Here is a 115343-nt window from a genome sequence, read left to right as displayed (position 1 = left end):
CTTCCGGCTCCGGATCAACAACCGCAAGCTGGCCGAAGGCTTCTATCGCGGCATTGGGCTGACGGACACGGCCGGAGTACTGCGTAGCATCGACAAACTGGAAAAGGTCGGCGCCGCGAAGGTGGCGGAGCTGTTGAAGAGCGAGCTTGGTGCTACTGATGAACAGGCCGGTCTTGCCCTCGAATTGGCCACGATCCGTACGGAAGACACCTCCTTCGTGGACCAGGTCCGTGCGCTGGGAGTGAAGGACGATCTCCTTGAAGAGGGCCTCAATGAACTTGAGCAGGTCATCCAGGCGGCAGTCCAGCGCGCTCCCGGCAAGGTAGTGGCAGACCTCAGCATCGCCCGCGGCCTGGACTACTACACGGGGACCGTGGTTGAGACGGTGCTTGTGGGCCACGAGCAGCTGGGTTCCATTTGCTCCGGAGGCCGCTATGACGCACTTGCCAGCAAGGGCAACCGCAAGTTCCCCGGCGTCGGACTTTCCATCGGCGTGACGCGGCTTGTTTCCCGCATCCTCAGCCAGGAACTGGCCACAGCGTCGCGTTCTGTGCCTACGGCGGTACTGGTCGCCCTGAACTCGGACGACAGCTGGTCGGCTGCGCAGGACATTGCAGCCCAATTGCGGGGCCGGGGGATTGCCACGGAGGTGGCCGCCAAGGCCGAGAAGTTCGGAAAGCAGATTAAGTTCGCTGATCGCCGGGGCATCCCTTTCGTCTGGTTCACCGACGACGACGGCAACCACCAGGTCAAGGACATCCGTTCGGGGGAACAGGTTGACGCCGACCCCGCCAGCTGGACGCCCTCTGAAGAGGATTTGTACGTCCGCGTTACCACCGCGGGCTAGGAAACATCCATTGTTCCGTCCTCGTGGCATGAGCTGTGGCGGGGGCGGGTAAACTCGGACGGGATCGTCTTTGCAACGATCCCCCTATATTTCATGCTGAAAGGAATGCTGTGCTGCGCACACATGACCTCGGATCTCTTCGCTCCGAGCACATTGGACAAACCGTTACCCTGGCCGGCTGGGTGGGGCGCCGCCGTGATCACGGTGGCGTTGCATTCGTTGACCTGCGTGATGCGTCCGGTGTAGCCCAGGTGGTTGTCCGTGAGGAAGAGGTCTTCCACGGCTTGCGGAATGAGTACGTCCTGCAGGTGACGGGTACTGTCAACAAGCGTCCTGAAGGCAATGAGAACCCTGCGTTGGCTACGGGTGAGATAGAGGTCATCGCGGACAAGGTTGTCATCCTCAACACCTCCGAACCCCTGCCGTTCCAGATCGACGAACACGTGGAGGTCGGCGAGGAAGCCCGTCTCAAGCACCGCTACCTTGACCTCCGCCGCCCCGGCCCCGCCCGCAACATGCGTCTGCGTTCCGAGGCGAACCGTGTGGCACGTGAACTCCTCCACCAGCGGGGCTACGTCGAAATCGAGACCCCCACGCTGACGCGTTCGACGCCGGAAGGCGCCCGTGACTTCGTGGTCCCGGCACGTCTGGCGCCGGGTTCCTGGTACGCCCTTCCGCAGTCGCCGCAGCTTTTCAAGCAGCTCCTCCAAGTGGGCGGCTTCGAGAAGTACTACCAGATTGCCCGCTGCTACCGTGATGAGGATTTCCGCGCGGACCGGCAGCCGGAATTCACGCAGCTGGACATCGAAGCCAGCTTCGTGGACCAGGACGACGTCATTGAGCTCGGCGAGGCAATCGTCAAGGCCTTGTGGCAGCTGATCGACGTCGAGATCCCCACCCCGATCCGCCGTATGACGTACTTGGACGCCATGGCCAAGTACGGCTCGGACAAGCCGGACCTGCGTTTCGGCGTTGAACTGACTGAGCTCACCGAGTTCTTCAAGGACACCAACTTCGGTGTCTTCAAGGCGCCGTACGTGGGCGCCGTCGTGATGCCCGGTGGCGCTTCCCAGCCGCGCCGTACCCTGGACGGTTGGCAGGAATTTGCCAAGCAGCGCGGGCACAAGGGCCTGGCCTATGTTCTGTTCAAGGAAGACGGCGAGTTGGCTGGCCCGGTGGCCAAGAACCTGACCGAGGCCGAGCGCGAAGGCCTGGCGGACGCTGTTGGCGCCAAGCCCGGCGACTGCATCTTCTTCGCGGCAGGCGAAAAGTCCGCAGCCCGCGCCCTGCTGGGTGCTGCCCGCGTTGAAATCGGTCACCGCACCGGCCTGATCGACCCCAAGGACTGGGCTTTCGTCTGGATCGTGGACGCTCCCATGTTCGAACCCGCGGCCGCGGCTGTCGCGTCCGGTGACGTTGCAGTGGGCGGTGGCCAGTGGACGGCTGTGCACCACGCCTTCACCTCGCCAAAGCCCGAGTTCCTGGACACCTTCGACAAGGACCCGGAATCGGCGCTCTCCTACGCCTACGACATCGTCTGCAACGGCAACGAGATCGGCGGCGGTTCCATCCGTATCCATGAGCGCGAAGTACAGGAACGCGTCTTCCAGCTCATGGGCCTGGACAAGGAAGACGCCGAAACCAAGTTCGGCTTCCTGCTCGAGGGTTTCAAGTACGGCGCACCTCCGCACGGCGGAATGGCCCTGGGCTGGGACCGTGTGGTTGCTTTGCTGGCCGGCGTCGAGTCGATCCGCGACGTCATTGCCTTCCCGAAGTCGGGCAACGGCTACGACCCCCTGACCGCGGCGCCGGCACCGATCACGCCGCAGCAGCGCAAGGAAGCCGGCGTCGACTTCAAGCCGGAGGTCAAGTCGGAGTCCAAGCCCGCAGCCAAGCCGGAAACCAAGTCCGAGTAAGTTTCTGCCCAAAAGGCTCCTCACTGTTGTGGGGAGCTTTTTGCGTTCCAGCCACAGGGAGACCCGCATGATGGAGCAAGCAGTCCTGGAAACACTTATGGACAAGGCCTGGCCCGCCCTTGAGCGTGAAAAATCGGGGGAGTGGGTCCTCCGTGCTTCGGGCGGAGTGACCCAGAGGGCTAACTCCGTGTGGCCAAGCACCTCGGGCGGCGGCCCGAACGGCAAGCCGGGCATCACACGAGCCGTGCGTGCAGCAGCGGAGTGGTATCGGCATCGTCGCCTTCCCTTGATCTTCCAGGTGTTCGACGACTCCCGCAGTGCCGGACTCAATGCTGTCCTGGATGAGCAACGCTTCACCAGGCAATCCGCAACAAGGATCATGGTCCGCGGCATGGATGAGCTGCCGGTCAGCAGTTCGGGACGGAACGTTGAACTGGCTGATGAGCCCTCCGAAGAATGGCTGCGCGTCTGGTGGTCCGTGGACGGCCGTGGCGGTAGTGCAGAACTGTCCGTCGCCCATAAGATTCTCACCGGCTGTCCGGCGCTGTACGCAATGGTGAGGGACGACGACGGCGTCCCCGCCGCCGTCGGACGTCTCGCCCTGGTGGATGGTTGGGGCGGAATTTACAGCATGGCGACGTCGGCCGGGCACCGCAGGCGCGGCTATGGGACGGACGTGCTGACTGCGTTGTTGCACGCCGGGACCCGGCAGGATCTTAAGGGATTCTGGCTCCTTGTCACCGAGGCCAATCGTGGAGCGCAGATACTGTACTCGCAAGCAGGTTTCGCCCACTCCGGCAGCTACCTGTACCGGCAGGCGCCGCTGAGGCGTGCGTCCAGCGGCTGCTAGGTTGGCGGGTCGGTGACCGTAATGCGCACGGAGCAGGCGTCGGCAGCCGCTTTCGCCAGCACGGCAGTCTTTGGCCCTTGAATGTCCAGGAAGGCTAAGCGAGTCCGCCCTGCTATGGCTTTGAGCAAGGGCTGGGAGAGAAGCTGATCCACCAGGACGCGGTCGCCGCCCGGGACGATGTACTCAATGCGGTGTTCGTTGAAGATGCGGGAAGCCTGTTCTGCCGTGGCTTTGGCTTCGAGGAAACGACTGCCGCTCTTCGAAGCCAGGATCGTGGAACCGCTGGCAGCAGCTATGGCGTAGCCGCCCCTGCGAATAAGGAGCAGTCCAAGCCGCCTTTCCTGGTTCGCAAGCGAAGCCAGGCGTTCCAGCTCAGTACCGCCCCGTCCCGGACGTCCGTCAGCCGGCCAAGGGGCCTTCAACATTGCAGTCGCACCGTCGGCTGCCCGCAGGAGCAGCCCACCGTCGTCGAGGTCTTCAGCAACGGCGCCGTGGCTCGCCGCGAACCGGTCGGCCCAACCCTGCAACCTGGCCGCGGGCACCAAAGCGGTCCGCCTGCCGGAAGGCTGGTGCGGGGCAGATGCTCGGCGATCCACGTCGATGTCTCCTTTGCTGGAACTATGAGTAGCCTATCCATGTGGAAGATCTCTTTGGTGCCGGTGCAGTTGACGACGACGAGTCGGAGGATCTGCCTGCGTCAGGGGGTCCCTCCGATGCTCATTGGATGGCTTCCCAACGCAGTCCACTGGCGGTAAGAATGCGTCCCCGGTCGCTGGACGAGGTGGTAGGGCAGCAGCACCTCCTGGGGCAAGGTTCGCCTTTGCGGCAACTGGCAGCGGGTGCTGAGGCTGCCGGCCCGGCGGGTCCGAGCTCGGTGATCCTTTGGGGGCCTCCCGGGACAGGGAAGACCACGCTCGCCCACGTGATCGCGCGCGGACCCGGACGTAAGTTCGTTGAGTTGTCGGCAATCACCGCCGGAGTCAAGGACGTCCGGCGCGTCATGGACGAGGCCCTGACGGCCCGGGACCTGTACAAGAAAACCACGGTTCTCTTCCTCGACGAGATTCATCGCTTTAACAAGGCCCAACAGGATGCACTGCTGCCCGGTGTCGAGAACCGCTGGGTTGTGCTGGTAGCTGCAACCACGGAAAATCCTTCCTTCTCCGTGGTGTCGCCGCTCCTGTCACGCTCACTCCTGCTCACCCTGAAGCCGCTCACCGATGACGACATTTCGGGACTGCTGCAGAGGGCTGTGGCCGACGCCCGCGGCCTTGCCGGCCGTGTGGAGCTTAGCCCCGAGGCATTGGACCACCTGGTCCGGCTATCCGGCGGTGATGCCCGACGGGCGCTGACAGCACTGGAAGCAGCTGCCGGCGTCGCCTTCGGTGACTCTACCGCCGTCGATATTTCGGATGACGCCCCAACAGTGGCCGAAGGGGAGGGCGACGCTGACGACGGCGAATCCGGACTCGCCAACGACGGCCTGCCTGATGCTCCGGTATTGGTGGAACTCCGGCATACTGAACGCGCCTTGGATGCGGCGGCCGTTCGCTACGACCGCGCCGGCGACCAGCACTACGATGTGGCCAGTGCGTTCATCAAGTCCATCCGGGGCTCGGACGTGGACGCGGCCTTGCACTATTTGGCACGCATGCTTGAAGCCGGGGAGGACCCAAGGTTCGTGGCGAGACGGATCGTGATCTCGGCGGCCGAGGATATTGGCATGGCCGACCCCACGGCGTTGCAGACTGCAGTCGCGGCGGCGCAGGCAGTGCAGTTGATCGGTATGCCGGAGGGCCGCATCGTGTTGGCCGAAGCCGTGGTCCACCTGGCCACTGCGCCCAAGTCCAATGCCGCCTATATGGGTTTGAACAAAGCGGTGGCCGACGTTCGTGCAGGTTTTGGTGGCGGCATTCCCATGCATTTGCGTGACGCACACTACCCCGGGGCCAAACAGTTGGGCCATGGCAAGAGCTACAAGTACGCGCACGACGAACCACACGGTGTGGCAACCCAGCAGTATCCGCCGGATGACCTGGTGGGTAAGGACTATTACCAGCCCACCAATAACGGAGCTGAACGGGATATTGCCGCCAGGCTGGAACGGCTCCGCAAGATCGTACGCGGGGAGTAGCCGGCAGGATCAGGCCAACTGCGGGTGGCGGCCCTGCGCGTGATAGGATAATTGCTTGTCTGGCATGGCCCGACGCACAACCCCTTTGAAGATTTCTTCAATAGTGCTGTGCGCCCGGGCTAGTAGCAAGAGGCAGCGGTTGGCCGATGCTCTCCCTGATGGAGGCCAGTAACACTGACACACCGCAGTAATTGGAAGGACACAAGTGGCTAACAACACTCGTGCTCGCCGTACCGCACGCCTTTCGCGTGCACTCGGCATTGCTCTGACCCCCAAGGCCGCCAAGTACATGGAGCGCCGTCCGTACGGCCCCGGCGAGCATGGCCGTGCCCGCAAGAAGCAGGACTCCGACTACGCCGTACGTCTGCGCGAAAAGCAGCGTCTGCGCGCCCAGTACGGCATCCGCGAAGCCCAGATGACCCGTGCCTTCGAAGAAGCACGCCGCACCAAGGGCCTCACCGGTGAAAACCTGGTTGAGCTGCTCGAAATGCGTTTGGACGCCCTCGTGCTCCGTGCAGGCTTCGCCCGCACCATCGCACAGGCCCGCCAGCTGGTTGTGCACCGCCACATCATGGTTGACGGCATCCGCGTGGACCGCCCGTCCTTCCGCGTTGGCGAAGGCCAGCTCATCCACGTTCACAGCCGCTCCGAGGTTATGCCCCCGTTCCAGGTGGCAGCCGCTGGCGCACACGTGCTCAACAACGTGCCGGCATACCTGGACGTCAAGATTGACGCCCTTCAGGCCCGCCTGGTTCGTCGCCCCAAGCGCTCCGAGGTCCCCGTGATCTGCGAAGAGCAGCTCGTCGTCGAATTCTACGCTCGCTAAATTCAAGCAGCGCATACAAAGAAGCCCGTGGCACACGCCGCGGGCTTCTTTGTATGTAAGGTACCGGTCCAAATAGGTAAGGTACTTGGGGAGGCTTCGGCCAAAGCCGTGAACCGGCTGGTGCGAGGCAGCGAAACGATCCAAGGAGAGAAATTCTATGTCTGGTGGCGACATCGCCGGCCTCATCGCAGCAGGAGTCTTCGCACTCCTCGTCTTGCTTTTGGCCGTGCCCATTTTGAAGCTGGGCGGCGTCTTTGACGAGGTGCGGACCTCCATCCGTTCCATCAGCGACGGCGCCACGCCCCTGATGGATGAAGTGACTGCAACGGTCACCACCACCAACCAGCAGTTGAAGAAGGTTGACGGCATCGCCTCCAACGTCTCCGATGCATCGGCCAACATCTCCGCGTTGTCCTCGCTCGTTGCAGCCACGGTAGGCTCACCGCTGATCAAGGTGGCTGCCTTCAGCTATGGCGTTCGTTCTGCCTTCGCCGGACGCCGGACGCCTTCCTCTGGCCGTCGCAGCCGCTGAATAAGTCAGCCGCCGAACAAGCCAACTGCTGAATTACAGGGAGACTGAAACCTCATGAAGAGAATTGTCTGGATGGGCATCGGCGTCGCCATCGGCGTCATTGCCTTCCGTAAGATCACCGAAGCGCAAGCAAACCTTGGGCCGGAGGGCCTTAATCGTGCCGTCGGCCGGATGGCTGACGGACTGTTCGACTTTGCCGACGCCGTGCGTACAGGGATGCATCAACGCGAAGAGGATTTGCGGGCAGCGTTGGGGATCGACGACGCCGGAGCCGCTCGGCGCTAGTGGGAGCGGTTCGCCCCCACGCCCTCAACAGGGCAGAATGGAAAGCTGCGGAACGGCACCAGCCGGTTCCGCGCACATCGTGTGCAGTGAATTGAGAAGGGTAAGTAATCAGCTAATGAAGTCGCAGGAGATCACCAAGCGCTGGGTGGACTTTTTTGTCAACAAGGGCCACACCGCCGTTCCCTCCGCGTCGCTCGTTTCCAGCGACCCGTCACTTCTCTTCACTGTGGCCGGAATGGTGCCTTTCATTCCTTACCTGACCGCGCGCGAAGAGCCTCCCTACAGCCGTGCAACGAGCGTCCAGAAGTGCATCCGCACCGGAGACATCGAGGAAGTGGGCAAGACCGCCCGCCACGGCACGTTCTTCCAAATGTGTGGCAACTTTTCCTTTGGCGATTACTTCAAGGAAGACGCCATCAAGTTCGCTTTCGAGCTGCTCACCACCAGTGTTGACGACGGCGGTTACGGGCTTCCGGCCGAACGTCTTTGGGTGACTGTCTACGAAGAGGACGACGAAGCCAAGGAGCTGTGGCTCAAGAACACCGGAATTCCGGCAGAGCGCATCCAGCGCATGGGCAAGGCTGACAACTACTGGTCAACTGGCCAGCCAGGCCCGGCCGGCCCCTGCTCGGAGATCTATTACGACCGCGGCCCTGCCTACGGAATCGAAGGCGGCCCCCTGGCCGACGAGACCCGTTACATCGAAATCTGGAACCTCGTGTTCATGCAGTACCAGATCGAGAACGTCCGCTCCAAGGTGGACTTTGACATCGTTGGTGAACTGCCGCAGAAGAACATTGACACCGGCTTGGGTATGGAACGTCTCGCGATGATCCTCCAAGGTGTCGAAAACATGTATGAGACCGATCAGGTCCGTCCGGTCATCGACAAAGCTGCTGAATTGTCCGGCCGCGAGTACACCTCGGCTGAATCTCCGGAAGACCCGCACCACACGGACGATGTCCGCATGCGCGTCGTTGGCGACCACATTCGTTCTGCGTTGATGCTCATCGCTGACGGCGTCGCACCCTCCAATGAGGGCCGTGGCTACGTGCTGCGCCGGCTCATCCGCCGCGCTGTACGCGCCATGCGCCTGCTCGGCGTCGAAAAAGCTTGCCTGCCTGACCTCCTTCCCGCCTCCCGCGACGCCATGAAGGGCGTATACCCGGTGGTGGAGACTGATTTTGCCCGCATCAGCCGTATTGCCTACGCCGAAGAAAAGGCGTTCCTGCGCACCATTGCTTCCGGTACGGCCCGCCTGGAGGATGCAGTAGCCGAATCGAAGGCTGCCGGCGTTCCCCTGTCCGGCGCGGACGCTTTCGCCTTGCACGACACTTACGGCTTCCCGATTGACCTGACCTTGGAAATGGCGGAAGAGGCCGGGCTCAAGGTGGACGAGCCAGGCTTCCGTGCTCTCATGCTCGAGCAGCGCCAGCGTGCCCAGGCCGATGCCAAGGGCAAGAAGGGCGGCCACGCCGACCTCAGCGCCTACCAGGAGCTCCTCGGCAAGGGCGAGACCGTCTTTACGGGATACGACGAACTTGAGGGCGAGGCAAAGGTCCGCGGCATCGTCAGCGGTGGCCGTGCCGTAGCGCATGCCTCCACAGGTGATGAGATTGAGTTGGTCCTCAACGAAACCCCGTTCTATGCAGAAGCCGGTGGCCAGTCAGCTGACACCGGCCTCATCACCGGCGATGGTTTTGTGGTGGAGGTCCTGGACGTACAGCGTCCCATCAAGGGCCTGAGCGTGCACAAAGCAATTGTCCGTGAAGGTGAGATCGGTTCCGACGCGCTGGTGCGCGCCGCCGTCGACCGTGAACGCCGCCATGCTGCCGAACAGGCCCACACCGGCACGCACATTGTGCATGCGGCACTGCACCAGATCCTGGGCCCGGAAGCTACCCAGCGCGGTTCCTACAACAAGGCCGGGTACCTTCGCTTCGACTTCGCCTGGGGCGAGGGTTTGAGCACCGCCACACGGTCTGAAATCGAAGAGGTCTCCAACATCGCCATCCGGAACAACTACCGGGTGGACACCAAAGTCATGGGGCTCGCTGAAGCCAAAGCACTGGGCGCCATGGCTCTGTTCGGTGAGAACTACGGCAGCGAAGTCCGCGTAGTGGAGATCGACGGCGCGTGGTCCCGCGAATTGTGCGGTGGCACCCACGTTTCCAACACTTCCCTGATCGGCAGCCTTTCCTTGCTGGGCGAACAGTCTGTTGGGTCCGGAAACCGTCGTGTCGAGGCTTTTGTTGGCTTGGACGCATTCCGTCACTTGGCAGCCGAGCGTGCTCTGGTTTCCGAGCTCACGGAACTCTTGAAAGTTCCGTCCGGACAACTCGCTGACCGCATCTCCAGCACCCTGAACAAGCTCAAGGCCACGGAGAAGGAGCTTGACCGTCTCCGCAAGGAACAACTTGCAGCGGCGGCCGCAAACCTGGTGGGTACCGCCAAGGATGCCGCTGGTGTTCGGGTGGTAGCTCACGACGCCGGTCAGGTGGGCGGAGCTGACGATCTGCGCAACCTCGCCCTAGATCTGCGTAATCGACTGGGTTCGGAGGCCTCCACCGTGGCTGTTGCGGGTGTAAGCAATGACCGGCCCGTCATTCTGATCGCTACTAACGAGGCTGCCCGGGAAGCAGGCGTAAAAGCCGGCATGCTTGTCCGCCTGGCCGCAGGGATCCTCGGTGGTGGCGGTGGCGGCAAGGACGATGTCGCCCAAGGCGGCGGCACCGACGCTGGGAAGGTCTCCGAGGCCCTCACAGCGGTGGTGGATGCGATAGCCAAGCGCTGACGGTGAATTCCAGTACTGACAGCGGCGTCTACCCCCACGGCATCAAGCTGGGGGTAGACGTCGGTACCGTCCGGGTGGGTCTGGCCATTTGTGATCCCGACGGGATATTGGCCACGCCGTTCAAGACGGTAGGGCGGGACAGCAAGAAAAACTCCGATGTTCGCGTAGTGGTCAAGCACGCGGCGGAGTTGCCGGCGGTCCAGATTTTTGTGGGTCTACCACGAACCATGAAGGGCGAGGAACGCGCGTCTGCCCAAATGGCCATGGACTACGCGGACCTTCTTACCAGTGAGCTTTCGCGCGCCGGTTTGGACGTTCCTGTAAACCTCGTCGATGAGCGACTTTCCACTGTTACGGCACACCGCAACCTGCACGAAGCTGGCATGAGCAGCAAGAACCACCGTAAAGTGGTTGATCAGGTTGCCGCTGCTGGAATACTTCAGCACGCAATCGACATGCAAAAAGCCCGAGGAACGGACGTTGGCCGCCGAGTGCAGGCACCGGCGCAGTCCGAGAAACCCAGCAGTGCCCCAACGCTGCGGGCTGCCTCAGGCCGTGAATCCGATTCTTCTAAGAGGGGACTGCAACTGTGAGCCCGGTCAACAACGACCCCTCCAGCGGTACCGCCGGCGGCGGTATGTCGCTAACCCGCAAAGAGCTGCGGGCGCGTGAACGATTCCTCGCCACGCAGAACCACAATGTGGTGCCCGTTCCTGAAGCGACTCCGGGAGAGGCGGCTCCCTCGGCGGAAGTTGAGCCGGAATTGCCCCGACCAGTCCCGGCCGTGCAACCTGCGCCCGCGACGCCGCCCCCCACACCCGTCGCGCCCCCAACACCTGTCGCGCCCCCGACTCCTGTGGCACCCCCAACGCCCGCGCCGCCTGTCGAGGAGGCCGGCGACGCCGAGGTGCACGCAGCACAGGTGCTTGGTGAGCCGGAAAGTCATCACGAGGACCTGCACGAGGCAGACGTCCACGTCCGCGAGGATGAAGTCCACGCCCAAGAGGCCAGTGAACACGAGGTCAGTGGACACGAGGTCAGTGGACACGAGGTCAGTGAACACGCCTTCAGTGAACACGCCGCCGTTGATCACGGTGATATTGACGACGGTCATAACCAGCACGAGTTCGCTGCGCATGACGGCCACTATGAGCTGGACATCCACGAAGAACTTCACGATGACGTTCATCTCCATGATGAGCACCACCATGACCTTATTGCCCCTGCTGCCAGTCCGGCGTCCAAGGCTGCCGCGAAGAAGGCCCGCCGCCGTCGTCGTGTCCTGGCTCTCCTGATCACGCTGGGTGTCTTCGTCGCCGCCATCGCCATTGGTGCGCAGTTCCTGAAGCCCCTGCTTGGCATGGATAGGGTCACCGATTACCCGGGTCCCGGAACGGGATCGGTGACCATCACCGTACCCGAGGGATCCGGTCCCAAGGCCGTAGCCAACGAGCTCGTTCAAAACCGCGTGGTTGCAGACTCCGATGCCTTTGTTGAGGCGTTCCTGAGTGAAGGCGGGGAACTGTCTCCGGGCGACTTCACGTTCCGTACCGAAATGAAGAATTCCGACGCCGTGGCTGTCCTCGTCAACAAGGACGCCGGCAAAGTGATGTATTTCGCTCTGAGTGCCGGCTTGCGCATCAATGAGTCACTGGAGGCCATTTCCAAGGGTTCCGGCATTCCCGTGCAGCAGCTCAACGCCTTGAACCAGGCTCCGGCGCAGTTCGGAGTTCCTGCCAAGGCTAAGAACCTGGAAGGCTTCCTTGCCCCGGGCGAATACCGGTTTGAGCTGGGGACGCCCGCGAAGGACATCATCCAGAAGTTGGTAACCACCACCCTTGATGAACTCAAAGCCCAGGGTGTTACGGACCCCGCCAAGCAGTACGACACCGTAACCATCGCCAGCATCGTGCAGGCCGAAGGTGGTCAGGCAGATTACGGGAACGTGGCCGGAGCCATTTACAACAGGCTCAAGCCCAACAACGTAGAGACCAGCGGCCTGATCCAGTCCGATGCCACTGTGACGTACGGCTTGGGCAAGAAGTCGTTCCACCTCACTGAGGAAGAAAAGGCCGACAAGTCCAACGCCTACAACACGTACGCCAACGTCGGGCTACCGGTAGGACCTATTGGCTCGCCTGGAAAGACGGCGATTGATGCTGCAGCCAAGCCAACGCAGAATGAATACCTCTACTGGGTGACCATCAACCTGGACAGCAAGGAAACCAAGTTCTCCAAGACGTTGGCTGAGCACAACACCTACGTTGAGCAGTACAACGCATGGTGCCAGGCCAACGCGGGACGGTGTGTGTGAGTCGTCGCGCCGCGGTACTGGGGCACCCGATCTCACACTCGAAATCTCCGGCACTGCACTCAGCTGCCTACGCCAAGTTGGGTGTGGATATCGAGTACTCGGCCATCGACGTCACTGTGGAACGGCTTCCTTCATTCATGGACTCGCTCCGCGGAGATGACGCTTGGTGCGGCCTCTCGGTCACCATGCCGCTGAAGTCGGCAATGGTCAAGGAAGTGGACGAAGTCCGTGGCGCCGGCGCCCATCTGGGCGTTATCAATACGGTGGTTTTCGAGCACGACGCCGGACAGGTCCGTCGGGTGGGTTACAACACTGATGTTGCCGGCATAGTGGAAGCGGTCCGCTACGCGGGCGTCGCAGCCGCACCCCACGCGGCCATCTTTGGTGGCGGTGGCACCTCAGCTGCGGCTGTAGCCGCTGTGCAGGAACTTGGGGCCCGTCACGTCGACGTTTTCGTTCGCGACGCGGGACGTGCCGGCGATGCGCAAGCGGCCGCGGCCGCCGTCGGAATTTCCCTGGCCATCCGGCCCCTGACGGAAGCGGCAACTGCTGTGGCCGGCACGGATCTGGTGATCTCCACGTTCCCGCCTCGCGCTGCCGATTCGTTGGCTGAGGAGCTTGCGGAGTTGCCCGGCACCGGGGCTGGAGTCCTGCTGGATGTTGCCTACGATCCTTGGCCCAGTCGCCTCGCGGAAGTGTGGCATGGTCACGGGGGAGCGGTAGTCCCGGGCCTGGAGATGCTGATGTATCAGGCGGCCGAGCAGATCAGGCGTTTCAGCGGCTGTGACGTGGATGCCGCCGTCATAGATGTGATGTGCGACTCAGTCGGGCTTCCCCGGCGAGTGTTCTAGAAGCCTTACATGGCAGGATTGGTTATATGTTGCGTTGGTTGACTGCCGGTGAATCCCATGGTCCGGCCCTGATCGGAATTGTTGAAGGCGTGCCTGCCGGTGTTGAACTCACCAGCGGGCAGATTCGTGACGCGTTGGCGCGTCGACGCCTGGGCTATGGACGTGGTGCCCGCATGAAGTTTGAACAGGACGAGGTCACCATCATGGGTGGTGTCCGGCATGGACTTACCCAGGGTGGCCCTGTTGCCATCCAGGTTGGCAACACCGAGTGGCCTAAATGGGAGCAGATCATGTCTGCTGATCCCGTGGACCCCAAGGTCCTCGCCGACCAAGCCCGCAATGCACCTTTGACCCGTCCGCGCCCGGGGCACGCCGATTTCACGGGCATGCAGAAGTATGGCTTCGACGAAGCCCGTCCGGTCCTTGAGCGTGCCAGCGCACGCGAGACCGCCACGCGAGTGGCTCTTGGTACCGTCGCTGCACAGTTCCTGAAGCAATTGGGCATCGAGTTGGTAAGCCACACCGTTTCCATTGCCAGCGTGACAGTGCCCGAAGGCCGGCCTTTGCCGGTGCCGCAGGACGTCATAGCCCTCGACGCCGACCCCCTGCGTTGTTTCGACCGCGAGACGTCCAACGCGATGGTGGCTGAGGTTGATGCTGCCCACAAGGAAGGCGAAACCCTGGGTGGCGTGGTAGAGGTCCTGGCATACGGGCTTCCCCCGGGACTCGGCAGCTACGTCCACTGGGATCGTCGCCTCGACTCCCGCCTCGCGGCCGCACTCATGGGCATCCAAGCCATTAAGGGCGTAGAAGTGGGCGACGGCTTCCTCACGGCTGCACGCCGTGGATCTGCTGCCCACGATGAGATCCTCAAGGACGGAAACGGCAAGATCGTTCGCCAGACCAACCGGGCCGGTGGCATCGAAGGCGGCATGAGCATCGGTGAGGTTCTTCGTGTTCGGGCGGCCATGAAACCAATTGCCACGGTCCCTCGCGCACTTCGCACCATTGATGTCAGCACGGGTGAGCCTGCCAAGGCACACCACCAGCGTTCAGATGTTTGTGCGGTTCCCGCAGCCGGCGTTGTGGCGGAGGCGATGGTGGCTTTGGTTCTGGCCGAGGCTGTCGCCGAGAAGTTCGGTGGCGACTCCGTCGCGGAGACCCAGCGGAATCTGCAGAGCTACCTTGAGAGCATCCCGGCCACCCTGGACTCGGTCGGCCGGTAGTGGTTGGCGCTATCCCGGATGGCCGCCCCGTTGTTCTCGTGGGCCCCATGGCCGTCGGAAAATCGGCGATCGGCCAGCAACTGGCCCACCAACTCCGTGTACCGTTCGTGGACACTGACGCGGTGGTGGTAGCTGCCCACGGCAGCATTGCAGACATCTTCGCCGGCAGGGGAGAGCATGCGTTCCGCGAGATTGAAGCGCGGGCAGTGGCGAAGGCCATTGAGTCTGCCAAAGTAGATCCGGCCATCATTTCCCTGGGCGGCGGGGCGGTGCTTGACTCCGGGACCCAGCAGTTGCTGGGGGAGTGCACCGTTGTCTATCTGGAATGCGATGCGGAAACGGTCGCAGACAGGATTGCCCGGAACACCGGACGGCCACTGCTGCAGGGTGACGCCATGACCCGCTGGGAAGCATTGTTTGCCACCCGGCGTCCCGTCTATGAGCGTCTCGCGGACATTGTCATGGATGTCCGTTCCGGATCCGTGGCAGAAATCGGCCTCCATTTGGAGGAGCGGCTGCTCCAGCATGCAGCCTTGAAAGAGGAAGTTGAAAAGTGAGCAACGAAGCAACTGTCATCAAGGTGACCGGCCAGTCGGTTAATGAGAACTACGACGTCGTGGTGGGCCGCGGGCTGTTGGACACCCTGCCCGCCAAGCTTGGCGAACGCGTACGACGAGTTCTGGTGATCCACCCGCGGGCCTTGCGCCTGACCGGCGATACCGTCCGGGACGAACTTGAGGCTGCAGGGTTCACGGCACTCACAGCCGAAATCCCGGATGCTGAAGAGGGCAAGCACATCCAGGTTGCGGCGTTCTGTTGGCAAGTGCTGGGCCAGAACGATTTCACGCGGTCCGACGCCATCGTGGCAGTTGGTGGCGGCGCTGTAACGGACCTCGCCGGCTTCGTGGCGGCAACGTGGCTCCGTGGCGTCAAAGTCATCCACATGCCCACGAGCTTGCTGGGCATGGTGGATGCCTCGGTGGGAGGCAAGACAGGCATCAACACTGCCGAGGGCAAGAACCTTGTGGGCTCCTTCCACCCCCCGGCCGCAGTCCTGGCTGACTTGGACACGCTCCAGACCCTGCCGAAGAACGAGCTCATTTCAGGGATGGCCGAGGTCATCAAGTGCGGCTTCATCGCTGACCCGGCAATCCTCGACCTCGTGGAAAAGAACACCGACGCAGTAATGGATCCGGGATCCGACGTAGTTCGGGAGCTCATTGAACGCGCGATTTCCGTGAAGGCTGAAGTCGTTTCCCAGGACCTCAAGGAGTCCGGCCTCCGCGAAATCCTGAACTACGGTCACACGCTGGGCCACGCCATCGAGCTCGTGGAACGCTACTCATGGCGTCACGGCGCCGCCGTTTCCGTGGGAATGATGTTCGCTGCCGAGTTGTCGCGAAGTGTCGGGCGTTTGTCCGATGCTGACGCAGACCGGCACCGCACCATCCTGGAGAGCCTTGGCCTGCCCATCACGTACCGCAGGGACCGCTGGCAGGGTCTTCTGGATGGAATGCGCCGGGACAAGAAGTCCCGTGGCGATCTCCTCCGGTTCGTTGTCCTTGACGGCGTTGCCAAGCCGGGCATCCTGGAGGTCCCCGACACGTCACTCCTGTTTGCCGCCTACCAGGAGATCGCATCATGACCGTCACTCTTCGGGAAGGCATCAGCGACTGGCCTACTGCCGGTTTCCCCGGAGTCCGGATGAACCCGGACACTTTGCTTCCCGTGGTTGTCAATGAGGAAGTCATGGAGTCCGCCCTCGCGGCGTCGGAAGACCCCGCGGACCGCATCATGGCCTTACTGCTGGACAACCAGCCCAACGAGGCGGCTGAGCTGTTGGCCGAGGCTCGCTACAAAGATCCGGAGTCGTTCCGGTTGAGGATTTTTGAAGCGGAAGTCCACCGGGCAACCAACCGGCTGGACCGTGCGGTGCAGTTGTTCAGGCACCTGTTGCAGGACGTCCAGGGCAGCTCCAAGGAAGCGATCGTGCACCAGTATCTGGGCAGGGCATACTTCGTCAGCGGCAATGCACTGGCCGCATCCGAGGAATTCGCCAAGGCCTTGGATCTCCGCGTAGCCATGGCCGCCGATGCGGCGCTGATCTACTCTTCCGCTGTTGCCCTGCAAAGGGCCCGGAATGTACTTGAACTGGCTTCCTGAAGCAGCGGGAAAAGCAGCTCGCAAGCCGTGGCCGTATTTGCCGGTAGAATGGTTCTTGGATTTTTGATAAATACGCGCTGGCGGGCCGTTTGGCATGCCTGCTTGGCATAGACAAACTGGCAGCTTGAACCAGTGAGAGAAACCAGAGGATACGAGTGGCAACCACAAACGACATCAAGAACGGGACCGTACTGAAGCTCGAGGGCCAGCTCTGGAACATCATTGAGTTCCAGCACGTCAAGCCGGGCAAGGGCGGCGCCTTTGTTCGCACCAAGATGCGCAACGTCATGTCCGGCAAGGTGGTCGACAAGACCTTCAACGCCGGCCTGAAGATCGAAACCGCAACGGTTGACCGCCGCGACTACCAGTACCTGTACCAGGACGGCGAAGATTTCGTCTTCATGGACACCCAGGACTACGACCAGATCACCGTTTCCGGTGCCACTGTAGGCGACGCCACCAACTTCATGCTCGAGAACCAGATGGTCAACATTGCCATCCACGAGGGCACGCCGCTGTACATCGAATTGCCCCCGAGCGTTGTCCTCGAGATCACCTACACGGAGCCGGGCCTTCAGGGCGACCGCTCCTCGGCAGGCACCAAGCCCGCAACTGTGGAGACGGGCTACGAAATCCAGGTTCCGCTGTTCGTTGAGCAGGGCACCAAGGTCAAGGTAGACACCCGCGATGGCGGCTACTTGGGCCGGGTCAACGACTAGTGAGCGCACGCGGTAAAGCCCGTAGCAGGGCGCTCGAAGTACTTTTCGAGGCGGAGCAGCGCTCCGTTTCGGCTTTCGACGCGATGACAGCGCGCCGGGAGAAGACCGATCTTGTCATCAACCCCTACACGGTGGAAATCGTGGAGGGCGTTGTTTCCATGCAGGGGACCATCGATGAATTCCTGGAGACCTACGCCCAGGGCTGGACGTTGGAGCGTATGCCGTCCGTAGACCGCATCATCCTTCGTATCGGCGCTTGGGAACTTCTCTACAATGACGAAGTTCCTGACGGCGTAGCTGTCAGCGAAGCTGTGGCCCTTGCCAAGACAATGTCCACCGACGAGTCACCAGCCTTCATCAACGGGCTGCTTGGCCGCTTGCAGAAGCTCAAGCCGTCACTTCTCGCTTAGGCATTCATGAGAAAAAGGACCCGCATCCACAGGATGCGGGTCCTTTTTGTATTACCAGCAGGTCCGGTGCGCTACTGAAGCACGGCCGCCCTGAGGGAGGGGATGCTGCGCAGGTGCTCCAGTTCGTCGTGCTGGTGAACGTGGACGTCCCGGCCGCTGAGGATCCGCTGCCGGGTAAACGCCAGTGCCGTGGCCCCCTTGATGAACGACTTCATCTGGTTGCCGCGACCGCGCGACGACGCCCAACGGACAGCCTGCCGCCGGCCTCGTGACGTGGCCAGCATCTCCACTTCTGCTGGCGTGAACCAGCCTGCCCGGGCATACTCGAGAAGCCGCTGGCGGGTGATTTTTCCTTCGGCAACGCGGAGAAGGATGATGCCTGCAGCAGCGATCAGGAAGATCGGCACCTGGACCACGAAGTACTCCACCAGGAAGTTCTGCCCCATGCTGTTCCAGCGGTTGTGCAGGAACATCGCGGGCAGCAAACCGACGAAGAAGGCCAGCACGGCATAGCCCGAGTGCCATTTCCGGGCTGCGAAGCCCATGATCAGTCCGGTGGTCCCCGTGAACACCGCGTGGGCGAATGGCGACATGACGCCACGGAGGATGAAAATTCGGACCAAGTCGGTGCCCGGGTCGGCGGAGGAGGCTATTTCGCGGCCAAAGTAGAGGATGTTCTCAGTGAAGGCGAAGCCGGCGGCGATGGTGAAGGCGAAGACGACACCGTCCACAGGTCCGTCAAAGTACTTACGGGCAGCCAGGATCAGGACCAGCAACCCCAGTGACTTGGTGAACTCTTCCACGATGGGGGCCTGGACCGTGGCCATGAAGTAGGTGAAAGCTTCTTCGCTGGAGGTTGGTGCGGCGAGTGCGAACACCGGCTGGATGAGCAGCGTCCCGGCAATGGAAACCGCGGCACCCCATGTGAAAGCGAACCACAGGAGCCTCTTTGGCTCGGGCTCCCAGCGATCGATCAGGCGTACTGTCAACAGCACCACGGACAGCGGAACAAGGGAGGCGATGAAGCCGACCACGAAACCGGTAATGCCCGTATTGCCCAACAGGAACGGCACCACCAGCAGCAGGCTGCCGAAGACCAGTACGGTTCCCACAATGAGTAACGGAAGCATGCCCCAGGACCTGCGACCTGGCGGCGCCGGCGGCATGGCCCAGGTTTGGCGGGGGAGGGACGTCGGATTACCCGGAGCCGGTTGATAGTTCCCCGGCTGGACGCGGCCGATCCAAGTGGGATTGGCGCCAGGTTCCAGATAGGGCCGCGGATACGGTTGGCCGTGGTGGTTCATGGTCATGGGCACGAGCCTATTCCACACTGCGAAGTGTGAGCTTAAACTCACGCATCACTACCGCCCCCGGTGAGGTGGGAAAGGGGTGCTGTGGTAGCTTTGAAAAGCAAATATTCCTTTTTTAATTCCGTCCCGTGAGGCGGGGAAAGGGGAGACGAGCGATGACTGAAGTCACTTCAGCGCACGTGCCGTCGCGGGTTGTTCTCAATCAGGCGGACATTGACCGTGCGCTCACTCGTATCGCCCACGAGATCCTCGAAGCCAATAAGGGCTCCAAGGACCTGGTCCTGTTGGGCATTCCCAGCCGCGGCTATCCTTTGGCAGTGCGGCTTGCCAACAAGATTGCAGCGGCCGACCCCACAGTGAACGCCGAGACGATGGTCGGCCAGCTGGATGTCACCATGTTCCGTGACGACCTCTCCCACCAGCCCACGCGGCCCCCACGCCACACACGGCTTCCGTTGTCCGGGATCGACAACAAGGTTGTTGTCCTGATCGACGACGTCCTTTATTCGGGCCGGACCATTCGCGCCGCGTTGGATGCTTTGGTTGACCTTGGCCGTCCGCGGATAGTCCGCTTGGCTGTGCTGGTGGACCGGGGCCACCGCGAGCTTCCCATCCGTGCAGACCACGTGGGCAAGAACCTGCCCACTTCCTCATCTGAAAAGGTCCGGGTCCACCTCGAGGAGATCGACTCCGTGGACGGCGTGCCCGTCAACGAAGTAGTTATAGAGGCCGGCAAGTGAAGCACCTCCTTTCCACCGAAAACCTCAGTCTTTTCGACGCCATTCGTGTTCTGGACACGGCTGAGGAAATGTCCGCCGTCGGCGAGCGTGAAGTAAAGAAACTACCGGCACTGCGCGGCCGTACCGTAGTCAACCTTTTCTTCGAGGACTCCACCCGTACCCGTATATCCTTCGAGGCCGCGGCCAAACGCCTGTCAGCCGATGTCATCAACTTCGCCGCCAAGGGGTCCTCGGTTTCCAAAGGGGAGTCCCTGAAGGACACGGCGCAGACCCTCGCAGCCATGGGTGCGGATGCCGTCGTCATCCGCCACTGGGCTTCCGGGGCGCCACACCGGCTCGCTGCCACTGACTGGATTGACGCAGCTGTTATCAACGCCGGCGATGGCACCCACGAGCATCCAACCCAGGCGCTGCTGGACGCGTTCACCATGCGTCGGCACTGGTCGCAGGTCAACGGCACCGAGTCCACGGGAGCAGACCTGAAGGGCATGCGGGTAGCAATCGCCGGGGATGTCCTGCACTCCCGTGTCGCCCGGTCCAACGTCTGGCTGCTGAAGACCCTTGGCGCTGAGGTCACCCTGGTGGCACCGCCCACGCTGCTGCCCATCGGCGTCGAGCACTGGCCTTGCAAGGTCAGCTACAACCTGGACGAGACGCTGGAGGCCGGCATCGACGCCATGATGATGCTGCGTGTGCAGGGCGAGCGCATGAACGCGTCGTTCTTCCCCTCGACCCGCGAGTACTCGCGCCGCTGGGGTTTCGACGACGCCAGGCTCCGAGCACTGGACGATCTCGGCATGAAGGACACCATCATCATGCATCCCGGCCCCATGAACCGGGGGTTGGAAATATCTTCGGCAGCCGCGGATTCGCCGCGTTCCACTGTGCTCGCACAGGTGCGGAACGGTGTCTCAGTCCGTATGGCCGCCCTTTACCTGCTGCTCTCCGGGGACTCCCGTGAAGCCGCCCCGACCGTAAGCCAGTCCAGCAAGGAGACCAACTGATGGCCGAGAACACCTACCTGATTCGTGGGGCCGCCATCCTCGGCGGCGAAGCTGAAGATCTCTTGATCCGTGACGGCGTCATTGAAGCACGCGGCAAGGACTTGTCAGCCGACGACGCAACAGTCATCGACGCCCAAGGCCTCATTGCCTTGCCTGGCATGGTGGACGTTCACACCCACTTGCGCGAACCCGGCCGCGAAGACGCCGAAACGGTGGAAACCGGTACCCGGGCCGCTGCGCTGGGTGGCTTCACTGCGGTCCACGCCATGGCCAACAGCAACCCCGCGGCAGACACCGCGGGCGTCGTGGAGCAGGTTCACAGCCTGGGCCGGGCGTCCGGCTGGGTGGATGTGCGTCCTGTCGGTGCCGTGACCGTGGGCTTGGCGGGGGAGCAGCTCGCCGAGCTGGGGGCCATGGCGGATTCGCGTGCCCAGGTCAGGATGTTCTCCGACGACGGCATCTGCGTCCACGATCCCGTCATCATGCGCCGGGCCTTGGAATACGTCAAAGCGTTCGACGGCGTGGTGGCCCAGCATGCGCAGGAGCCGCGCCTAACCGCTGGCGCACAGATGAACGAAGGTGCTGTTTCCGCGGTGCTGGGACTCACCGGCTGGCCGGCTGTCGCCGAGGAAAGCATCATTGCCCGCGATGTCCTGCTTGCCCAGCATGTTGGTTCCCGTCTCCACGTATGCCACGTCTCCACGGCAGGTTCCGTGGAAATCGTGCGTTGGGCAAAGGCGCGTGGAATCAATGTCACTGCCGAGGTCACCCCTCACCACCTGCTCCTCACCGATGAGCTGGTCCGTAGCTACGACCCCGTCTACAAGGTCAACCCGCCGCTCCGTACCGACGCCGACGTTCAAGCCCTCCGTGAGGGCTTGGCGGACGGCACCATCGACGTCGTGGGAACCGATCACGCCCCGCATCCCAGCGAGCACAAGGAATGCGAATGGGCGCAGGCAGCAATGGGAATGACCGGCCTTGAAACCGCCTTGTCCGTGGTCCAGGAGACTATGATCGAAACCGGCCTCATGACCTGGGCCGACTTCGCCAGGGTTACCTCGTTCGCGCCGGCAGTCATCGGCCGGGTGGCTGATCAGGGCCGACCGCTGGAGATTGGCGAGCCCGCCAATGTCATCCTGGTGGACCCGGCTGCGCGTTGGACCGTTGACCCCCATAAAATGGCAACCATGGGCCGCAATTCACCGTTCAAGGGCAAAGAGCTGCCCGGATCCGTGGTGGCTACTTTCTTCAAGGGTCACCCAACCGTCCTCGACGGCCAGCTCAACACGCCGTACAGGTACCCGGCAGTCAGCAGCAACTAATGGACAACCAAACACTGACCGTGCTCATCACGGTGCCGCTGATCGTCGTCGTCCTGGCGATGATCTGGCTGGGATGGCGGAACCGGCTGAGGCGACAAGCCGACGTCGAACGCCTTCCCGGGGTGCCGGAGCAGCTGACGCCGGCAACGGTGGTCGCGGACGGCCAATACGTTGCCACCACCACAGCGGGCGACTGGCTGGACCGGATCGCAGTGCAGGGCCTGGGTATCCGGACGAATGCGGAACTGAGCATCCACGCAGAAGGCGTGCTGTTCGACCGATCCGGTGCCGCCCCTGTGTTCATCCCGCGAGCCGCCCTGGTGGACAGCCGCGAAGCCAACGGTATGGCCGGGAAATTCGTCGAAAAGGACGGACTCCTGGTCGTCAACTGGAAGCTTGGTGACCGGGAACTCGACACCGGATTCCGTTCCAGGCACGCAACCGACAAGCAGCTCCTCCTCGAAGCCCTCCAAGAATTGATCTCCGCAGCCCCTCAGGCAGATGCCGATAGTGGAAAGTAATAAAGTGACGGATAGTAAAGCAGCCACCACACCCACCCCCTCAGCAGCAGTACTCGTGCTCGAAGACGGCCGCATGTTCCGCGGCCGCAGCTACGGAGCCCAGGGAACCGCTCTTGGTGAGGCCGTCTTCGCCACCGGCATGACCGGCTACCAGGAGACCATCACCGACCCCTCCTATGCGCGTCAGCTGGTGGTCCAGACTGCGCCGCACATCGGCAACACCGGCGTCAACAGCGAAGACGCTGAGTCACGCCGCATCTGGGTGGCTGGGTACATTGTGCGCGACGCCGCCCGCCGCCCCTCAAACTGGCGGTCCGAACGAAGCCTCGATGATGAACTGGTGGAGCAGGGGATCGTTGGCATCCAGGGCGTGGACACCCGCGCCATCACCCGCCACCTCCGCGAGCACAAGACAATGCGCGCAGGTATTTTTTCCGGCGAGGCCGCGCAGGCCACCGACAAGGAACTGCTGGACGCTGTCCTGGCCAGTGCGCCCATGGAAGGCGCAGCGCTGGCTGAGGAAGTCTCCATTGACGAGGCCTACGTCGTGGAGCCCAAGGACCACGGCTGGGAAGGCGAGCCGCGCTTCTCCATCGCTGCCGTTGACCTTGGCATCAAGGCAATGACTCCGGTGCGCTTCGCTGAGCGCGGCGTGCGCGTGCACGTCTTGCCGGCCACGTCCACCCTGGAGGACGTCAACGCGGTCAAGCCTGACGGCTTCTTCATGTCCAACGGACCCGGCGACCCCGCTACGGCCGACCACCAGGTTTCCCTGCTGCGCTCGGTGCTGGATGAGAAACTCCCGTACTTCGGCATCTGCTTCGGTAACCAGATCCTGGGCCGTGCCCTGGGCTTCGGCACCTACAAGCTCCGTTACGGCCACCGGGGCATCAACCAGCCGGTGATGGACCGCCGGACCGGCAAGGTGGAAATCACGTCGCAGAACCACGGCTTCGCCGTTGACGCGCCGCTGAACGGCTCCACCGTGGCGCCGGAAGAGCGCTTCGGTCGCGTTGAAGTCAGCCACGTTTCGTTGAACGACGACGTCGTTGAAGGACTCGCCTGCCTCGACATCCCTGCGTTCTCGGTCCAGTACCACCCCGAAGCGGCGGCCGGACCGCACGATGCTGCCTACCTCTTCGACCGCTTCATCGACCTCATGGCCGATACCAAGTCCAAGGCCACAGGCGCCAACTCCACCGAATCCAAGACTGAGGACAAGAAGTAATGCCCAAGCGTACAGATCTCAAGAGCGTCCTTGTCATCGGTTCCGGCCCCATCGTCATTGGCCAGGCGGCCGAGTTCGACTACTCCGGTACCCAGGCACTTCGCGTCCTCAAGGAGGAGGGCCTGCGGGTCATCCTCGTAAACTCCAACCCGGCCACCATCATGACGGACCCCGAGTTCGCCGATGCCACCTACGTTGAGCCCATCACGCCTGAGGTGGTGGAGAAGATCATCGCCAAGGAGCGTCCGGACGCCATCCTGCCCACCCTGGGTGGCCAGACGGCCCTGAACACTGCCATCGCATTGGACAAGAACGGTGTGCTGGAGAAGTACAACGTGGAACTCATTGGCGCGAACATTGCTGCCATTGAGCTCGGGGAAGACCGTGAGAAGTTCAAGGGTGTGGTGGAGCGTTGTGGCGCGGAGTCCGCACGCAGCCACATCATCCACACCATGGAAGAGGCCTTCGCTGCTGCTGAGGATCTGGGCTACCCCATGGTGGTCCGGCCGTCCTTCACCATGGGTGGCCTGGGCTCAGGCTTGGCTTACAACGAGGACGACCTCCGCCGCATCGTCGGCCAGGGCCTCCAGTACAGCCCCACCACCGAGGTCCTGCTCGAAGAGAGCATTCTCGGCTGGAAAGAGTACGAGCTGGAGATGATGCGCGACAAGAACGATAACGTCGTTGTTGTCTGCTCCATCGAGAACTTCGACCCCGTGGGCGTCCACACGGGTGACTCCATCACGGTTGCACCGGCACTGACCCTCACAGACCGCGAGTACCAGAAGCTCCGCGACGTCTCCATCGCCGTCATCCGCGAAGTGGGCGTGGATACCGGTGGCTGCAACATCCAGTTCGCCATCGACCCCGCCACGGGCCGCGTAGTTGTCATTGAAATGAACCCGCGCGTATCCCGTTCCTCCGCGCTGGCCTCCAAGGCAACGGGCTTCGCAATTGCCAAGATCGCAACCAAGCTCTCCCTCGGTTACACACTGGACGAGATCCCGAACGACATCACCCAGAAGACGCCGGCCTCCTTTGAGCCCACGTTGGACTACGTAGTGGTCAAGGTTCCGCGTTTCGCCTTCGAGAAGTTCCCGGCAGCCGACAACACGCTGACCACCACCATGAAGTCCGTTGGCGAAGCCATGGCCATGGGCCGCAACTTCACCGAAGCCCTGCAGAAGGCACTTCGCTCCTTGGAGCAGAAGGGCTCGCAGCTGGACTTCAGCTCCGTGCCGGAGTACGAGGTTGCCGAGCTCATCGAGAAGGCCAAGCGCCCCACGACGGACCGCCTGCACCAAGTGCAGCGCGCACTCCTGGGTGGTGCCACGGTGGAAGACCTTTTTGAAGCCACCAAGATCGACCCCTGGTTCCTGGACCAGCTGCAGCTTCTCAACGAGACCGCGCAGGAGATCCGCAAGGCCGGCGTGCTCACCGAGGAAATGCTGCGCAACGCCAAGCGCCATGGCTTCTCCGACGAGCAGATCGGTGCCTTGACGCACAACAACGAGGCAGTGGTCCGTGGCGTCCGCCAGGCCTTGGGCATTCGTCCGGTCTACAAGACGGTGGACACCTGCGCCGCTGAGTTTGCCGCTTACACCCCGTACCACTACTCGTCCTACGACGAGGAGGATGAGGTAGGCCTGCACGCGAAGCCCTCCGTCATCATCCTTGGCTCGGGGCCCAACCGCATCGGCCAGGGCATCGAGTTCGACTACTCCTGCGTCCACGCCTCCATGGCGCTGCGCAAGGCCGGCTACGAGACCGTCATGGTCAACTGCAACCCCGAGACCGTGTCCACCGACTACGACGTTTCCACGCGCCTTTATTTCGAGCCGCTGACCCTTGAAGACGTCCTCGAGGTCATCGCCGCTGAAGAGCGCACCGGTGGCGTCATGGGTGTCTTCGTGCAGCTCGGTGGCCAGACTCCGTTGAAGCTGGCACAGCAGCTCGCCGACGCCGGTGTTCCGATCCTTGGCACGTCGCCGGAAGCGATCGACCTCGCCGAGCACCGCGGTGCCTTTGCCCGCGTCCTTGACGAAGCCGGCTTGACTTCCCCGAAGAACGGCACCGCCGTTTCCTTCGAGGACGCCAAGAAGATCGCCGACGAAATCGGCTACCCGGTACTGGTCCGCCCGTCTTACGTCCTGGGCGGCCGTGGCATGGAGATCGTGTACGACGAAGCAAACCTCTCCCGCTACATCGCCAATGCCACGGAAATTACCCCGGACCACCCGGTGCTGATTGACCGGTTCCTCGAAGACGCGGTCGAAATCGACGTCGACGCGCTCTTTGACGGCACTGACATGTACCTCGGCGGCATCATGGAACACATCGAAGAAGCCGGCATCCACTCCGGTGACTCCGCTTGCGTGCTTCCTCCGATTACCCTGGGCAATAACGTGATCGAGCGCGTGCGCACGGCAACCCGTGCCATTGCCGAAGGCGTGGGTGTCCGCGGCCTCATCAACATCCAGTTCGCGTTGGCCTCCGACGTCCTGTACGTCCTTGAAGCCAATCCGCGTGCTTCCCGCACGGTTCCGTTCGTCTCCAAGGCAACGGGTGTGCAGATGGCCAAGGCGGCAGCCCTCATCGGCACGGGGGTGACCATCAACCAGCTCCGCGGCGCCTACAAGATGCTGCCGGAGTCCGGTGACGGCTCCACCCTGCCCCTGGACGCCCCGGTTGCCGTCAAGGAAGCGGTCCTTCCGTTCAGCCGCTTCCGTACACCTGAAGGCAAGGTCGTCGATTCCCTGCTGGGCCCGGAAATGCGCTCCACCGGTGAAGTCATGGGCATCGATAAGCACTTCGACACCGCCTTCGCCAAGAGCCAGGCCGCGGCCAACAACGCGTTGCCCACCGAAGGCAAGATCTTCGTCTCGGTAGCCAACCGTGACAAGCGTTCGGTAATCATGGGCGTCAAGCGCCTCTCGGACCTCGGCTTCGAGATCGTCTCCACCGGTGGCACGGCTGACGTCCTGCGTCGCAACGGCATCCAGGCGACTCCGGTCCGCAAGGTTGCCGAAGGCAGCAGCGCAGAAGGCGAAGGCACCATTGCGGACCTGGTTATTGCAGGCGAGATCGACATGGTCTTCAACACGCCCTCCGGTGGCGAAGCCCGCAGCGACGGATACGAACTTCGTGCCGCGGCAACGTCCATCGGCATTCCCTGCATCACCACCGTTGCCGAGTTCAACGCCGCAGTGCAGGCCATTGAGGCGCTGCGCACCTACGAATGGTCCGTGACCAGCCTGCAGGAGCACGCTGCCAACTTGGCAGCAGCAGTGGAAGCAGCCAATGCCTGAGTCTGCTTCACCAGAGCAAGGGCAGCAGCCGGTCCGGGAGTCTTTTGGCTCCCGGCTGGCTGCCGCCATGGCCTCGCGCGGTCCGCTGTGCGTTGGAATCGATCCGCACCCGCAGCTCTTGGCTGAATGGGGATTGAACGACGACGCCGCGGGACTGGAACGCTTTTCGCTGACAGTGGTGGAGGCCGTGGCTTCCCTCGCTGCCGCGGTCAAGCCGCAGGTGGCACTTTATGAGCGTCACGGCTCCGCCGGCATGGCAGTCCTGGAGCGCACCCTGGCTGCCTCCACGGAGGCAGGTGTGCTCAGCATCGCCGATGCCAAGCGCGGGGACATCGGCTCCACCATGGCGGCGTATGCGGATGCCTGGTTGCGGGATGGTTCGTCCTTGGCTGCGGACTCCGTGACACTGAGCCCCTACCTTGGCTTTGAGTCGCTGCGCCCCGCTTTGGACCTTGCTGCGCAATACGGCAGGGGAGTGTTTGTACTTGCACTGACCTCGAACCCTGAAGGCAAGTCGGTCCAGCATGTCGGCGGAGCCGACTCGGTGGCGCGCAGGATCGTGGCCGCGGCTGCGGCCGAGAACCAGCGGTACGCGGGCTCCCTTGGTTCTGTTGGCTTGGTTGTTGGAGCCACTATCGGTTCCGCGCTTGAGGATCTGGACATCCACCTCGGCCCTGTCCGCGGGCCGATCCTGGCTCCTGGTCTTGGTGCGCAGGGGGCCACTCCGGCCGATCTTCGAGCGACGTTCGGCGTTGCCTACCCCACTGTCCTGGCGACCTCCAGCCGGGGGATCCTGGCCGCTGGTCCGTCCCTGGCCGGCCTTCGTGCCGCAACGGAAGGGACGCTGTCCGGGCTTCGCTCAGAGTAAGTTTCCTACCCTCATTGCGCAACGCGGCCCCTGCCGGTAGGTTCAGGATCAGTCCGCGTGATCTGGATCACAATTGCGATCTGACAGGGGTTTGGCAGTGGGCCTTAAAGAGCTGACACCGCAGGAGCGTTCCGATGCGCTTGAAAAGGCTGCCAAGGCGCGGGCCGTGCGTGCCGCTGCCAAGGAAAAGCTCAAGCGCGGCGAAGTGAGTGTCGCGGAGCTGATTTCTTCCGGTTCAACGGACGAAGCGATTGCGCGCATGCGGGTGGTGGAGTTGCTGGAGGCCCTGCCGGGCATTGGGCCCGTCAGGGCTGCCGGGATCATGGCGGAGATTGGTATCGCAGGATCCCGGCGCATCAAGGGCCTGGGAATTCATCAGGCCCGGGCGCTGGTAGATTTTATGGATACCCAGCAAAGCGTTTGACGCATCTCCCCGAAGGAATCCGTGAGCAAGAAACCCGGACTGACTGTCCTTGCAGGCCCCACTGCCGTTGGCAAGGGAACCGTATCCACCTATATCAGGGACAACTATCCAGAGGTTTGGCTCTCGGTCTCGGCAACCACCCGGGCTGCGCGTCCAGGCGAAAAGGACGGCGTTCACTACTTCTTCAAGTCCGCCGAGGAGTTCGACTCCCTGGTAGCTGAGGGTGAATTGCTCGAGTGGGCTGTGGTCCACGGGCAGAACCGCTATGGGACGCTTCGCAGTACCGTTGACGCCGCCATCGCCGACGGCAAATCAGTGTTGCTGGAGATCGACCTCCAGGGTGCGCGACAAGTCAAAGCTGCCGTCCCGGACGCGAATTTTGTGTTCCTGGCACCGCCCAGCTGGGACGAAATGGTCCGTCGCTTGGTGGGGCGCGGCACCGAAACTCCTGAGGAACAGCAGCGCAGGCTGGAAACCGCTAAACTGGAACTTGCTGCTGAACCGGAGTTTGACCACACCGTCATCAATGACGACGTTCGCCGGGCAGCGGACGAGCTTGTTTCACTCATGGGGCTTACCCCGCACCAGCGCTAAGCGCTTGCATTTGTTGGCCCGCTAAAATTTGGAGAATTCGTGTCCACGAACCTTGAAGGCATCATCAACCCGCCGATCGATTCGCTGCTTGAGGCTGCTGATTCCAAGTATGGCCTGGTCATCTTCGGCGCCAAGCGCGCCCGCCAGATCAATGCCTACTACGCACAGTTGCACGAGGGCCTGTTCGAGTACGTCGGCCCGCTGGTTGACACCAAGCTGAACGAGAAGTCGCTGTCCATCGCACTCCGCGAGATCAACGAAGGCCTTCTGGTTTCCACGCCGATCGAGCCCACCGAATAACAAAGACTGCCTGTTGACGGAGGTCACGTGCGCATAGTCCTCGGAGTCGGGGGAGGGATCGCAGCCTACAAGGTTGCATCGCTCCTCCGGCTTTTTACTGAAGCCGGTCACAAGGTGACGGTCATCCCCACCGAAGCCGCAACCCGATTCGTCGGAGTGGCCACGTGGGAAGCCCTCTCCGGCAACCCCGTAAGCAATAGCGTCTTCGACGACGTTGATAAGGTCAACCATGTCCGTCTGGGGCATGAGGCTGACCTGATCGTGGTTGCTCCCGCTACGGCCGACCTCCTGGCCAAGGCAGCAACCGGACAAGCGGGAGACCTCCTCACCAACACGCTCCTTATGGCCCATGGGCCGGTTCTGTTTGCTCCTGCGATGCACACGGAAATGTGGCAGCATGCCGCAACCCAGGCAAACGTGGAGACCCTGCGCAGCCGTGGCGTCACAGTGCTAGAACCTGCCTCGGGTCGCCTTACGGGTGCTGACTCAGGTCCCGGCCGTTTGCCCGAGCCCGAAGCGATCTTTGCTGCTGCCATGGCGCTGGCCGAGGCCTCGGTGGATGGTGCAGCGAAGGCCGAACCTGCCGCGCACGCATCCTTGGCAGGCCGTACCGTCACCGTTTCCGCAGGCGGGACCAGGGAAGCGTTGGATCCCGTCCGCTTCCTGGGTAACCGATCTTCTGGAAAACAGGGGGTTGCTCTGGCTGCTGCGGCCCTGGCTGCCGGTGCAACTGTGAGGTTCCTCGCAGCGCACATGGACGTCGAGCCGCCTGCCGGCGTCGAGCTTGTCCGCGTCGAATCAGCCTTGGAGCTACGCGACGCGGCGCTGAAAGCGGCGGTGGACTCCGACGTCGTCATTATGGCCGCTGCCGTGGCTGACTTCCGTCCGGCAGAGGTTTCGGACACCAAGATCAAGAAGGTCGACGGCGAGGATGCCCCTGTTGTGCGGTTGATCCGCAATCCGGACATCCTGCATGAGCTCGTGGAACGCCGCAACGCCGGGGGCGGCCAGCAGCTGATTGTTGGTTTCGCGGCCGAAACGGGCGACGCCCAGGGCGATGTCCTGGAGCATGCAACGGCCAAGCTCAAGCGAAAGGGCTGCGACCTCCTGGTGGTTAATCAGGTGGGGATTGGCCGGGTGTTCGGCCAGGATGACAATTCCGTGGTGATCCTTTCCGGCCACGGTGCCGAACCTCAGTCGGCTGCCGGTTCCAAAGCCGACGTCGCCGCTGCCGTGATTGATCGGGTGGGCGCCGAGCTCACAAGGGTCTTCCCGGCTATGTAATTGAGCCCACACCCGAATTCTTAGCAAAGGGACATACGGCAAAGACCGCCGTCCCACAACCCAGTAAGGTGGACGAGTGACTTTACCGCTGCACCATGAACACCATGGCACCCCGTCCAAGCTCCGGCTCTTCACCTCCGAGTCGGTCACTGAAGGGCACCCGGACAAGATCTGCGACCAAATCAGCGATGCCATCCTGGATGCGCTGCTCGCCGCTGATCCTGAATCCCGCGTGGCCGTTGAAACCATGGCCACCACCGGCCTGGTGCACGTGGCGGGTGAGGTCACTACCGACGCTTACGTGGAAATTCCGCAGATTGTCCGCGAGACGATCCTTGGGATTGGATACGACTCGTCCGCCAACGGCTTCGACGGTGCCCGCTGTGGTGTGTCCGTTTCAATAGGCCAGCAGTCCAACGACATCGCTGGTGGCGTGTTCAACTCACTCGAGGCCCGTGAAGGCCGCCAGGAGGACGACTACGACCTCCAGGGTGCAGGCGATCAGGGCATCATGTTCGGCTACGCCAGCGATGAGACGGCGTCCTATATGCCCACTCCCATCTGGCTGGCCCACCGTTTGTCTGAACGCCTCACCGAAGTCCGCAAGAACGGCGAGCTGGCTTACCTCCGCCCGGATGGCAAGACCCAGGTCACCGTAGGGTACGACCGCGACCGGCCGGTTTCGGTGGAAACTGTGGTCATCTCCAGTCAGCACGCAGAAGAAGCAAGCCTTGAGCAGCTTCGTGCAGACCTTGCCAGCTACGTGATCGACCCCGTGATGTCGGCGTCCAACCTGGACATTGCCCGCACGGCGAACATCCTCAATCCTGCAGGCGCCTTCGTCATCGGCGGCCCGGTAGGCGATGCAGGCCTCACAGGCCGCAAGATCATCGTGGACACCTACGGCGGATTCTCCCGCCACGGCGGTGGCGCCTTCTCCGGCAAGGATCCGTCCAAGGTGGACCGCTCCGCCGCCTACGCCATGCGCTGGGTTGCCAAGAATGTGGTGGCCGCTGGACTGGCCAAGCGCGCCGAGATTCAGATTGCCTACGCAATCGGCCAGGCACGCCCTGTTGGAACATATGTTGAGACCTTCGGCACCGAAACTGTTGATCCGGCGCGCATCAGCGAAGCAATCGACGAACTGTTCGACCTCCGTCCCCGCGCCATCATTGATGCCCTTGACCTCAAGCGGCCCATTTACACCAAGACGGCGGCCCACGGTCACTTCGGTCGCGACGAGCCCGACTTCACGTGGGAACGCCTGGACCGGGTGGCAGACCTGAAGGAATACTTCAACGCCTGACCTGTTTTGTCGTTGGCCCCTGTTTTTGTCGGTGGCCCGTGATTGGCTGGTGCCAGAGAGATGCCCGCAGCGGGTCGATCCCGCTGTGGGCATCCTGCGTTGAGGTGTGTAGAAGCGTTCCATGGGAATCAGCTTGTGCAATGACTGGGAGGTGACGAGCATGACAGGACACGAGGCCCAACAGTCCTTGCTTCAGCCTTCGCTGCTGCAGGGATTTCCCGATCGGGCACCGGTCAACGGACCGCCTCTGGCCGCGAAGGATCCGGTGGCCCGTGTGGTACTGGAGTCATCCGTGCCGCACCTCGACAGGCCCTTTGACTACAGTGTTCCCGCTGACCTCGCCGAAACGGCGGTCCCCGGCGTCCGCGTGAAAGTTAAGTTCAACGGCCAGGAACTGAATGGTTACATTGCTGAGCGCCGCGCGGATTCCGACGCGGCCCATCCGCTAACTCAGCTGCATAAGCTGGTTTCCCCCGTAGCGGTCCTGACTCCAGCCATTATGGGGCTTGCCGGGACTGTCGCCGCCCGTTATGCCGGAACACTGAGCGATGTCCTTAGAACGGCTGTTCCTCCACGGGTGGCGAAGGTGGAGAAGGAACTGCTGGCCGGAGATTTTGAGTCTGACGTAGTGGACCTGAAGCCGGCCACGGATGCCCATGCCTGGGCTTCGTACGCGAACGGGGCCGCTTACCTGCAGCACTTGGCCAGCGGAGGTTCGCCCAAAGCTGTCCTCACGGCTCTTCAGGGCTTTGGCCCTGATGGTTGGCCGGCTCTCGTGGCGTCTGCCGTGGCTACTGTGCGGGCCTCCGGGCGCGGAGCCGTAGTAGTGGTGCCGGACTATCGGGATCTTGAGCAGTTGGAGGCTGCACTGGCCAAGGTCCTGCCGACGTCGGACGTTGCCCGACTAACGGCGGATGATGGCCAAACGCCCCGTTACAGGAATTTCCTGCGACTTCTGAGCGGCGCCGCGGGCGTTGCCATCGGCACGCGTTCGGCGGCGTACGCTCCTGTTCGCGATCTTGGCTTGGTGGTGTGCTGGGACGACGGCGACGACCTCCACATCGAGCAAAGGGCTCCCTATGCACACAGCAGGGAGGTCCTTCTGCTTCGGGCCGAGCAGGAGAATGCCGCCTGCCTCATGGCGTCCCATAGCCGCAGCACCGAACTCCAGCGCCTTGTTGAAAGGCAATGGGCGGTGCCCATTGAAGCGCCGCGCACTACTGTCCGAGCCACCGTGCCCAGAGTCCTCAACACAGCTGACAGTTTCGAGCAAGAACGTGATCCGCTGGCCCGCATTGCCCGTTTGCCCGGCGCAGCATGGCGGGCGGCCAAGGAAGGCCTGGAACGCGGGCCGGTCCTGGTTCAGGTGGCCAGGGCCGGTTACGCCCCGTCCTTGGTGTGTGAGACGTGCCGGGAACTAGCGCGCTGCAACGCCTGCCAGGGCCCCTTGGCCGTGTCCAGCAGTTCCGCGATGCCGGCATGCCGGTGGTGCTCCTCCCCCGCTCCTCAATGGCGTTGCGCCCACTGCAGCGGGACAAAGCTGCGCCGTGGAGCGGCTGGAGTCATGCGTACTGCCGAGGAACTGGGACGGGCCTTCCCCGGCAAGGCCGTGGTGACGTCCTCCGGCGAACACATTAAGGCAACAGTCCCGGATGCACCCGCACTGGTAGTCGCTACGGTGGGTGCCGAGCCGGTTGCACCACACGGTTACGCGGCTGCCCTGCTGTTGGACGGCAACTCGCTGCTCCGGCGGGAGAACCTGCGGGCGGGGGAGGACACTGTTCGCCGGTGGTTCAATGCCGCCTCCCTCGTGAAGCCGGCCAGCCAAGGTGGGCTGGTGGTGATTACTGCGGACGACACCGCGGCGACGGGAGCACTGTTGCGGTGGGATGCTTCCGGCTACGCATCACGCGAACTGACGCTTCGGAAGGAGCTGCAGCTGCCCCCGGCGGTCAGGGTGGCTTCCGTGACCGGCGCAAGGGCCGACGTCGTGCATTTCAGTGACGCGCTGGAAGCCAACGCCGAGCTGGCGTCGGCACCGAAACTTCGCAAAGCCGGACCTGCGCCGGTGCAGCTATTCGGAGGAGCCCAGTCGTCAGCAGATGAGAGCGATGCGGAGGTCAGGACGCTCTACTTCATTCCCTACGCTGACGCTGCGACCGCCACCCGTGCCATGCGGGCCGTGAAGGTAGCAAATGCCGCCAAGCGTACCGCTGGCCCTGTGCAATTGCGCTTGGACGGCGTAGACGTCCTCTAGGTCCCTGGTTCATTCACCGGATCAGACGTTCCGGGGTTCTCTATATCCTCAAGTATCTGCAGGCCGCGCTTCGCCCATGCGATTTCCTGCTCGGCATGGGCGAGCTGACCTTCATAGGCGAAGACCTTAAAGCGGACAATATGCTCTCGTTCCTCTTCGGAGTACAGGGCGAGGCGCCGGGCAAGCGTGGGATGGGTGCGCTGCTCGAGAGCTTGGATCATGTACAGAGTTTGGAGGCGTTGTTCGTCGTAGTGGGCTATATGGGCTCGCAGCTGCGCAGCCGCCACGCCGGACGGTGCCCACTCGAAGTAAGCGGCCCTGAGGCGGGCAGGGTCCCGGTCCCGGACGTAAGTGAGCGGCTGATTCTGCCACTCGATCAGAGCCGTCTCGCCTGCTGGCGCGAGGGCATATTCCGTTTTTGTCGCTCCGCGGGTGCCCCACGGCACAGGCCTGCTGGAGAGTAAGCCCTCGGCGTGCATCCTACGCAGCTCCGGGTAGATCTGGGAGTCGGGGGCGTGCCAGACGTGGCCCACGGAGGAGCTGAACTGCTTGACCAAGTCGTAGCCCGTCAGCGGGCCTGAGGACAGCAGTGCCAGCAGAGCTGAGCGAAGGGTCACACGCGCTCCTTTCAGGACGGCAATTACAGCTTAGCTCCAGAAGAGCTTTGCAAACCACTATCGAGATAGATAGTATGTGTCTCACGTCACCAAATAGCTATGTTGATAGTTATTTTCTGCCCTCCGGCCCGCTCAAAGATGAGGACCGCTTCATGACTGTCTCTGCAACAAAGACCACATCCACCGCCAAGCTCCTGCCCTCTCCGCTCAACGCATGGTTCGTGGCGGGGTGGGATCATGAGATTTCCGCCAAGGGGATTCTGGCCCGCACCATTGCGGGCCGCCCGCTGGCCCTCTACCGAACCGAGGACGGCCGCGCTGTCGCATTGGCCGACGCCTGCTGGCACCGTCTTGCCCCGCTGTCCCAAGGTAAGCTCGTGGGCCGCGACGAGATCCAGTGCCCGTACCACGGGCTGCGTTACAACGCTGCTGGCCGTTGCACCTCGATGCCCGCGCAGGAAACCCTCAATCCTTCAGCCACGGTGCCCTCTTTCCCTGTGGTGGAGCGGTACCGCTATGTGTGGGTTTGGCTCGGTGACCCTACGAAGGCCGACCCGGGCGTGTTGCCGGACATGCACCAGTTGGAGAGCTCCGAGTGGGCGGGAGACGGCGAGACCATCCACGCCCCGTGCAACTACCAGTTGGTCCTCGACAACCTTATGGACCTCACCCACGAGGAGTTCGTGCACAGCTCCTCGATCGGGCAAGAGGAACTGTCCGAGTCCGAGTTCGAGGTGACCCACGACGAGGCATCCGTCACTGTCACCCGCTGGATGCGCAACATTGATGCGCCGCCGTTTTGGCTAAAGAACATGCGGGACAAGTTCCCGGACTTCGAGGGAAAGGTGGACCGCTGGCAGATCATCCATTACTACTTCCCGTCCACCATCTGCATCGACGTCGGAGTCGCCGCGGCCGGGACCGGAGCTCCCGAGGGCGATCGCTCCCGCGGGGTGAACGGCTACGTGATGAACACCATCACGCCGGAGACTGAACGTTCCTGCCACTACTTCTGGGCGTTCATGCGCAACTACCGGTTGGAGAGCCAGCTCATCACCACGCAGCTGCGCAACGGCGTGCACGGGGTCTTCGGCGAAGACGAGGCCATGCTTCTTGCGCAGCAGGCGGCCATCGACGCCAACCCCGACTACGAGTTCTACAACCTCAACATCGACATGGGCGGGATGTGGGTGCGCCGGCTCCTCGAGCGTGCGCTCGAAGCCGAGGGTCGCCTCGCAACCCTGCCGGGCAGCTGAGCAGGGGGAGAAACCATGGCCGATTCCCACCACATCCTCTGGCAGCGGGCCGTCGTCGACGCCGTATCCGACGTGGCAGAGAACATCCGCCGCATCGTCCTGCGTCCGGAGCGTCCCTGTCCCATTCGTCCCGGCGAGCACGTGGATGTCCGCACGACCATCGACGGCGAGCAGCATGTCCGCTCATACTCCGTGGTCAACGCCGCCGACAATGGCACGCACCTCGCCCTCAGCGTCTACCGGACTCCCAACTCCCGGGGAGGATCCGTGTTCATGCACTCACTCCAGCCGGGGCAGCGCCTGGAGATCACCCAGCCGTTGCAGAACTTCCCGCTGCGGATCGGAGCCCCCTCCTACGTCTTGCTTGCCGGTGGCATCGGCATCACCGCAATCGCCGGGATGGCCGCGTTGCTGCGCCGCCTCGGCGCCGACTACCGCCTGGTCTATGTGGCCCGTTCCCGGGATGCGATGGCCTACCTGGATGACCTCGCCGCCATGCACGGGGACCGTTTCGAGGCGCACGTCGACGCGGAGGGCGCTCCCCTTGACGTCCGGGCTCTCGTGGGCTCAGCCCCCGAGGACGCAGAGTTTTACATGTGCGGGCCTATCCGGCTCATGGACGCTGTCCGCCGTGCATGGACCGAACGGGAGCTCGAACCCACGAACCTGCGCTACGAGACTTTCGGCAACAGCGGCTGGTACGAGGCAGAACCGTTCACCGTACGGATACCGCGGCTGGGGGTAGAGACAATTGTCGGTTCCGACGAGTCCGTGCTGGAGGCCCTCGAACGTGATGGCGTGGACATGATGTCGGACTGCCGCAAGGGTGAGTGCGGCCTGTGCCAGGTCAAGGTCCTTGAGCTCGCCGGACGGATCGACCACCGCGACGTTTTCTATTCGGACCGCCAGAAGGAACCCAACACCAAAATGTGTTGCTGCGTCTCGCGGGTGGCCGCCGCCGAACCGGGCACAGACCCGACGACCCGTCCCACCATCCTCACCATCGACATCCCCTGAGAGGCATCAGCACCATGGATATCAGACACCAGATCGACGCATCCAAGATGTCGTCCTACCAGTGGCTCATCATCGCCGTGACCACTTTCCTCAACGCCCTCGACGGCTACGACGTGCTGGCCATGGCCTTTACAGCCACGTCCGTGACCAAGGAGTTCGGACTTTCCGGTTCCCAGCTTGGCTGGCTGCTCAGCGCGGGCCTCATCGGTATGGCCGTGGGTTCGCTCGTCCTCGGGCCCTTCGCGGACCGCTACGGCCGACGCAAGATCCTTATCGTGGCACTGGCGATCAACGCCGTCGGACTGTTCCTGTCCACAACAGCGAACTCCGCGCTTGAGCTCGGCCTGTGGCGCGTCGTCACAGGACTGGGTGTGGGCGGCATCCTCGCCTCCGCGACTGTGATCACGAGTGAGTACGCCAATGCCCGCCGTCGCGGTATGGCCGTCAGCATCTTCACCGCGGGCTATGGAGTAGGTGCCACGCTCGGTGGGATGGGAGCGACCCAGCTCATCCCCGCCTTCGGGTGGCGCTCCGTGTTCCTTGTTGGTGGCCTGCTGACTCTCCTGGCGATCGCTCTGGTGGTTGTCCTCATGCCCGAGTCCGTCGACTACCTCCGCGCCCGGCGACCGGAGGGCGCGGCCGCGAAGCTCCAGCGCATCGCCGGCCGTCTGGGTCTCGAGGGTTACGTCAATCCCGGTCCTGCCCCTGTAAGCGCCGGTAAGCAGCAGGGCAGCGTGGCCGTGCTCCTGAGCCCGCGGTACCGCACTGCCAGCATCCTGCTTTGGATCTCCTTCTTCGTCATCATGTTCGGCTTCTACTTCGCCAACTCATGGACGCCCCGGCTGCTCGTGGAATCAGGGATGACGGAGCAGCAGGGCATCATCGGCGGACTCATGCTCACCATGGGCGGAACCTTCGGTTCGTTGCTCTACGGGGTGCTCACAACCCGGTGGGACGCGCGGTTGACCCTCATGGTCTTCACCGTGCTCTCGGCCGTGACCCTCGTCCTGTTCATCACCACAAGCCCCCTGCCGCTGCTGGCGTTCTCGTCCGGCGTGGTCGTCGGGATGCTCGTCAACGGTTGCATCGCTGGCCTCTACACCGTGGCTCCCATGACCTACGAGCCTGGTGTCCGCACCACGGGTGTGGGCTGGGGGATTGGTATCGGCCGGGCCGGTGCCATCCTCGCTCCCATTGCGGTCGGCGCGCTGCTTGACAACGGATGGAACCCCCACCAGCTCTACATCGGAGTGGCCGTGGTGGTCCTCCTCGCGGCAGTCGCCCTGTTTCGACTGCGGCCCTACGAAGAGATTGCATCCTCCGCAACCAACCAGCCTGCGTCAAGAGCGACTACTGGATGACAGGGTGCCGCCCCTGGACCTGGGAGTGCGCTAAGCGCGTTCCCGGGTCTTGCGTGCGCGCCGGGCCACAACTTCTTCCGCCGCAGCCACGAGCTGCCGTGCAGACTCGTCCCAGTTGAATTCTGCAGCGCGTTGCACTGACTTGCGGGAGCGTTGCTGCCAAAGTGCGTCGTCGGCAAGGGCCGTCACAGCGGCCGCGAATTCCGTCGGCGATTCGGGGTGGACGTAGCTGACGGCGTCACCACCCACTTCACGGAAAATCGGAATATCGCTTGCGATAACGGGGGTGCCCAAGGCCATCGCCTCCACCAGCGGCAAACCGTACCCTTCGGCCCGTGACAGGCTGATCAACGCGGTGGCCCGCAGCAGGAGTTCGTCGTACTCGGCGTCAGTGACACCGTTATGGAACAGCACCTTTGCTCCATCGGGGATCAACGCCTCCAACTCGGCTTTGCGCTCGGGGGTGATCCGGCTGAGCAAATGCAACGTGTAATCGTGCAGTCCGGACATGCCCCCGATCATGGTTTCCACGTTCTTGTAAGGCATGAACGAACCCATGTAGAGGAGGGACTTGTCTGCGCCTCCTTCAGGGTCGCGGGGCGTTTGACCGGGTTGGGGTGCGTTGCCCACGATGCGCACGGGACGCTTGGTCAGTTTGTACTTGGCCATGAGGGCTTCAGTGGTGCGGCTGATGGTGGCCACGATGTCCGCGCGGTCGAGCAGGAGCCTCTGCGGCCAGAACGCCTTGTGGTAGAGCCTCCAGAGAAGGCGAACGGGGGCTGGCAGGAAGCCCGGGGGAGTCGGGTGCTCATAGTAAATGAGGTCATGAAGGGTAAGCACCAGTCCATAACGGCGGCCCACGGTGCCCATGGTCTGCATAGGACACACCACCACGTCAGCATCAAGGGGGTTGACCTTGCGGGCGACGAACAATTCCATAGGTGACAGGGGGCTGTTGAGCATCACGTACGGGACGTCGGGCAGAAGTGCCAGTTGGCGCTTGTCGCTGATGAGCATGGTGACATCGGCGATTTTGGACGTTGCGGCTATGAGGCTGGAACCGTAGCGGCTGATGCCATCGTGATGGTCCGTTCGGGTAAAGCGGGCGTCGATGACAATTTTCACGCGGGATGTTCCTCCAGGAAGGTACGGATTGCTTCAGCGGCCGGAACCGGCGTCTCATAGTGGATAAGATGCCCGACGTCGGGAATCACTTCCAGCTTGGCGTCAGGTAGTCGCTTCATGAGTTTGTGCTGGTTGGGAAGAGTGGCGATCTCATCTTTTTCGCCGGCGATCAACAGTACGGGAAGTGTTAGTTTCCCGGCGACCTCGGCCACGTTGCCCGAGACGGAGGCCTTGAACGATTCGAGCAGGCTCTTCCTGTCTGCGAAGGCACTGAAATATGCGTCGTGCTGGTCGTGGATGAAACGACGAAGGGCTCTGTCCTTGGTTTTGGCCATGGTGATGCTCATGATGCGAACGATCACCCGATTCCGAAGGACCGCTAGTCCGAGCTGGCGGGGAAGCTTGGCGGACGCCTGGTAGTACAGCACCGCTAGTTTGGTCATGAAGCCCTTGGGACCCTCCAACGCGGGTGCGGCAATGGGGTTGATCAGGATCAGCGGATAGACGGTTCCGGGATTCGCGGCGGCGAAGTGGCTGGCCACGATTGAGCCGAAGGAGTGGCCCAGCAGGACAGTCTCGTCATTCAGATCGAGCGCGGCCATGAACCCGGAGATGAACTTTCCATAGCGCTCAACGCTGTGTTCATCGTGGACGAAAGGCTCCGAGCTTCCGAAGGCCGGCAAGTCCGGCATGATGATCCGCATCCCGGGAAGTTGGTCGGCTACGCGCAGCAATCCGTGGTGGTCACCCCGGAAACCGTGGATCACCAGGATGGTGCGCGTCAGGGGAGTGACGGTGACCGGTTCGTAGGTCCAGTAAGCTACCTTGCTGCCATCCACCTCAACCTCCGAGGCATGCGTCCGCCCCGGCAAGGATTCGCTGAAGAATTCGCTGGGGGCCTGCGCACCCTGTGGGGAGTTCGCGGTGTCCACGTTGTCCATTCGTCTATTCCTAGTTCACGTTGTCCGGGTGGGACCCGGTCCGATGGTGGCGTTCCAATGCGGCTATGCCGTCCATATCCCCGGCGTCCAATTCAAAATCGAAGACGGCGATGTTTTCCTTGATCCGTCCGGCCGAGCTTGCCTTGGGAATGACCAGGTTCCCCAGCTGAAGATGCCACCGCAGAATGACCTGGGCCGGAGTCCGGCCATACTTTTCTGACAGCGCGACAATAGCGGGGTCAGCCAGGACTTGCCCGCGACCAAGGGGACTCCACGCCTCGGTACGGATTCCGAGTTGCTCGTGCAACGTCCGCAATCTGGTCTGCTGCAACCAGGGGTGCAGTTCTATCTGGTTCACTGCCGGAACAACCTCTGCCTTTTGCATGAGCTCATCCAGGTGTCCGGGCTGGAAATTGGAAACACCTATGGCCCGGATTTTGCCTTCCCTGTAAAGGGTTTCCATGGCTTTGTAGCTTTCCACGAACAACCCCCGGCCGGCGCACGGCCAGTGGATGAGGTAGAGGTCCACGTAATCAAGTCCAAGGTTCGCCATGGACGTGTCGAACGCCCGTAGTGTCGCGTCGTAGCCCTGGTCATCGTTCCAGACCTTGGTGGTAACGAAGAGGTCCTCGCGTGCCAGCGCGTGTACCGACTCGCCGGAGCCACCGGTACCTCTGTTGGCTTCCGCGGCGTCACCGATCGCACCGCCGAGAGCGCGGCCCACCCCGACTTCGTTGCCGTACATCGCGGCAGTATCAAACCGGCGGTAGCCCTCACCCAAAGCCGTGGCAACCAAGGCCTCTGCGTCTTTGGCGGGAACTTTATAGAGCCCGTATCCCATGCGATCCATCTGAACGCCGTTGTTTAGTGCCAGCCTGTTCGATGTCAGCTTGGATGGGGATCTCATAGCAACGACTCTACCCATTCCTTGCACGATTGCTTCAGGAATGGCCATTGAAACTCACCAGGCGTCGGGCTGAGGCTTCGTCCAGAATGAGGTCCGTCGCGAGTCCCGCAGCCAGGGCTCCTTGGAGGCCATTGATCTTGGATGCCCCGGAGACCACGCAGATCCGTCGCCTGACTTGCCGCAATTGTTCATGGCTGGGACCGGTTGACCTCTCATTCAAGGTGATGCCGTCAGAGGAACCATCACTCCGGAAGAAGACCGTCGCTACATCGCCCACAACATCGTCTGCGGCCAGCATGGTGAGGTCGTGTTCATCGAGGTAACCGCCGGCATAGACATGGCTCGGGTAGTCCGAGTCCACAGATCCGACGCCGAAGATAGCGATGCTCATCCGGGCCTGCAGGTCCAGGATGCGTTGAACGCTGCGCTCATTCCACATGGCGGTCTTGGTGGAGGCATGATCAAAAAAAGCCGGAACAGGGAACTGTTCCACGCGGGCGCCGTACGCACTGCCGAAGCGACGCATGATGTCACTGGCATACGTAATGCCGGTGGTTTGCATGTTGCCGGCGCCATTGAGCTGGACCACGATGCTGTCGTGGGTCACCTTGCGCGTGAGGTGCCTGCTGACCGCGCTGAGCGTCGCACCCCAGGCCACTCCGATGATGGCATTCGAGTCCACCAAAGGTCCGATTGTCCGTGCAGCCTGCATGGCTACGCGGTCCAGGGTCTCTGCTTCGTTGAGCGTGTCCAGTACCGGAACCACGTGGACATCCACGCCGTATTGGTTCCGGATCTGGCTTTCCAGCTCAGGTCCGGTATCGAAAGGGCTTCGAATCTGGACCTGCACGAGGCCCGTTTCCCTCGCCGAAGACAACAGCCTGGACACCGTGGACCTGGATGTCCTCAGCTCCCGGGCGATCGCATCCATGGTGAGGTCCTGCAGGTAGTACATCTGTGCAGCCCGGAGTGCATCCGAGTGACGTGATCGTCCCATCTCATTTCCTTACTGCACGTTTGTGCAAATAGCTTGACTCCATTTTCCACCTTCGCCAGATTAGTGGTGAACGGTGCAGCAGCGAGTGGCGCGGCGCACGAACCAAGCCCAAGGGAGCAGTTTTGGGACACAACAGGATTTCCGGTACCTCACAGCACACACAGCGCGACTCCGTCGTTGCACTGCAGGAGCGGCCCTCGGCCAAGGTACTCATCATCGGCGGTGGCATCAATGGTGTCGGAACGTTCCGCGATCTCGCCCTCCAGGGTGTCGACGTCGCGCTTGTTGAACGTGGTGACTACTGCCAAGGTGCCAGCGGTGCCTCCTCCCACATGATCCACGGCGGCATCCGGTACCTGGAAAACGGCGAGTTCCGCTTGGTCCAGGAGTCCGTGGTCGAGCGCAACAGGCTCCTGCGGATCGCGCCCCACTACGTGAAGCCGCTGCAGACCACCATCCCGATCTTCAGCACGTTCTCCGGCATCCTGTCTGCACCCATGCGCTTCCTCAGCCACAAGCAAGGCAAGCCCAAGGAACGCGGCGCTTTCCTGATCAAGGTTGGCCTGAGCATGTACGACTTCTTCTCCCGCGACGGCGGCAACGTACCGCGCCACCAGTTCCGTGGGCGGACCAAGGCCTTGGCTGAACTTCCCCAACTTCATTCCGGCATCAAGTACGCCGCTACCTACTTTGATGCTTCGGTTCATAACCCGGAGCGTCTGACCCTTGACGTCCTGCAGGACGGGGAGAAAGCAGGCCGTGGCGGAGGACTCCCAGGAGGAAGCGCCCGCGCCAGCAACTACGTTTCTCTCGTGTCCATGGGCTCGGACGGAGTCCGGCTCCGTGATGAACTGACGGGCAAGGAATTCGACTTCCAGGCGGACGTCATCGTCAACACCACGGGGGCCTGGGTTGACCTCACCAACCAGGCCATGGGCGCAGTCAGCAAGTTCATGGGCGGCACCAAGGGATCGCATATCGTCCTGGACCACCCGGAACTGCTGGCAGCGTGCAACGGCCGCGAAATCTTCTTCGAGCACACTGATGGCCGTATCGTCCTGATCTACCCCATGGGTGACCGCGTGCTGGTAGGCACCACGGATGTGGACGCTGATATGTCCCAGGACGCCGTGTGCACTGAAGAAGAAATCGACTACTTCTTCGACCTCGTCGGCCACGTGTTTCCCACCATCAAGGTGGAGCGCGACCAGATCGTCTACAGCTTCGCCGGCGTCCGGCCCCTGCCGCGCCACGACGAAACCCAGCCGGGATTCGTCTCACGCGACTACCGCATCGAACGCAGCGTCCGCACCGGCAGCGGCTCCGTCGCTACGCCAGGCGGTAAGGCCGCCGTCGTGCTCAGCCTGGTGGGCGGCAAGTGGACCACCTTCCGCGCGCTGGCCGAACACATGACCAATGACGTCCTCCGCGAACTGGGCATGGAGCGCAAGGTCTCGACGGCGAAACTTGCTATCGGCGGCGGCGCCGGCTTCCCTGCCACTGAACAAGGCGAGCAGGAATGGATCAAGAAGCACATGGGGCCGGGGTTGGATGCTGACCGCGTGGCCGTCCTGTTGACCCGGTACGGAACGCGCGCAGATGCCGTCATCGACTACCTGAATGCCGGACACGACACTCCGCTGCGTTCCACGCGCGAACTGAGCGTCCGGGAGCTGGCGTTCATGGCCGAGCACGAGCAGATCGGGCACCTGGTGGATGTCCTCATCCGCAGGACGTCGCTGGCGTTCCGTGGGCTTGTCACCGGGGAGTTGCTCAATGAAATAGCAGCAGCGTTGGCCGAGCCTCTTGGTTGGGATGCTGCTGCCCGTGAAGCAGAAATCCGCCACGCCCAGGAAGTACTGCAACGGTTCCACAAGGTTGACGTGCACAGTCTCGTAGCCTGACACCAAGCAGCGGAAACAGCTTGACCGTCCCAATGTGCGGCAGGGGCGGAATGGGGTAGGTGGGCCCGCCAGGGGACCACCACACCGGGACGGTTCCGGAGACAACGGAACCGTCCCAACAGCCTCTTCACCCGCGAGGAGGCTGACAACAGAAAAATGAGGAGTCAAAGATGTCTCTTGGAATTGTTTTCCTTTCCGAAGTATTCGGAACCATGATGCTGACCCTGCTGGGTTGCGGCGTCGTGGCAAACGTTGCGCTCAAAGGCACCAAGGGCAACAACGGTGGATTCTTGATGGTGACGTGGGGCTGGGGTATTGCGGTCTTCGCGGGCGTTTTCGTGGCCGCAAAGTCCGGTGCGCACCTTAACCCGGCCGTCACCCTGGGCCTGCTTGTCAACGGCAAAGCAGAATACGCCCCCGGTGTTCCCGTGGATTTCGCGTCCACCCTGACGTACTTCGGCGCTGAACTGCTCGGCGCTTTCCTGGGTGCAGTTGTTTGCTGGCTTGCTTACAAGCAGCACTTCGATGAAGAGCCCCTCGCAGCGAGCAAGCTGGGCACCTTCTCCACCGGTCCGGCCATCCGCTCCACCCCGTGGAACCTCATCACGGAAATCATCGGCACGTTCGTCCTGGTCTTCGTCATCCTGACCTTCGGCGGGACCCCTTCGGGCCTCGGCCCGCTGGCTGTTGCACTGCTCGTTGTTGGCATCGGTGTTTCCCTCGGTGGTCCCACCGGTTACGCCATCAACCCTGCACGTGACCTCGGTCCCCGCATCGCCCACGCCATCCTTCCCATCAAGGGCAAGGGCACCAGCGACTGGGCCTACTCCTGGATTCCCGTCGTCGGACCGCTGGTTGGCGGCGCCCTTGCAGGCGTCGTTGCCCTCTGGGTACCGGACATCATGCCTGCAATCGCAGGCTAGTCCCGCACGTACGCACTTCGCTTCACCGCACGTTGTAGATAAACACTTGAGAAGCTAACAACAAAGACAAGGACGTCACCATGAATCAATACGTCATCGCCATCGATCAGGGCACAACCAGCTCCCGCGCCATCGTTTTTGACCACACGGGCAACATCGTGTCCACCGGCCAGATGGAGCATGAGCAGATCTTCCCGCAGGCCGGCTGGGTTGAGCACAACCCCGCCGAAATCTGGAACAACACCCGCGAAGTCATCGCCTCCGCCCTGTCCAAGGCGAACCTGACACGGCACGACATCGCCGCCGTCGGCATTACCAACCAGCGCGAAACCGCTGTCGTTTGGGACAAGAACACCGGCGAGGCCGTCTACAACGCCATCGTCTGGCAGGACACCCGAACCCAGCCCATCGTGGATGAACTGGCCCAGGACGGGGGAGTGGAGCGCTTCAAACAGAAGGTCGGCCTGCCTTTGGCCACGTACTTCTCGGGAACCAAGATCAAATGGATTCTGGACAACGTGGATGGCGCCCGCGAACGTGCCGAAGCCGGCGACCTCCTGTTCGGCAACACCGATGCCTGGGTTCTCTGGAACCTGACCGGCGGTGTTGACGGCGGCGTGCACGTCACCGACGTCACCAACGCTTCCCGAACCCTGTTCATGGACCTCGAAACGCTGCAGTGGGACCAGGAGATCCTGGACGTCTTCGGCGTCCCGGCCTCCATGATGCCTGCCATCAAGTCCTCCTCCGAGGTATATGGCCACGTCCACACCTCCCAGTTGCTCCGCGAAACGCCGGTCGCCGGCATCCTCGGAGACCAGCAGGCGGCAACCTTCGGGCAGGCCGCATTCCAGCCCGGCGAAGCCAAAAACACCTACGGCACCGGCTGCTTCCTGATCTTCAACACGGGCGAAGAGATCGTTCACTCAAAGAACGGCCTGCTCACCACCCTTGGATACAAACTGGGCGACGCCAAGCCGCACTATGCCCTTGAAGGCTCCATTGCCGTCACCGGGTCCTTGATCCAGTGGCTCCGCGACAACCTCGGCCTGATCAGCTCCGCTCCTGAGGTTGAGGACTTGGCTGCCGCCGTCGAGGACAATGGTGGCGTCTACATCGTGCCGGCCTTCTCCGGTCTGTTCGCACCGTATTGGCGTGCAGACGCACGCGGCGCGATCGTCGGACTCACGCGCTTCGCCAACAAGGGCCACATCGCCCGGGCCGCACTCGAAGCAACTGCATTCCAGACGCGTGAAGTACTCGACGCCGTCAACGCCGACTCGGGCGTTCCGCTCACCGAGTTGAAGGTCGACGGCGGCATGGTCGCCAACGAGGCACTCATGCAGTTCCAGGCCGATATCCTGGGCGTGCCCGTCGTCCGCCCGAAGGTCGTGGAAACCACGGCCCTCGGTGCTGCCTACGCGGCCGGCCTCGCCGTCGGCTTCTGGAAAGACCTCGGCGAGCTCAGCGCAAACTGGAACGAAGACAAGCGCTGGGAGCCACAGCTTCCGGCGGAGGAGCAGGAGCGTCAACTGCGGCTCTGGAAGAAGGCCGTAACAAAGTCCATGGACTGGGTCGACGAAGACGTGAAGTAGTTCAAAAAAGGGGCCGATGACTCCCGCCCGCCCGCTTCGCGGTGCCCACCACACCATGGCGGGGAGTCATCGGCCCCTTTTTCGACGCTGTGCGCCGCGCCGCCCACCATGTTTTGCCGGTGAGTGGAACGTTGATCGTGCGCTATTGTAGATCTATGCGTGCGATCCTTCTGCTTAGCTAGCCGCTCGGCTTTCAATAGCCGTGCGGCCGCCCCTCCATTGTTGAGGGGCTTTTGTGTGTCCGGGACTTTCCGGTGCCAAAGCAGGAGTCAAAACCGCCATCGAAGAACAGAAGAGGGCAGCAGTGAGCGTTCAGCCGGAGACAGAGACCGGAACAGCACAAACAGCCGCAGCCGAAGCGCCCGAAGAAGGCGTCTACAGCTTCGCTGCGATGGAAGCCAAGTGGCCGCAGGTCTGGGAGGACCTCAAAGTCTTCACGCCTGCCGACGATGGTTCGCGGGAACGCCGCTACGTGCTGGACATGTTCCCGTACCCCTCCGGCGACCTCCACATGGGCCACGCCGAAGCCTTCGCCATGGGTGACGTCGTGGCGCGTTACCTGCGCCAGAAGGGCTTCGATGTCCTGCACCCCATCGGCTGGGACTCCTTCGGCCTGCCCGCTGAGAACGCTGCAATCAAGCGCAACGCACACCCCAGTGAGTGGACCTACGCCAACATCGACACCCAGGCGGCGTCCTTCAAGCGCTACGCAATCTCCGCCGACTGGTCCCGCCGCCTCCACACCTCCGACCCCGAGTACTACCGGTGGACTCAGTGGCTGTTCAAGCGCTTCTACGAGCGTGGCCTGGCCTACCGCAAGGACTCGCCCGTCAACTGGTGCCCCAAGGACCTGACTGTGCTCGCCAACGAGCAGGTCGTCAACGGCGCTTGTGAGCGTTGCGGCACGCCTGTCACCAAGAAGTCCCTGAACCAGTGGTACTTCAAGATCACGGACTACGCCGATCGTCTTCTTGAGGACATGGACCAGCTGCAGGGTCACTGGCCCGAGCGCGTTCTGGCCATGCAACGCAACTGGATTGGCCGCTCCGAAGGCGCCCACGTGCGTTTTGTCATTGAAGCCACGGATGACCGTGCCGAGCGCGAAGTCACCGTGTTCACCACCCGGCCGGACACCCTCTACGGTGCAACGTTCTTCGTCGTTGCAGCGGATGCTCACCTGGCGCTGGATTTGGTGACGCCTGAACAGCACGATGAACTTATGGCCTACCGCGAAAAGGTCAAGGCACTCTCGGAAATCGAGCGCCAGTCCACCGAACGCGAGAAGACCGGTGTCTTCACCGGCCGCTACGCCGTCAACCCGCTCAACGGAGAAAAGCTCCCGGTGTGGGCCGCTGACTATGTCCTGGCCGACTACGGCACGGGCGCTATCATGGCGGTCCCGGCACACGACCAGCGCGACCTCGACTTCGCCAAGACTTTCGGGCTGCCCGTCCGTGCGGTACTGGATACCGGTGACGAAGATCCCGCAGAGACCGGCGTCGCCACTGCAGGTGAAGGCACGCTCAAGAACTCCGGTGAGTTGGACGGCCTTTCCAAGTCCGACGGCATTCCCGCGGCGATCGAGATTCTCGAGAAGCTCGGAACCGGCGAAAAGTTCGTCAACTTCCGTTTGCGTGACTGGCTGCTGAGCCGCCAGCGCTTCTGGGGTACTCCGATCCCCATCATCCACTGTGGTGAATGTGGCGAAGTGCCCGTTCCAGATGACCAGCTCCCCGTCAGGTTGCCCGACAACCTGCGCGGTGAGGCGTTGTCGCCGAAGGGGACCTCCCCGCTGGCCGCCGCCGTCGAGTGGGTCAACGTTGAGTGCCCCAACTGTGGCCGTGCAGCGCAGCGTGATACTGACACCATGGATACGTTCGTGGACTCGTCCTGGTACTTCCTGCGATTCGTATCGCCGGATTACACCGAAGGCCCGTTCGATCCCGAAAAGATCAACAACTGGATGCCGGTCGGGCAGTACGTGGGCGGCGTGGAACACGCCATCCTGCACCTGCTGTACGCACGTTTCTTCACCAAGGTCATCAAGGACATCGGCCTGATCGAAGCCAACGAACCGTTCTCTGCGCTGCTCAACCAGGGCCAAGTACTCAACGGCGGAAAGGCCATGAGCAAGTCCCTCGGCAACGGCGTGGATTTGGGCGAGCAGTTGGACAAGTTCGGTGTCGACGCCGTTCGCCTCACCATGGTCTTCGCCTCCCCACCTGAGGACGACGTCGACTGGGCGGACGTTTCCCCGTCAGGTTCGGCCAAGTTCCTGGCCCGTGCGTGGCGCCTTGGCCAGGACGTCAGCAGTGAACCGGGCGTTGATCCGGCGACTGGTGACCGTGCGTTGCGCACTGTGACGCACAAGACCATCGCAGATGCCGCTGAACTGCTGGACAACAACAAGTTCAACGTCGTGGTTGCCCGCCTCATGGAGTTGGTCAACGCCACGCGCAAGAACATCGATTCCGGTGCAGGTGCCGCAGATCCAGCTGTTCGTGAAGCGGTGGAAGCCGTAGCCGTAATCCTGAGCCTCTTTGCGCCCTACACGGCCGAGGACCTTTGGAACACTCTCGGTCACCCGGCTTCCGTTGCGAATGCAGGCTGGCCGAAGCACGACGATGCACTGCTGGTGCAGGACACCGTCACCGCCGTTGTCCAGGTGCAGGGCAAAGTTCGCGACCGTCTTGAAGTGTCGCCGGACATCACCGAGGACGCGCTGCGTGAGCTCGCCTTGGCCTCGGAAAACGTCCAGCGTGCCTTGGACGGCCGTGGCATCCGCACCGTCATCGTGCGTGCACCTAAACTGGTGAACATCGTTCCTGCCTAGCAGGGATAGTGCGGCCGCCGGCGTTCTGCCGGCGGCCAGCCATCATCTTTGGAGGTTGCGTGCCTGAGCGAGAACCACCCGCATGGATATGGCTCAAGGAAAGAGTGGCGCGCCTCCGGCAGCCCACGGCACCGGTTCCTGTCGCTGACGTGCCGCTGGCCGCCGTCGTCAAAACCGCGGTTGTCACCGATTCGGCCGCTGCCCTGCCGCCGGACTGGGTATCTGCCTTTACCTCAGACGGGCGCCTCGCGGTTGTTCCCATGCCAGTCATGGTGGGAAGCGAAATCTACGGCGAGGGCGAAGACGACATCACACAAACCCTTTCCTTGGCTCTTGCCTCCGGCGCCTCGGTGAAAACTTCACGGCCGTCGCCTGGCCAGTTCGAACAGGCGTACCTCGCTGCGGAGCGCCACGGTTTCGAGGCTGTGGTGTCCATCCACATTTCGTCCGAGCTCTCAGGAACCGCTGATGCCGCAAGGTTGGCTGCCGCACGCGTGCGCATCCCGGTTGAAGTAGTGGACTCGCGCACTGTGGGGATGGCTCAAGGCATGGGTGTCCAGAGTGCAGTGGTGGCAGCAGCCGATGGCCAGGGAGCGGCAGAAGTCCGCGAATTTGCCGAGAAGCGCATGCAGCGCACCAAGGTTTACTTCTACGTGCCCAGCCTCGAGCAATTGAGACGGGGTGGGCGCATCGGGGCGGCAGCGTCGCTGTTCGGTACCGTCTTGGCTATTAAACCCATCCTGGCGGTCGACGGCGGCAGGATCGTGCCGCTGGAAAAGGTCCGTTCCGCTGTGCGAGCCGTGGCCCGCTTGGAGGAGATCGTTGCCGCTGACGTCGCCTCCCGCCCGGCCGGCCAGCAACGTTTGGCAGTTCACCATTTTGGCAATCAGTTGGAGGCCGAAGCCTTGGCAGCCCGCCTGAACGAAAAATGCCCTGACTGCCCGGCACCCCAAATCAGTGCGCTTCCGGCTGTGTTGGCAGCACATGCAGGATTGGGCGTTCTTGCGGTCATCGTGGGGGAGAGCAGTACGCCAACGGATTGATCCTTGACCGCCGTGGCACATGGCGCAAAGCTATGTTTCCTTGGCTGGTCTGCGCCCGCCCGCGCGTTTCCACAGCCAGCGATCGAGGAGCACCACCACGGCATCGTGCAGCCCAACGACGCCTGCCATAGCTTGCATAGGGTGAAGCGCTACCCAGACAACCAATAAGGTCATCATCGAGAAGGCCGCCATGGACACAATCCCGACCGGTCCTTCGGCCCATGGCAGGGCGGCCCCGGGCAAATGCGCGAAGAACCTTGCCACGCCAGCCACCACTCCCGCGCATGCTCCGGCGAGGGCTATGGGAACTGCTGCCAACCATGGCAAGCCCACTGATAGGGGAACGGCTAGAGTCCCGAAAATCGTCACGGGTGCCACCAAGGTGCCGGCCACCACGTTAGCGATGAGCGCATAAGGAGTGAACTGCGGTTGAAGGGCCACTATCACCGGGCCGCACAGCAGCTGCGCAGACAACGGAACGGCAACACCCGCGGCTAACCACCGTGGCACCCATGCAGGGATCCATGACGCAACGCGAGTGGCCAGCAGGACAATACCCAAGGTCGCCAGCACGGACAGCAGGAACCCGACGTTCGTCGCCATACTCGGATCAAGAAGCAAGAGAACAATGGTGGCCAGGCTGAGGAACGTCAAGGATCGACCCCGCAGGCCCCCGATCAAGGCCGCCAGCCCCACAGTCCCCATCACAGCAGCTCGGAGCACGCTCGGATCCGGACCCACCATCACAACAAAAGCCACCAGACCGCATGCAGCGAAAGCACCGGCTACGGGGCGTGACAGCCTCAGGCATCGCGCTAACAAAATGAAGCCTCCCAGCACCAAGCTGCAATTGGCACCGCTGACCGCGGTCAGGTGTGTCATTCCGGTTGTCGTCATATCCGCCTCCAGGCCTTCGGGAAGAGCGCTGGTGTCTCCTGTGACCATGCCCGGCATCAGCCCGGCAGGGTCGGGCGGCAACCAACTCGAAGCTGCGATGAAGTGCTTCCGTACGTCGACGGAGGATTGCCGCAGATCAAGAGTCGACGCGACGAGAACGGGCACGGAGGACGCTGACAAAAGAGCTGCCTGCGTTTGTCCTTCCCGCACAGCCTTCAGCGTTCCCGATGTTCTGACACGCTGACCGGGCCGTACGTCTTGCCAGCCGTTCCCACCCATTACCATCAAGTCTGCGGAACCTCGAATGACGGAACCGTTGGAGGTGACCTCAACCAAGGTTGCAGCTACCGACCACCTGTTTCCACTTGACTGGCCCGGTGCGCGGACCTCAGTTGGAGATCCTGTGATGAGCACGTGGATAAGGACGCCGTTTCCTTCTACTACAGCCTCAGCGAGCGGCCCCTCTTCGCGGGCATTGGCCATGACAGCACAATGAACAGCCACTGCAGCACCCATGATAAAGGCAAGGGCAATGGTGGCGGGGACCGTTCTGGCACGGTTCAAGGCTGACCGATGACGCCGCGCTCCCGCCCGCAGCAAAACCGCAACCGAGGCCAAAATCCCCGCTACGGCTGCGGACCACGCTGCATCGATAAACGCCCCGGCAAGTGCAACGGACCAGGTCACCAGCACCGTGGGAACCAGCCTCAGATCCATGCGCTTCGATCGCGATGAAACTGCACTGATCCTTGTCATCCCAGCCGAATTAGCCACCCTGGACCGTCACCAAGTCTTTGATTGATTCCATGAGCTTGGGTCCGATGCCGTCAACGGCGTCAAGTTCGTCGACGGAGGCAAAAGGGCCGTGTTCTTTGCGCCAATCAATAATTCCTTGAGCAGTCACCGGCCCAATTCTGGGGAGCGTTCCCAGTTCTTCCAAGGACGCCGTGTTGATGTTGACCTTGGCCTCTGCCGCGTCATCTCCGGTACCGCCAGCAGGGCCCGAGCTTCCAGCAAGTGGGGCAGGCTGCGGCACCTCCCCGACCACAGGGACCTGAATCTTGGCCCCGTCGCTCACCACCTCAGCAAGGTTGAGGCTGTTGAGTTCTGCACTGGATACAACACCCCCGGCAGCCTCAATCGCTTGGAAAACCCGGCTGCCCACCGGCAGGGAAACAACACCAGGCTTCTGCACGGCACCAGCCACGTGCACGAGCACGCTGCCCCCAGCCTCCGTGGGCTCTGACTCAGGAGATTCGGAAGTAACCGACAGCCCGGGCCCCGCCGACGAGGAATACGTGAGTGGTTCTGTTGTTGGCTGCCCCACGGCCGATTGCCACAAGTGCCAAGCAATGATGCCAACTCCCACAACCGCAAGGAGGGCAGCCACCCGCCATGGGGTTCGCCAGCGGCTCCGCACATAACGCATCCCGGATTCCGGGTCCGAATCTTCAGGCGTCGGATCTGGTTCGCCGGGCAACTGCAACAGAGGAATGGTCTGGGTCTCCGTACCCAGGCGGGATGCAAAACGCTGCCGGATTGCCTGCGCTGCGGCATCTGGGGCGGCATCCCGGTTCCGGCGTGGCATAGAACGAGCCTATGGCTGCCGCTGCTGTCACAGCGGGGACGAGGTGCTCTATGTGGATAAGACGAACGAAGGAACAATCCGCTTACGACTGGCCCCGACGAAGGTGAATTTTGCTCGGATCGCACTGAACCGCCTCACTGTTCACCGTAAGAAGCTCTGAAACAAACATAACAAATTTTAAAAAGATAGTGACTTTGAATGGTTTGTAACGCATGATGGATTGAGCCGATCCCGAGGACGTGAACGGCACGAACCAGAAGGGAGCGCAGATGACGCGCTTTGTCGATGTAAGCAACATGATCCGTTGGGTCAGATCCCAAGGCCCGGAAACGATCATCAAAGACCTGATCCACTACATGGAAGAGGACTTCCGACGCTGGGCGCGGTTTGATAAGACGCCGCGCGTCGCCAGCCATACGCCCTACGGCGTTATCGAACTCATGCCCACCAGTGATCACGAGACCTACGGCTTCAAATATGTGAACGGGCACCCCTCCAATCCAGCCCGTGGCTACCAAACCGTCACGGCGTTCGGCGTCCTGGCAGATGTCCACAACGGCTACCCGACGTTCCTGGCGGAAATGACGATCCTCACGGCGCTACGCACCGCAGCCACATCCGCCATGGTCGCGAAGGCCTTGGCTCGATCCGATTCCAGCGTCATGGCCATGATTGGAACCGGGAGTCAGGCAGAATTTCAGGCACTGGCGATGAGGACGGCGCTGGGGGTGGCGAAGCTTCAGGTTTGGGATACCGATCCCGCCGCAGTGAACAAGTTCATCCGCAACATGGTTCCCCTTGGATTCGAAGTACATGTTGCTTCGTCTGCTCTGGAAGCAGTTCAGGGTGCCGACATCGTCACGACGTGCACGGCAGACAAAACCCAAGCAACGATCCTAAGCGTCCAACACATTGCTCCTGGAATCCATCTCAACGCGATCGGCGGAGATTGTCCCGGAAAAACGGAACTTGACCCATCGATCCTGGAGATCGGCGACGTCTTTGTTGAGTATGAGAGCCAGACACGGATCGAAGGTGAAATCCAGCAGATGCCGGCCGACTTCGCCGTCACAGAGTTCTGGAAGGTCCTGCTCGGCGCGGCACCAGGGCGTACCTCCGAAGAGCAAATCACCATCTTCGATTCCGTTGGATTTGCTGTGGAAGACTTCTCGGCCCTGCGATACGTGCGGGACTCCGTGGACGGTACCGAGTTCTTTGAAGACATAGACCTCGTTGCAAATCCGGACGATCCCAAGGACCTGTTCGGTCTTGTCGGTGCCCTAGCGCCCGTCGGATAGACGACTTACCCCATCGTCGCCACTATCCACTAAATGCCGTCAGTTATGACTTCAAACCCGGACCAAAATCCCCATCTCCTACGGAGCGCTATGTCCACCTCAATCAAGCCCAGATTACGTTCTTCACTCCTCCTTTCCGCGGCCACTCTCATGGCTATCTCGATGGTGAGTTGCACCGTCCCCACAGGTGAAAGTGGTGACTCCGGGGTCACCGGAGCTGCCATCAAGCTCGGGCTTCTGGCCCCCCTCACAGGTGTGGCCGCAGCTGACGGCAAGCTCATGGAACAGGGCGCTCGACTTGCAGTCGACGAAATCAATGCCAAGGGCGGCATCGATGGCAGGAAGATCGAACTCAAAGCCCTTGATGTACGGGACCAGAAATCGGATGCAGTCTCGGCCGCTGTGACGCAACTGACCTCAGACCCCGATGTTGCGGCGGTGCTCACCGGTTACGCCAGCACCACCAACTTTGAAATTGATCAACTGGCAGAAGCGGGAATTCCGTACTTGCTGAGCGGCAACAGTGCCCAAACACAGGACATCATTTCCAAGGACCCCGAAAAGTATCCTGGAGTTTGGTCCCTTGCCCCTTCATATGAGGGCTACAGCACCGGCATCCCTGAACAATTGGATGCATGGAACGCTGATGGCACGTTCCCGCTCACCAGCCGCCGTGTTTACATCATCTCCAGCGACAATGCGTACTCCAACGGCATAGCTTCCGGGTTGGACAAGAACTTCAGGGCAAAGGGCTGGGAAGTTACGGGACCCGACACTGTTCCTTTTGGGGAAGTGGACGACTGGACCACGCAGATAACCAAAATCCGTCAGGTCGATCCGGCCGTGATCATCAACCTCGACTACCTGACTGCAAATGCGTCAAAGTTCCTCACCCAATTCCGTCAGAATCCAACTCAGTCATTGGTGTTTTCGCAGTACGCTCCAAGCGTGCCGGAGTTCACTGAGCTTGCAGGCAAGAACGCTGACGGCGTGCTGTACAACCTTCCGTTCGCCCCACTGCCGGCTTTGGCCGAAACTAAAGAGCTCACCCGGAAGCTTACGGAGGCATACGAGAACGAACCCAGCCTGTATAGCTACGGCCTCTACGAACAGGTCTATTTATGGGCCGATGCGGTGAAGGAAGTCGGTGATCCTGACAAGCGCGATGAAGTCGGGGTTGCATTGGGCAAGCTGGACAAGCAAACCACGCTTGGTCGTGTGCATTTTGATCCCAAAACGCATCTGGCCGTGGCTGGCAAGGACGGTATCCCGATGACCTATTACCAAATCCAAACCGGAAAACGCCTGAACATCGCTCCTGAAGAGTTCGCCGACGGCACGTTCCATAGGCCCGAGTGGATGAAATGAGAATGTCCGAATCATCTGCCCGGGGCACTTCCAACGGGCACCTCCTGGAAGTCCGGCAGGTCAGTCGCCGCTTCGGTGGATTCGTGGCCGTGGACAACGTCACGCTGAATGTCAGCGAGGGGGAAATCCTGGGGATTGCCGGTCCCAACGGTGCCGGAAAGAGTACTCTCTTCAACTTGATCTCCGGGGTCCCGTTCGGCCCCACAGACGGAGAAATTCTCTTCGACGGCGTCCGGATTGACAAGCTCGCTGCGCACAAAATCGCTCGTTTGGGAATGCGTCGAACCTTCCAAGCAGAACAGCTGTTCCCGTCGTTGAGCGTTTCAGACAACATCGCTGTGGCCAACCATTACCTCGGTGGGCGCGGGCGCTACAAGGGCGACGTGGAAACTGCCTTGGAAACCGTAGGAATCACCAGATACAGGGACGATAAGGCGGCGGATATACCTCTGCTTGCAAAAAAGAAGCTGATGATAGCGAGCGCCCTTGTCTCAAAGCCGCGGCTCCTGATGCTGGATGAACCGGCCGGTGGCCTCAACGATGAGGACCAGGCTGAACTCATCCTGCTCCTGAGGGAACTTCAGAAGGGCGGCCTGACATTGCTGATCATTGAGCACGTACTCAGTCTCATCCGCGATCTTGCCAAGAGGATGATCATCATGTCATCCGGTGAAGTCCTGGTTGAAGGAACCCCCGACGCCGTTCTTGCGGATCCGCGGGTGATGGAGGCATATCTGGGGAAGGCCACAGCGTGAATCACCTTCAGCAGAAAGTTAGCCCACTGCTCGGCGTGTATGACCTTGAGGCAGGATATGGCCGCCTGCCGGTAGTCCGATCGTTTTCCATCGAGGTCGTACCGGGTGAAGCACTGGCCCTGTTGGGACCCAACGGTCATGGAAAGACGACCGCCCTGCGCGCCGTCTCAGGCCTGGGCAGGACATCGTCAGGTCGGGTTGTCTTCGATGGCAGCGATATCACCGGCATGCCCGCCTACAGGATAGTCAACCAGGGAATTATGCACGTGCCCCAAGGCAATCAGCTCTTTCCGAGGCTCACTGTCAGGGAGAACCTGGCATTAGCAGGCGGGATCCCGGCAGCGAGGGATCAGCGGGAAGAGACTCTGGAAATGGTCCAGGAACTGTTTCCCAAGCTCCGGCAACGTCGCGGACAACTTGTGGGCACGCTGTCCGGCGGAGAACGCCAAATGGTGGCCATTGGAATGGGCCTAATGGCCAAGCCCAAACTTCTGGTGCTGGATGAACCGACCCTCGGGCTGGCACCCAAGATCCGGTACGAAATCCTTGAGACACTCCACGAAGTCCGCCGATTGGGTCTGTCGCTAATAGTCGCCGATGGCGATATTGAGTTCCTCTTCGAACTCGCGGACCGCTGGCATCTTGTGGAGCTCGGACGGATTGTCTCCAGCGGAACCACCGCAGTCAAGCCCAGCCACGAGGAAGTCATGGACATGTACGTCGGCTCCCACGCGTCAACCGCCACCAACACCATTGAAGGAGATAAGCATGACTGACGCGCTCCTATCCATCCTCGTCTCAGCCCTCGTGCTCGGGTCGCTTTACTCGTTGATGGCCAGCGGACTGTCCCTCATATGGTCCACGCTGGGAGTCTTCAACTACGCTCACGGTGCGCTCCTGCTGCTGGGGGCATACTTCATCTGGACGTTCTCAGAGAAGGTCGGGCTCCCGGTTCTCCTCGCCTTCGCCGCTGCGGTTCCCCTGCTGGCTTTACTGGGCATGCTCATGGACCTCGTCGCAGTCCGGCCATTCATCAGCAGGCCAAACGGAACGCTCTTGGTCATGGTTTCCACCCTCGCAATTGCCAACGCAGTGGAGGGTGCAGCACAACTGGTCTGGGGACCGCAGAACAAGCAAATAAAGTCCGTGAGCACCTCAACGTTTGCCATGGGCGACGTAAAAATCGCAAGCTCCACCCTCATCGCCCTGGGCCTGGCCTTAGTCCTGGTTATAGGACTTATTATGTTGCTGCGCACGACGAAGTGGGGGATGGCCGTCCGGGCAGTGGAACAAAACAGGGATATGGCAATGCTCGTCGGAATCAGGCCGGCGCGCATATACGCCGGCGTCTTTGCGGTCGCATCAATTCTGGCCTGCGCCGCCGCCTTCGTCTATGGAACCACCACCACCATTACTCCCACCAAAGGCTTTGAACCCCTGCTGACTGCCTTTGTCGTCCTGGTCTTCGGCGGGTCGGCCACTTTGTGGGGAACCTTGGTCGGTGCCTTCACCATAGGCCTGTTGGAAGCGGGCACGACGTACTGGCTCGGGCTGCAATGGAGCCCTGTCGCCGTCTTCCTCGTCCTGGTCCTCATCATGCTGGTCCGCCCCCAAGGCCTAGTGAAAGGACGTTCGTGATGAACAGTCTTGGATCCCTCAAGCGATTCGCTACGTGGCCGATACTCTTGCTTGCCGCAGCCTTGTTGCCGTACGTCGTCATCAGCGGCTCTGCACGCTTGCTGGCCGCGACGGCGCTCATTTACGCGCTGCTTGCCGCCAGCTGGAACCTGACCTTGGGCATCGGCGGTATCTTCAACTTTGCCCACGTTGGCTTCTTCGGCGTCGGAGGTTACACGATGGCCGTTGCCACAGTTACATGGGATGCAAATCCGTGGATCGGGCTCCTTCTGGCAACGGTTGCGGGAGGGCTGGCCGGTGCACTGGCTTACATTCCGGTGATACGCATGCGCGGCATCTACATCGCACTTATCACCTTCGTCTTCGTGCAGTTGTGCTACTACCTGGTTCTGGCCGTTCCCGGAATCACCGGCGGATCCAGTGGTCTGACGGGCGTGCCGGCTCTGAGCATAGGCAATTTTTCTTTCGCCAAGTACTCGGGGTTGGGCTACTTATGGTTGCTCGGCGGGGCCGTGGTCCTGCTCCTGGTCCTGCTCCGGGCCACCCTACGCAACCCGTTCGGCAAGAGCCTTATCGCACTGCGTGACAATGAAAGCCTGGCAGTCAGCCGCGGAATGAACCGCATCAGGCAGCATCTTTTAGCCTTTGTGCTCAGCGGTGCCGTTGCCGGCGTGACAGGAGCCCTCTATGTTGCCTACTTCCGCGTTGCGGACGTCACGCTCTTCAGCTTCGGATTCGTCACCCTTGGCTTGAGCATGATCTTCCTCGGCGGCACCGGTCATATCTGGGGTCCTGTCCTGGGGGCGCTGATAGTCACAGTCATCGACCGCCAACTCACGGATTTGGGTCCTGCGCGGGCGATCATCATCGGCGTCGGGACCTTGCTGGTTCTTATTTTCATCCCGAGCGGCATCTCAGGCCTCGTCCAAGACGCACTGGACAGAACGCGGAGGATTCTTCGAAGAAACCGGAACAAACCCGCCGAGACAGGGAACCAAATACCCGCAAGCCAACATTCGGAAGTCGAGGAAACCACACATGTCCGTTGATGCCATGGCCCGAACTGAGCAGAACCAGCGTAGGGCAGTCCTGGACGCAGTGGATCGTCTGGCTCCCAGGATCGTCCAGTCTGTCTCGGACGCCGTCAAGATCCCGAGCATAAACCCTAAGTATCCCGGTCAGGACTACGGGAAGCTTGTGGGCGCCGAGGGGGAGGTCAGCGCTCTTATGAATGATCTTCATCGCGAAGCGGGCGCCTCAACGGAACTCGTGACAGTTGAGAAGGGCCGGGACAATGCTTGCGGGCGGATTGCCGGTACAGGTGGTGGCCGCTCGCTGCTGCTCAACGGGCACGTGGATGTGGTGCCGCCAAACCGTGAAGGTCTTTGGGACCATGCGCCCTTCTCCGGTTTGATCACCGATGATGCTGTCCATGGCAGGGGAGCTACGGACAATAAAGCCGGCACAGTCGCCGCGGCATACGCTGCCATCGCCTTAGCCACCGCAGGCATCCGGCTCCAAGGAGATCTTGTGCTGCAGGCGGTCGTCGGAGAAGAAGTCGGTGACCACCTTTCGGGCACAACGGCAGCTTTGCAAGCAGGGTATGGGGCCGACGCCGCGATCGTCTGCGAACCGTCGAACTTCTCCGACGCACCTCCCAATCTGGTTCCCAGCACCCCGGGCCTGTTGTGGTTCTCACTGTCCCTTGTCGGCAAAGCGGCGCACTCCGGTTTGCGGGGTCTTACCATTCATCCAACCCTTGAAGGCGAAGCTTTGGGTGTCAACACCATCGACAAGTTCTGGATCATCTATCACGCCCTGCGGCAGTTGGAAGATACCTGGGCGCGGCGTGACAGGCACCCCCTGTTCCAGCCGGGCTACTTCAATCTCTTGCCCGGGGTGATCCGAGGAAACCCGGAGGGGGTTCTGGTCCCGTTCTTCCTTGCCGACACGCTCACAGTCGAATACTGCGTCTATCACCATCCTGAGCGAAGCAACCACGAAGTCATCGATGAGATCGAGAAAACCGTGCGTCAAGCTTGCGCCAACGATCCTTGGCTGAGCGCCCACCGTCCCGAAATTGACTGGAAGCTCCTATGGCCGCCATACACTGCGCCAGCCAGCCATGAACTCATCCCCGCGGTCATGAAAGCCCACAGTGATTCTGTCGGCGGGTTTGGCCTCGCCACGCCACCCAAACAGGAAGGGTTCCTCGGTGTTTGTGACCTCACATGGATGGATGCCCAAGGTATCGACGGGCTCGTTTATGGTCCCGGGGTCGGCCGGACCGCGCACGCGGAAAATGAGTACGTGCCGATCCACCAGATCATCACCGCAGTGAAGACGTACGCCTTATCCGCAATGGACTACTGCGGCGTCTCGGGCACTGAATCCAGCATCAAACCACCCACAACTGGCCGGAGGCGCCCGTGAACACCCCTGATATTTTCGTTGCTACCTGCGATCTCGCAGGGCAGGTCAAGGGGCGGGGTGCTCCTGGCGAAGCCTACGGCTCGGTTCTTCGCTCCGGGCTGGGATGGGTACCGGCGAACCTCGGCATTTCGGCTTTCGGCAGCATAGCGCCGGGCAGTGCCTTCGGCTCAACCGGAGACTTGCGCCTGATGCCGGACGAAGCCACCGAAATCACCATTGCCGACGGGCCCGCCACGACTCGACTCAGGGTTTTGGTGGCGGACCAAACACAAGCTGACGGAACCGACTGGGACTGCTGTCCCAGGACCTTCCTGCGCCGAGCCATCAGCGACTTTCAGGAACAAACGGGCCTGCGCGTTATCGCCACTTTTGAACACGAGTTCGTTTTGGAGGGCCTGCCCCAATCAGCTCCGTTTTCCTTGCGCAGGCATCTCGACGCCGATCCGTTCGGACCAGACCTGCTGCGTCTCTTAACGGATTGTGGTCTCGCACCGGAGAACTGGTTGCCTGAATACGGGGCGAACCAGTTTGAAATCACGGTGGAACCGAGCGATCCCCTCACTGCCGCAGACAGGGCGGTGCTCTTACGCGAATTGGTCCGCGACTTGGCAATCCGACGCGGCCTCAGAGCGTCTTTCGCTCCGCTTCACGAACCAAACGGTACAGGGACCGGTGTCCATGTCCACATCAGTTTGGTGGACGACGGCGGTAATCCGGTTCTGCTCGACGCCAACCGTCCGGGCCGGCTATCCGAGGTTGGATCCAGATTCAGTGCAGGAATCCTGCGTCACGCCGAAGCACTGACGGCGTGGACAGCACCGAGCCCGGTTTCCTTCATGCGCCTGGCTCCGGATCGATGGAGTGCAGGCGGTATCTTCCTGGCGGAACGAAACCGTGAGGCTCTTCTCCGAATCTGTCCAACCAGTTCGGCAGGTGGATCTGCTCCGGAGCGCCAATTCAACCTTGAGTACAGGGCAGCCGATGCAACCGCCAACCCGTGGCTCACGCTTGGTGTCCTGCTCAGGGCCGGTATGTCCGGAATCGTAGGTGGTGACGAGTATCCAGAACCTGAGGTTTTCCCAGAGACGGCAGGGCCGGATGAATTGAACGACGTGCCTCGACTCCCGGCTACTCTCCAGGACGCACTTCTGGCCTTGGAAAAAGACCAAAGCGTGAGGTCGTGGTTCCATCCGGATTTGTTGGCAACGTACTTGGCGGTCAAACGGCATGAGCTCGCCCATGTGGCTGCCCTCGATGATGCTGCCCGAATCAAAGCGGTTTCTGATGTCTACTGACCCCATCGAAGGACTCCTGTCTGCCATCGAGGAAATGCCTTTGGTGGACCACCACGTGCATGGAGCGCTGAAGGATGACGTTGATCGATCCTCGCTGGAAGAACTGCTGACAGAGTCCGACAGGCCCATTCCTGAATGGATGACGCAATTCGATTCCCAGTTGGGCTTTGCGATTCGTCGTTGGTGTGCGCCGTTGCTGGGTCTTCCTGCCCATGCGAGTGCCGACGCATACTTTGAACGGCGTGTGGAGCTCGGGACGCCCGAAGTAACCTCACGCCTGCTCAGGTCTGCAGGAATAGGCCATTTCCTGATCGAGACCGGATATCGCGGGGATCAAATCCACGGCCTTGCGGGGATGGAGAGCATCAGCTCAGCCTCAGTGGGCGAGATCGTCAGGCTCGAGTCCATAGCGGAGTCTCTGGCTTGGGAAGGCGTATCAGCCGCGGATTTCGCTAATGCCTATACGGCCCGGCTTGCTCTGGCAACGCAGAACGCGGTTGGAGTCAAGAGCATCATCGCCTACCGTCATGGGTTCGACTTTGACCCAGTCCGGCCGTCCAAAGAAGAGGTGGGAAAGGCGGCTGCTTCCTGGCTCCGTCTGGTAGCAGCCGGTTACTCGCTCCGTGTCTCGGATCCTGTGCTTTTGCGTTTCTTTCTCTGGTCGGGCGTCGACCGCGGCCTGCCCATACAAATGCACACTGGGTACGGCGACCCTGACTTGCGTCTGGACCGCTGCGACCCACTGCTGTTGGTTCCCTGGTTGAAGCTGATTGAACCCTTCGAGGTGGACGTACTTCTCCTCCACTGCTATCCGTATCATCGGCACGCAGGCTACCTTGCGCAGGTATTCCCGCACGTCTACTTCGATGTCGGCCTTGGGACCAACTACACAGGCGTTCAGTCTTTGGAACTGATCAAAGAGTCTCTCGAGCTGGCACCGTTCTCCAAGATCCTGTTTTCCACGGATGCGTGGGGACCTCCGGAACTCCATTACCTTGGGGCGCGGCTATGGCGCGAAGGAATGAGGAAGGTTCTGGGGGCCTGGGTTCGCGATGGAGACTGGGCTGAGGAGGACGCCATTCGAGTAGTTCGGATGGTCGGAAGGGATAACGCGCGGCGCGTCTATGAGCTGGGGGAGAAGTGAATCCTGAACTGTTTGAGGTGCTCAGGAGACGCATTGACCAGGAAATTCCGGGTGCAATAGCACTGCGCCATAAATTGCACAGCATGCCGGATCTATCCGGTTCCGAAGGGCCCACCCTTGAACTGGTTTTGAGTGCTTTGCCTGGGGACCTGCAAGCCAGGTTTGTGGCCGGAACAGGGGCAGTTCTGCGAATTGGCGGGCCGGGCAAGGCGATTGCTATCCGTGCTGAGCTGGATGCGCTGCCTGCGTTGGAAGAGTCCGATCTCGATTGGGCTTCTAAAAGGCCAGGTGTCATGCACGCCTGTGGGCATGATGTCCATCTGGCTGCTGTTGTTGCCTTGGCCAGGGCCGTCCACTCAACAGCGGGCGCTGCCCCCGTGGCACTGGTCTTCCAACCCAGGGAAGAAACGTATCCGTCCGGCGCGAAGGACATCTGCGCCACGGGGATACTCGAGGAGCAAGACGTGCGGGCCACCGTCGCGGCCCATGTTCAGCCTCTGCTGCCCGGAGGGACGGTGGCGTGCACGCCGGGGGCTGTGAATGCCTCATCGGACGAGTTCGTCATCAACATTCATGGACGAGGTGGCCACGCAGCCTACCCGCACATTGCAGCGGACCCTGTTGTGGCGTTATCCCACGTTGTGGTCTCGTTGCAAAACATCGTGAGCCGGAACGTTGACCCCATGGATTCGGTCGTCCTCACCATTGCCACCCTTCAGGCTGGAACCGCGGCTAACGTCATACCCGGTACTGCCGCTGCCCGCGGAACAGTCCGCACCATGTCCACACCAGTGAGGGCGGAAGTGCTGCGGCGACTTGCCGAGACGGTCCGCCTGGTTGCAGCGGCCCACGGCTGTAGTGGTGAAGTTACCGTCACCGAAGGCGAACCCGTTTTGGAAAATGATGCGCACATCGTAAAAGCGACTACTCCTCTCCTGCTGGCTCTCGGCATGGAAGTGGACAGTAGTCTCAGGTCTGCGGGTTCCGATGATTTTTCGTATTTCTCGGAAAAGATGCCGTCACTGATGATGTTCGTGGGTACCAGCGGCGCCGGGGATCGGTTGCATTCAAGCACATTCGTACCCCACGACTCGCATGTCTATGATGTGGCGCATGCGCTTCTGGCTGGATACGTTGGCGCCGCCAGGACGTTACTGCCCGCACATGAATTGCCGCTGGTTGTCGCCCCAACAAGCTGACCGCATGCTACTGGTCAAGCCGTTTTGCGTTTCCTGATTGACTGGGGATCAAAAGCGGAGCCGTCACAACTTCTTCCAGCTTTACCGCTTATGCAAGAAAGGAATGCCATGTCGCAGTCCGGACAATTTGAACAGTCTGAGAACCAATCTGCCCGGTTGACCCTGGCGGACAGAATCCGTCAAATTCAGGGTTCGCTCTCCCCGGCAGAGCACAAGCTCTCGCGAGTGTTCCTCGCCAACTACCCGACTGCAGGGTTGGAGTCCACGGTTGAATTTGCCAAGAAGGGCAATGTCAGTGCCCCCACCGTGCTCAGGTTCGTCAGCAGACTGGGCTTCAACAAGTACCGGGACTTCCAGGATGCACTCCGCGAAGAAGTGCAGGCGCGGAGGGCATCCCCGCTGACCCTTCAAGGCAAAATACGCGCTGATTCAGATGCTCCGGAATTGGCTCGGTCAATGGCCGAAACGGCCGTCGAAGGCATCGAGAGCACGGTCACTTCGCTGCCGGAGCATGAGTTCGACCGTGCCGTTGCACTTCTCTGCAATGCCTCACTGCAAATTACTTCGATCGGCGGCAGGTTCTCTCACCTCCTGGCCACCTACTTGGACTTACACCTTCGTCTAATGCGACCGAACACCTTGGTGCACGCCCAGCATCCGAACAATGACTCCACATTCATAGCTGACCTCGGCAAGCGCGATGTCTGCGTCTTCTTTGATTTTCGTCGCTACCAGAAAGACACCGTTGATCTGGCAAAGGCAGCCCGGGCGAGGGGGGCCAAGATCATCCTCATTACAGACCCGTGGCTCTCACCGGTTTCATTTAATGCGGACGTTGTTCTGCCGGCACGGGTGGAGTCTGCGGGTTCATTCGACAGCATCGTTCCGGCGACCGTTTTGGTGGAAGCCCTCATCGCAGCGGTTCACGTCAAACTTGGGCCGGCGGCCGAAGACCGTATGCGGACTTTGGAAGCCGGCTATGGCACAGTTCTGGCCGATTAAGCCCGGCTTTCTTCAAGCCGGCCAACTTTCCCATGGTGAAAGTGACGCAGAACTTGTCGAGCAGGTGCGCTCCGGACAATTAGCCTCTTTCGAGAAACTGTACGATCGACACTGTATGGCAGCCCGCCATGTAGCCTCAGCACAGGCCGACAATGCTGCCGATGTTGATGACGTTGTTGCAGACGCCTTTGCATATATTCTCCATTCGCTCGCTGCTGGTAAGGGGCCGGATACATTCTTCCGGGGCTATTTGCTGACGGCAGTTCGTCGCATAGCCCATAAGCACAACCAGGCGGCGACCCGCGCGAGTGTCACGGGTGACGATTTCGTGCTGGACAGCAAGCATGTGGATGCTGATCCGGTCATCGCGGACTTCGAATCTTCGGCCATCGCCGGTGCCTTCGCGACGTTACCGACACGTTGGCAGGAGGTTCTTTGGTATGTCGACATTGAGGGGATGAAGCCGGCTGCTGCGTCTCCACTGCTAGGCGTGACGCCCAACGCCATATCCTCCCTGGTCCTGAGGGCCCGCGAACGACTTCGACAGGCCTATCTTCAGAATCATGTTGGTTCCGCGGTGGGCGAGGTCTGTGAGGAATATTCAAACCAACTGGGCGCCTACTCACGTAACGGTCTGGGTTCGCGGTCCGCGGGCAAGATTCGGGAGCACCTGGACAACTGCTCGAAGTGCACGGCACTTCTGGTGGACCTCAATGACATGCAGTCTGCAATGCGTGCTGTGGTCTTCCCCATGTTTGCCGGCATAGCTTTCACAGGGGCGATACCTGCGCTGTCGGCAGGGGTGGGCGGGACCGCTATCAGCGCAGTTGGGTCTCACAGTGCCCACGGGGCTTTGCCTCTGTTGATGAAGATGGGTACCTGCGTGTTGGCGGCGTCAGTTGTTGCTGTTGGTGCTGCCGTAGCAATGGGAGGGACCGGTGCGCCGACCGCCGATGTTCCTGTCGCGGAGGCATCACTGGTACCCGGGCCCACCATTGTGCCGAGCCAAACGACGGCGCCTGCCGAGCAATCGCCGATGGTCCCGGCCGCGGAGGAGACAGTCAGGCGGCAGGAACAGTTGCCTCCAACGGTTCCAGCCTTGGTCAGGCCGTCCAGTCCTAGGCTGGTTAGTCCTGGTCCGATCCTTTCAGCGCGGCAGACATCCCAGGCGTGGGGCAGCTCGCCCGTGGCGTCAGTACCGCCGCTATTCCCGGGGTCTGCTGGCCCTGTCGACCCGATCCCGACTACACTTCCAACGGTGTTACCGACGCCGGGCGCTACGCCGACCGTTGCAGGTACACCTTCACCAACGCCGGGTGTTGCTGCGTCATTTCGCGTAGATCCGGGCACGAGCGCCGCGGAATTGAACATCGTCGTCATCTTTAGCCTTCGAGCAGAAACAGCACCTGCCACAGCCGAGGCAGTGTTCGCTATCTCCGGCGGGGCTCAGATGATCCCCGGAAAGCTGATTGAGCCAGCCGGATGGACATGTAGAACCGACAACACAGTCATTGATCAGTTCCGCTGCACCAGCGACAACGTTGATCCGGACAGGTTGGTCTTCTCCATGGGCGTGTACAAATCAGACTCCTCGCGGACGCGGACCATGGACTACACGTTCAGTGGCGAGGGCATTGAAACAGCCCGCTTCTCCAACGATTTCTAGTTGGGTGTGTTGTCTAGGCGGCAAGGGATCACATTGACGTCGAGGACTACATCACAGAGGCGTACAGGCTAACGGCCGAGCGGACTGCCGCAAGCGATCTGCCAGAATAGACGGCATTCGCCGTGAGAGGCCAGCTCGGTGTTCTCAGAAACATGCGCTTGCTCTGCCAAGTTGCCTTGACGCTGGACAGGGACAAGATCATGATGAGTCATGGCAAGGTATAGCGGCGGCCCAACAGTTCATCGGGCGATCAAAGGTCCCCGATTGACCGGAGTGTCCCGGTCGAGCCCGCAGGGCTGGAAGGCGGAAGTAGTTACGACGCTGAGGGCTATTCAGGAGGTGCGCCAGGCCTGCGATAACACTGAGGTCAGAACCGTCAGATATGCGCGGAAGGCTGGCTTGTCATGGGCAGAGATCGCCACTGCTCTCGGGGTATCCCGCCAAGCGGTATGGGAACGATGGCACGAGCTTGACGAGACCCTGCCCAAGAACGATGCTTGGGGACCTTCTTCCCTGAATGACCCGGAGTCTGAGAGCCCGGCAGCGCCGGAGAGTACACCTGCATGAAGCAGATGAGGCTCCGGTATAGCGGAGTTTGCTGGCAGTGCGGGACCTCCATCGCGGCCGGGTCGGAAGCGATCTACGAGAGCGAAAGTAGGACCGTCCGATGCCTGGCGTGTTCCGCTGAGCCCGATCAAGCACTTTCTTCGGGTCCGGAACCGACGCGTGGCGGGTTGCTGTCACCTGCAGCCGGCACGGCAGGATCCTCTGCCCGACGCGAGCATGAGCGACGCAAAACTAAGGACCAGGATAGGCTCCGCGAGAAATGGGGACGGTTCGGCGCCCTGGCTATCGCGCTCTCTGATGAGCGGCCGTCCACCCAGTCTTGGGCTCAAGGCGCCATCGGCGAGGAACGTTTAGGTGCTCGGCTGGATGCAGCGTCCTCAGATAGCCTGGCTGTCCTCCACGACCGGCGCATCCCTGGATCGAAAGCCAACATCGATCACATAGCTGTTACGCCGGGCGGAGTCTGGGTGATCGACGCCAAACGGTACAAGGGCCGGCCTGAACTGAAGATCGAGGGTGGCTTCCTTCACCCACGGGTCGAGAAGCTTCTCGTGGGCAGGCGTGACTCTACGAAGCTGGTTGATGGTGTGCTCAAACAGGTCGACGTCGTGCGGGAGCATGCCGGCGCTGTTCCGGTGAATGGCGTGCTGTGCTTCATCGAAGCGGACTGGCCGCTGGTTGGGGGAGCCTTCACGACTCGTGGCGTGCACGTACTCTGGCCCAAACGGCTCGCAAAAGTACTTGCAACGCGGGCAGCTGGCGATGTTGATGTGGCGAGGATGACGGCGTTGCTAGCCACGCGGTTCAGGCGCGCGTGACGACACCGGCTGGCTGACGCAACCTTGCTTCTACTGCGGCTTGAACGATGACAGCCGATTAATTCCCTGTCGTGCAGCGGCTATCAAAGGCCGTGCCGCCAGAGATCCTGCCTTCAGAGAACCAAGAAATTTGCTGATGCTGCCGCTGAATAGTTCTTTGCTAGGCCAGTTTTGCGTCAGTTCCCAAGTTATGCGGGTGAAGTGCACGGCCATCACGACAATGCAAAGCGAGATCACCAGGCCGGCAATTGAAGCGGCCACGATCATCACCCCTGTGATGTGCACCAGGAGGACGGCAGAGATCACGACTGTGTGTGCGTCAAGAAGTTCCATATGTATTTTCTCGTTTGATGCGGGCTGGTAAGCGGGTCCGAGCCGGTCGTTGGGACCGAATCGCGGCAATCAGCGGGAGATGCGGCGGTCAGGAGTGATCGGAGGCCTTGTCACAGATGTGCCTTCCAGGAGCTGGACACCGGTGGCACTGCGCATTTGACCCGGAGCTCGATGTAGTCGAACACCTTTGTGGCATGGTCATCAAGGACGCTTCCGGGGCCCAGAAGTGTCCGCCGGTCTGGGCGGACACGCTCCAGGCAGCCTTGAACTGGATGTCTAGTTGTTCCCCTGGGTACGTCGTCACGAGGGCAGCATATCTGCGGTAGGACCGTGGCGCACAGCGTTACGGTCCTGTGGCGCGTTTGCCGGGGAGTGATTGCCTCTTGCCTGTGCAACGTGTCCTATGACCTTGCCGTGTACCGGCCAGACCGCACCCAACCGGCCGTGACAAGGTTTTCATCAATCTCTCCGATAATTCAGGCACTGGGGCGTCCTGCTTTTCACCATTGCTCGTCATGCACCGAGGCTTTTCTCATAAGGATTGGTTGCTGGAAGGCACTCTGTCCGCAAAGAAAGCCGCTGCCGTTGAGCGTAGCTGGTGACGCAGATCCGCCCCTGGTGGATGGCTTTGGTGGCATGCGCCGAAGGAAACGACATCGCTTTTGATGCAAAGGATTTCGACGTTGCCCCGAAGCGTCAATGGGCAGATGTTCCAGGATTCCTTTGTGCATGGGGAGCAACAGCGGACATTTGCGGGCATCATTGGTGATTCCATGAACACCGGCACAGTCATGGTGGGGGAGAAGCTCACTCGTGAGCAGCGCTACGAGTACCTACTGAAGTTCGGTATCGGCCAGAAGACCGGTATTCAGTTGCCTGGCGAATCTGCTGGTTTGCTGGCCCAACCGGAAGAGTAGGACTCCCGGCAGGAGTTCTCTGTGTTGTTCGGACAGGGGGTGTCGCAGACACCGCTGCAAACAGCCATGGCGTTTCAGGCAATGGCCAATGATGGTGTGCGGCTGAAACCCCAGCTGGTTGAGTCCACGGTGAATAAGGACGGCGTCGAGCAGGTTTCGGAGGTGGGGGTAGGCACGAAAGTGATCAGCCCGGATACAGCCCCGAAAGTGCGCGACATTCTTGAAAGTGGCGTTACCACCGGCGGTGCCAAGGATGTGAAAGTTCCCGGATGCTGCATAGGTGGCAAGACGGGAACGGCTGAAGCCGTTGCCGACAACGGAGCAGGCTTCGATGGGTACACGGCCTCATTCGTTGGCATGGCGCCCATGGAAGATCCGGAGTACCTAGTTCTGGTCAACGTTCAGCGCCCGAAGGGCAATATCTACGGCATCACCCAGGCCGGTGTGTTCAACGACGTCATGGCCCAGGTGCTGTCCCGCTATCAGGTGCCTGCGTCGACTACGCCGTCTGTGAGCCTGGCTCAGAAATACTAAAAAAATTGGTTGCTCGAAGGGTCGTTGAGTCAAAGAGATGCCCCTCAGGCTTGGAGAGTCTGAGGGGCATCGTCAATTGGCCTCATTATTGAGAACCGTGGTGGCTAGGGAAGCTTCACGAAACTGTCAAGGCGCTCCCATGTTTTTGTGTCATTGTTGAGTACGGTTGCTTCAGTGCCGACCCCTTTTACTTCTCTTAGTCCGTGCTGGTAGCCAGTGATTGAGTACTCCTTCAAGGCTCCCTCTTGAACCGTTTGGGGGATCAGCAAGACGATATACTCCTTATCTGTCTCAATGTCCACGTCGTCGGTGATCGTCGCCTTGATGAATTTCGCATCCGTAGGTTTCGAACCGCCGTTCAGTCTTAGGATCTTTTCCTGCTGCGCTTTGTTGAGGCTGTTCCAGTATTCGTCATAGGTCACCGTGCCACCAACCCGCGAATAGTTCAATTGCGTGCCTGTCTCAATGTCACCTTTGTAGACCTCTCGGACAGTCATTTTTCCGACGGTCTGAGGGAAGACATATTGATTGGCAACGGGGCTGAATGAGCGTCCACCGTCGATAGATTCGATGTGGACACGCGCAACAATGGGAGATTTGTTGAATCCGTAGAAGGGATCCTTTGGTTCCCAAATAAAATCAAGATCCGTGCCGGCCGTTTCAATCTGATCGGCTGGGATTTTGGCATAGGCATTGTTGGAGCCTTGCAGAGCCGTCTGCTTGGCTGACTGATTAGGCCCTGAACCGCCGGCGTCGGTCGTTCCGGAGGCGCAAGCTGACAAACCGCCCAGCAGCAGCACTGCGGCGATCACCATGGGCGTTTTCAACTTGTGCATGATGTAGACACGCCTCCTTGTGTTTTGAGATTGATAGGGAGTGAGAACCTGACCCTCGTCGAGTCGTTGCGGAGTCGCGGAGGTAGCACAAGATCAGTACATGTAGTTGATCGCATCGTTATCCACTCCCGCCACTCGTTGCATGATCCGTCCGGAGCCTGTCTGGCACATGATGCTGTAGCGATTGGTGTTGTAATGAGCAAGCCCGAATGCGTGGCCCATCTCGTGAATAGTGGTTCCGAGGGCAGCGTCGTTGCTGACACTTGCCGAGCTGTAGACGGAGTTGTTTATGTGCACTTCTGCGTACGTCCAGTTTGATGACGCTGGATTTATTGCGCCGCCAGTCGCGGAGAAAAACGAGGTATGGGCCAAGGCGTTCATGCCCCCGCCGAAGTAGGCATCATTATGTTGATGGAAGTCCATCGTAGAGCCCACGTTACTACCAACAAAGCTGACGTAAATTGGGTTATCCCAGCCGGGGTACATCCAGTTATTTGCTGCACCGGTGATGAGATGTTCCCAGTCACCAACTCCGGATGAGTAATTAAGCCATGCTGTGATGTTACCGACGCCATTTTGATAGCGGTAGCCGAAAGTAGGTGTTGCTGCCTGGGCACTTGTGGCCGGCAGTATGACCATGATCATTGCCAGCAAAACTGCCAGTAACGGTCTTCGAGCTCTCTCAAACAGCATCGTGGGCTTACGTCTGCCCATTGCATGGGCATCCACGTCCATGTCCGCGGTCGTGTTTGGATCGGCAGTGTCCGTGATCCGGTGAGGTCGCCCAGAATGAGTCCGGGAAATTTGCCTGCCATTCGATATGCGAGTTTCAATCACGTTGTCCCCCTCATGACATTTTGAACGTCATTGTTCTACTGTGCACACGAGGGTCATCCCTCGCGCAAAACCGAAGTTACGAGCTTCGGAACTCATCGGTCGATTGCTTAGCCGAAAATGCAACTTCAGTCCGTTTGTGCAGAGTATAGGAGGCGGGCGCTGTTGTCAGCATTTGCATAAATGTTTTCTAGGTATTGCTTGCAACTCGCTTTAAATACCGGAGTTTATGACTTATTGGAATTTCTTGGAGAAATATATGAGTTTTGGCGTCACGAATCTCCTGTAGGTGTCTGTGAGGGATCTTCAGTCGCAATGCGCGTCTGAAGGGCGCTGACCCGGCAGGGTTGATGGAGAGGGGCAGTCAGCGAAGGGCACTTGGGCCAATTGGTATGGCGATCGTGCTGTGCTGCGATGGGCGAGGTCCGTGGACTCAGCGAGGCGGAGCCCATGGCTGCTGCTCTAATGTCGTAGAGCAGATCCCCGTTAGCGCTGCTCACCCAGATCTGGCTCCGGAGAAACATTGCTAATTCTTGGGCTTGAATGTTACCGCCACGGGTGTGGTGAATCTCTAGCTGAGGTCTAGTGCGGAGGTAGTAGTGAAATGCAGGCCTTGGATCGGCGAAGGCCTGCATTTCTTTGTGGCGATGCTACCTCGATGACTTTCGCGGTCATAAGTCGCATGCGAGGCCCGCCCAACGTGTGCGCTATCTCTGCCGTCACGCTATTGGTCAGAAGGTCATCCGATGAATTTCGAGCCGTCTTCGCGTGTGTAGATGACCCGACCCTTTTCGTCCACGGGGAAGTCCTCAATGACCTTCCCTGTGGATGTGTCAATGATGACGATCGAGCTGGCTGGCCAAGTCGGATCCGGGACGACGTTGTAGGTGGCATCTCCGGCCGTCAGCACTTGTCCGGCCGCGTTCTTCGCCCAGTTGGAGTAATCGACGATCTTTCCGGTGTTCGTGTTTACGGCCACGGTCTCCTCCGGGCCTGCAGGGGTTCCGTCCAAGTGCGATGAGTTCCACCATCCTTCATAGCCGCCAATGGGTCGGTCTGCCACCGGTCCCTTGAATGAAAAGGCGTCATCCTGCGGCGTCGTGGCGTTAGCCTGGACGCTTACCGCGACTGCACCAGCCAGCACCACTGCCGTGCCCAAAGCACCTATTACGAGCTTCATGTTTTCCCCCTTGGTAATGTGCGACAGGATCATCCCGCCGCGATGTTTGAGGTCGTAAAACCTCGACGTCACTGATGAGCATGCAGCGCCAAACAGCAAAGTGGCAGGAGATATGCCCATTCCTGGACCGTCCAGTAGGTCAGCTTTCCACTGTTCTTCCCGGATTCGCCGAAGCCGTGCAGGCGTCAAAGCGAGACATACAGCAAGGACTGCCTCTTGTGGCTTCATACAGCGCTCCATGCACTATCGCCGAAAGCGGGCGACGGGGGCGTAGTAGAGGAAGTTCGTGATTTTTGCGCTCTCACAAACTCCTGCGCCAGTGGACGGGCGTCGGCAAGGAGGCGGTAGTAACGCCGTCGTGGTCCTTTGCGTTCTAACGAAGTTTCCCATTCCCCCTGCACCCAGCCAGCGGCTTCGAGGCGCTCCAGAATGGGATAAACCGTACCGGGCTTTTTGCCCGTGTCTTTGACGATCTGCAGCCCCCACACGCTCTCAGCCGACAACAGGGCTTCGAGGACTAGTGCAGTGGCCGGGGTGATCCGTCCCAAGTTCTCCATGCGCCTAATCTAGCTATATAGATTTAGAAGTCAAGTCGACGTTTGTTTGCGGGCTGCCGGGCGAGGTGGATTCCGGCCCAATGGTTAGCGCCGCGATTTTCTTACGGAACACCAGTGTTGCCAGCGGTACTGTCAGCAGGAAGACGCAGACGACGAGGAAGGTCGCCAGAGCAGTCGCCAGGACAATCAAGCACATCAAGGCAATGTGGATTTCGGTTGAGCTGATATCGCCGATGTCATCAACCGCTTGAACGCGCAGTAACTGGGTGCTGGCAAATCGGAAGGCCATCTTTCGCTCCTGTGGATTCTGATTTATGAGTCAGAAGTAAGTACGGAGCAGGTTCATCCTGTGGCGCCAGTCGGGGAGAAGGTTATGCTCTTGTGATCCGCCGCATGCGCCGTGGGAATGGAGATGGTTCTACGGTGGCAATGATTGGGCTTCCCGGAGTCCGAGCAGGTATGGATCATTAGCCTTGGGGGAAAGTGATGAAGCGTAGACATCCGGCCGGCATCGCAATAGCGATCTCTCTTCTCGGGGCCTCGCTCGCGGGATGCGCGGGGCAGCAAGCGGCCAGCAATGAACTGCAGTCTTTCAGCTCCATGGATGAGGCGTACGCTGCCGTCGATGAGATCCTGGGATGCGATTCTGAAGCCATTGGCAACCCGGTTGTTCCTATGGGCGATGGCGGCCGACTCGCTTCCGCGCAGAGAGTCTGTTCAGAGAATGTGCAGATAGACCTGTACCCGAATCAGGGCGCCCTGGATGAAAGCTATCAAACGTGGGCTGACTCAAGTCAGGGCAAAATCCCCCTGGTTCGCGGTGCCAACTGGATGGTTGTCGATCTCAGCAGAATCGCGGGCGGCCAGTCGTCAACAACGGACCTCCAAGGCCTGGCCGACAAACTGAAAGGCGAGTACGCCGTCGTCGGCATTTAGCTCGAGGCGGCAGCACAATCACTAAACGCAGCACGGTCACCAAACATGGCAGACTTGAAGCCTGCAAAATAAACGTCCGGAAGGAACTACCAGTGGCTGCTGCCCAAAACACCCGGGCCAAGAGCGTCGCGGCGAACACTGTCAGCTGGCGTGACGCCGCGCCGGCCGCCGTGGTCCTGATCATGGGCCCGGAGGAGTACCTCGGAATTCGCGCCACGGATGGGATTCGTACCCAAGTTCGAACCAGCACTCCGGACGTTGAGCTCAGCCGGCTGAACGCCGGCGCCTACGAGGCCGGGTCTTTGGCGATGACCGTCACCCCGTCGCTCTTTGGCGAGGGCAAACTCATTGAGGTCGAGGGCCTCGAGGCTATGAATGACGCCTTCCTGGCAGACGGGTTGGCCTATCTCCAGCATCCGGACCAGGACGTTGTCCTTGTCCTGCGCCATGCCGGGGGAGTACGTGGCAAGAAGCTGCTCGACGCCGTGAAGTCTGCCGGCTGGCCAGTCATTGATTGCCAGCCCCTGAAGAAGGACTCGGACAAGACGGCGTTTGTCGTCTCCGAGTTCAGGGCTGCGGGACGCCGCATTGAAGGCGAAGCCGTCCAGGCTTTGGTGAATGCCGTGGGTGCCAATCTCTCGGAGCTCGCGGCGGCATGCAGCCAGTTGATTGCCGACGCCACCACAGCTGTTACAGCCGAAACCGTGGAGCGTTACTACGGTGGCCGAGTGGAAGCTACGGCGTTCAAAGTGGCCGATGCTGCCATGGCCGGCAACGGACCGGTGGCATTGTCCACTCTGAGGCACGCCTTGGCCACCGGCGTGGATCCCGTTCCTTTGGTTGCGGCACTGGCGGCCAAGCTGCGCACCCTGGCAAAAGTTGCGGGAGCCAATGGTTCGCCGGCCACCATCGCCAAGAACTTGGGAATGCAGCCCTGGCTCGTAGAGCAGGCCCAACGCGATGTCCGCCGCTGGACGCCTGATGGCCTGATTCGCTCTATCCAAGTCATCGCCGAGGCGGATGCCCAGGTGAAGGGCGAATCGCGTGACCCTGTCTATGCGGTGGAGCACGCGGTCACGGTTATTGCCACGTCGGCCAGCCGCCGCTGACCTGAAGCGTTCACCGCGGCTTCCGGTTAAACCCAAAGGCCGGCACCCAATGGGCGCCGGCCTTTTGATCAGCTCAGTCGAACTGGAAAACCTTAGAGTGCGTTGACCTTCTTGGAGATCGCCGACTTGCGGTTTGCAGCGTTGTTCTTGTGAATAACGCCCTTGCTGACAGCCTTGTCCAGCTTGCGGCTGGCAGCAACAAGTGCAGTTCCAGCAGCATCCTTGTCGGCAGACTCAACGGCGGTGGTGACGGCGCGGATGGCCGTCTTCAGCTCAGACTTGACGGCGTTGTTACGCAGGCGAGCCTTCTCGTTGGTGAGGATGCGCTTCTTCTGGGACTTGATATTAGCCACGTATGAACTCTCTTTTTAATGCGGAAATGGTCTAGAGGGTTTTCAGGTTGGCCATCGACTGAGCGGCGTGGGGATGCCTATGGCAGCCAACCATGTATGGCCGTCGACCTGCACGGACACACAGCTATAAAGGATAGCAGAAACTCAGGGGTCACGCAGAACCTGGCGCATAGGCTGGCTAGTTCCGGGCTTGTAGCGCCCGGGCAACCTCGTGGAACTGCGACTTTCCCAGAACAGCGCCTTCCCGCCGGATCGCGTTAGGATTCAGCCGGATGACGCGACCCACGTTGATTTCACTGGGCCTGCCTTGCCGATCCCAGGCGCCGGTTCCGATATCGACATACTCGCCCGCCCGCGCGTCGTTGTCGTGGTCCTTGGACGTCAGCATGAGACCCAACAGCCACTCGCGGTCCCGACCAACAAGAAGTACGGGGCGGTCTTTGCCTTTCGTGTGGTCCTCTTCATAGGGAACCCAGCTCCACACAATCTCGCCAGGGTCCGGTTGGCCATCGGGCTTGGGGGAGTAGTTGACCTTAAGTGAACCGCGGAAGTCGCCGGGATAGGGGCCTGGCTGATGTTCGACGTCGGATCGCCGGGACTGCATCCTTCGGGCGCGTGCAGGGGTGGCCGTCTTGGTGCTGGTGCCTCCCAACGACTTGAGGGACCGCAGGATGAGTTTGCCCAGAGGGCGCAAGTCGAAAGCCATGTGACAACGCTACAGCTGGCTCCTGCTGATGCCCGGCACACAATGTACGGCGAAGCGCCGGTTCATGGGAGACTAGAGGATCAGATGCGCGGCGTGTTCCGGCTGGCCTATGCCCAGTGACGGGGAATTACCGCGCGAGTGTCGACAGTAAGGATCCTGCGTGTCTCCCATGGCCCGCACCGCACCGGTGCCCGCCGCAACAGATCCGGCCATCATCCGGAACTTCTGCATCATTGCCCACATCGACCACGGTAAATCCACCCTGGCCGACCGCATGCTGCAGTACACCGGCGTCGTTAAGCAACGCGACATGAAGGCCCAGTATCTGGACCGTATGGATATCGAACGTGAGCGCGGCATCACCATCAAATCCCAGGCTGTTCGTATGCCGTGGGAACTCGATGGCAACAGCTACGCCCTGAATATGATCGATACTCCCGGCCACGTCGACTTTACCTATGAGGTGTCCCGTTCCCTGGCGGCCTGTGAAGGTGCAGTGCTGCTGGTGGATGCTGCCCAAGGCATCGAGGCCCAGACCCTCGCCAACCTGTACTTGGCGATGGAAAACAACCTCACCATCATTCCTGTCTTGAACAAGATCGATCTCCCGGCCGCGCAGCCCGAGAAGTACGCGGCTGAGCTTGCCAACCTGATTGGTGGCGACCCGGATGATGTGCTCAAGGTTTCAGGTAAGACCGGCGTAGGCGTAGAAGCCCTGCTGGACAAGATTGTCCGCGACCTCCCTGCGCCCGTGGGCGATCCCAATGCTCCGGCCCGCGCCATGATCTTCGACTCCGTCTATGACACCTACCGCGGCGTGGTCACCTATGTCCGTGTGGTTGACGGCATGCTCCACCCCCGGGAACGCATCCAGATGATGTCCACCCGTGCCACGCACGAGCTCCTGGAAATTGGTGTCAGCTCCCCGGAGCCCACACCGTCCAAGGGCTTGGGCGTCGGTGAGGTGGGATACCTGATCACCGGTGTGAAGGACGTCCGCCAGTCCAAGGTCGGCGATACGGTCACCAACCTGGCCAAGCCGGCATCGGAGTCGCTCAGCGGTTACGCGGACGCCAAGCCTATGGTCTTCTCGGGTCTCTACCCGCTGGACGGAACGGATTACCCGGTACTTCGCGACGCCCTCGAAAAGCTGATGCTCAACGACGCCGCGCTGGTTTACGAGCCCGAGACGTCGGCAGCGCTGGGCTTCGGTTTCCGTGTTGGGTTCCTGGGGTTGCTTCACCTCGAGATCACGCGTGAACGCCTCGAGCGTGAATACAACCTGGACCTTATCTCCACGGCTCCCAACGTGGAGTACGAGGTGACACTGGAGGACAAGAAGGTCATCCACGTCACCAACCCCAGCGAGTACCCCACGGGCAAGATCTCCGAGGTCCGCGAACCCATGGTGTCCGCCACCATCCTGGCGCCCAACGAGTTTGTTGGTTCCATCATGGAACTCTGCCAAAGCCGCCGCGGCCAAATGCGCGGCATGGACTACTTGTCCGAGGATCGCGTGGAGCTCCGCTACTGGATCCCGCTGGCCGAAATCGTGTTCGATTTCTTCGACCTCCTGAAGTCCAAGACGCGCGGCTACGCCTCCCTGGACTGGAAGGCCGACGGCGAGCAGGTGGCCGACCTCGTCAAGGTGGACATCCTGCTCCAAGGTGAACAAGTGGACGCATTCAGCGCCATCACCCACCGCGACAAGGCCTACGCCTACGGTGTGATGATGACGGGGAAGCTCCGTGAGCTTATTCCCAGGCAGCAGTTCGAGGTGCCCATTCAGGCCGCCATCGGATCACGCATCATTGCCCGCGAAAGCATCCGGGCCATCCGCAAGGACGTTCTTGCCAAGTGCTACGGCGGTGACATCACCCGTAAGCGCAAACTTCTGGAAAAGCAGAAGGAAGGCAAGAAGCGCATGAAGATGGTGGGCCGCGTGGAGGTGCCCCAAGAGGCATTCATCGCTGCCCTGACCACTGACGAGTCCAAGGACAAGGCCAAGAAGTAAATGCCCAGCGTCCTACCTCTGGGCGACCCTGCACCTGCGGATGGCATTTTGCCTCCGCAGGTGTTGGCCGGCGTCGAGCACCGTAATTTCGGGCTCTACGTCCATATCCCGTTTTGCGCCGTTCGCTGCGGCTACTGTGACTTCAATACCTATACGGCCACCGAGCTTGGCGGTGGCGCCTCGCAGGATGCCTACGCTACTACGGCGGTATCTGAGCTCGACTTCGCCGCGTTGGCCTTGGACGCTTCCGGTCTGCCTCGGCGTCCCCTCAGCACTGTTTTCTTTGGTGGTGGTACTCCCACGCTCCTCCCGGCGGAAGACCTGGCGCGGATCCTGCGCGCCGCCGTCGACCAGTGGGGCTTGGAGCCGGGGGCCGAGGTGACAACGGAGGCCAATCCCGATTCGGTGACGCCTGAATCCCTGAAGGTGCTGGCTGACGCCGGATTCACCCGGGTCTCGTTCGGCATGCAATCCGCAGTCCCACACGTTCTGAAAGTACTGGACCGCACCCATACGCCAAGCCGCGTGCCACTAGTGGTGCAGTGGGCACGTGAAGCCGGCCTTGCAGTGAGCCTGGACCTCATCTACGGCACGCCCGGCGAATCCATGGCGGACTGGCAGCTGTCACTCGAAACTGCACTCTCGTACCGGCCTGATCACATCAGCGCCTACGCATTGATCGTCGAAGACGGCACGAAACTTGCCGCCCAGATCCGTCGCGGCGAAGTCCCCGGAATCGATGACGACGACCACGCCGCTAAATACGAGCTGGCAGACACAATGATCTCCCAGGCAGGCCTGAACTGGTACGAGGTCAGCAATTGGTCCCGAACGCCGGAACAGGCCTGCCGGCACAATCTTGCCTACTGGCGCGGGGATGACTGGTGGGGCATCGGACCCGGAGCGCACTCCCACGTGGGAGGTGTCCGGTGGTGGAACGTCAAGCACCCCACTGCCTATGCGGGACGGCTGGCTGCAGGAAGCTCGCCAGCTGCCGGCCGGGAAACTCTCGACGCCGAAACCCGTGAGGTTGAGCGCATCATGCTCGAAGCGCGGCTCGGAACGGGGCTGTCCGTGGATGCCTTGGACGCAATCGGGCGCCATGCGATGGCCGGGCTGATTGCTGACGAGCTGGTGGACCACGTCCAAGCGTTCAAGGGCCGACTTGTGCTTACGCTGAAGGGGCGGCTGTTGGCCGACGCCGTGGTCCGCAGGATTCTTCCGGACTAATCGCAGTGCCCGCCCGAAAGGGCAAGCGGGGGCTACTTAATCCAGCGCAGGTTGACCTTGTAACGGTGGGGTTGCCCGTGGTTTACGCGGATTCCCGCCGAGACGGAGAAGCACGTGAGGGCCACCCAGATAGCGGTGGCAATCACGGCGAAGATGTTGCCCACTACCGGCAGCAGCACCAGAATGTTGGCCAGCACTGCGGCGATGGTGGGAGGCAACGTGAAGTTCAGCGCCTCTTTGGATTCCTGCGCGGTGAACGGCCCGCGATCGCGGAAAATCAAGTAGATCAGAAGGGATGGCAGGCATCCCAGGATGCCGCCAAAGTGGGCCAAGGTAGCCCACTGCCTGTCCTCGCTGGCCGTCAACGGGAGTGCGTTGGCAGGCGCGCCATGGTACTGGGGCCGGCCTGCGGCGCTGCCCGGTTCTTCAGGAGCGTTATCTGCCACGGTGTCTTCCCTTTGCTGTAAAGATGCTGCGGTATTGCTGTCCCAGAATACCGGCCCCAAGGTACTTCCCGGGACCAACGCCCCGTTGACACGGTAGTTGCTGATAGCTCATGGACCGTGGCTCAAGGAACCGTCAGGAAATCGATGACTTCTTCAACGCGGCCCAGGAGAGATGCTTCAAGGTCGGCATAGGTGCGAACTGCCCCGAGTAGCCGCTGCCAGCCCAAGCCTATGTCCTCCGCGGTCTCGTGGGGCCAGCCGAAGGCCGTGAGGATTCCTGTCTTCCAATCGATCCCCCGGGGTACGGCAGGCCAAGCCTCGATGCCCAGGACCTTTGGCCGGATGGCCTGCCAGACGTCCACGTAGGGGTGGCCGACAATCAAAACGTTTCCTGCCGCTCCGGGCACCGTCATTGCCTCGGCTGCGATGCGCGACTCTTTGGACCCGGGGACAAGGTGGTCCACCAAGATGCCAAGGCGGCGACCCGGCCCGGGGTTGAAGGCAGCGATGGCCGACTTGAGGTCGTCAACGCCATGCAATGGCTCCACGACGATGCCTTCCACGCGGAGATCGTCACCCCAAACCTTCTCGACGAGCTCGGCGTCGTGCTTTCCTTCCACCCAGACGCGGCTCGCCTTGGCCACCTGGGCGCGTTGGCCCTGTACCCGAACGGATCCGGAGGCTGTCCGGGTGGAAGGAGCGGCGGACGCGGCAGAGCGGGCAGCAGGAGGCATCAGCCGTATTGCCTGCCCTTCCAGTAGGAACCCGAATCCCAACTGGAACGACTTGGTCTTTCCGCGCCTGTCTTCAAGGGAGACAACGTGCATTCCTCCTGATTTCTCAACACGGGTGACTTCGCCCACCCAGCCCGACTGCACGTCTTCGAGGACCATTCCCCGCTGCACGGCCACTTCCGGCAGCTGTTTTTTGCCAGGAGCGGACAGATCCTGCGGGCCCCAATTGTCGAAAGCCAAGGGATTCCTACCTTTTGTGCTGGTTTTTGGCGCGGACCGAAGGCGGCCGCGCGAGGTTTCAATGCTAGCAACGGGGTGGCTCATACTAGACTTGTTAGCACTTGGGCATGTTGAGTGCTAAGTGTGGTGGTCCGATTGAGATCCCGCGTTGACCGGTCGTAGGGACCAAGGCAGTCGTCAGGAGGTGGAGCAATGAGTGAGCCGCGCAAGCTTGAGGTGCTGCGTGCCATCGTTGAGGATTACGTGCATTCCAGGGAACCTGTTGGGTCGAAGGCCCTCGTGGAACGGCACCATCTTGGCGTTTCCAGTGCCACCATCAGGAACGACATGGCTGTCTTGGAAGAGGAAGGCCTCATCGCGGCACCCCACACCAGCGCAGGCCGAATCCCAACGGACAAGGGTTACCGCTTATTCGTTGACCGAATTTCCCAGGTCAAGCCGCTTTCGGCCGCCGAGCGCAGGGCCATCCACTCGTTGCTTGAGGGCCCGGATGATGTTGATGACATCCTGGAGCGCACTGTAAGGCTTCTGTCGCAGCTGACCAACCAGGTGGCCGTGGTGCAGTATCCCCATTCCAATCGCGCGCTGGTCCGGCACGTGGAATTCGTCCTGTTGGCCCCAAAGCAGGTGCTTGTGGTCCTCATTGCGGATACGGGCAGCGTTGGGCAGAAGGTCATCGACGCCGGCTCTGACGTGAGCAACGAGGCGCTGATGCTCCTGAGGTCCCGCTTCCTCGGCAGCATCGCAGCCACCCAGATGGCTCTTTTGCCGCAGGTGCTGCCATCGGTAGTCGCCCTGTGTCCGCCGGAACTCCGCAGCTTGGCGCAGACGTTGGCTCAGGGGTTGCAATCACTCAGTGACACCAGCCGTGAAGAGCGCATCCTGATGGCAGGAACGGCCAACCTGGCCCGCTCCAATGTGGATTTCCCATTGAGCATCGGTCCCGTGCTGGAGGCACTCGAGGAACAAGTTGTCATGCTTCGGTTGTTGTCTGACATGGGGGATGATCCCCGTGGCGTCACCGTGAGCATTGGACGCGAAAATCCGTACGACGGCTTGGCTGAGGCGTCCGTCGTGGCTACCGGCTATGGCTCCGGGGCCAAGGTGGGGATTCTCGGTCCGACACGCATGGACTACCCCACCACCATGGCAGCCGTACGCGCCGTGGCCCGTTACCTTTCCCGCATTCTCGGCGGCTGAAAACCGGTCCGAGGAAACATCCGCAGTACAACAAGGAAGAGATACCGACTTTGAGCAGCCACTATGACGTTTTGGGAGTCTCGCCGGAAGCCACCGGGGAAGAGATCAAAAAGGCGTACCGCAAGTTGGCGCGGAAACTGCACCCCGACGTAAACCCCGGTGAAGATGTCGCGGAACAGTTCAAGGCCGTGACCCACGCTTACGAAGTGTTGTCCGACCCCCAGAAGCGCCGGGTCTACGATGCCACCGGCAATGAGAACGGCACCGACAACGGTTTCGGTGGCGGCTACTCCGGCCAGGGTTTCGCGTTCCAAGACATCTTCGACACCTTCTTTGGTGGCGGTGGCGGCCACGGTGGACCAGCCTCGCGTGTCCGTCGCGGCCAGGACGCACTAATCAGCGTCCGCATCGACCTGAAGGACGCCGTGTTCGGCGTCAACAAGAAGCTTGAAGTGGACACTGCCGTGGTTTGCCCCACCTGTGACGGCAGCTGCTGCCGCCCGGGCACCCACCCGGAACGCTGCGACATTTGCGGTGGTAGCGGCCAGGTACAGCGGGCTGTCCGATCCATTCTCGGTCAGGTCATGACCACCGCGCCTTGTGGTTCCTGCGAAGGCTTCGGCACGGTCATCAAGGACCCCTGCAACGAGTGCAACGGACAGGGCCGAATCCGCAGCCGCCGTTCCCTCACCATCAAGGTACCGGCAGGCGTCGCAACCGGGACGCGCATCCAGTTGTCCGGGCAGGGCGAAGCAGGTCCCGCCGGTGGTCCTGCCGGTGATCTCTATGTAGAAATCCGGGTCAACAACGATTCCATGTTCATGCGTGAAGGCGACGACCTTCATGCCACATTGAGTGTTCCTATGACGGCGGCGGCACTTGGCACCGAGCTGCAGCTGGACACCTTCGACGGCGCACAGGATATCGACGTGAAGGCCGGCACGCAGTCGGGCGAAGTCATTACCCTCCGCGGCCTGGGCGTCACGCACCTCCGTGGTTACGGACGAGGCGACCTCAAGGTGCACCTGCACGTAGAGACGCCAAGCAAGCTCGACCCAGCCCAGGAAGAACTCTTGCAGCAGCTCGCCAAGCTGCGCGGTGAGCAGTTCACCGAAGGAAAGCTTGTGGCAAGCGGGGGCATGTTCGCGAAGCTGCGGGACAAGCTCGGTAACCTGTAGCGGTGAGCAACCCCGTTTTCTTCACAGCCGCGGGCAGCCTCGGCCAGGTGATCCCCGGTTCCACATTCGTGCTCGAGGGTCCCGAGGCCCGGCATGCTGTAACGGTCAAACGCCTGGCCGCGGGCGAGCCCGTTGATATAGCGGATGGTTCAGGTGCGCGGCTGATAGGCACGGTGGTGGACGCCGGATCCAGCAGTTTGACCGTGAAGGCGTCTGAGGTGCTTTTCGAGGAGCAGCCGGAGGTCCGGTTGGTGCTGGTTCAGGCCCTGGCTAAAGGTGACCGCGATGAACTTGCCATCGAGACCGCCACGGAACTAGGAATTGATGCTGTCATTCCATGGCAGTCTGAGCGCGCAATCGTGCGTTGGAAGGGCGAAAGGGCTGCCAAAGCCCACGCGAAGTGGCAGTCGGTGGTCACTGCGGCCGCCAAGCAGGCGCGGCGTGCCTGGATTCCTGAGGTCCGGTCCATCGTGGATACCGCTAATTTGGCGAAGACGGTCGAGGCCGCTGACTTGGCCATCATCCTGCATGAAGACGCCAAGAATCCCTTGCGGACTGTCCTCGAAGAGTCGGCTGCGTTGCTCAGTGACGCTGCGGGGTCACCGCGGGAGGTTCTTTTGATCGTTGGACCGGAGGGCGGAATCTCACCGCGTGAAGTAACCCGGCTCAGCGACGCAGGCGCCGTAACGGCCCTGTTGGGTCACCATGTCTTGCGGTCGTCGACGGCGGGACCCGCCGCCGTCGTTCTTGCCAGTGACGTTCTGGGCCGCTGGTAACCAGCCTCGCAGGCTATCCAGCCCCGCACGCTATCCGACGTTGAACAGGCGGGTATCGGTGCTCGTTTCGATGGTGGCGCCGGCTTCATCGACTTGTGAAACCCGCAACTCATACTTTCCGGTCTTCAAAGTGGCGCTGAAGGTAAATAGTCCGTACTGACCTGGTTCACCGGTCGCCTTGGTTTGACCGGTGAGCAGGCCGGTCTTTTCGCCCTTGCCGTTCTCTTGGAGGATCTGCCAGCTGACGGGCCTGGAGCTGTCGGTGCTGCGGCCGTTGAACTTGACGACGCCTGCCGGCAAGGACGTTTCTTCCTGCGGATCGATAATCCAGAGCGGCGCAACCAGGGAGGCATTCCGTTCCATGGGTTGGCCGAGCTGTACCTGCCCGAACGCCATGTAGTCCTTGTGTCCGTCAACCAAAATGACAACCTGGATTTGCTGGCCTGAGTTTATGAGCCCGGAGGACGAAGCTGCTGCTGTAGCCGTGTAGACCAATTGCTGGACGGCGCGATGGGCCATCCCGGCGTCGAGGTTTGAGTTGAAGGCGTCCCGCGAAATATCAACGGTGATCACATTCTTGCCCGAGATGGACGTAGCAAGACTCTCGGGGTCCTGCCACGGCGTGAAGAAGTCGTGGTCCAAGGGTTTTTCGGCCATCATGATCCGCAGTGCTGTGGTCACAGGATTTTCGTCGCTCGAAATGTCCCTGAACTCGCGGTAGAGGTAAACCTCCTCCTTGCTGCGTCCGATCCAGTACACCGGGATTTTGGTGGAAGCCTGCGTGGTCTCCAGCGGGGCGTGGCTGGCAGGGGCGTCCTGGACGGTGACCGGTGGCGAGGTAATGCTTGCTTGGCTACCGCCGCCGTTGGCGATGCAACCGGTCAGCAAAAGGACAGCAAACATCGCTGGCACGGCGATGACGGACCTCGTCCGACTGCGCGAGCCATTCCCGATGATTGCTGGCTTCGTGATGGGCTTCCTGCTTTAACGTGTCTCTCTTGGCGGCCGCAGCCACCAGGCCGGACCGCAGGGTGCTGATCCCACCCGCTATGCCAGCTTGGCACATCGTCGACGGCGGTTGGCCAGGATTGGGCTGCCAGGCGCCAACTGAAACATGATTGATACCGGCTTGATGCAGAGTTGAGACAAAATGTATGACATCGCGGGGCGGGCCCTGATGATGCCGTCCGTTGAGGTTCAACGCGGGCCGGGCTGGCGTAGGATTGAAGACATTCCGGCATCCTGGCGGTCGCCTTTAAGTGGCCACGAATGTCGAATCGATGGCGTTAATACGACCAACCGGAGGAGAAAAGGCTCTAAGGCCAGCACTATGAGTGAATCTTTGAACGGGCGGCTCAGGACCGGAAACGGCAACCAGCCGCCCACCGAGTTCCCGCACACACTACCGGGTACGCGCACGGAAGTTGTCACGTTCGACAACTCCGACCAGATGGTTCACTCGTTGGGCAGCCACGACGAAGCCTTGCGATACATCGAGGAACAGTTCCAGGACGTTAATTTCCACGTCCGTGGCAACGAACTTTCCATGACCGGGCCTTCCGCAGTCATTCCACGCATCATGCGGCTCTTGGAGGAAGTCCGGGGGCTCGTGGCGAAGGGGACTGTGGTCACTCCGGACGTCCTGCAGCAGCTCGTGTCCCTGCTGAGGACGCAGTCCGTGCAGAATCCGGCGGATGTCCTGACGCACAACATCCTGTCCAGCAGGGGTAAGACCATACGGCCGAAGACGCTGAACCAGAAAAACTATGTTGACGCCATTGACGACAACACCGTGATTTTTGGGATTGGCCCGGCTGGTACTGGAAAGACTTACCTGGCAATGGCCAAAGCAGTGCAGGCCCTGCAGACGAAGGAAGTCAGCCGCATCATCCTGACCCGGCCCGCGGTGGAAGCGGGGGAGAGGCTGGGCTTCCTCCCCGGCACGCTGAGCGACAAGATCGACCCCTATCTTCGCCCGCTGTATGACGCTTTGCACGACATGATGGATCCTGAATCCATCCCGCGTTTGATGGCTGCGGGGACCATCGAGGTCGCTCCTTTGGCCTACATGCGAGGACGGACACTGAATGACGCCTTCATCATCCTCGACGAAGCGCAGAACACCACTCCGGAGCAGATGAAGATGTTCCTGACCCGCCTCGGTTTCGGATCGAAAATGGTGGTCACGGGCGATGTCACCCAGATTGACCTGCCTTCCGGTTCGACATCGGGCCTGCGGATTGTCAGGGAGATCCTGAAAGGGATTGACGACGTCGATTTCTCCATTCTGGAGGCTGCTGACGTCGTGCGGCACCGCTTGGTTGCCGACATCGTCTCCGCCTACAGCACATGGGACGACGCACACCGCACAGACGCCACTGGCGCACAGTACCAACGTGGAGAACGCAAATGAGCATTGAAGTAAACAACGAGTCCGGTGTAGCGGTGGACGAAGCGCAGCTGGTGACGTTGTCCCGCTTCATCTTTGAGCGTCTGTACATCCACCCCCAGGCCGAACTGTCCATTCTCCTTGTCGATGAACCGGCCATGGAAAAGCTGCACATCGAACTTATGGACGAGCCCGGAGCTACGGACGTGTTGTCCGTACCCATGGACGAATTGACGCCGGGCACTCCGGACAAGCCCACGCCGCAGGGCATGCTGGGTGATATCGCCATCTGCCCGCAGGTTGCCGAGGTGCAGGCGCGCAACGCCGGGCATGCCACGCAGGATGAGATGCTTCTCCTGACCACCCATGGCATCCTCCACCTGCTTGGTTTTGACCATGCGGAGCCGGAGGAAAAGGAAGAGATGTTCGGCTTGCAGCGGGAACTGCTGTCTGAATTCCTGGGCAAGGATGCCCCCATGGAGACCATGCAGTGACCTCGATCATCCTGGTCGGCATGGCGCTGGTTTTCCTTAGCTTCGTTGCACTGCTGACCGCAGCCGAGGCTGCGTTCAACTTCCTGCCCCGGCATGAGGCCGAACAATCAATAGTGCGCAGCAAGGGCAAAGCACTGGGGGGCATTCTCAAGAACCCGATCGCACATATGCGGGCGCTGCGCTTTTGGCGCGTGTGGTTCGAAATGGCGGCAGCAGTTGCCGTCGCCGTGGTCCTGCACAGTTTGCTGGACAACGTATGGCTCGCCGGGCTCGCAGCTACGGGCATCATGGCGGTGATTGGCTTCGTACTTGTGGGTGTCTCGCCCAGGCAGTTGGGCAGGGCCCACTCCGGACCCGTCGTTCGTTTCACTGCTCCGCTGATCAGGTTCCTGTGCTGGATATTGGGACCAATCCCCGGATGGTTGGTTGCCCTGGGGCAGGCAGTTGCACCTGGCGCCCCGAGCGGGGACGACGCGTTCGTCAGCGAAGAAGAGTTCCGTGAGTTCGTGGATCGTGCCGCGGAGTCGGACATGATTGAAGACAATGAGGCTGAACTCATCCATTCAGTCTTCGACTTCGGTGACACTTTGGTGCGTTCCGTGATGGTTCCCCGCACGGACATTGTCAGCATCGGTACGGGCTCGGACCTCGAAACTGCAATGGGCCTTTTCCTGCGTTCTGGTTATTCAAGAATCCCGGTCATCGGTGAGAACACGGATCAGATCCGTGGAATTCTTTACCTCAAGGACGTGGCTGCAGCCATGCATCGCAGCGAACCGGGACTACAAGCCCATGACGTTGACTCACTTGCAAGGGATGTTCGTTATGTCCCGGAATCCAAGCCAGTGAGCGACCTCCTGAGGGAACTCCAAAAGGAGTCCACACACGTAGCGATCGTGATCGACGAGTACGGCGGCACCGCTGGACTGGTCACCCTTGAGGACCTCATTGAGGAAATCGTGGGCGAGATTGTGGATGAATACGACGCCGCAGCCGAGGAGGCGGTCGACCTCGGCGATGGCACGTACCGCGTGAGTGCCCGCATGAGCATCGATGACCTGGGCGAGTTGTTCGATATCGACCTCGACGACGACGAAGTGGATACCGTAGGTGGCCTCCTCGCGAAAGCCCTTGGTCAGGTTCCCATTGTTGGGAGCTCCGTTGAAGTGAATGGTATTTCACTTCGGGCAGATAGGCTGGAGGGTCGCCGAAACAGGGTCAGCCACATCATTGCGGCAGCCATGCCAAAGGAAGACACTGACTTTGAAGACCTACTCGATGACGCCGACTCAACGCAACAGGGAGTTCCACGTGAGCAAGCAAAATAAGAAATTCGATGCCGATGCCGATTTCGGTGGCTTCCACGCTGGCTTCTCGGTGCTTGTCGGCCGACCCAACGCGGGAAAGTCGACTCTGACCAATGCCTTGGTTGGCCAGAAGGTTGCCATCACCTCGGCCAAGCCGCAGACTACACGGCACACCATTCGAGGTATCGTTCACCGCGATGATGCGCAACTTATCCTCGTGGACACGCCGGGCCTTCACCGTCCACGGACCCTCCTGGGGAAGCGTCTTAACGAACTGGTGGCAGACACCCTGGCGGAAGTCGATGCCATCGGTTTCTGCCTTCCCGCGAACGAAAAGATCGGCCCTGGCGACAAATACATCGCAGCCCAACTGGCCGCCGTCGGACGCAAGCCGATCGTGGCGCTGGTGACTAAAACGGACCTTGTGGACCGTCAGGCGTTGACGGAGCAACTGCTCGCAGTCGCCGCATTGGGACGCGACGTTCTTGGTGAGCAGGGCTGGGCTGACATTGTGCCTGTTTCTGCTGCCGATGGTTTCCAGGTCTCAACTGTGGCAGATGTGCTGATCAGCCACATGCCGTCGTCGCCGCCGCTTTATCCTGATGGCGAGCTGACTGACGAGCCCGAGGCCGTCATGATCGCCGAGCTTATCCGCGAAGCGGCCCTCGAGGGAGTCCGTGATGAACTTCCGCACTCACTGGCAGTGGTGGTGGAGGAAATCGTTCCCCGCGAAGGCCGGACCGAGGACAACCCGCTGTTGGATGTTCGAGTGAATCTTTATGTCGAGCGGCCTTCGCAGAAGGCCATCATTATCGGCAAGGGCGGAAGCCGGTTGCGCGAGGTGGGAACCAACGCCCGCAAGGGGATTGAAACGCTGCTCGGAACCCGGATTTACCTTGATCTCCACGTAAAAGTAGCTAAAGACTGGCAGCGCGATCCCAAGCAACTGGTCAAACTCGGGTTCTAATTGGCACCACTGGATCCGGCGTGGCTTCGGGCGCGATAAGGAACTTCCCAGAAACGGCAACTATGATTGCGGGGATCCAGCTGTTTGATGAAAGGTAAACCAAATAGTGCGACGTCGTGACGCCCGCCCGCAGGGCACCGGCACCGCTGTCCCCGGTGGGGCACGCCATGGAGAGGATGCCGACGGTACCCCTCGCCACATGAAGGCGCCAAAAGGCCTGCCGCTTTGGTTGAAAATTGTTACCGGCGTGGTCTCCGTTGCGCTGGTTGCAGGCGTTGCCTTTGCCGCTTTTTGGTTTATCCGGTTGCAGACCAACATCACCAAGGCCCCCTTGAGTGCCGGCGAGACACGCAATGCGGGTGATCCGCTGGTCGATGACAAGACGGATCGCCTGCAAATCCTGATTCTTGGCTCCGATACCCGTGATGGAAAGAACGCCGAATACGGCAGCACTGAAGACTCCACCGGCTATGGCCACTCCGATGTGATGATGCTCCTGGACATCTCAGCGGACAACAAACGGGTTAACGTCCTGAGTTTCCCGCGAGACCTGTTGGTGGACGTTCCGCAGTGCACGGACCGTACCAATAACCAGACGTTTCCTGCCCGCAGTGGGGTGATGATCAACGAGGCCATGGCTGAGGCAGGCATCGGCTGCGCTGTGGATACCGTCAACCAGTTGACGGGCTTGGAAATCGACCACTTCATGATGGCTGATTTCAACGCCGTCAAGGAGCTATCCCACGCGGTGGGCGGCGTCAACGTTTGCGTCAGCGATCCGGTCTTTGACCCGGATTCCCGCCTCCGCCTTGCCAAGGGCGATTCCCTGGTGGAAGGCGAACAGGCTTTGGCATTTCTCCGAACCAGGCATGCATTCGGTGACGGAGGCGACCTCGGTCGCATCAAGGGCCAGCAGGCCTTCCTCTCTTCCCTCACCCGGAAGCTCAAGGACGAGGGAACTTTGGGCAACCCGCAGCGGCTTTTGCAGATCGCGGATGTGGTCACGCAGAACCTGACAGTGGACGAGGGCCTGGCGTCAGTTCCTTCACTGTTGACCATTGGTGGGCGGCTCAAGGATATTGATGTTTCCAAGGTGGCGTTCGTGGCTGTGCCCACGCAGCAGGCGGCGGCCGACCTCAACCGGTTGGAGCTCGTGGAGCCTCAGTCATCACAGCTGTTCGCGGCACTTCGTGCCGACCTGGACCTCACAACACCCGGTGCGACGTCCACTCCGGCACCTAGCGAAAGCCCGGCTCCTCAGCCAACGGCCACCACGCCTGCCGCGCCGGCGTATGACAAAGCGATCCAGCCGGTGGCCGTTGCCAATGGCAGCGGCGTCGCTACACGGGCACAGGAGCTCATGGCCGTGCTCACGGGGAACGGATTTGCCCAGACGGTGTCCTACTTGGCCAATCCTGTGGATCAAACTGTGCTTTACTACGGACCGGGTTTTGCGGATGTGGCCGCCGACGTGGCCACCCTGTTCGGAATCCCGGCCGCCCAGGTTCAGGAAGCCCCGGGTGTAGCGGGCGTGCAGCTGTACGTTGGCACGGACTTCGGCACCGGAACTGCGTACGGCGCAGCCTCAGTCCCGTCAGATGTTGTCAACCAAACGGCCAGCGATGCCGTTTGCCAACAGGTGAATCCCCTCTACATCGACCAGTAGGAGATTCCCTGCTTTAGCCGAACACACCAACGGCCGGCCAGTTCTTCAACTGGCCGGCCGTTGCGCTTCCGGGTACTACCAGATGCTGACGCGTTCCCCGGGTTCCATCCACATGCCATCGGCTTCCGTCACGTCGAAGGCTTCATGGAAGGCATCGAGGTTGCGGACTATGGCGTTGGTGCGGAACTCGTTGGGGGAGTGGGGGTCCGTAGCCAGCCTCCGGATCGCTTCTTCGGTCCGGATCACCTGGCGCCAACCGGCAGCCCACGACATAAAGAACCGCTGGAAGCCCGTGAAGCCGTCAAGGACCTCAGGCTCGGCTCCGTTCAGGCTCAGGAGATAGGCCTTGTAGGCAATAGTGAGGCCTCCGAGGTCGCCTATGTTCTCGCCCAGAGTTAGCTTGCCGTTGACCTTATGGTCGGGCGCAGCGTAGGGGGACAGGGCGTCGTACTGGGCAACCAATTTCGCCGTCAGGGCTTCGAAGGCTGTACGGTCGTCTTCCGTCCACCAATTGCGGAGTGCGCCGCTGCCATCGAACTGGGACCCTTGGTCGTCGAAACCGTGGCCGATTTCGTGACCGATCACCGCGCCGATTCCGCCGTAGTTCACAGCGTCATCCGCATCTGCGTTAAAGAAGGGTGGCTGAAGGATAGCCGCGGGAAAAACGATCTCGTTGAGCATCGGATGGTAGTAGGCATTAACGGTCTGCGGTGTCATGAGCCATTTCGTCAGATCAACCGGCTTACCGATCTCGTCCAGGTGCCGGTCCACATCCGCGTCATGGGCGCGCTCCACGTTGCCGAGGAGATCCGTCGGATCGATTTTCACGGCGGAGTAATCGATCCATTTGTCCGGGAAACCGATCTTTGGACGGAACGCGTCCAGCTTCTTCAGTGCCTCTTTCTTGGTCTCCTCGCCCATCCATCCGAGGGAAGAAATACTCTCCCGATAAGCTTCGATCAGGTTTGAGACCAGCGTCTCCATCCTTGCTTTGTGTCCGGCAGGGAAGTGCCGGTCAACGTAGATCTGGCCGACTGCCTCGCCGAGGGCCGCTTCAACGACGGCCACTCCGCGCTTCCACCGTTCCCTGTTCTGCGGCGTACCGCTGAGCGTGGTGCCGTAGAAGTCGAAGTTCGTGGAAACGAACGCGGACGAAAGATAGGGCGCAGCCGAACTGAGAACCCGGAGGGTCAGCCACTCCTTCCAGGTTTCCAGGGGCTGGGATTCCAGCAAAGCTGCCGCCCCAGCAAAGAAGTCCGGCGTGCTCACCACGATTTCACTTCGCTTGGCTGGTTCCACCCTTGCCGCCTCGAACCAGGTGTCGAGCAGGGGGAACAGTTCCAGGGCTTCAGCCGCGGTCTTGAGGTTGTAGGTCTTCTGGGGATCCCGCAGCGTGACATTGTCCCAGTGGTGGGATGCCAGAGCGGTTTCGAGTGCGACGATGCGCTGGGAGGTAGCTTGCGCGTCGGGGATGCCTGCGAGGTTGAACAGCTTGGCAATGTAGTCGCCATAGGCCGCGACGATGGCCGCGAACTTTTCTTCCCGGTAGTAGGACTCGTCCGGCAATCCCAGGCCCCCTTGTCCGATATAAAGGAGAATGCGCTCCGGGTTGCCAGCGTCCGGTGCAGGGTAGATCGAAAAGAGCCCGGAGACGTCCGAGCGGAACAATCGTCCGATCAGGGCAGCCAGTTCCGCTGGGGAGCCCACCTCGCGAACCTCATCAAGACGGCCTCGCACGGGCTCCATCCCTTTCGCCTCGGCCGCTTCTTCGTCCATGAAGCTCGCGTAGAGTCCGCCAACTTTCTGTTCGACGCCGGTGGCTGACCTGCCTTTGGCGGCCGCCTCTTCGATAATCGCTTTCACGGCCAGCTCCGCGCCATCGCGCAAAGCCGTGAAAGTACCTTCAAGCGGCCTGTCGTCCGGAATCGTTGTGCTGTTGAGCCACGCACCATTGACGTGCTGATAGAGGTCGTCCTGGGGCCGGACGCTGTGATCGATGTTGGAAAGAGAGATCCCCGACTGTGGCACTGTGGCTCCTTGTGTGGACGCTGCAGTCGGCGTTTCCACCGTCGCGGCGTCTGCATAGTGGACGTTGCATGAGGTGTTGCACTGTCATCATACGCATCGTGTTAGTGTGAATTTGTGCGTACGGCGATGCTTCTTCTTAGCTGCCGCGGCGGGGCCTGAAAGCTATCTGAAGCTGGGCCATCCTCGCCGCGGAGTTCCGTTGTGTCCGGCTAAGCTTTCATTTAGTTCTTAGAGAAAAGGCCACACGTCATGCGTAATGCACAAAAGCCCTCCGGTATGCCGATTCACCGCTACCTGCCGTTCCAGGACCAGATCAGCGTCGAGGTTCCGGACCGCACCTGGCCGGACAAGGTCATCACCAAGGCTCCGCGTTGGTGCGCAGTTGACCTGCGCGATGGCAATCAGGCACTGATCGACCCCATGAGCCCGGCACGCAAGCTGAAGATGTTCCAGCTGCTCGTCAAGATGGGCTACAAGGAAATCGAGGTTGGTTTCCCCTCAGCGTCGCAGACTGACTTCGACTTCGTTCGCCAGCTCATCGAGGGTGGTCATATTCCGGACGACGTCAGCATCCAGGTTCTGACGCAGGCGCGTGAACACTTGATTGAACGCACCTACGAATCCCTGGTCGGCGCCAAGCAGGCTATCGTTCACCTGTACAACTCCACTTCGGTATTGCAGCGTCGCGTTGTATTCAACCAGGACGAAGACGGCATTCTGGATATTGCGCTGCAGGGTGCGCGTCTGTGCAAGAAGTATGAAGAGACCCTGACGGACACGCACATCACGTATGAGTACTCACCGGAGTCATTCACGGGAACCGAACTCGAGTATGCCGCCCGCGTGTGCAACGCCATTGCTGATGTCTTTGAGGCTTCTGCCGACAAGCAGGTCATCATCAACCTGCCGGCCACGGTGGAAATGGCAACCCCCAACGTCTATGCAGACTCCATCGAGTGGATGCACAGGAACCTGCACCCCCGCGAGGGAATCATCATCTCCCTCCACCCGCACAACGACCGCGGCACCGGCGTCGCTGCAGCTGAGCTGGGTTACCTGGCAGGCGCCGACCGCATTGAAGGTTGCTTGTTCGGCAACGGCGAACGTACCGGCAACGTCGACTTGGTGACGCTGGGGCTCAACATGTTCGTGCAGGGTGTAGACCCCATGATTGATTTCTCAGATATCGATGAGATACGCCGCACTGTGGAGTACTGCAACCAGTTGCCGGTCCCGGAGCGTTCGCCCTACGGTGGCGACCTCGTCTTTACGGCCTTCTCCGGTTCGCACCAGGATGCCATCAAGAAGGGCTTTGAGGCGCTCGAGAAGGACGCTGCTGCCGCCGGGAAGTCGGTTGACGACTTCACCTGGCAGGTTCCCTACCTGCCCATCGACCCCAAGGACCTCGGCCGCAGCTATGAAGCTGTTATCCGGGTTAACTCGCAGTCCGGCAAGGGCGGCGTGGCCTACCTGCTGAAGAACGAGCACAACCTGGATTTGCCCCGCCGGGCACAGATCGAGTTCTCCGGAGTCATCCAGCGTCGTACCGATGCCGTGGGCGGCGAGGTCAGCGGTGCCCAGCTGTGGCAGATCTTCCAGGATGAGTACTTGCCCTCCGAAGAAGAGCAGGCTCAGTGGGGTCGCTATGGGCTGGGTAGCGTGAGCACCGAGACGGATGAATCGGGCGCCATGACCATGAACGCAAACCTGCGGATCGACGGCGTCGAAGTCCGCCGCACCGGCCATGGCAATGGTCCCATTGCAGCCCTGTTGGACATACTCCACCACGATGGCGTTGACGTGCGGGTGCTCGATTACAGCGAGCACGCCCTGTCCGAAGGCGGCAGTGCCAGTGCTGCGGCATACGTTGAATGTGCTGTCGGAGAACGCGTTTTGTGGGGTGTCGGAATTGACCCCAGCACCACAACGTCCTCCCTCAAGGCATTGATCTCGGCAGTGAACCGGGCCGTCCGGGACGCCCAGGCCTAAGCCCACCGTGTGGTGACGGGAAATACCGTCACCACACGGTCCGGCGAACACTGCCGTACCAGGCATAGTGGGAAGATTAGTTGTGGCCAATCCGTCGTTTGCAGCGCGGTCCTATCGGGACGATGCCGTGGTGCTTCGTACCCACAAGCTGGGCGAGGCGGATCGAATCATCACTCTGCTGACCAAACACCATGGTCAGGTTCGTGCCGTTGCCAAGGGTGTTCGCAGGACCAGTAGCCGCTTCGGGGCGCGGCTGGAGCCCTTCATGGTGGCGGACCTGCAACTGGTCTCGGGCCGGACCTTGGACATTGTGACCCAGGCAGTGGCGAAGGGCGCGTACGGAAGCAGTATCGCGGCCGACTATGGGCGGTTCACTGTGGCTGCCGCTATGACGGAGACTGCCGAGAAGCTCACGGATGCTGATACCGAATCAGGGACCGCCCAATATAATCTGCTGGTTGGTGCGCTGGCTGCCTTGAGCCGTTCGGACCATCCACCCGAGCTCATTCTTGATTCTTATCTTTTGCGGGCGCTGGCCACCGGTGGCTGGGCACCAAGCTTCACTGATTGTGCACGATGTGGCCGTCCCGGGCCACATACGGCGTTTGCCGCCCCCGTTGGCGGCATGGTGTGCGGCGACTGCAGGCCCCCGGGCTCTCCGGCTCCGGCGCCGGAGACAGTACTGTTGCTGGGCGCCTTACTAACTGGCAATTGGAGCGTCGCTGATGCTTCGGATCCGCGGCACAGGCGGGAGGCTGCCGGCTTGGTTGCCAGTTACCTCCAGTGGCATCTTGAACGAGCCCTGAAATCACTCAAACACGTGGAGCGAAGCTGACAGTGGTACTTGGAAAGAAGAGTAAATCAACAGCGGCGAGGACTGCCCCCGTGGTTGCCCCTTATGGACACCCTTCCGGAGCTCTGCCGCCGAGTATTCCAAGTGAGCTCATTCCGCAGCACGTGGCCATAGTCATGGACGGCAACGGGCGTTGGGCTAATCAGCGGGGCCTCCCTCGGATAGAGGGACACAAGGCCGGCGAGCCCGCGCTCCTGGACGTCATGGCAGGAGCGATCGAACTCGGGATCAAGTACGTCAGTGTGTACGCGTTCTCCACCGAGAACTGGCGCCGGTCACCGGAAGAAGTTCGATTCCTCATGGGATTTAACAAGGATGTACTACGCCGCCAACGCAACCAACTCGATGAGTGGGGTGTCCGCATCCGTTGGGCTGGCCGCAGGCCCCGCCTGTGGGGATCGGTCATCAAGGAGCTGGAAGAGGCAGAGGACTACACCCGAGCCAATGACACCTGCACACTGACCATGTGTGTTAATTACGGTGGACGCGCAGAAATTGCCGACGCCGTTTCCGCCATCGCGCACGACGTCGCCGCTGGCCGGTTGAAGCCGGGGTCGGTGTCGGAGAAGACCATTCAAAAGTACTTGGATGAGCCGGACCTTCCCGATGTGGATCTCTTCCTGCGCAGTTCGGGGGAGCAGAGGCTATCTAATTTCCTTCTTTGGCAGTCGGCTTATGCGGAGTTCGTCTTCATGGATACGTTGTGGCCGGATGTGGATCGGCGGACCCTTTGGGACGCCGTCGAAATTTATGCCAAACGCGACCGTCGCTACGGAGGGGCCGTGGACGCGGCGCCCGCTGTCAAATAGCACATACACGTTAACTCAGTACGGGTAGGCCGCCAGCCACACGGCAACGTCACGGTATGCCTGTTGGCGGACTGTGCGCCTTGACAGAAACACGTCGTGCAGGGCGCCGGGATAGCGGAAAACAGCGGTCCTTCGGGCAAGACCAAGCGCCCGCCGCGACGTTTCTTCAACGTCGATGACGGCATCGGCACGCATGAGGTCGGCAGTCCATTCGGCCTGGATCCTGGTCCTCCCGGACAAAAGCACAAGCACCGGGGCGTCTATGTTGAGCTTGCGCTCTACCGCGGCGTGGCCCGCTAGAACTGCTTTTGTCCATCCGGCCCGGATAGGAAACGAAGCCCGCGGACGCCACACCGGATCCAGCGTCCACTCGCCATGTGCCTCGTTGCTGACACTTTCCCAATATGCGGGCATTTCCGGGAACCTGAAAGGACGTTTTGGATCGGTCCGGGCAAAGGGTTCCACCAGATGCATGGCGATACTTCGGACCAGGCTGCTTCCCTGCAGTTCCAGCCATGGAGAATTCAGGACCAACGTTCCCACTCGGCCGGGATTACGGTCGGCCCAAAGGGCCGCGATCAAGCCGCCCAAGGAATGGGCGAGCAGGTGGATAGTGGGCGGCGTCGCGTTGTTGGTGCTTGCGGCTACGTCCCGTTCGATCTCACGTAAGGCTGCGGCGAGGTCTTCGTCGTATACGCCAAGATCGGATGTGTAGCCGGGTGTCTGTCCCGGTAGCAGGCTTCGGCCGAATTTCCGGAGGTCCAGGGCATAGAAGTGAAATCCTGACGCCGTGAGGTACTCGGCCAGCTCCGTCTGTAGAAAGTAGTCCGCCCATCCGTGCAGGTAGAGGACCACCTTCGGGGCTCCGCCGGGATCAGATGGGGCTGGGCGTCGTTTGCGCTTGGTAAAGGAAGCCAGGAAATCAAGCACGCCTTGCTGGGGCGGATGGGCCACGGGCGGTGCATGCCTGATGAGGGTCGCCTTTACTGGCCCCTCCTCGTCGGCTTTCAAGGGTAAATCCATGCGCTCGTAACCTTGGCCGAGGACGTCGGGCTGCCATAGTGAAACCGACTCCTCCGTGGTGGTCATGCGTCCCCTTCCCGCCGACGATCCGGCTCGTTGTTGTCCATAAATCCTTTGACCCACCGGGCAAGTCGTGAATAAGCGTCCTTCCTTACTGCCGGCGCTGAAAGGAAGACGTCATGGAGGGCTCCGTCGATGCGTTCCAAGGTAACTGTCCGGCCTAAGGCCATCGCCCGCAGTGCAATGACGCTAACGTCCAGGACGGCGTCCGATCGGCGCATCGTTTCCCGCCACACCATGCCATTGGCGCTGGTGGTGGACGTCAGCACAAGGACAGGCATCTCCAGCTTCAAGCCGCGGGCAACTTGGGAATGGCCCGCGAACACTGCGCTCAACCAACCTGCCCGGACGGGGAAAGCGAGCGGAGGCCTGTAGTTCTCATCCAGGGTCCATTCCCCTTCAGCAGTGCTGCTGATGCTCCGGAAGTAGAAGCCCCGCTCCGGCAACCTCAAAACCATCTCCGGGCGGATCCTTGCGATCGGGGACACCATGGCTTGCGCTGCGCGCCGCACCAATGAACTACCGTGCATCTCCAGCCATGGACTGTCGAGAATCAGGTATTGGATGTCGTCCGGGTGGCGGCTGGCCCAAAGCGCCGCAACCAGTCCTCCGGTTGAATGGCCCATCAGGGTCAGGCTTCCAGTTGAGGAGGCAGTGTGGTCGTGGCGAATGATTTCGATGGCCTTCTCAATTTCGCCATCGTAGTCGGCCAAGTCGGCCACGTAGCCGCCGGGCATATCGGCCTGTAGGCTCCGGCCGTGGTTGTGCATGTCCAGGGCGTAGAAGTCGTAGCCAAGCTGTGCCCAGAAGCGGGCCAACTCGGTGTTGAAAAAGTAGTCGCTCCAACCGTGCAGGAAAAGTACGGCACCGTAGCGCTTCGGAGCTGAGTAGGCGTCGCTGTCAGCTTGGTCTTTGGACTCGGCCCTGTGCCGAATCAAGGTGGCGCGCCGGACCACGCCATCCGGCCCTGGGGCGTCAACCCTGCAGGATTGGAAGTCGGTTCCCAGGATGTCAGCCGTCCACTCCATGGCTTTAGCTTAGACACTGGCGGCGACGTCCCGGCCCGCGGCCCTCCTCGTGAAGAGGCAACCGCCGAGGAATGTTCCTTCCAAAGCCCGATACCGTAGTGCCACATGCGGTCGCCGTTGACCAAGGCAGCTCCCGCGGATCCCACGGCGGACAGGAACTCGCCGTCAACTGAAGCTGGTACTCCACTGAGCATGTAGTCGGGAGCCGTGTCGTCCGGCCATTGCCGGCGCACTTTGGCGTGATTGCCGCCGATGCCGCCAGTGGTCACCACCACGGCTCCCGTCCTTGCCTCAAAGCTCCCGATGACGACGCGGCCGGATGTTGTCCCCTGACCGCCGTCGACGGTTGCAGAACGTCGCCGGAAACGCCGGTGACCTGTCCGCCGTCGTCGTCAGCGACAAGGCCCGATGCCTGAAGTGAAGGCCGACCCTGCCGGTATCAACGCCCTCCAGCACCTTGGCAGGAACGGTTCAACCAGCGCCGGTCCCGTGTCCCACGTGACGTGGAACCGGGGCACGGTATGGCCGTGGCCCTGCGGCCCGTAGCCGCCGCGTTCAGCCCACTGCACGAAGGAAAAAAGCCTACGCCCAGGCTCCGTAGTCATGACCGCTTCTGACCTGAGGCGAAATGGACATAAGCCTCGGCTCACTCCCGGGCCTTCTGGTCCACGGAGCGGTCAAAGCGGCCGCCGCCAGACGTCGGCAGCGACCTATTGGCTCCCATGATCTGCGTCACGATTTACTGGCGGCACGCCTACATGCTAGCGGCAGGCCGGGTCACGGGTTTGGTGAGTTGTCTGTAAGCGGGAAAACTAGGACCATGCGTGTTTACCCCACATTCTTCAAGTTGGCCTTCTCCTGGATGGATGCCGAGAAAGCCCACAAGATTGGCTTCCAAGGCATCCGGGCGGCCCACCGTTCCGGAGCCGGCCGGATTTTGTCCAGGATCACAGCTCCTGATGCTTCCCTTCGGACGGAAGCGCTGGGGCTCACCTTTCCGTCTCCTTTCGGCTTAGCCGCAGGCTTCGACAAAGAGGGTCACGGCATTGAAGCCTTGTCCGAGCTCGGCTTCGGACATGTGGAGGTGGGGACCATCACCGGCCAGGCGCAGCCAGGCAATGAAAAGCCCCGCCTTTTCCGTTTGATTGAGGACAAAGCGGTCATCAACCGCATGGGATTCAACAACGACGGCGCCGCAGCAGTCGCGCCGAGACTCAAGTCAGCACGGGCTGCTTTGCAGCGGCACTACCCCGACGTCCGGCCGGTTATTGGGGTGAACATCGGCAAGACCAAGCTGGTTGAGCTCGACGACGCTACCGAGGACTATTTGGTGAGTGCACGTAGCCTGGCGCCGGCAGCCGACTACCTGGTGGTCAATGTTAGTTCTCCGAATACGCCGGGGCTGCGCTTGCTGCAGAATGTGGAGACGCTGCGTCCCCTGTTGCGGGCTGTTGGCGACGCTGCGGACGAAGCTGCCGGCCGGCATGTACCCCTTCTGGTCAAGATCGCGCCGGACCTTTCCGATGATGATGTCGACGACGTCGCACGCCTTGCGCTGGACCTGAAGCTCGATGGGATTATTGCCACCAACACCACGATTTCCCGTGATGGGCTCGTCTCCGACGCCGCGAAGGTGGAGTCCCTGGGTGCGGGTGGCTTGTCGGGAGCACCCCTGAAGCAGCGCTCCCTGGATGTATTGCGCAGGCTCAAGAACGCTGTGGGGGACCAGCTCGTGCTCATTGCGGTGGGTGGCGTGGACACGCCGCAGGATGTTCAGGACCGCTTGGACGCTGGAGCAACTCTGGTGCAGGGCTATACAGCGTTCCTCTATGAAGGACCTTTTTGGGCTTCGCGCATCAACAAGGGCCTCGTGAAACTTCGTCAGCGGGCAGCTCGCTGATACCAGCTACAAGAAGACCCCGGACCACTGGTCCGGGGTCTTCTTGAATGCAAGGGTTGGGGTGCCTGGGTTTCCGGCGCCTAGGCGGGGTACTGCCCGCGCTTTACCTGGGGCTTGGGAAGGCGGAGTTTGCGGAACTGGAGGGCACGCATGCATCCATACCAGATGGAGCCTCGTTCCACTTCGCCGAACTTCTCGGTTAGCCGCTTGCGAAGCTTGCGCGACAGGATGAAGACGTCCACGAAGACAGCGAGGAACATGATCCAGAATCCAATAAGGACGTAGCTGATGCCGGCGCTGGTGGGTGGAATGATCAGGGAAATTACGACGAACAGCAAAGCGCCGAACATGAGGTACTCGCCCAAGCTGAACCGAGCGTCCACGTAGTCACGCGTGTAACGCTTTTGAGGCCCCTTGTCGCGAAGGGGGAGGAACCTCTCGTCACCTGTATCGAGGGCTTGCCGCATTTTCTGCCGCTGGTCCTGGATGGCTACCCTTTCCGCTGCCTTGGAGGCCTTACGGTCGTTGGGAACCAAAGGGCGCTTGCGGGCCGCTTCCTGGTCCTTCCGTTTGGGCGTTGGGGCGCCTTTTCCCGCACCGGACTCCGGTGCGGTGGCGTAGGCCTGATCTACTACTGATTGAGCGCTGGGCTCTTCCTTTTTGCGTCCGAACACCCATACAGAATACCCCTCAAGAAGGTGGCGCACGTTACGTGTCCGGTTGCTCGAGCCCTTTGCCCTGTATCAGGCCCATGCCTTGGGCTGCGCCTGCTGCGGCGGGAGAATCCCCGGCGGTAAAGTGTGGCCCATGACTTCAGCACATGCGGAGATCCCGCAGAACAAGCAAGGGCACCCCGACTTTACTCCGGTCGAGGCACTGACCACGGCGGTCAACGACTCTTTCGAGAACACACTCGCGTCACTGGAAGAGCTGGTGGGTATTCCGGGAATTGCATGGCCAAGCTTCGATCCCAAGGAACTGGATCGAAGCGCTGACGCCGTGGCTTCCTTGGTTAAGGAAGCCGGCGTGGAGGACGTCCGCATCCTTCGCTGCAACAAGGGTGACGGTACGCCCGGTGGTCCTGCCGTCGTCGCGCGCCGACCTGCCGCCGAAGGCAAGCCGACCATCCTGCTCTACGCGCACCATGACGTCCAGCCACCCGGGGACCGGAGCCTCTGGAAGTCGGAACCGTTCGTCGCCCAGCAACGTGATGGCCGGTTGTACGGCCGCGGCGCTGCCGACGACAAAGCAGGGATCATGGCGCACCTGGCCGCATACAGTGCTGTCACTAAGGTCCTGGGGGAGGATTTCGGGCTCGGCGTGACCTTGTTCTTCGAAGGGGAGGAAGAAGCGGGGTCGCCCACTTTCCGGACATTCCTTGAGGAGCACCAGGAACTTCTCCGGGCAGATGTGATTGTTGTTGCCGACTCAAGTAACTGGAAAGTGGGCGTTCCCGCCCTGACCACCAGCCTTCGGGGTTTGGTGGACGGCACCTTCGAAGTGCGCGTCCTCGAGCATGCCGTGCACTCAGGCATGTTCGGCGGCCCCGTGCTCGATGCTCCTACTCTCTTGTCCCGGCTCATTGCCACACTTCACGACGATGATGGGAACGTTGCGGTAGCCGGACTTGTGGGCCGTGACGAGGCGGCCGTGGACCTCACCGAAGCGGACTATCGCGCCGATGCCTCAGTGCTCGACGGCGTGAGGCTCGCCGGGAGCGGAACCATCGCCTCCCGCCTGTGGACCAAGCCTGCACTGTCCATCATCGGCATGGACGTCCCGGCTGTCGATGTCGCCTCGAACACCCTCATACCGGCGGCCCGCGCAAAATTCAGCATGCGATTGGCTCCGGGCCAGGATCCCGAAGCGGCAATGGCGGCCCTGAAGCAGCACGTTGAATCCAATGCGCCTTTTGGTGCAAAGGTGACGTTCACGCCGGGGGAGAGGGGTAATGCCTTCTCCACCGATACGACCTCCGCAGCGGCGCGGGTGGCACTGTGGGCGCTGGGTGAGTCATGGGGCGTCAAACCCGTGGAAATGGGCATCGGTGGCTCCATTCCGTTCATCTCCGACCTCTTGGAGATGTATCCGGACGTCCAGATCCTCGTGACAGGCGTGGAGGACCCCGATTCCCGCGCGCACAGTGCCAACGAATCGTTGCACATCGGAGACTTCCGGCACGCGGTGTTGGCCGAAGCCCTGATGCTGGCCCGCCTCAACGCCGAGGGCTTGGTGGAGTAAGCTCCCACGGCGCGCCGGGAACAACGGAATGCTGTCTGTGGTTACGTCAGGAGTTATAGCTAAGCGTCTGCGCGACGTAGCATTAGCTATAACCCGTACGTAATTGGGTAAGGGCAGGCAGCGTTCCGGCGCCGCCGCCAGGAGCTTCATAAGAAGGTAGGCCAATGAGCACTGCAACCAACGAAAACAGCACCGGAGCACAGCTCGTCACCAACGACGACGAACTGGCCACGCACGAGGTCAATCTGACCGACGTCGCCGCAGGCAAGGTCCGCAGCCTCCTCGAGCAGGAAGGGCGCACAGACCTTCGGCTGCGCGTTGCAGTCCAGCCCGGAGGATGCTCGGGGCTGATCTACCAGCTTTACTTCGATGAGCGCCTGCTCGACGGAGACGCTGTGCGTGACTACGACGGCGTTGAGGTCGTAGTGGACAAGATGAGCGTTCCTTACCTCAGCGGCGCAAGCATCGACTTCGAAGACACCATTTCGAAGCAGGGCTTCACCATCGACAACCCAAACGCCGGCGGGTCTTGCGCCTGCGGCGATTCATTCCACTGATGTGAGCCATCGCCGCATGTCGGCGCCTCTTCGCGCGGTTTGAAACCGTTCGGAGCCACGGCGCCGACATGTGCGCGAAAACCGCGTGATAGCGGTAAGCTCTACATCGGGTAGTAAAACTTTTAGTGTGCCCGGTGAGCCTTCGGCCTGCCGGGAGACAGCAACAAGAGGAAGGGCCGTCTGTGAGTTCGCAGAACCGAACCGGCAGCCGACGCATAAAGATCACATCGATCACTGGCTTGGCACTAGCCGGCGCGTTGGTTTTGACCGGATGTTCACCAGAGGTAGAGAAGGGTTGGCTGCCTACAGAGCGCGGCACGACCAACCACACTGACCGGATCATGGACCTCTGGGTCAACTCATGGATCGCCGCCTTGGCAGTCGGTATTATCACGTGGGGCCTTCTGGTCTGGTGCATCATCGCTTACCGTCGCCGCAAGGGCACCACGGGTTTCCCCAAGCAGCTCAGCTATAACCTGCCGCTCGAGGTCTTCTACTTGACCATCCCGCTGTTCATGGTGCTGGTGTTCTTCTACTTCACCGACCAGGACCAGCGTGCGATCGATGACCGCTCGCAGCCCGCCGACGTCGTTGTTGACGTCCGCGGCAAACAATGGGCCTGGGACTTCAACTACAAAAAGGGTGAGGTCATCAACGAAGACCTCCATGAGGCCGGCGTTCAAGCCCACCTGACCGGTGCCGAGGTCAACAAGGAACTTCTCCCCACCCTGTACTTGCCGGTTGGCAAGTCAGTGGACCTGGAGCTGAACTCCCGCGATGTCATCCACTCCTTCTGGGTTCCCGCCTTCCTTCAGAAGCGCGACATGATTCCCGGCAAGACGAACTACATCAGGTTCACCCCCACCAAGGAGGGCACTTTCGATGGCAAGTGCGCCGAACTCTGCGGTGAATACCACTCCGAAATGCTCTTCCGCGTGAAGGTTGTCTCCGAGACTGAATTCCAGGCTCACATGGAGAAGCTGCGCCAGGATGGCAACACGGGCCTGCTCGGTGCGGAATATGACCGCAACCCGAACCTGAACGAAACCAAGTAAGGGGAGCGACGTGGCTACGTACACTCAATCCGCACCGGGGGTCCTAGAAGCCCCCGTAGTTCCTAAATCCAAGGGACGCATTGTCGTCAACTGGATCACTTCCACGGACCACAAGACCATCGGGTACATGTACCTGATTGCGTCGTTCGTGTTCTTCTGCCTCGGCGGCGTCATGGCGCTGCTGATCCGCGCTGAATTGTTCGAGCCTGGTATGCAGATTCTGCAGACCAAAGAGCAGTACAACCAGATGTTCACGATGCACGGCACCGTGATGCTCCTGATGTTCGCTACACCGCTGTTTGCTGGCTTCGCCAACGTGATCATGCCGCTTCAGATTGGCGCGCCCGACGTTGCCTTCCCGCGTCTGAACGCCTTGGCTTTCTGGTTCTTCCTCTTTGGTTCGACCATTGCCGTGTCCGGGTTCATCACCCCCCAGGGTGCTGCATCGTTCGGTTGGTTTGCTTACGCGCCTCTCTCGAACACAACGTTCAGTCCCGGCGTCGGTGGTGACCTGTGGGTCTTCGGCCTTGCTCTGTCAGGCTTCGGTACCATCCTTGGTGCCGTCAACTTCATCACCACCATCATCTGCATGCGTGCACCCGGCATGACCATGTGGCGCATGCCCATCTTCACGTGGAACACCCTTGTTACGGCCATCCTGGTACTGATGGCGTTCCCGCCGCTGGCTGCAGCGCTGTTCGCACTCGGTGCGGATCGCCGTTTCGGTGCCCACATCTTCGACCCCGAGAACGGCGGAGCGGTCCTCTGGCAGCACCTGTTCTGGTTCTTCGGCCACCCCGAGGTGTACATCATCGCGCTGCCGTTCTTCGGCATCGTGTCCGAGATCTTCCCGGTCTTCAGCCGCAAGCCGATCTTTGGCTACAAGGGTCTGGTCTACGCGACGATCGCCATCGCCGCACTATCCGTCACCGTGTGGGCCCACCACATGTACGTGACCGGATCCGTGCTGCTGCCGTTCTTCGCCTTCATGACCATGCTCATCGCAGTTCCAACCGGCGTGAAGTTCTTCAACTGGATCGGAACGCTGTGGCAGGGCTCCATTACGTTTGAAACGCCCATGCTGTGGAGCATCGGCTTCCTCGTGACCTTCCTCTTCGGTGGTCTCACCGGCATCATCCTGGCCTCGCCGCCGCTGGACTTCCACGTATCTGACTCGTACTTCGTTGTGGCGCACTTCCACTACGTTGTGTTCGGTACCGTCGTATTCGCCATGTTTGCAGGGTTCTACTTCTGGTGGCCCAAGTGGACAGGCAAGATGCTCAACGAGCGCCTCGGCAAGATCCACTTCTGGCTGCTGTTCCTCGGCTTCCACGGCACGTTCCTCATCCAGCACTGGCTGGGTGTTGAGGGTATGCCGCGTCGTTACGCCGACTACATGCCGCAGGATAACTTCACGTGGATGAACCAGTTCTCCACTATTTCTTCCTTCGTCCTGGGTGCTTCCCTCCTGCCGTTCTTCTGGAACGTCTACATCACCTGGCGCAGCAACAAAAAGGTAGAAGTGGATGACCCGTGGGGCTTCGGTGCGTCGCTGGAGTGGGCAACTTCCTGCCCGCCGCCGCGCCACAACTTCACTTCCTTGCCCCGTATCCGCTCCGAGCGCCCGGCCCTGGACCTTCACCACCCGGAGTTGGCCCAGGTTCACACCGCCGAGGCCCCGTCACCCGCAGCAGCCGTTTTGGGTAACGCCGACCAAAGGGACGTCAGCAAATGAAAATTGAATCGTGGCTCTTCGGAGCCGGAGTCTTCTTCTTCGTCCCCGTAGCCATCGCCTACGGTTTCCTGACGGAATGGAATGAATGGGTCGGTGTCCTGGGCATCCTCCTGGTCGGTGGCCTTGCCGGCATGATCGGTGCCTACCTCGGATTCACTGGTAAGCGAATCGGCCTTCGACCAGAAGACCGTCCTGACGCGGAGATCCACGAAGGAGCTGGCGAGCAGGGTCACTTCAGCCCCTGGAGCTGGTGGCCGCTGGTCCTTGGTTTGGCTTGCGCAGGAGGCTTCCTCGGTCTCGCAATTGGGTTCTGGGTGACGTACGTTGCCGGCGGACTTGCCTTGATTGCCTTGGTTGGCTGGGTCTTCGAGTACAGCCGTGGCGATCACGCCCACTAACTAGTTGGTATAACAATGATGGGCCCCACCTTCCGGTGGGGCCCATCGTCGTTAAGTCCTCGTTGTGCGGGAACAGATTCGCATCACAGCGGGTCTTCACATGAAGCTGAGAGTGCTTTCAGTGGGCTTGTGCGCCCTCCAGGACGGCGGAAAGAGCTATGAGGGCATTCTCGGCTTCCGGAAGGCTCTGATCGCCGCTGAGTGCGTCTGGAGCTACTGCGAGGAAGACTTCGCACCCATGTCCGAAATCTTCGGTCATCACTTCCAGAAGGGAACGGGCGTCCACCGGGTCGCCGTCGGGCTTGCGGATCGTCACCGGTAGGCCTGTTTCGGTGACAGCACGAACAAATACTGCGGCGGCCCGTGCGTGCAGCCCGATTTCAGCGGCAACGAAGGTTCTCTGCTCCGGCAACCCAGCTCCTTTGATACGACGGAACTTCCGTCTCAAAAACAATCCATACCAGCCTAGCCGCCGGGGCGCCGCCCATTCCACATGGGTCCCCGGTGGTCTAGACCTCCGACCATGCTGAATTATCCTTGAACCATGACTCAATTGCTGGAAGTCTGCCGTGGCTGAGGCAGCAAACATTGCCGGTGAAATCGACCGTACCAGCGGCACGCCCATCTACGTTCAGCTCCGTGAGATTCTCCGAACGTTTATCGCCCAGTCCTGTCCACCAGGGTCTGCGCTCCCATCCGAGCGGGATCTATCGGAACGGTTCGGGCTGGCCAGGATGACAGTTCGTCAGGCTATTGATGCCTTGGTTGGCGAAGAAGTAATAGAGCGTGTAGTGGGCCTTGGAACCTTTGTCAGGAAGCCAAAGCTGGATTTACAGGTGAAGTTAACCTCCTACAGCGAGGAAATGCAGCGTCGCGGAATGGTGCCCGCTGCAAAGGTGCTGAGCTTCGAACAAATTGCGGCAAGTGCTTTCCTGGCCAGGGAGCTGCAACTGGACGAGGGCACGCCCCTGGTGCGGTTCAGGCGTCTGCTGTTGGCCGATAACGAACCCATGAGCGTGGATGAGAACTTCATTCCAGCCCATCGGGTGCCTGGACTGCTCGACGAGGCACCGCCAACATCGCTGTACAACGTTCTGAGCGAACGCTTCGGCTTGGTGATGGAGTGGGGTGAGGACATGATTGAGGCCACGGCGGCGTCGCCGTCAACTGCCCGGCTTCTCAACGTCGACGTCGGCGCCCCGCTACTCAAGATTCAGCGGCACGCCTTCGTAGCCCGTGCAATGGTCGACTACTCCGTGTCGTACTACCGTGCGGACCGTTACAAACTGTGGGTTCCCTTGCAGCGTCCGGGGATTCGTCCCACGCGCAACTACTCGTCGGGGTACCGCACACAGTAGACCGTGAGCTTCCCGTATGCCCTGCATGCTGGCGAAATAGAGCAGACATAAGGGAAGGACCCGGTCCATGTGGACCGGGTCCTTCCCTTATGTCGAGTGCTAAGCGCTAGTGGCTCAGGCTCTTCTGGTCTTCACCAGCTGCGATGGCCTCGTGGTGGCCATGTGCGTGTGCTGCTTCAAGTTCCGCAGGCGTTGCCGGGGCAACACGGTCTTCGAAGAACCAGCGGGAGAGAGCCGCGCGCTGCTTCTCCTTGCGGGTGACTACGCCATGCTCGTTCGGCTGTGCCGGGATCGGAGCCGGTGATTCGAACCCGACGAGCTTGTAACGCTTGTACTCATCCAGCGGGGCGTGAACCTCGATGAACTCGCCGTGGGGGAGTCGGACGATGCGGCCTGTCTCGCGACCATGAAGTGCAATTTCGCGGTCCTTGCGCTGGAGGGCCAGTGCAATTCGCTTGGTCACGATGAAGGCGATGACAGGGCCGATGAAGAACAGCGTCCGCAGCCAGTAAGTGACATCGTTCAACGACACGTGGAAGTGAGTTGCAATGAGGTCGGAACCAGCGGCTGCCCACATCACGCAGTACCAAGTGAAGCCTGCAACGCCGATGGCAGTACGGGTGGGAGCGTTGCGCGGGCGGTCCAGGACATGGTGTTCGCGGTTGTCCTTGGTGACCCACCGCTCGATCCACGGGTACATGAACAGCACGGTGAAGATGATGCCGGCCGGTACGAGCGCTGGAAGCAGGACGTTTAGGGTCAGGGTGTATCCGAAGATGACCCACTCGAAGTGGAAGTCGTTGATGACACCCGGCATAAGACGCAGGGCTCCGTCAACGAAACCGATGTACCAGTCAGGCTGGGTACCGGCCGAAACCGGGGAGGGATCGTAGGGGCCGTAGTTCCAGATCGGGTTGATCGTGAACGCTGCCGCCATGAGCGCCAGGACACCGAAGACGATGAAGAAGAATCCACCAGCCTTTGCGGCGTATACCGGGCCGAGGGGGTAGCCGACGACGTTGCCGTCATTGCGTCCCGGGCCGGGGTACTGGGTGTGCTTGTGCACAACCACCATGAAGAGGTGGATGACAATCATCAGGAGGATGAGCGCCGGCACCAGGAGGATGTGCAGGACGTACAAACGGCCGATGATAGCCGTACCCGGGAACTCCCCGCCGAAGAGGAAGAACGAGGTGTACGTTCCGATGACCGGAATGGACTTGATCACGCCGTCGATGATGCGCAGGCCGTTGCCGGACAGCAGGTCATCGGGGAGGGAATAGCCGGTGAAGCCGGCAGCCATTGCCAGGATGAGCAGCACGCCGCCCACTACCCAGTTCATTTCGCGGGGCTTGCGGAAAGCGCCCGTGAAGAAGACGCGCAGCATGTGCACACCGAGGGACGCTACGAACAACAGCGCTGCCCAGTGGTGAACCTGGCGCATGAACAGACCGCCACGAACGTCAAACGAAATGTTCAGTGACGAGCTGTAGGCAACCGACATTTCGACGTTGTACAGCGGCGTGTAGGAACCCTGGTAGTGGGTTTCCGCCATGGACGGGTCGAAGAAGAAGGTCAGGAAGGTACCTGACATCAGCAAGATGACGAAGGAGTACAGCGCCACCTCACCGAACATGAACGACCAGTGGTCGGGGAAGACCTTCCGGCCGAACTCGCGCAGGATGCCGGAGCCGCCAACACGCTCGTCCACGAAGTTGGTGAAACTACCAACCTTGGTCTTCGGAACGAAGGGGGCTTCAGCTGTTGATGAGGCGCTCATGCTCGTCACGCTCCCAGTAACTCGGTCCTACAGGTTCTCTGAAGTCGCTGGTTGCGACGAGGTAGCCCTCTGCATCAACTGCGATGGGCAGCTGGGGGAGCGGACGGCTTGCCGGTCCGAAGATGACCTTGCATTCCTGCGTGAGGTCAAAAGTGGACTGGTGGCAGGGGCACAGGAGGTGGTGCGTCTGCTGCTCGTAGAGAGCAACCGGACAACCGACGTGCGTGCAGATCTTGGAGTAAGCAACGATGCCGTTGTAGCTCCAGTCTTCGCGGCCCTCTGAGGGGTTCAACGAATCCGGGTCCAGGCGCATCAGGAGAACGACGGCTTTTGCCTTCTCGTTCAGCTTGCCCTCGTGCAGTTCGTTGAGGCCTTCGGGGATCACGTGGAAGGCCGAACCGATGGTGACATCCGAAGCCTTGATGGGGGTGCCATCAGGGTCGCGGGTCAGTCGCTTGAGCTTGTCGCCTTCAGGCGCCCACATGGTGTGTGCCAAAGCATTGTCCGGCCGCGGACCCAGATCACCGAAGATGGCGAGGGCAGGCAGGGGAGCAAGTGCAACGGCACCAAGAAGGGTGTTGCGGATCAGCGGGCGACGCTTGATGCCGGTCTCGTCGACGATGTCATCGACGATACGGACTGCTGCCTGGCGATCTTCTTCAGTACGGATAGCGTGGCGCTCTTCGGACACTTCGTGATCGGGCATCAGGGCCTTGGCCCAGTGCACGATTCCGGTACCGATTCCCAGCATTGCGAACGCAGTACCGAGTCCCAGAAGTAGGTTCTGGGTGCGGATGGTTGCAATAGAGGTATCGTCGCCCAAATCGATGGCAAAGTATGCCACCAGGAACACCAGCGTACCGATTACAGAGGTGCCAAACAGAATGGCTACCTGACGCTCGGCGCGCTTTGCGGCTACCGGGTCCGTGTCAGCCAGGCGCAAACGATGCGGAGGCAGTCCAGGATCCTGGAACTTCTCCACCTCATTCTGACCAGCCGTAGCTACGGTGCCCGAGTGGTTCGGACTGCCGTCACTATGGTTGCCCATAATTCGCCTCATCCTTCTCTCGTTGTCTCGGCCGGGGCCGAGTTATTTTCAGTTTCAAACTGCTGACCGTGCAGCAGAAGTTTTGTCGTGTCCGGGTTAGGACGTGCGGGACGTCAACCAGATCGTGAATGCGATGATGACACCCAAGCCGGCAACCCAAACAAACAGACCTTCAGATACCGGGCCAAGTGCGCCCAGGTCTGCGCCACCGGGGGACCCGTTGGCTTCGATGGTCTTCAGGAAGGTGATGATGTCGCGCTTGTCCTCAGGGGTGACGTTGGAGTCACTGAAGACGGGCATGTTCTGGGGACCGGTAACCATGGCTTCGTAAATGTGCTCAGCGCTCACACCTGCCAAGGCCGGGGCGAACTTGCCGCGGGTCAGGGCGCCACCGGCAGCAGCGGCGTTGTGGCACATGGCGCAGTTGACACGGAAGAGTTCGCCACCGTTGGCTGCGTCTCCCTTACCGTCGAGGAGGTTTTGTTCGGGAATAGCGGGACCTGCACCGAGGGATGCAACGTAAGCAGAGAGCTGCTTGGTCTGTTCCGCATTGAACTGGGCGGGCTTCTGCTGGGCCTGCGGTCCGCTCATCTGCATGGGCATGCGGCCGGTGCCAACCTGGAAGTCAACTGCAGCAGCACCCACGCCGACCAGCGAGGGGCCGTCCTGGGTTCCGCTTGCACCCATGCCGTGGCAGGTGGCGCAGTTGGCGGCAAAGAGCTTGCCGCCTTCTTCTACGTCACTTGCGCTGAAGCTTGTGGTGCTGGCCTTGGCCTGGTTGACAGTTGTGGCAACGGCGTACAGCCCACCAGTGAGGAGGAGGCCCATCAGCAACAGCGCAATGGCTGCCAGTGGGTGACGTCGCTTCTGCGAGAGTGCCTTCACGTGGTGGTTCCTTTATTCGATCCTGCGTCGGCTCCGAGAGCCGCTTCTTGAAATTCTGCCTCTTGTAGAAAAAGAGTCAAAGCCGGGCTTACTTCAGAACGTAGATGACCAGGAAGAGGCCGATCCACACAACGTCAACGAAGTGCCAGTAGTACGAGGTGACGATCGCCGACGTCGCTTCAAAGTGTCCGAACTTCTTGGCTGCGAACGCGCGGCCAATGATGAACAGGAACGCGATCAGGCCGCCAAGGACGTGGAGGCCGTGGAAGCCCGTGGTCATGTAGAAGGCGGAGCCGTAGGCGTTGGACGACAGGGATACATGCTCGGAAACGAGCATGGCGTATTCCATCGTCTGGCCGGCTACGAAGAAGGCACCCATGACGAACGTGAGGGAGAACCATTCGGTCATGCCCCAACGTGTGAACTGCAGGAGCCCACCGGTGCGGCGCGGCTCGAGCCGCTCGGCGGCAAAGACGCCCATCTGGCAAGTAAAGGAACTTGCCACAAGGACGATGGTGTTGACGAGCGCAAACGGGAAGTTGAGCTTGGCCGTCTCCTCGGCCCACATCGTTCCTGATGTGGAGCGCAGGGTGAAGTACATGGCAAAGAGGCCGGCGAAGAACATCAACTCACTGGACAGCCAAACAACGGTTCCAACAGAAACCAGGTTGGGGCGGTTCAGCGTCGGGTGCGCCGGGGTACTGGGGGCATGGGTCGCAGATGTCACAAGGACATTATGTCTGTAAAAGTCCAGAGTTCCCAATGCAAACCACCGATTCGGGAGACTTTTTCTACAAAGACGCGAATTCGCGCGGAAAAGTTCCCGGCCTCGTTCACATTGGTCATCGGCGTGGCTGGCTCGATAGCATCAGGGAGTGACTTCTCCGGCATCGGCACCTGCAGCCAGCAATACTTGGCCAGGGCTCATCTCTGCACTGATCAACGGCGACGACCTTGCAGTGGGCAATACAGAGTGGGCCATGAACACGATCATGTCCGGTGAAGCGACTCCCGCTCAGATCGCCGGCTTCCTTGTTGCGCTTCGTGCCAAGGGAGAGACGGTGGAAGAATTGGCCGGCTTGGTTGCGGCCATGGTCCAGCACGCCAATCCGATCGATATTTCCGGTGAGAAGCTGGACATCGTAGGAACCGGCGGGGACCGGTTGAACACCGTGAACATCTCCACCATGGCCGCGCTCGTGGCCGCTGGAGCCGGGGCCAAGGTGGTGAAGCACGGCAATCGGGCTGCGTCGTCCACGTCAGGATCGGCCGATGTTCTGGAAGCCTTGGGCGTCCGCTTGGATCTTTCGATAGAGCAGGTGGCGCGGAACGCCGAAGAGGCGGGAATCACTTTTTGTTTTGCCCAGGTCTTCCACCCGTCGTTCCGGCATACAGCTGTTCCGCGCCGCGAACTGGCTGTACCCACGGCCTTCAATTTCCTGGGGCCGATGACCAATCCTGCGCACGTGCAAGCCTCCGCCGTGGGCGTAGCGAATGCCCGCATGGCGCCGTTGGTGGCAGGAGTTCTGGCCCGCCGAGGCAGCCGGGGCCTGGTGTTCCGTGGTGACGATGGACTGGATGAATTGACCCCCACAGGCCCCTCCACCGTCTGGGAGATCAGGAACGGAGCAGTCAGGGAACAGGTGTTTTCGCCTGAAGACCTGGGGATCCGACCCTCCACCGTTGCGGACCTTCGCGGTGGGGATGCTTCTGCCAATGCGGCAGTAGTGCGCGAAATCCTGGAAGGTAAGACGGGTCCGGTGCGTGACGCCGTTCTGCTGAACGCCGCGGCTGGGCTGGTGTCAATCGACCTCGACGCCGACGGGAGCCTTGAGGAGCGGATGCGCACCGCTTTTGCAAGAGCAGCAGAGTCCGTTGACTCCGGTAAGGCCGCCGAAGTACTCGCAAAGTGGATAGCCCTCAGCCAAAGCTGACGATGGGCGGCCCCGCCGTTATTCGGAGTTGTTACTCGAATCCGAGCGCGAAAGCTGCATCAAGGTCGTGCTGTGAGTAGGCCCGAAAAGCGATGTGGGTAGTGGTGTGGACCACTGAAGCAACCTTCGACAGGCGATCGGCGATCACGTCGGCTAGTTCGTCGTGCTTGGCCACCCTTGCCACCGCGATGAGATCCCATTCGCCGGTGACGGAGTAGACCTCACTAATGCCCTGAATGGCCGAGATCTGTTCGGCGGTCTCCGGTATGCGTGAGGCATCGGTTTTGATCAGGACGAAAGCGGTGATCACGTGGGGCCTTTCCGGAAATGCATCGTTGCGGACGGTTTCCAGCCTAGTGCATTCCCGCTGGGCGTGGCTTGATCACGCCCGGCGTTGCCGCTTACGCGACGCCCGCAGTAGCAGCGTCGCAAGGACCCGGTACCCGAGAAGGAATACGCCAAGGCTGATCAGCGCCACGAGGACAAAAGGCACTACGACGGTTTGGCCAGTGACAGCCCTCAACAACATTCCAACCAGCACCGCACCGATCCAGATGCTCACCCCGGATGGCCATACAGCCAAGGGTGCACGCCACGCGCGAGTGACCACCCACGCAATTGCCGCTCCGGCCAGGAACGGCCATGCTGTGGCGAAGGCTCCCGAAATGATGTCTCCGCGGGCGTGCGCGTCGCGGCCGATGGCGGCGAAGACAAGAATCAGCAGAAGGTCGGCAATAGCTGCGGGAATCCACAGTCGAGATGGTGAAGACATACTGCCGACACTATCCGGGCCTTCCTTCATGCGCGAAGCCGGCTCCTGGGCCACAGCCCTTGCGTGTGGTCCGATGGGCCGTCACCATGAGGGCAGGTGCCCACGCGGCAGCGCAGATTTGTGGCAGCGCAGTTTTGGAGGATGCCGTGCGATTTGTCCAGGTGGCCCAGCATGCCGAAGATCTTCAAAGGGCAGCGGCTTTCTATGCAGTGCTGTTGGACGCCGAACCGAGTGCCATCTTTGATCCGCCCGGCCTCCTGTTCTTTGATGTCGGCGGGGTTCGCCTCCTGTTGGAGAAAGGTGCACCGTCGGCGCTCGTTTACTTCGAGGTGGCAGATCTTGAAGGAACCGTGGCAGATTTTCGGCGCAGGGGAGTGCGCATCATCGCCGAGCCGCACGTGATCCATATGCATGAAGACAGCACTTTGGGT

At 61.1% G+C, this 115343-nt stretch carries 107 protein-coding genes and 1 pseudogene (2 of these 108 running past the window's edge); 77 read left to right on the top strand and 31 right to left on the bottom strand.

Annotation, left to right across the window (positions count from 1 at the left end; all coding sequences use genetic code 11):
* The 3 genes from hisS to AC6CH8_RS09670 all read left to right on the top strand — a co-directional run.
* Positions 1-847, top strand: the 3' portion of a protein-coding gene (gene hisS, locus AC6CH8_RS09680) for a histidine--tRNA ligase (RefSeq protein ID WP_498190179.1). 503 nt of this gene lie to the left of the window's left edge; 847 of the gene's 1350 nt are visible here — the last part of the coding sequence; its start codon lies off the left edge, out of view; it ends in the stop codon at positions 845-847.
* A 110-nt stretch (positions 848-957) separates the two neighbouring features.
* Positions 958-2763 carry an aspartate--tRNA ligase gene (gene aspS / locus AC6CH8_RS09675; RefSeq protein ID WP_178992614.1) on the top strand — a complete coding sequence of 602 codons (1806 nt, stop codon included), beginning with the start codon at positions 958-960 and terminating at the stop codon, positions 2761-2763.
* Positions 2764-2830: 67 nt separating this feature from the next.
* Positions 2831-3613, top strand: a complete 783-nt coding sequence (locus AC6CH8_RS09670; protein WP_498190177.1) for a GNAT family N-acetyltransferase — start codon at positions 2831-2833, stop codon at positions 3611-3613.
* On the opposite strand, the gene AC6CH8_RS09665 is transcribed toward AC6CH8_RS09670, so the two are convergent.
* On the bottom strand, positions 3610-4209 hold the full coding sequence (locus AC6CH8_RS09665; protein ID WP_498190176.1) for a Vms1/Ankzf1 family peptidyl-tRNA hydrolase: 600 nt from the start codon (positions 4207-4209) through the stop codon (positions 3610-3612). The two genes, AC6CH8_RS09670 and AC6CH8_RS09665, sit on opposite strands and share 4 nt — an antisense overlap.
* Positions 4210-4250: 41 nt before the next feature.
* On the opposite strand from AC6CH8_RS09665, the gene AC6CH8_RS09660 reads away from it, so the two are divergent.
* The 14 genes from AC6CH8_RS09660 to nusB all read left to right on the top strand — a co-directional run bounded on the left by AC6CH8_RS09660 (position 4251) and on the right by nusB (position 17867).
* Positions 4251-5747, top strand: a complete 1497-nt coding sequence (locus AC6CH8_RS09660; protein WP_091467831.1) for a replication-associated recombination protein A — start codon at positions 4251-4253, stop codon at positions 5745-5747.
* A 205-nt stretch (positions 5748-5952) separates the two neighbouring features.
* Positions 5953-6573, top strand: a complete 621-nt coding sequence (rpsD, locus tag AC6CH8_RS09655; RefSeq protein ID WP_011774968.1) for a 30S ribosomal protein S4 — start codon at positions 5953-5955, stop codon at positions 6571-6573.
* A gap of 157 nt (positions 6574-6730) precedes the next feature.
* Complete coding sequence (locus tag AC6CH8_RS09650; protein WP_017197541.1) at positions 6731-7105, top strand: DUF948 domain-containing protein; 375 nt, start codon at positions 6731-6733, stop codon at positions 7103-7105.
* 54 nt (positions 7106-7159) lie between these two features.
* Positions 7160-7390 (top strand): hypothetical protein, encoded by a 231-nt coding sequence (locus tag AC6CH8_RS09645; RefSeq protein WP_208295800.1) that lies wholly within the window; start codon positions 7160-7162, stop codon positions 7388-7390.
* Between the two features lie 115 nt (positions 7391-7505).
* Positions 7506-10184, top strand: coding sequence for an alanine--tRNA ligase (gene alaS, locus AC6CH8_RS09640; protein WP_498190174.1), 2679 nt, complete (start codon positions 7506-7508; stop codon positions 10182-10184).
* A gap of 2 nt (positions 10185-10186) precedes the next feature.
* On the top strand, positions 10187-10777 hold the full coding sequence (gene ruvX / locus AC6CH8_RS09635) for a Holliday junction resolvase RuvX (protein ID WP_178992620.1): 591 nt from the start codon (positions 10187-10189) through the stop codon (positions 10775-10777).
* Positions 10774-12498 carry an endolytic transglycosylase MltG gene (gene mltG / locus AC6CH8_RS09630; RefSeq protein ID WP_498190173.1) on the top strand — a complete coding sequence of 575 codons (1725 nt, stop codon included), beginning with the start codon at positions 10774-10776 and terminating at the stop codon, positions 12496-12498. Before ruvX ends, mltG begins: the two co-directional genes overlap by 4 nt.
* Positions 12495-13349, top strand: a complete 855-nt coding sequence (locus AC6CH8_RS09625) for a shikimate dehydrogenase (RefSeq protein WP_498190171.1) — start codon at positions 12495-12497, stop codon at positions 13347-13349. Before mltG ends, AC6CH8_RS09625 begins: the two co-directional genes overlap by 4 nt.
* A gap of 26 nt (positions 13350-13375) precedes the next feature.
* The gene (gene aroC, locus AC6CH8_RS09620) at positions 13376-14575 is read left to right on the top strand and encodes a chorismate synthase (RefSeq protein ID WP_498190169.1); all 1200 of its coding nucleotides are present in this window, start codon (positions 13376-13378) and stop codon (positions 14573-14575) included.
* The gene (locus AC6CH8_RS09615) at positions 14575-15132 is read left to right on the top strand and encodes a shikimate kinase (protein WP_166660288.1); all 558 of its coding nucleotides are present in this window, start codon (positions 14575-14577) and stop codon (positions 15130-15132) included. Before aroC ends, AC6CH8_RS09615 begins: the two co-directional genes overlap by 1 nt.
* The gene (gene aroB / locus AC6CH8_RS09610) at positions 15129-16220 is read left to right on the top strand and encodes a 3-dehydroquinate synthase (protein WP_091467821.1); all 1092 of its coding nucleotides are present in this window, start codon (positions 15129-15131) and stop codon (positions 16218-16220) included. Before AC6CH8_RS09615 ends, aroB begins: the two co-directional genes overlap by 4 nt.
* On the top strand, positions 16217-16738 hold the full coding sequence (locus tag AC6CH8_RS09605; protein ID WP_091467819.1) for a tetratricopeptide repeat protein: 522 nt from the start codon (positions 16217-16219) through the stop codon (positions 16736-16738). The genes aroB and AC6CH8_RS09605 overlap by 4 nt, the downstream gene beginning before the upstream one ends.
* A 155-nt stretch (positions 16739-16893) precedes the next feature.
* Entirely contained in the window at positions 16894-17457 is a 564-nt protein-coding gene (gene efp, locus AC6CH8_RS09600) for an elongation factor P (protein ID WP_024816828.1), read from the top strand.
* Positions 17457-17867, top strand: coding sequence for a transcription antitermination factor NusB (gene nusB, locus AC6CH8_RS09595; RefSeq protein ID WP_420178200.1), 411 nt, complete (start codon positions 17457-17459; stop codon positions 17865-17867). Before efp ends, nusB begins: the two co-directional genes overlap by 1 nt.
* Before the next feature lie 71 nt (positions 17868-17938).
* Here the strand turns inward: nusB and AC6CH8_RS09590 are convergent, their stop codons facing one another.
* The gene (locus AC6CH8_RS09590) at positions 17939-19222 is read right to left on the bottom strand and encodes a PrsW family intramembrane metalloprotease (RefSeq protein WP_179016525.1); all 1284 of its coding nucleotides are present in this window, start codon (positions 19220-19222) and stop codon (positions 17939-17941) included.
* 110 nt (positions 19223-19332) lie between these two features.
* Between AC6CH8_RS09590 and pyrR the strand changes: the two genes are divergently transcribed.
* From pyrR to AC6CH8_RS09525, 13 genes are all read left to right on the top strand, one after another.
* Positions 19333-19917 (top strand): bifunctional pyr operon transcriptional regulator/uracil phosphoribosyltransferase PyrR, encoded by a 585-nt coding sequence (gene pyrR, locus AC6CH8_RS09585; RefSeq protein ID WP_091467815.1) that lies wholly within the window; start codon positions 19333-19335, stop codon positions 19915-19917.
* A complete protein-coding gene (locus AC6CH8_RS09580) occupies positions 19914-20921 on the top strand; it encodes an aspartate carbamoyltransferase catalytic subunit (protein WP_498190165.1) in 1008 nt (335 codons plus the stop codon). Before pyrR ends, AC6CH8_RS09580 begins: the two co-directional genes overlap by 4 nt.
* Positions 20921-22246 carry a dihydroorotase gene (locus AC6CH8_RS09575; RefSeq protein ID WP_498190164.1) on the top strand — a complete coding sequence of 442 codons (1326 nt, stop codon included), beginning with the start codon at positions 20921-20923 and terminating at the stop codon, positions 22244-22246. Before AC6CH8_RS09580 ends, AC6CH8_RS09575 begins: the two co-directional genes overlap by 1 nt.
* Positions 22246-22767, top strand: a complete 522-nt coding sequence (locus AC6CH8_RS09570) for a PH-like domain-containing protein (protein ID WP_091467810.1) — start codon at positions 22246-22248, stop codon at positions 22765-22767. Before AC6CH8_RS09575 ends, AC6CH8_RS09570 begins: the two co-directional genes overlap by 1 nt.
* Positions 22748-23995: a glutamine-hydrolyzing carbamoyl-phosphate synthase small subunit gene (gene carA / locus AC6CH8_RS09565; protein ID WP_429329987.1), complete on the top strand. Its 1248-nt coding sequence runs from the start codon at positions 22748-22750 to the stop codon at positions 23993-23995. Before AC6CH8_RS09570 ends, carA begins: the two co-directional genes overlap by 20 nt.
* The gene (gene carB / locus AC6CH8_RS09560; RefSeq protein ID WP_091467807.1) at positions 23995-27303 is read left to right on the top strand and encodes a carbamoyl-phosphate synthase large subunit; all 3309 of its coding nucleotides are present in this window, start codon (positions 23995-23997) and stop codon (positions 27301-27303) included. The genes carA and carB overlap by 1 nt, the downstream gene beginning before the upstream one ends.
* A complete protein-coding gene (pyrF, locus tag AC6CH8_RS09555) occupies positions 27296-28171 on the top strand; it encodes an orotidine-5'-phosphate decarboxylase (protein ID WP_498190163.1) in 876 nt (291 codons plus the stop codon). Before carB ends, pyrF begins: the two co-directional genes overlap by 8 nt.
* A gap of 97 nt (positions 28172-28268) precedes the next feature.
* Positions 28269-28595 (top strand): integration host factor, actinobacterial type, encoded by a 327-nt coding sequence (mihF, locus tag AC6CH8_RS09550; protein ID WP_091467803.1) that lies wholly within the window; start codon positions 28269-28271, stop codon positions 28593-28595.
* 21 nt (positions 28596-28616) lie between these two features.
* Entirely contained in the window at positions 28617-29189 is a 573-nt protein-coding gene (gene gmk / locus AC6CH8_RS09545; RefSeq protein ID WP_011774946.1) for a guanylate kinase, read from the top strand.
* Between the two features lie 39 nt (positions 29190-29228).
* A complete protein-coding gene (gene rpoZ, locus AC6CH8_RS09540) occupies positions 29229-29489 on the top strand; it encodes a DNA-directed RNA polymerase subunit omega (RefSeq protein ID WP_011774945.1) in 261 nt (86 codons plus the stop codon).
* A gap of 27 nt (positions 29490-29516) precedes the next feature.
* A complete protein-coding gene (coaBC, locus tag AC6CH8_RS09535) occupies positions 29517-30773 on the top strand; it encodes a bifunctional phosphopantothenoylcysteine decarboxylase/phosphopantothenate--cysteine ligase CoaBC (RefSeq protein ID WP_420178194.1) in 1257 nt (418 codons plus the stop codon).
* Between the two features lie 76 nt (positions 30774-30849).
* Positions 30850-32079 (top strand): methionine adenosyltransferase, encoded by a 1230-nt coding sequence (gene metK / locus AC6CH8_RS09530; protein ID WP_498190160.1) that lies wholly within the window; start codon positions 30850-30852, stop codon positions 32077-32079.
* A 160-nt stretch (positions 32080-32239) separates the two neighbouring features.
* Positions 32240-34336 carry a primosomal protein N' gene (locus AC6CH8_RS09525; protein WP_498190158.1) on the top strand — a complete coding sequence of 699 codons (2097 nt, stop codon included), beginning with the start codon at positions 32240-32242 and terminating at the stop codon, positions 34334-34336.
* On the opposite strand, the gene AC6CH8_RS09520 is transcribed toward AC6CH8_RS09525, so the two are convergent.
* Entirely contained in the window at positions 34333-34953 is a 621-nt protein-coding gene (locus AC6CH8_RS09520; RefSeq protein ID WP_498190156.1) for a PadR family transcriptional regulator, read from the bottom strand. The genes AC6CH8_RS09525 and AC6CH8_RS09520 overlap by 4 nt on opposite strands.
* 152 nt (positions 34954-35105) lie before the next feature.
* On the opposite strand from AC6CH8_RS09520, the gene AC6CH8_RS09515 reads away from it, so the two are divergent.
* Genes AC6CH8_RS09515 through AC6CH8_RS09505 form a run of 3 tightly spaced genes read left to right on the top strand, consistent with a single transcriptional unit; the run spans position 35106 to position 38587 of the window.
* Positions 35106-36209, top strand: coding sequence for an aromatic ring-hydroxylating oxygenase subunit alpha (locus AC6CH8_RS09515; RefSeq protein WP_498190154.1), 1104 nt, complete (start codon positions 35106-35108; stop codon positions 36207-36209).
* A gap of 15 nt (positions 36210-36224) precedes the next feature.
* Entirely contained in the window at positions 36225-37226 is a 1002-nt protein-coding gene (locus AC6CH8_RS09510; RefSeq protein ID WP_498190153.1) for a PDR/VanB family oxidoreductase, read from the top strand.
* A gap of 14 nt (positions 37227-37240) precedes the next feature.
* The gene (locus tag AC6CH8_RS09505) at positions 37241-38587 is read left to right on the top strand and encodes an MFS transporter (RefSeq protein WP_498190151.1); all 1347 of its coding nucleotides are present in this window, start codon (positions 37241-37243) and stop codon (positions 38585-38587) included.
* Between the two features lie 30 nt (positions 38588-38617).
* Here the strand turns inward: AC6CH8_RS09505 and AC6CH8_RS09500 are convergent, their stop codons facing one another.
* The 4 genes from AC6CH8_RS09500 to AC6CH8_RS09485 are packed head-to-tail and all read right to left on the bottom strand — an operon-like array spanning position 38618 to position 42557.
* A complete protein-coding gene (locus tag AC6CH8_RS09500; protein ID WP_498190149.1) occupies positions 38618-39712 on the bottom strand; it encodes a glycosyltransferase family 4 protein in 1095 nt (364 codons plus the stop codon).
* Complete coding sequence (locus AC6CH8_RS09495; protein WP_498190147.1) at positions 39709-40653, bottom strand: alpha/beta fold hydrolase; 945 nt, start codon at positions 40651-40653, stop codon at positions 39709-39711. The genes AC6CH8_RS09500 and AC6CH8_RS09495 overlap by 4 nt, the downstream gene beginning before the upstream one ends.
* A gap of 10 nt (positions 40654-40663) precedes the next feature.
* Positions 40664-41560: an aldo/keto reductase gene (locus AC6CH8_RS09490; protein ID WP_166660287.1), complete on the bottom strand. Its 897-nt coding sequence runs from the start codon at positions 41558-41560 to the stop codon at positions 40664-40666.
* 34 nt (positions 41561-41594) lie between these two features.
* Entirely contained in the window at positions 41595-42557 is a 963-nt protein-coding gene (locus AC6CH8_RS09485) for a sugar-binding transcriptional regulator (RefSeq protein WP_178992641.1), read from the bottom strand.
* A gap of 122 nt (positions 42558-42679) precedes the next feature.
* Here AC6CH8_RS09485 and AC6CH8_RS09480 point away from each other — a divergent pair, with 122 nt between their 5' ends.
* From AC6CH8_RS09480 to AC6CH8_RS09460, 5 genes are all read left to right on the top strand, one after another.
* Positions 42680-44461: a glycerol-3-phosphate dehydrogenase/oxidase gene (locus tag AC6CH8_RS09480; protein ID WP_498190145.1), complete on the top strand. Its 1782-nt coding sequence runs from the start codon at positions 42680-42682 to the stop codon at positions 44459-44461.
* A gap of 170 nt (positions 44462-44631) precedes the next feature.
* Entirely contained in the window at positions 44632-45384 is a 753-nt protein-coding gene (locus AC6CH8_RS09475) for an MIP/aquaporin family protein (RefSeq protein WP_420178185.1), read from the top strand.
* Positions 45385-45464: 80 nt separating this feature from the next.
* On the top strand, positions 45465-46979 hold the full coding sequence (glpK, locus tag AC6CH8_RS09470) for a glycerol kinase GlpK (protein WP_309075535.1): 1515 nt from the start codon (positions 45465-45467) through the stop codon (positions 46977-46979).
* Positions 46980-47283: 304 nt separating this feature from the next.
* Positions 47284-49812, top strand: coding sequence for a leucine--tRNA ligase (leuS, locus tag AC6CH8_RS09465; RefSeq protein WP_498190142.1), 2529 nt, complete (start codon positions 47284-47286; stop codon positions 49810-49812).
* Between the two features lie 59 nt (positions 49813-49871).
* Positions 49872-50855, top strand: a complete 984-nt coding sequence (locus tag AC6CH8_RS09460; protein WP_498190140.1) for a DegV family protein — start codon at positions 49872-49874, stop codon at positions 50853-50855.
* Between the two features lie 30 nt (positions 50856-50885).
* On the opposite strand, the gene AC6CH8_RS09455 is transcribed toward AC6CH8_RS09460, so the two are convergent.
* Positions 50886-52469, bottom strand: a complete 1584-nt coding sequence (locus AC6CH8_RS09455) for a ComEC/Rec2 family competence protein (protein WP_498190138.1) — start codon at positions 52467-52469, stop codon at positions 50886-50888.
* A 49-nt stretch (positions 52470-52518) separates the two neighbouring features.
* On the bottom strand, positions 52519-53340 hold the full coding sequence (locus tag AC6CH8_RS09450; RefSeq protein ID WP_498190136.1) for a helix-hairpin-helix domain-containing protein: 822 nt from the start codon (positions 53338-53340) through the stop codon (positions 52519-52521).
* A gap of 269 nt (positions 53341-53609) precedes the next feature.
* Here AC6CH8_RS09450 and ocd point away from each other — a divergent pair, with 269 nt between their 5' ends.
* The 14 genes from ocd (at position 53610) to AC6CH8_RS09380 (ending at position 68523) form a co-directional block, all read left to right on the top strand.
* Positions 53610-54638, top strand: a complete 1029-nt coding sequence (gene ocd / locus AC6CH8_RS09445) for an ornithine cyclodeaminase (protein WP_498190134.1) — start codon at positions 53610-53612, stop codon at positions 54636-54638.
* Positions 54639-54728: 90 nt separating this feature from the next.
* On the top strand, positions 54729-56006 hold the full coding sequence (locus tag AC6CH8_RS09440; protein ID WP_498190132.1) for an ABC transporter substrate-binding protein: 1278 nt from the start codon (positions 54729-54731) through the stop codon (positions 56004-56006).
* 2 nt (positions 56007-56008) lie between these two features.
* Positions 56009-56761, top strand: coding sequence for an ABC transporter ATP-binding protein (locus AC6CH8_RS09435; protein ID WP_498190130.1), 753 nt, complete (start codon positions 56009-56011; stop codon positions 56759-56761).
* Complete coding sequence (locus AC6CH8_RS09430) at positions 56758-57537, top strand: ABC transporter ATP-binding protein (RefSeq protein WP_166660284.1); 780 nt, start codon at positions 56758-56760, stop codon at positions 57535-57537. Before AC6CH8_RS09435 ends, AC6CH8_RS09430 begins: the two co-directional genes overlap by 4 nt.
* Complete coding sequence (locus AC6CH8_RS09425; protein WP_498190128.1) at positions 57530-58399, top strand: branched-chain amino acid ABC transporter permease; 870 nt, start codon at positions 57530-57532, stop codon at positions 58397-58399. Before AC6CH8_RS09430 ends, AC6CH8_RS09425 begins: the two co-directional genes overlap by 8 nt.
* Complete coding sequence (locus tag AC6CH8_RS09420; RefSeq protein WP_498190126.1) at positions 58399-59448, top strand: branched-chain amino acid ABC transporter permease; 1050 nt, start codon at positions 58399-58401, stop codon at positions 59446-59448. Before AC6CH8_RS09425 ends, AC6CH8_RS09420 begins: the two co-directional genes overlap by 1 nt.
* Positions 59438-60832, top strand: coding sequence for a M20 family metallopeptidase (locus AC6CH8_RS09415; protein ID WP_498190124.1), 1395 nt, complete (start codon positions 59438-59440; stop codon positions 60830-60832). The genes AC6CH8_RS09420 and AC6CH8_RS09415 overlap by 11 nt, the downstream gene beginning before the upstream one ends.
* Positions 60829-62127: a type I glutamate--ammonia ligase gene (locus tag AC6CH8_RS09410; protein ID WP_498190122.1), complete on the top strand. Its 1299-nt coding sequence runs from the start codon at positions 60829-60831 to the stop codon at positions 62125-62127. The genes AC6CH8_RS09415 and AC6CH8_RS09410 overlap by 4 nt, the downstream gene beginning before the upstream one ends.
* Positions 62117-63271: an amidohydrolase family protein gene (locus AC6CH8_RS09405; RefSeq protein WP_498190120.1), complete on the top strand. Its 1155-nt coding sequence runs from the start codon at positions 62117-62119 to the stop codon at positions 63269-63271. Before AC6CH8_RS09410 ends, AC6CH8_RS09405 begins: the two co-directional genes overlap by 11 nt.
* Positions 63268-64470 (top strand): M20 metallopeptidase family protein, encoded by a 1203-nt coding sequence (locus tag AC6CH8_RS09400; RefSeq protein WP_498190118.1) that lies wholly within the window; start codon positions 63268-63270, stop codon positions 64468-64470. Before AC6CH8_RS09405 ends, AC6CH8_RS09400 begins: the two co-directional genes overlap by 4 nt.
* A 108-nt stretch (positions 64471-64578) precedes the next feature.
* Complete coding sequence (locus AC6CH8_RS09395) at positions 64579-65472, top strand: MurR/RpiR family transcriptional regulator (protein ID WP_420178170.1); 894 nt, start codon at positions 64579-64581, stop codon at positions 65470-65472.
* Between the two features lie 115 nt (positions 65473-65587).
* Positions 65588-67138 (top strand): RNA polymerase subunit sigma, encoded by a 1551-nt coding sequence (locus AC6CH8_RS09390; RefSeq protein WP_498190117.1) that lies wholly within the window; start codon positions 65588-65590, stop codon positions 67136-67138.
* A 210-nt stretch (positions 67139-67348) separates the two neighbouring features.
* Positions 67349-67705 carry an Lrp/AsnC family transcriptional regulator gene (locus AC6CH8_RS09385; protein WP_498190116.1) on the top strand — a complete coding sequence of 119 codons (357 nt, stop codon included), beginning with the start codon at positions 67349-67351 and terminating at the stop codon, positions 67703-67705.
* Positions 67706-67872: 167 nt separating this feature from the next.
* On the top strand, positions 67873-68523 hold the full coding sequence (locus tag AC6CH8_RS09380; protein WP_498190115.1) for a nuclease-related domain-containing protein: 651 nt from the start codon (positions 67873-67875) through the stop codon (positions 68521-68523).
* Between the two features lie 30 nt (positions 68524-68553).
* Here AC6CH8_RS09380 and AC6CH8_RS09375 read toward each other — a convergent pair whose 3' ends face one another.
* Positions 68554-68856, bottom strand: coding sequence for a hypothetical protein (locus AC6CH8_RS09375; RefSeq protein ID WP_498190114.1), 303 nt, complete (start codon positions 68854-68856; stop codon positions 68554-68556).
* Positions 68857-69521: 665 nt separating this feature from the next.
* Between AC6CH8_RS09375 and AC6CH8_RS09370 the strand changes: the two are divergent.
* A pseudogene (locus AC6CH8_RS09370) lies at positions 69522-70307 on the top strand (penicillin-binding transpeptidase domain-containing protein).
* A 104-nt stretch (positions 70308-70411) separates the two neighbouring features.
* Here AC6CH8_RS09370 and AC6CH8_RS09365 read toward each other — a convergent pair.
* The 5 genes from AC6CH8_RS09365 to AC6CH8_RS09345 form a co-directional block, all read right to left on the bottom strand.
* Positions 70412-71122, bottom strand: coding sequence for a hypothetical protein (locus AC6CH8_RS09365; protein ID WP_498190112.1), 711 nt, complete (start codon positions 71120-71122; stop codon positions 70412-70414).
* 114 nt (positions 71123-71236) lie between these two features.
* Positions 71237-71980, bottom strand: coding sequence for a matrixin family metalloprotease (locus AC6CH8_RS09360; RefSeq protein ID WP_498190110.1), 744 nt, complete (start codon positions 71978-71980; stop codon positions 71237-71239).
* A 736-nt stretch (positions 71981-72716) separates the two neighbouring features.
* Positions 72717-73157 carry a hypothetical protein gene (locus tag AC6CH8_RS09355; protein WP_139025162.1) on the bottom strand — a complete coding sequence of 147 codons (441 nt, stop codon included), beginning with the start codon at positions 73155-73157 and terminating at the stop codon, positions 72717-72719.
* Between the two features lie 224 nt (positions 73158-73381).
* Positions 73382-73714, bottom strand: coding sequence for a PadR family transcriptional regulator (locus tag AC6CH8_RS09350; RefSeq protein ID WP_498190108.1), 333 nt, complete (start codon positions 73712-73714; stop codon positions 73382-73384).
* Positions 73715-73727: 13 nt separating this feature from the next.
* Positions 73728-74003 (bottom strand): hypothetical protein, encoded by a 276-nt coding sequence (locus tag AC6CH8_RS09345; RefSeq protein ID WP_498190106.1) that lies wholly within the window; start codon positions 74001-74003, stop codon positions 73728-73730.
* A 197-nt stretch (positions 74004-74200) separates the two neighbouring features.
* Between AC6CH8_RS09345 and AC6CH8_RS09340 the strand changes: the two genes are divergently transcribed.
* Both AC6CH8_RS09340 and holA read left to right on the top strand, forming a co-directional pair.
* The gene (locus AC6CH8_RS09340) at positions 74201-74650 is read left to right on the top strand and encodes a hypothetical protein (RefSeq protein ID WP_498190104.1); all 450 of its coding nucleotides are present in this window, start codon (positions 74201-74203) and stop codon (positions 74648-74650) included.
* 92 nt (positions 74651-74742) lie between these two features.
* Positions 74743-75759 carry a DNA polymerase III subunit delta gene (gene holA, locus AC6CH8_RS09335; RefSeq protein WP_420178160.1) on the top strand — a complete coding sequence of 339 codons (1017 nt, stop codon included), beginning with the start codon at positions 74743-74745 and terminating at the stop codon, positions 75757-75759.
* 92 nt (positions 75760-75851) lie between these two features.
* Here the strand turns inward: holA and rpsT are convergent, their stop codons facing one another.
* The gene (gene rpsT, locus AC6CH8_RS09330) at positions 75852-76112 is read right to left on the bottom strand and encodes a 30S ribosomal protein S20 (protein ID WP_054808077.1); all 261 of its coding nucleotides are present in this window, start codon (positions 76110-76112) and stop codon (positions 75852-75854) included.
* A 178-nt stretch (positions 76113-76290) separates the two neighbouring features.
* Positions 76291-76818 carry a type II toxin-antitoxin system PemK/MazF family toxin gene (locus tag AC6CH8_RS09325; protein ID WP_498190102.1) on the bottom strand — a complete coding sequence of 176 codons (528 nt, stop codon included), beginning with the start codon at positions 76816-76818 and terminating at the stop codon, positions 76291-76293.
* A 160-nt stretch (positions 76819-76978) separates the two neighbouring features.
* Between AC6CH8_RS09325 and lepA the strand changes: the two genes are divergently transcribed.
* Both lepA and hemW read left to right on the top strand, forming a co-directional pair.
* The gene (gene lepA / locus AC6CH8_RS09320; protein ID WP_026005317.1) at positions 76979-78832 is read left to right on the top strand and encodes a translation elongation factor 4; all 1854 of its coding nucleotides are present in this window, start codon (positions 76979-76981) and stop codon (positions 78830-78832) included.
* Positions 78833-80062 carry a radical SAM family heme chaperone HemW gene (gene hemW, locus AC6CH8_RS09315; protein WP_498190100.1) on the top strand — a complete coding sequence of 410 codons (1230 nt, stop codon included), beginning with the start codon at positions 78833-78835 and terminating at the stop codon, positions 80060-80062.
* A 32-nt stretch (positions 80063-80094) separates the two neighbouring features.
* Here the strand turns inward: hemW and AC6CH8_RS09310 are convergent, their stop codons facing one another.
* Positions 80095-80508: a DUF4870 domain-containing protein gene (locus AC6CH8_RS09310; protein WP_026005318.1), complete on the bottom strand. Its 414-nt coding sequence runs from the start codon at positions 80506-80508 to the stop codon at positions 80095-80097.
* Between the two features lie 122 nt (positions 80509-80630).
* Positions 80631-81482: a DUF3097 domain-containing protein gene (locus tag AC6CH8_RS09305; protein ID WP_420178157.1), complete on the bottom strand. Its 852-nt coding sequence runs from the start codon at positions 81480-81482 to the stop codon at positions 80631-80633.
* A 192-nt stretch (positions 81483-81674) separates the two neighbouring features.
* Here AC6CH8_RS09305 and hrcA point away from each other — a divergent pair, with 192 nt between their 5' ends.
* The 3 genes from hrcA to AC6CH8_RS09290 are packed head-to-tail and all read left to right on the top strand — an operon-like array spanning position 81675 to position 84636.
* Complete coding sequence (gene hrcA / locus AC6CH8_RS09300) at positions 81675-82682, top strand: heat-inducible transcriptional repressor HrcA (RefSeq protein WP_091467740.1); 1008 nt, start codon at positions 81675-81677, stop codon at positions 82680-82682.
* A 50-nt stretch (positions 82683-82732) separates the two neighbouring features.
* Positions 82733-83860 (top strand): molecular chaperone DnaJ, encoded by a 1128-nt coding sequence (gene dnaJ / locus AC6CH8_RS09295; protein ID WP_017197584.1) that lies wholly within the window; start codon positions 82733-82735, stop codon positions 83858-83860.
* A 2-nt stretch (positions 83861-83862) separates the two neighbouring features.
* Entirely contained in the window at positions 83863-84636 is a 774-nt protein-coding gene (locus AC6CH8_RS09290; protein ID WP_474661928.1) for a 16S rRNA (uracil(1498)-N(3))-methyltransferase, read from the top strand.
* A 30-nt stretch (positions 84637-84666) separates the two neighbouring features.
* Here AC6CH8_RS09290 and AC6CH8_RS09285 read toward each other — a convergent pair whose 3' ends face one another.
* Positions 84667-85539 carry a GerMN domain-containing protein gene (locus AC6CH8_RS09285; RefSeq protein ID WP_498190222.1) on the bottom strand — a complete coding sequence of 291 codons (873 nt, stop codon included), beginning with the start codon at positions 85537-85539 and terminating at the stop codon, positions 84667-84669.
* Between the two features lie 427 nt (positions 85540-85966).
* Between AC6CH8_RS09285 and AC6CH8_RS09280 the strand changes: the two genes are divergently transcribed.
* The 5 genes from AC6CH8_RS09280 to AC6CH8_RS09260 all read left to right on the top strand — a co-directional run bounded on the left by AC6CH8_RS09280 (position 85967) and on the right by AC6CH8_RS09260 (position 91459).
* On the top strand, positions 85967-87049 hold the full coding sequence (locus AC6CH8_RS09280; RefSeq protein WP_498190096.1) for a PhoH family protein: 1083 nt from the start codon (positions 85967-85969) through the stop codon (positions 87047-87049).
* Complete coding sequence (gene ybeY, locus AC6CH8_RS09275) at positions 87046-87519, top strand: rRNA maturation RNase YbeY (protein WP_017197588.1); 474 nt, start codon at positions 87046-87048, stop codon at positions 87517-87519. The genes AC6CH8_RS09280 and ybeY overlap by 4 nt, the downstream gene beginning before the upstream one ends.
* The gene (locus AC6CH8_RS09270; RefSeq protein ID WP_011774914.1) at positions 87516-88847 is read left to right on the top strand and encodes a hemolysin family protein; all 1332 of its coding nucleotides are present in this window, start codon (positions 87516-87518) and stop codon (positions 88845-88847) included. Before ybeY ends, AC6CH8_RS09270 begins: the two co-directional genes overlap by 4 nt.
* Positions 88831-89793 (top strand): GTPase Era, encoded by a 963-nt coding sequence (gene era / locus AC6CH8_RS09265; RefSeq protein WP_017197589.1) that lies wholly within the window; start codon positions 88831-88833, stop codon positions 89791-89793. The genes AC6CH8_RS09270 and era overlap by 17 nt, the downstream gene beginning before the upstream one ends.
* Positions 89794-89899: 106 nt before the next feature.
* Positions 89900-91459: an LCP family protein gene (locus AC6CH8_RS09260; RefSeq protein ID WP_091467730.1), complete on the top strand. Its 1560-nt coding sequence runs from the start codon at positions 89900-89902 to the stop codon at positions 91457-91459.
* 75 nt (positions 91460-91534) lie between these two features.
* Here AC6CH8_RS09260 and AC6CH8_RS09255 read toward each other — a convergent pair whose 3' ends face one another.
* Complete coding sequence (locus AC6CH8_RS09255) at positions 91535-93487, bottom strand: M13 family metallopeptidase (RefSeq protein ID WP_498190093.1); 1953 nt, start codon at positions 93485-93487, stop codon at positions 91535-91537.
* A gap of 249 nt (positions 93488-93736) precedes the next feature.
* Between AC6CH8_RS09255 and leuA the strand changes: the two genes are divergently transcribed.
* The 3 genes from leuA to AC6CH8_RS09240 all read left to right on the top strand — a co-directional run bounded on the left by leuA (position 93737) and on the right by AC6CH8_RS09240 (position 97138).
* On the top strand, positions 93737-95476 hold the full coding sequence (gene leuA / locus AC6CH8_RS09250) for a 2-isopropylmalate synthase (protein WP_091467727.1): 1740 nt from the start codon (positions 93737-93739) through the stop codon (positions 95474-95476).
* An 82-nt stretch (positions 95477-95558) separates the two neighbouring features.
* Entirely contained in the window at positions 95559-96311 is a 753-nt protein-coding gene (gene recO / locus AC6CH8_RS09245; RefSeq protein WP_091467725.1) for a DNA repair protein RecO, read from the top strand.
* Between the two features lie 2 nt (positions 96312-96313).
* On the top strand, positions 96314-97138 hold the full coding sequence (locus AC6CH8_RS09240; RefSeq protein ID WP_017197593.1) for an isoprenyl transferase: 825 nt from the start codon (positions 96314-96316) through the stop codon (positions 97136-97138).
* Between the two features lie 15 nt (positions 97139-97153).
* Here the strand turns inward: AC6CH8_RS09240 and AC6CH8_RS09235 are convergent, their stop codons facing one another.
* Positions 97154-98227, bottom strand: coding sequence for an alpha/beta hydrolase (locus AC6CH8_RS09235; protein WP_498190090.1), 1074 nt, complete (start codon positions 98225-98227; stop codon positions 97154-97156).
* Positions 98224-99249: an alpha/beta hydrolase gene (locus AC6CH8_RS09230; RefSeq protein ID WP_498190088.1), complete on the bottom strand. Its 1026-nt coding sequence runs from the start codon at positions 99247-99249 to the stop codon at positions 98224-98226. The genes AC6CH8_RS09235 and AC6CH8_RS09230 overlap by 4 nt, the downstream gene beginning before the upstream one ends.
* An 820-nt stretch (positions 99250-100069) precedes the next feature.
* Here AC6CH8_RS09230 and AC6CH8_RS09225 point away from each other — a divergent pair.
* Positions 100070-101149, top strand: a complete 1080-nt coding sequence (locus AC6CH8_RS09225) for a quinone-dependent dihydroorotate dehydrogenase (protein ID WP_498190086.1) — start codon at positions 100070-100072, stop codon at positions 101147-101149.
* 80 nt (positions 101150-101229) lie between these two features.
* Here the strand turns inward: AC6CH8_RS09225 and AC6CH8_RS09220 are convergent, their stop codons facing one another.
* A complete protein-coding gene (locus AC6CH8_RS09220; RefSeq protein WP_017197596.1) occupies positions 101230-101823 on the bottom strand; it encodes a DUF3043 domain-containing protein in 594 nt (197 codons plus the stop codon).
* A gap of 133 nt (positions 101824-101956) precedes the next feature.
* Between AC6CH8_RS09220 and AC6CH8_RS09215 the strand changes: the two genes are divergently transcribed.
* The 5 genes from AC6CH8_RS09215 (at position 101957) to AC6CH8_RS09195 (ending at position 107135) form a co-directional block, all read left to right on the top strand.
* Entirely contained in the window at positions 101957-103390 is a 1434-nt protein-coding gene (locus tag AC6CH8_RS09215) for a dipeptidase (protein WP_498190085.1), read from the top strand.
* A 164-nt stretch (positions 103391-103554) separates the two neighbouring features.
* A complete protein-coding gene (locus AC6CH8_RS09210; protein WP_011774901.1) occupies positions 103555-103947 on the top strand; it encodes a HesB/IscA family protein in 393 nt (130 codons plus the stop codon).
* A gap of 182 nt (positions 103948-104129) precedes the next feature.
* Positions 104130-105002: an aa3-type cytochrome oxidase subunit II gene (ctaC, locus tag AC6CH8_RS09205; RefSeq protein WP_091467712.1), complete on the top strand. Its 873-nt coding sequence runs from the start codon at positions 104130-104132 to the stop codon at positions 105000-105002.
* A 10-nt stretch (positions 105003-105012) separates the two neighbouring features.
* Positions 105013-106737 carry an aa3-type cytochrome oxidase subunit I gene (ctaD, locus tag AC6CH8_RS09200; RefSeq protein WP_011774899.1) on the top strand — a complete coding sequence of 575 codons (1725 nt, stop codon included), beginning with the start codon at positions 105013-105015 and terminating at the stop codon, positions 106735-106737.
* Entirely contained in the window at positions 106734-107135 is a 402-nt protein-coding gene (locus AC6CH8_RS09195) for a cytochrome c oxidase subunit 4 (protein WP_017197598.1), read from the top strand. The genes ctaD and AC6CH8_RS09195 overlap by 4 nt, the downstream gene beginning before the upstream one ends.
* Before the next feature lie 118 nt (positions 107136-107253).
* Here the strand turns inward: AC6CH8_RS09195 and AC6CH8_RS09190 are convergent, their stop codons facing one another.
* Positions 107254-107547: an HPr family phosphocarrier protein gene (locus tag AC6CH8_RS09190; RefSeq protein WP_420178147.1), complete on the bottom strand. Its 294-nt coding sequence runs from the start codon at positions 107545-107547 to the stop codon at positions 107254-107256.
* A gap of 157 nt (positions 107548-107704) precedes the next feature.
* Here AC6CH8_RS09190 and AC6CH8_RS09185 point away from each other — a divergent pair, with 157 nt between their 5' ends.
* On the top strand, positions 107705-108493 hold the full coding sequence (locus AC6CH8_RS09185; RefSeq protein ID WP_420178146.1) for a GntR family transcriptional regulator: 789 nt from the start codon (positions 107705-107707) through the stop codon (positions 108491-108493).
* A gap of 106 nt (positions 108494-108599) precedes the next feature.
* Here the strand turns inward: AC6CH8_RS09185 and qcrB are convergent, their stop codons facing one another.
* The 4 genes from qcrB to ctaE form a co-directional block, all read right to left on the bottom strand.
* On the bottom strand, positions 108600-110273 hold the full coding sequence (gene qcrB, locus AC6CH8_RS09180) for a cytochrome bc1 complex cytochrome b subunit (protein ID WP_498190083.1): 1674 nt from the start codon (positions 110271-110273) through the stop codon (positions 108600-108602).
* On the bottom strand, positions 110251-111321 hold the full coding sequence (qcrA, locus tag AC6CH8_RS09175; protein ID WP_026005323.1) for a cytochrome bc1 complex Rieske iron-sulfur subunit: 1071 nt from the start codon (positions 111319-111321) through the stop codon (positions 110251-110253). The genes qcrB and qcrA overlap by 23 nt, the downstream gene beginning before the upstream one ends.
* A 96-nt stretch (positions 111322-111417) precedes the next feature.
* On the bottom strand, positions 111418-112206 hold the full coding sequence (gene qcrC, locus AC6CH8_RS09170; protein WP_091467705.1) for a cytochrome bc1 complex diheme cytochrome c subunit: 789 nt from the start codon (positions 112204-112206) through the stop codon (positions 111418-111420).
* Between the two features lie 88 nt (positions 112207-112294).
* Positions 112295-112933, bottom strand: coding sequence for an aa3-type cytochrome oxidase subunit III (ctaE, locus tag AC6CH8_RS09165; RefSeq protein WP_309075978.1), 639 nt, complete (start codon positions 112931-112933; stop codon positions 112295-112297).
* Positions 112934-113081: 148 nt separating this feature from the next.
* Here ctaE and trpD point away from each other — a divergent pair, with 148 nt between their 5' ends.
* Positions 113082-114140, top strand: coding sequence for an anthranilate phosphoribosyltransferase (trpD, locus tag AC6CH8_RS09160; protein WP_498190080.1), 1059 nt, complete (start codon positions 113082-113084; stop codon positions 114138-114140).
* 31 nt (positions 114141-114171) lie between these two features.
* On the opposite strand, the gene AC6CH8_RS09155 is transcribed toward trpD, so the two are convergent.
* Entirely contained in the window at positions 114172-114450 is a 279-nt protein-coding gene (locus AC6CH8_RS09155) for an Lrp/AsnC family transcriptional regulator (protein ID WP_364305225.1), read from the bottom strand.
* Between the two features lie 72 nt (positions 114451-114522).
* Entirely contained in the window at positions 114523-114912 is a 390-nt protein-coding gene (locus AC6CH8_RS09150) for a DUF3054 domain-containing protein (RefSeq protein WP_498190078.1), read from the bottom strand.
* 146 nt (positions 114913-115058) lie between these two features.
* Between AC6CH8_RS09150 and AC6CH8_RS09145 the strand changes: the two genes are divergently transcribed.
* Positions 115059-115343 carry the 5' portion of a VOC family protein gene (locus AC6CH8_RS09145; RefSeq protein ID WP_420178143.1) on the top strand. The gene runs 93 nt beyond the window's last position, so only the first 285 of its 378 coding nucleotides appear in the window; the start codon lies at positions 115059-115061; its stop codon lies beyond the right edge, outside the window.

The organism is Paenarthrobacter sp. GQ52, assembly GCF_059759005.1.
The sequence above is the reverse complement of the archived record's forward strand: the minus strand, read 5'-3'. Positions and strand labels throughout refer to the sequence as shown.

What these genes read in the sequence shown, in the direction of transcription:
- AC6CH8_RS09280 (WP_498190096.1), top strand. Translation starts at nt 85,967, where the DNA reads ATGAGTGAATCTTTGAACGGGCGGCTCAGGACCGGAAACGGCAACCAG.
- AC6CH8_RS09495 (WP_498190147.1), bottom strand. Translation starts at nt 40,653, where the DNA reads ATGGACAACGTGGACACCGCGAACTCCCCACAGGGTGCGCAGGCCCCC.
- AC6CH8_RS09525 (WP_498190158.1), top strand. Translation starts at nt 32,240, where the DNA reads ATGACAGGACACGAGGCCCAACAGTCCTTGCTTCAGCCTTCGCTGCTG.
- AC6CH8_RS09375 (WP_498190114.1), bottom strand. Translation starts at nt 68,856, where the DNA reads ATGGAACTTCTTGACGCACACACAGTCGTGATCTCTGCCGTCCTCCTG.
- AC6CH8_RS09150 (WP_498190078.1), bottom strand. Translation starts at nt 114,912, where the DNA reads ATGTCTTCACCATCTCGACTGTGGATTCCCGCAGCTATTGCCGACCTT.
- AC6CH8_RS09505 (WP_498190151.1), top strand. Translation starts at nt 37,241, where the DNA reads ATGGATATCAGACACCAGATCGACGCATCCAAGATGTCGTCCTACCAG.
- carA (WP_429329987.1), top strand. Translation starts at nt 22,748, where the DNA reads ATGCCGATAGTGGAAAGTAATAAAGTGACGGATAGTAAAGCAGCCACC.
- glpK (WP_309075535.1), top strand. Translation starts at nt 45,465, where the DNA reads ATGAATCAATACGTCATCGCCATCGATCAGGGCACAACCAGCTCCCGC.
- AC6CH8_RS09645 (WP_208295800.1), top strand. Translation starts at nt 7,160, where the DNA reads ATGAAGAGAATTGTCTGGATGGGCATCGGCGTCGCCATCGGCGTCATT.
- AC6CH8_RS09355 (WP_139025162.1), bottom strand. Translation starts at nt 73,157, where the DNA reads ATGAAGCTCGTAATAGGTGCTTTGGGCACGGCAGTGGTGCTGGCTGGT.
- ocd (WP_498190134.1), top strand. Translation starts at nt 53,610, where the DNA reads ATGACGCGCTTTGTCGATGTAAGCAACATGATCCGTTGGGTCAGATCC.
- AC6CH8_RS09570 (WP_091467810.1), top strand. Translation starts at nt 22,246, where the DNA reads ATGGACAACCAAACACTGACCGTGCTCATCACGGTGCCGCTGATCGTC.
- AC6CH8_RS09215 (WP_498190085.1), top strand. Translation starts at nt 101,957, where the DNA reads ATGACTTCAGCACATGCGGAGATCCCGCAGAACAAGCAAGGGCACCCC.
- AC6CH8_RS09225 (WP_498190086.1), top strand. Translation starts at nt 100,070, where the DNA reads ATGCGTGTTTACCCCACATTCTTCAAGTTGGCCTTCTCCTGGATGGAT.
- qcrB (WP_498190083.1), bottom strand. Translation starts at nt 110,273, where the DNA reads ATGAGCGCCTCATCAACAGCTGAAGCCCCCTTCGTTCCGAAGACCAAG.
- leuA (WP_091467727.1), top strand. Translation starts at nt 93,737, where the DNA reads ATGCGTAATGCACAAAAGCCCTCCGGTATGCCGATTCACCGCTACCTG.
- AC6CH8_RS09450 (WP_498190136.1), bottom strand. Translation starts at nt 53,340, where the DNA reads ATGCCACGCCGGAACCGGGATGCCGCCCCAGATGCCGCAGCGCAGGCA.
- AC6CH8_RS09605 (WP_091467819.1), top strand. Translation starts at nt 16,217, where the DNA reads ATGACCGTCACTCTTCGGGAAGGCATCAGCGACTGGCCTACTGCCGGT.
- AC6CH8_RS09485 (WP_178992641.1), bottom strand. Translation starts at nt 42,557, where the DNA reads ATGGGACGATCACGTCACTCGGATGCACTCCGGGCTGCACAGATGTAC.
- AC6CH8_RS09515 (WP_498190154.1), top strand. Translation starts at nt 35,106, where the DNA reads ATGACTGTCTCTGCAACAAAGACCACATCCACCGCCAAGCTCCTGCCC.
- AC6CH8_RS09285 (WP_498190222.1), bottom strand. Translation starts at nt 85,539, where the DNA reads ATGTTTGCTGTCCTTTTGCTGACCGGTTGCATCGCCAACGGCGGCGGT.
- hemW (WP_498190100.1), top strand. Translation starts at nt 78,833, where the DNA reads ATGCCCAGCGTCCTACCTCTGGGCGACCCTGCACCTGCGGATGGCATT.
- AC6CH8_RS09440 (WP_498190132.1), top strand. Translation starts at nt 54,729, where the DNA reads ATGTCCACCTCAATCAAGCCCAGATTACGTTCTTCACTCCTCCTTTCC.
- hrcA (WP_091467740.1), top strand. Translation starts at nt 81,675, where the DNA reads ATGAGTGAGCCGCGCAAGCTTGAGGTGCTGCGTGCCATCGTTGAGGAT.
- pyrR (WP_091467815.1), top strand. Translation starts at nt 19,333, where the DNA reads ATGACTGAAGTCACTTCAGCGCACGTGCCGTCGCGGGTTGTTCTCAAT.
- AC6CH8_RS09475 (WP_420178185.1), top strand. Translation starts at nt 44,632, where the DNA reads ATGTCTCTTGGAATTGTTTTCCTTTCCGAAGTATTCGGAACCATGATG.
- AC6CH8_RS09235 (WP_498190090.1), bottom strand. Translation starts at nt 98,227, where the DNA reads ATGACCACCACGGAGGAGTCGGTTTCACTATGGCAGCCCGACGTCCTC.
- ybeY (WP_017197588.1), top strand. Translation starts at nt 87,046, where the DNA reads ATGAGCATTGAAGTAAACAACGAGTCCGGTGTAGCGGTGGACGAAGCG.
- AC6CH8_RS09210 (WP_011774901.1), top strand. Translation starts at nt 103,555, where the DNA reads ATGAGCACTGCAACCAACGAAAACAGCACCGGAGCACAGCTCGTCACC.
- AC6CH8_RS09425 (WP_498190128.1), top strand. Translation starts at nt 57,530, where the DNA reads ATGACTGACGCGCTCCTATCCATCCTCGTCTCAGCCCTCGTGCTCGGG.
- qcrA (WP_026005323.1), bottom strand. Translation starts at nt 111,321, where the DNA reads ATGGGCAACCATAGTGACGGCAGTCCGAACCACTCGGGCACCGTAGCT.
- AC6CH8_RS09510 (WP_498190153.1), top strand. Translation starts at nt 36,225, where the DNA reads ATGGCCGATTCCCACCACATCCTCTGGCAGCGGGCCGTCGTCGACGCC.
- AC6CH8_RS09420 (WP_498190126.1), top strand. Translation starts at nt 58,399, where the DNA reads ATGAACAGTCTTGGATCCCTCAAGCGATTCGCTACGTGGCCGATACTC.
- AC6CH8_RS09455 (WP_498190138.1), bottom strand. Translation starts at nt 52,469, where the DNA reads ATGGATCTGAGGCTGGTTCCCACGGTGCTGGTGACCTGGTCCGTTGCA.
- AC6CH8_RS09650 (WP_017197541.1), top strand. Translation starts at nt 6,731, where the DNA reads ATGTCTGGTGGCGACATCGCCGGCCTCATCGCAGCAGGAGTCTTCGCA.
- AC6CH8_RS09670 (WP_498190177.1), top strand. Translation starts at nt 2,831, where the DNA reads ATGATGGAGCAAGCAGTCCTGGAAACACTTATGGACAAGGCCTGGCCC.
- AC6CH8_RS09340 (WP_498190104.1), top strand. Translation starts at nt 74,201, where the DNA reads ATGAAGCGTAGACATCCGGCCGGCATCGCAATAGCGATCTCTCTTCTC.
- AC6CH8_RS09350 (WP_498190108.1), bottom strand. Translation starts at nt 73,714, where the DNA reads ATGGAGAACTTGGGACGGATCACCCCGGCCACTGCACTAGTCCTCGAA.
- AC6CH8_RS09405 (WP_498190120.1), top strand. Translation starts at nt 62,117, where the DNA reads ATGTCTACTGACCCCATCGAAGGACTCCTGTCTGCCATCGAGGAAATG.
- AC6CH8_RS09435 (WP_498190130.1), top strand. Translation starts at nt 56,009, where the DNA reads ATGTCCGAATCATCTGCCCGGGGCACTTCCAACGGGCACCTCCTGGAA.
- AC6CH8_RS09325 (WP_498190102.1), bottom strand. Translation starts at nt 76,818, where the DNA reads ATGGCTTTCGACTTGCGCCCTCTGGGCAAACTCATCCTGCGGTCCCTC.
- AC6CH8_RS09490 (WP_166660287.1), bottom strand. Translation starts at nt 41,560, where the DNA reads ATGAGATCCCCATCCAAGCTGACATCGAACAGGCTGGCACTAAACAAC.
- AC6CH8_RS09395 (WP_420178170.1), top strand. Translation starts at nt 64,579, where the DNA reads ATGTCGCAGTCCGGACAATTTGAACAGTCTGAGAACCAATCTGCCCGG.
- AC6CH8_RS09415 (WP_498190124.1), top strand. Translation starts at nt 59,438, where the DNA reads ATGTCCGTTGATGCCATGGCCCGAACTGAGCAGAACCAGCGTAGGGCA.
- aroC (WP_498190169.1), top strand. Translation starts at nt 13,376, where the DNA reads ATGTTGCGTTGGTTGACTGCCGGTGAATCCCATGGTCCGGCCCTGATC.
- AC6CH8_RS09385 (WP_498190116.1), top strand. Translation starts at nt 67,349, where the DNA reads ATGGCAAGGTATAGCGGCGGCCCAACAGTTCATCGGGCGATCAAAGGT.
- carB (WP_091467807.1), top strand. Translation starts at nt 23,995, where the DNA reads ATGCCCAAGCGTACAGATCTCAAGAGCGTCCTTGTCATCGGTTCCGGC.
- alaS (WP_498190174.1), top strand. Translation starts at nt 7,506, where the DNA reads ATGAAGTCGCAGGAGATCACCAAGCGCTGGGTGGACTTTTTTGTCAAC.
- AC6CH8_RS09195 (WP_017197598.1), top strand. Translation starts at nt 106,734, where the DNA reads ATGAAAATTGAATCGTGGCTCTTCGGAGCCGGAGTCTTCTTCTTCGTC.
- AC6CH8_RS09390 (WP_498190117.1), top strand. Translation starts at nt 65,588, where the DNA reads ATGGCAGCCCGCCATGTAGCCTCAGCACAGGCCGACAATGCTGCCGAT.
- pyrF (WP_498190163.1), top strand. Translation starts at nt 27,296, where the DNA reads ATGCCTGAGTCTGCTTCACCAGAGCAAGGGCAGCAGCCGGTCCGGGAG.
- AC6CH8_RS09230 (WP_498190088.1), bottom strand. Translation starts at nt 99,249, where the DNA reads ATGGAGTGGACGGCTGACATCCTGGGAACCGACTTCCAATCCTGCAGG.
- AC6CH8_RS09365 (WP_498190112.1), bottom strand. Translation starts at nt 71,122, where the DNA reads ATGGTGATCGCCGCAGTGCTGCTGCTGGGCGGTTTGTCAGCTTGCGCC.
- AC6CH8_RS09575 (WP_498190164.1), top strand. Translation starts at nt 20,921, where the DNA reads ATGGCCGAGAACACCTACCTGATTCGTGGGGCCGCCATCCTCGGCGGC.
- AC6CH8_RS09345 (WP_498190106.1), bottom strand. Translation starts at nt 74,003, where the DNA reads ATGGCCTTCCGATTTGCCAGCACCCAGTTACTGCGCGTTCAAGCGGTT.